At 57.3% G+C, this 115,343-nt stretch carries 95 protein-coding genes, 3 tRNA genes and 1 pseudogene (1 of these 99 running past the window's edge); 43 read left to right on the top strand and 56 right to left on the bottom strand.

The genetic code is table 11. The features are described 5' to 3' along the window. Together dapD and dapC are read right to left on the bottom strand one after the other, a co-directional pair. A protein-coding gene (gene dapD / locus E8K88_RS11765; protein ID WP_136406865.1) for a 2,3,4,5-tetrahydropyridine-2,6-dicarboxylate N-succinyltransferase crosses the window boundary here: on the bottom strand, window positions 1-492 show its 5' portion. Its footprint begins 333 nt before the window's first position; the window shows 492 of its 825 coding nt (coding positions 1-492); it begins with the start codon at window positions 490-492; the stop codon falls past the left edge of the window. 206 nt (window positions 493-698) lie between these two features. Further along, a complete protein-coding gene (dapC, locus tag E8K88_RS11760; RefSeq protein WP_136406864.1) occupies window positions 699-1,913 on the bottom strand; it encodes a succinyldiaminopimelate transaminase in 1,215 nt (404 codons plus the stop codon). Window positions 1,914-2,128: 215 nt separating this feature from the next. On the opposite strand from dapC, the gene E8K88_RS11755 reads away from it, so the two are divergent. The 6 genes from E8K88_RS11755 to E8K88_RS11730 all read left to right on the top strand — a co-directional run bounded on the left by E8K88_RS11755 (window position 2,129) and on the right by E8K88_RS11730 (window position 10,735). Then, window positions 2,129-2,848, top strand: coding sequence for an HAD family hydrolase (locus tag E8K88_RS11755; protein WP_240754489.1), 720 nt, complete (start codon window positions 2,129-2,131; stop codon window positions 2,846-2,848). 274 nt (window positions 2,849-3,122) lie between these two features. Beyond that, complete coding sequence (carA, locus tag E8K88_RS11750; protein WP_136406863.1) at window positions 3,123-4,301, top strand: glutamine-hydrolyzing carbamoyl-phosphate synthase small subunit; 1,179 nt, start codon at window positions 3,123-3,125, stop codon at window positions 4,299-4,301. Window positions 4,302-4,407: 106 nt separating this feature from the next. Next, window positions 4,408-4,779 carry a hypothetical protein gene (locus tag E8K88_RS11745; protein ID WP_136406862.1) on the top strand — a complete coding sequence of 124 codons (372 nt, stop codon included), beginning with the start codon at window positions 4,408-4,410 and terminating at the stop codon, window positions 4,777-4,779. 35 nt (window positions 4,780-4,814) lie between these two features. Beyond that, a complete protein-coding gene (carB, locus tag E8K88_RS11740) occupies window positions 4,815-8,072 on the top strand; it encodes a carbamoyl-phosphate synthase large subunit (protein ID WP_136406861.1) in 3,258 nt (1,085 codons plus the stop codon). Window positions 8,073-8,436: 364 nt separating this feature from the next. Beyond that, window positions 8,437-9,378, top strand: a complete 942-nt coding sequence (locus E8K88_RS11735; RefSeq protein ID WP_136406860.1) for a sulfurtransferase — start codon at window positions 8,437-8,439, stop codon at window positions 9,376-9,378. A gap of 127 nt (window positions 9,379-9,505) precedes the next feature. Next, window positions 9,506-10,735: a YeeE/YedE family protein gene (locus E8K88_RS11730; protein ID WP_136406859.1), complete on the top strand. Its 1,230-nt coding sequence runs from the start codon at window positions 9,506-9,508 to the stop codon at window positions 10,733-10,735. A 35-nt stretch (window positions 10,736-10,770) separates the two neighbouring features. Here the strand turns inward: E8K88_RS11730 and E8K88_RS11725 are convergent, their stop codons facing one another. Beyond that, window positions 10,771-11,658 (bottom strand): CoA transferase, encoded by an 888-nt coding sequence (locus E8K88_RS11725; RefSeq protein ID WP_136406858.1) that lies wholly within the window; start codon window positions 11,656-11,658, stop codon window positions 10,771-10,773. Window positions 11,659-11,933: 275 nt separating this feature from the next. Between E8K88_RS11725 and E8K88_RS11720 the strand changes: the two genes are divergently transcribed. Beyond that, window positions 11,934-12,860 carry a DMT family transporter gene (locus E8K88_RS11720; protein ID WP_136406857.1) on the top strand — a complete coding sequence of 309 codons (927 nt, stop codon included), beginning with the start codon at window positions 11,934-11,936 and terminating at the stop codon, window positions 12,858-12,860. A gap of 372 nt (window positions 12,861-13,232) precedes the next feature. Here the strand turns inward: E8K88_RS11720 and E8K88_RS11715 are convergent, their stop codons facing one another. From E8K88_RS11715 to E8K88_RS11705, 3 genes are read right to left on the bottom strand one after another with little or no spacing between them, the layout of a single operon-like run. Continuing rightward, a complete protein-coding gene (locus tag E8K88_RS11715) occupies window positions 13,233-14,606 on the bottom strand; it encodes a sensor histidine kinase (protein WP_136406856.1) in 1,374 nt (457 codons plus the stop codon). 2 nt (window positions 14,607-14,608) lie between these two features. Then, window positions 14,609-15,280, bottom strand: a complete 672-nt coding sequence (locus E8K88_RS11710) for a response regulator transcription factor (protein ID WP_136406855.1) — start codon at window positions 15,278-15,280, stop codon at window positions 14,609-14,611. A gap of 56 nt (window positions 15,281-15,336) precedes the next feature. Next, window positions 15,337-16,080, bottom strand: coding sequence for a PepSY domain-containing protein (locus tag E8K88_RS11705; RefSeq protein WP_168797317.1), 744 nt, complete (start codon window positions 16,078-16,080; stop codon window positions 15,337-15,339). A 118-nt stretch (window positions 16,081-16,198) separates the two neighbouring features. Here E8K88_RS11705 and E8K88_RS11700 point away from each other — a divergent pair, with 118 nt between their 5' ends. Next, complete coding sequence (locus E8K88_RS11700) at window positions 16,199-16,882, top strand: PepSY domain-containing protein (protein ID WP_136406853.1); 684 nt, start codon at window positions 16,199-16,201, stop codon at window positions 16,880-16,882. A gap of 235 nt (window positions 16,883-17,117) precedes the next feature. On the opposite strand, the gene E8K88_RS11695 is transcribed toward E8K88_RS11700, so the two are convergent. The 7 genes from E8K88_RS11695 to E8K88_RS11665 all read right to left on the bottom strand — a co-directional run bounded on the left by E8K88_RS11695 (window position 17,118) and on the right by E8K88_RS11665 (window position 24,278). Then, window positions 17,118-18,206: a sn-glycerol-3-phosphate import ATP-binding protein UgpC gene (locus E8K88_RS11695; protein ID WP_136406852.1), complete on the bottom strand. Its 1,089-nt coding sequence runs from the start codon at window positions 18,204-18,206 to the stop codon at window positions 17,118-17,120. Next, window positions 18,206-19,054: a sn-glycerol-3-phosphate ABC transporter permease UgpE gene (gene ugpE / locus E8K88_RS11690; protein WP_136406851.1), complete on the bottom strand. Its 849-nt coding sequence runs from the start codon at window positions 19,052-19,054 to the stop codon at window positions 18,206-18,208. Before ugpE ends, E8K88_RS11695 begins: the two co-directional genes overlap by 1 nt. A gap of 20 nt (window positions 19,055-19,074) precedes the next feature. Then, window positions 19,075-19,956 carry a sn-glycerol-3-phosphate ABC transporter permease UgpA gene (ugpA, locus tag E8K88_RS11685; RefSeq protein ID WP_136406850.1) on the bottom strand — a complete coding sequence of 294 codons (882 nt, stop codon included), beginning with the start codon at window positions 19,954-19,956 and terminating at the stop codon, window positions 19,075-19,077. Between the two features lie 117 nt (window positions 19,957-20,073). Then, a complete protein-coding gene (gene ugpB / locus E8K88_RS11680; RefSeq protein ID WP_136406849.1) occupies window positions 20,074-21,369 on the bottom strand; it encodes a sn-glycerol-3-phosphate ABC transporter substrate-binding protein UgpB in 1,296 nt (431 codons plus the stop codon). A gap of 231 nt (window positions 21,370-21,600) precedes the next feature. After that, entirely contained in the window at window positions 21,601-22,122 is a 522-nt protein-coding gene (locus E8K88_RS11675) for a hypothetical protein (protein WP_136406848.1), read from the bottom strand. 2 nt (window positions 22,123-22,124) lie between these two features. Continuing rightward, on the bottom strand, window positions 22,125-22,388 hold the full coding sequence (locus E8K88_RS11670; RefSeq protein WP_136406847.1) for a hypothetical protein: 264 nt from the start codon (window positions 22,386-22,388) through the stop codon (window positions 22,125-22,127). A 693-nt stretch (window positions 22,389-23,081) separates the two neighbouring features. Continuing rightward, window positions 23,082-24,278 (bottom strand): amino acid aminotransferase, encoded by a 1,197-nt coding sequence (locus E8K88_RS11665; RefSeq protein WP_136406846.1) that lies wholly within the window; start codon window positions 24,276-24,278, stop codon window positions 23,082-23,084. A 370-nt stretch (window positions 24,279-24,648) separates the two neighbouring features. Here E8K88_RS11665 and uvrB point away from each other — a divergent pair, with 370 nt between their 5' ends. From uvrB to E8K88_RS11650, 3 genes are all read left to right on the top strand, one after another. Continuing rightward, on the top strand, window positions 24,649-26,721 hold the full coding sequence (uvrB, locus tag E8K88_RS11660; RefSeq protein ID WP_136406845.1) for an excinuclease ABC subunit UvrB: 2,073 nt from the start codon (window positions 24,649-24,651) through the stop codon (window positions 26,719-26,721). A 339-nt stretch (window positions 26,722-27,060) separates the two neighbouring features. Beyond that, the gene (locus E8K88_RS11655) at window positions 27,061-28,071 is read left to right on the top strand and encodes a porin (RefSeq protein ID WP_136406844.1); all 1,011 of its coding nucleotides are present in this window, start codon (window positions 27,061-27,063) and stop codon (window positions 28,069-28,071) included. 525 nt (window positions 28,072-28,596) lie between these two features. Further along, a complete protein-coding gene (locus E8K88_RS11650; protein WP_136406843.1) occupies window positions 28,597-29,694 on the top strand; it encodes an SMP-30/gluconolactonase/LRE family protein in 1,098 nt (365 codons plus the stop codon). Window positions 29,695-29,839: 145 nt separating this feature from the next. On the opposite strand, the gene E8K88_RS11645 is transcribed toward E8K88_RS11650, so the two are convergent. The 3 genes from E8K88_RS11645 to E8K88_RS11635 all read right to left on the bottom strand — a co-directional run bounded on the left by E8K88_RS11645 (window position 29,840) and on the right by E8K88_RS11635 (window position 36,553). Further along, entirely contained in the window at window positions 29,840-31,462 is a 1,623-nt protein-coding gene (locus tag E8K88_RS11645; RefSeq protein ID WP_420813573.1) for an FMN-binding glutamate synthase family protein, read from the bottom strand. 136 nt (window positions 31,463-31,598) lie between these two features. After that, a complete protein-coding gene (locus tag E8K88_RS11640; protein WP_136406841.1) occupies window positions 31,599-34,913 on the bottom strand; it encodes a carboxyl transferase domain-containing protein in 3,315 nt (1,104 codons plus the stop codon). A gap of 35 nt (window positions 34,914-34,948) precedes the next feature. After that, entirely contained in the window at window positions 34,949-36,553 is a 1,605-nt protein-coding gene (locus E8K88_RS11635; RefSeq protein ID WP_420813572.1) for an AMP-binding protein, read from the bottom strand. A 172-nt stretch (window positions 36,554-36,725) separates the two neighbouring features. On the opposite strand from E8K88_RS11635, the gene E8K88_RS11630 reads away from it, so the two are divergent. The 8 genes from E8K88_RS11630 (at window position 36,726) to E8K88_RS11595 (ending at window position 47,483) form a co-directional block, all read left to right on the top strand. Further along, window positions 36,726-37,418 carry a TetR/AcrR family transcriptional regulator gene (locus E8K88_RS11630; protein ID WP_136406839.1) on the top strand — a complete coding sequence of 231 codons (693 nt, stop codon included), beginning with the start codon at window positions 36,726-36,728 and terminating at the stop codon, window positions 37,416-37,418. A gap of 139 nt (window positions 37,419-37,557) precedes the next feature. Next, window positions 37,558-38,787: a branched-chain amino acid ABC transporter substrate-binding protein gene (locus E8K88_RS11625; RefSeq protein ID WP_240754491.1), complete on the top strand. Its 1,230-nt coding sequence runs from the start codon at window positions 37,558-37,560 to the stop codon at window positions 38,785-38,787. A gap of 316 nt (window positions 38,788-39,103) precedes the next feature. Beyond that, a complete protein-coding gene (kdpA, locus tag E8K88_RS11620) occupies window positions 39,104-40,822 on the top strand; it encodes a potassium-transporting ATPase subunit KdpA (protein ID WP_136406837.1) in 1,719 nt (572 codons plus the stop codon). 17 nt (window positions 40,823-40,839) lie between these two features. Further along, window positions 40,840-42,891, top strand: coding sequence for a potassium-transporting ATPase subunit KdpB (kdpB, locus tag E8K88_RS11615; protein ID WP_205880075.1), 2,052 nt, complete (start codon window positions 40,840-40,842; stop codon window positions 42,889-42,891). 20 nt (window positions 42,892-42,911) lie between these two features. Further along, the gene (gene kdpC / locus E8K88_RS11610) at window positions 42,912-43,571 is read left to right on the top strand and encodes a potassium-transporting ATPase subunit KdpC (RefSeq protein ID WP_240754487.1); all 660 of its coding nucleotides are present in this window, start codon (window positions 42,912-42,914) and stop codon (window positions 43,569-43,571) included. Window positions 43,572-43,593: 22 nt separating this feature from the next. Beyond that, the gene (locus E8K88_RS11605) at window positions 43,594-43,968 is read left to right on the top strand and encodes a hypothetical protein (RefSeq protein ID WP_136406836.1); all 375 of its coding nucleotides are present in this window, start codon (window positions 43,594-43,596) and stop codon (window positions 43,966-43,968) included. 43 nt (window positions 43,969-44,011) lie between these two features. Next, window positions 44,012-46,765 carry a sensor histidine kinase gene (locus tag E8K88_RS11600; protein ID WP_136406835.1) on the top strand — a complete coding sequence of 918 codons (2,754 nt, stop codon included), beginning with the start codon at window positions 44,012-44,014 and terminating at the stop codon, window positions 46,763-46,765. Next, entirely contained in the window at window positions 46,734-47,483 is a 750-nt protein-coding gene (locus E8K88_RS11595; RefSeq protein ID WP_136406834.1) for a response regulator, read from the top strand. Before E8K88_RS11600 ends, E8K88_RS11595 begins: the two co-directional genes overlap by 32 nt. Before the next feature lie 288 nt (window positions 47,484-47,771). Here E8K88_RS11595 and rpoD read toward each other — a convergent pair whose 3' ends face one another. Then, a complete protein-coding gene (gene rpoD / locus E8K88_RS11590) occupies window positions 47,772-49,979 on the bottom strand; it encodes an RNA polymerase sigma factor RpoD (RefSeq protein WP_240754486.1) in 2,208 nt (735 codons plus the stop codon). On the opposite strand from rpoD, the gene E8K88_RS18340 reads away from it, so the two are divergent. Continuing rightward, on the top strand, window positions 49,939-50,235 hold the full coding sequence (locus tag E8K88_RS18340) for a hypothetical protein (RefSeq protein WP_240754485.1): 297 nt from the start codon (window positions 49,939-49,941) through the stop codon (window positions 50,233-50,235). The genes rpoD and E8K88_RS18340 overlap by 41 nt on opposite strands. Before the next feature lie 480 nt (window positions 50,236-50,715). On the opposite strand, the gene E8K88_RS11585 is transcribed toward E8K88_RS18340, so the two are convergent. Continuing rightward, window positions 50,716-52,254: a trypsin-like serine peptidase gene (locus tag E8K88_RS11585; RefSeq protein WP_136406832.1), complete on the bottom strand. Its 1,539-nt coding sequence runs from the start codon at window positions 52,252-52,254 to the stop codon at window positions 50,716-50,718. Between the two features lie 355 nt (window positions 52,255-52,609). Here E8K88_RS11585 and E8K88_RS11580 point away from each other — a divergent pair. The 3 genes from E8K88_RS11580 (at window position 52,610) to E8K88_RS11570 (ending at window position 53,007) form a co-directional block, all read left to right on the top strand. After that, window positions 52,610-52,685, top strand: a tRNA-Asn gene (locus E8K88_RS11580). Window positions 52,686-52,770: 85 nt separating this feature from the next. Continuing rightward, window positions 52,771-52,846, top strand: a tRNA-Asn gene (locus E8K88_RS11575). Between the two features lie 85 nt (window positions 52,847-52,931). After that, a tRNA-Asn gene (locus E8K88_RS11570) sits at window positions 52,932-53,007 on the top strand. A 102-nt stretch (window positions 53,008-53,109) separates the two neighbouring features. On the opposite strand, the gene E8K88_RS11565 is transcribed toward E8K88_RS11570, so the two are convergent. Then, window positions 53,110-54,054, bottom strand: a complete 945-nt coding sequence (locus E8K88_RS11565; RefSeq protein WP_136406831.1) for a LysR family transcriptional regulator — start codon at window positions 54,052-54,054, stop codon at window positions 53,110-53,112. A gap of 127 nt (window positions 54,055-54,181) precedes the next feature. Here E8K88_RS11565 and ltaE point away from each other — a divergent pair, with 127 nt between their 5' ends. After that, window positions 54,182-55,231, top strand: coding sequence for a low-specificity L-threonine aldolase (gene ltaE / locus E8K88_RS11560; RefSeq protein WP_136406830.1), 1,050 nt, complete (start codon window positions 54,182-54,184; stop codon window positions 55,229-55,231). 63 nt (window positions 55,232-55,294) lie between these two features. Here the strand turns inward: ltaE and E8K88_RS11555 are convergent, their stop codons facing one another. From E8K88_RS11555 to cobT, 3 genes are read right to left on the bottom strand one after another with little or no spacing between them, the layout of a single operon-like run. Further along, window positions 55,295-55,894, bottom strand: coding sequence for a histidine phosphatase family protein (locus E8K88_RS11555; protein ID WP_136406829.1), 600 nt, complete (start codon window positions 55,892-55,894; stop codon window positions 55,295-55,297). Beyond that, a complete protein-coding gene (locus tag E8K88_RS11550; protein WP_136406828.1) occupies window positions 55,891-56,745 on the bottom strand; it encodes an adenosylcobinamide-GDP ribazoletransferase in 855 nt (284 codons plus the stop codon). The genes E8K88_RS11555 and E8K88_RS11550 overlap by 4 nt, the downstream gene beginning before the upstream one ends. A 7-nt stretch (window positions 56,746-56,752) precedes the next feature. Beyond that, window positions 56,753-57,823 carry a nicotinate-nucleotide--dimethylbenzimidazole phosphoribosyltransferase gene (gene cobT / locus E8K88_RS11545; protein WP_136406827.1) on the bottom strand — a complete coding sequence of 357 codons (1,071 nt, stop codon included), beginning with the start codon at window positions 57,821-57,823 and terminating at the stop codon, window positions 56,753-56,755. A 30-nt stretch (window positions 57,824-57,853) separates the two neighbouring features. Here cobT and E8K88_RS11540 point away from each other — a divergent pair, with 30 nt between their 5' ends. Both E8K88_RS11540 and E8K88_RS11535 read left to right on the top strand, forming a co-directional pair. Beyond that, the gene (locus E8K88_RS11540; RefSeq protein ID WP_136406826.1) at window positions 57,854-58,462 is read left to right on the top strand and encodes an IMPACT family protein; all 609 of its coding nucleotides are present in this window, start codon (window positions 57,854-57,856) and stop codon (window positions 58,460-58,462) included. Between the two features lie 164 nt (window positions 58,463-58,626). Further along, window positions 58,627-60,333 carry a long-chain fatty acid--CoA ligase gene (locus tag E8K88_RS11535; protein WP_136406825.1) on the top strand — a complete coding sequence of 569 codons (1,707 nt, stop codon included), beginning with the start codon at window positions 58,627-58,629 and terminating at the stop codon, window positions 60,331-60,333. A gap of 267 nt (window positions 60,334-60,600) precedes the next feature. Here E8K88_RS11535 and E8K88_RS11530 read toward each other — a convergent pair whose 3' ends face one another. Beyond that, window positions 60,601-61,584, bottom strand: a complete 984-nt coding sequence (locus E8K88_RS11530) for an AEC family transporter (protein ID WP_240754484.1) — start codon at window positions 61,582-61,584, stop codon at window positions 60,601-60,603. A 382-nt stretch (window positions 61,585-61,966) separates the two neighbouring features. Between E8K88_RS11530 and E8K88_RS11525 the strand changes: the two genes are divergently transcribed. Further along, window positions 61,967-62,908 (top strand): AEC family transporter, encoded by a 942-nt coding sequence (locus tag E8K88_RS11525; RefSeq protein ID WP_168797315.1) that lies wholly within the window; start codon window positions 61,967-61,969, stop codon window positions 62,906-62,908. A gap of 30 nt (window positions 62,909-62,938) precedes the next feature. Here E8K88_RS11525 and clcA read toward each other — a convergent pair whose 3' ends face one another. The 5 genes from clcA to E8K88_RS11500 form a co-directional block, all read right to left on the bottom strand. Next, window positions 62,939-64,306 carry a H(+)/Cl(-) exchange transporter ClcA gene (gene clcA / locus E8K88_RS11520; protein ID WP_168797314.1) on the bottom strand — a complete coding sequence of 456 codons (1,368 nt, stop codon included), beginning with the start codon at window positions 64,304-64,306 and terminating at the stop codon, window positions 62,939-62,941. 260 nt (window positions 64,307-64,566) lie between these two features. Then, window positions 64,567-65,784: a BMP family ABC transporter substrate-binding protein gene (locus E8K88_RS11515; protein ID WP_136406821.1), complete on the bottom strand. Its 1,218-nt coding sequence runs from the start codon at window positions 65,782-65,784 to the stop codon at window positions 64,567-64,569. Window positions 65,785-65,839: 55 nt separating this feature from the next. Next, window positions 65,840-66,751, bottom strand: coding sequence for an ABC transporter permease (locus tag E8K88_RS11510; RefSeq protein ID WP_136406820.1), 912 nt, complete (start codon window positions 66,749-66,751; stop codon window positions 65,840-65,842). Next, complete coding sequence (locus E8K88_RS11505; RefSeq protein WP_136406819.1) at window positions 66,751-67,860, bottom strand: ABC transporter permease; 1,110 nt, start codon at window positions 67,858-67,860, stop codon at window positions 66,751-66,753. The genes E8K88_RS11510 and E8K88_RS11505 overlap by 1 nt, the downstream gene beginning before the upstream one ends. Window positions 67,861-67,910: 50 nt before the next feature. Continuing rightward, the gene (locus E8K88_RS11500; protein ID WP_136406818.1) at window positions 67,911-69,518 is read right to left on the bottom strand and encodes an ABC transporter ATP-binding protein; all 1,608 of its coding nucleotides are present in this window, start codon (window positions 69,516-69,518) and stop codon (window positions 67,911-67,913) included. A 320-nt stretch (window positions 69,519-69,838) separates the two neighbouring features. Here E8K88_RS11500 and E8K88_RS11495 point away from each other — a divergent pair, with 320 nt between their 5' ends. After that, window positions 69,839-70,426 (top strand): peroxidase-related enzyme, encoded by a 588-nt coding sequence (locus E8K88_RS11495; RefSeq protein WP_136406817.1) that lies wholly within the window; start codon window positions 69,839-69,841, stop codon window positions 70,424-70,426. Between the two features lie 101 nt (window positions 70,427-70,527). Here the strand turns inward: E8K88_RS11495 and infA are convergent, their stop codons facing one another. Further along, the gene (gene infA, locus E8K88_RS11490; protein ID WP_136406816.1) at window positions 70,528-70,773 is read right to left on the bottom strand and encodes a translation initiation factor IF-1; all 246 of its coding nucleotides are present in this window, start codon (window positions 70,771-70,773) and stop codon (window positions 70,528-70,530) included. A 414-nt stretch (window positions 70,774-71,187) separates the two neighbouring features. Between infA and E8K88_RS11485 the strand changes: the two genes are divergently transcribed. Beyond that, window positions 71,188-71,973, top strand: a complete 786-nt coding sequence (locus tag E8K88_RS11485; RefSeq protein ID WP_136406815.1) for a MetQ/NlpA family ABC transporter substrate-binding protein — start codon at window positions 71,188-71,190, stop codon at window positions 71,971-71,973. 146 nt (window positions 71,974-72,119) lie between these two features. Here the strand turns inward: E8K88_RS11485 and E8K88_RS11480 are convergent, their stop codons facing one another. The 16 genes from E8K88_RS11480 to E8K88_RS11405 form a co-directional block, all read right to left on the bottom strand. Further along, on the bottom strand, window positions 72,120-73,214 hold the full coding sequence (locus E8K88_RS11480; RefSeq protein ID WP_136406814.1) for an NAD(P)/FAD-dependent oxidoreductase: 1,095 nt from the start codon (window positions 73,212-73,214) through the stop codon (window positions 72,120-72,122). 52 nt (window positions 73,215-73,266) lie between these two features. Then, window positions 73,267-73,596, bottom strand: a complete 330-nt coding sequence (gene fdxA / locus E8K88_RS11475) for a ferredoxin FdxA (protein WP_136406813.1) — start codon at window positions 73,594-73,596, stop codon at window positions 73,267-73,269. An 85-nt stretch (window positions 73,597-73,681) separates the two neighbouring features. Then, entirely contained in the window at window positions 73,682-75,034 is a 1,353-nt protein-coding gene (locus E8K88_RS11470) for a sulfate adenylyltransferase subunit 1 (protein ID WP_136406812.1), read from the bottom strand. A gap of 96 nt (window positions 75,035-75,130) precedes the next feature. After that, complete coding sequence (gene cysD / locus E8K88_RS11465) at window positions 75,131-76,090, bottom strand: sulfate adenylyltransferase subunit CysD (RefSeq protein ID WP_136406811.1); 960 nt, start codon at window positions 76,088-76,090, stop codon at window positions 75,131-75,133. A 24-nt stretch (window positions 76,091-76,114) separates the two neighbouring features. Continuing rightward, complete coding sequence (locus E8K88_RS11460) at window positions 76,115-76,747, bottom strand: phosphoadenosine phosphosulfate reductase domain-containing protein (RefSeq protein ID WP_136406810.1); 633 nt, start codon at window positions 76,745-76,747, stop codon at window positions 76,115-76,117. Beyond that, window positions 76,744-77,157: a DUF934 domain-containing protein gene (locus tag E8K88_RS11455; protein ID WP_136406809.1), complete on the bottom strand. Its 414-nt coding sequence runs from the start codon at window positions 77,155-77,157 to the stop codon at window positions 76,744-76,746. Before E8K88_RS11455 ends, E8K88_RS11460 begins: the two co-directional genes overlap by 4 nt. 98 nt (window positions 77,158-77,255) lie before the next feature. After that, on the bottom strand, window positions 77,256-79,052 hold the full coding sequence (locus tag E8K88_RS11450) for a nitrite/sulfite reductase (protein ID WP_136406808.1): 1,797 nt from the start codon (window positions 79,050-79,052) through the stop codon (window positions 77,256-77,258). Window positions 79,053-79,380: 328 nt separating this feature from the next. Next, window positions 79,381-79,971, bottom strand: coding sequence for a BPSL1445 family SYLF domain-containing lipoprotein (locus tag E8K88_RS11445; protein WP_136406807.1), 591 nt, complete (start codon window positions 79,969-79,971; stop codon window positions 79,381-79,383). Between the two features lie 319 nt (window positions 79,972-80,290). Beyond that, window positions 80,291-82,492, bottom strand: coding sequence for a catalase/peroxidase HPI (gene katG, locus E8K88_RS11440; RefSeq protein WP_136406806.1), 2,202 nt, complete (start codon window positions 82,490-82,492; stop codon window positions 80,291-80,293). 326 nt (window positions 82,493-82,818) lie between these two features. After that, window positions 82,819-84,348 (bottom strand): catalase, encoded by a 1,530-nt coding sequence (locus tag E8K88_RS11435; protein ID WP_136406805.1) that lies wholly within the window; start codon window positions 84,346-84,348, stop codon window positions 82,819-82,821. Between the two features lie 591 nt (window positions 84,349-84,939). Beyond that, entirely contained in the window at window positions 84,940-85,611 is a 672-nt protein-coding gene (locus E8K88_RS11430) for a methionine ABC transporter permease (protein ID WP_136406804.1), read from the bottom strand. Next, window positions 85,601-86,701, bottom strand: coding sequence for a methionine ABC transporter ATP-binding protein (locus tag E8K88_RS11425; RefSeq protein WP_136406803.1), 1,101 nt, complete (start codon window positions 86,699-86,701; stop codon window positions 85,601-85,603). The genes E8K88_RS11430 and E8K88_RS11425 overlap by 11 nt, the downstream gene beginning before the upstream one ends. Window positions 86,702-86,748: 47 nt before the next feature. Beyond that, a complete protein-coding gene (gene rnhA / locus E8K88_RS11420; protein WP_136406870.1) occupies window positions 86,749-87,189 on the bottom strand; it encodes a ribonuclease HI in 441 nt (146 codons plus the stop codon). A gap of 642 nt (window positions 87,190-87,831) precedes the next feature. After that, window positions 87,832-88,635, bottom strand: coding sequence for an SDR family NAD(P)-dependent oxidoreductase (locus tag E8K88_RS11415; protein ID WP_136406802.1), 804 nt, complete (start codon window positions 88,633-88,635; stop codon window positions 87,832-87,834). 15 nt (window positions 88,636-88,650) lie between these two features. Next, window positions 88,651-90,477: a TRAP transporter large permease gene (locus tag E8K88_RS11410; RefSeq protein ID WP_240754490.1), complete on the bottom strand. Its 1,827-nt coding sequence runs from the start codon at window positions 90,475-90,477 to the stop codon at window positions 88,651-88,653. A gap of 49 nt (window positions 90,478-90,526) precedes the next feature. Next, window positions 90,527-91,540 carry a TRAP transporter substrate-binding protein gene (locus E8K88_RS11405; protein ID WP_338092875.1) on the bottom strand — a complete coding sequence of 338 codons (1,014 nt, stop codon included), beginning with the start codon at window positions 91,538-91,540 and terminating at the stop codon, window positions 90,527-90,529. A gap of 217 nt (window positions 91,541-91,757) precedes the next feature. On the opposite strand from E8K88_RS11405, the gene E8K88_RS11400 reads away from it, so the two are divergent. From E8K88_RS11400 to E8K88_RS11375, 6 genes are all read left to right on the top strand, one after another. Further along, window positions 91,758-92,552, top strand: coding sequence for an IclR family transcriptional regulator (locus E8K88_RS11400; protein ID WP_136406799.1), 795 nt, complete (start codon window positions 91,758-91,760; stop codon window positions 92,550-92,552). A 97-nt stretch (window positions 92,553-92,649) separates the two neighbouring features. After that, window positions 92,650-93,819 (top strand): acetyl-CoA acetyltransferase, encoded by a 1,170-nt coding sequence (locus E8K88_RS11395; RefSeq protein WP_136406798.1) that lies wholly within the window; start codon window positions 92,650-92,652, stop codon window positions 93,817-93,819. After that, complete coding sequence (locus E8K88_RS11390) at window positions 93,816-95,462, top strand: acyl-CoA synthetase (protein WP_136406797.1); 1,647 nt, start codon at window positions 93,816-93,818, stop codon at window positions 95,460-95,462. Before E8K88_RS11395 ends, E8K88_RS11390 begins: the two co-directional genes overlap by 4 nt. Window positions 95,463-95,473: 11 nt before the next feature. Further along, complete coding sequence (locus tag E8K88_RS11385; protein WP_136406796.1) at window positions 95,474-96,355, top strand: PCC domain-containing protein; 882 nt, start codon at window positions 95,474-95,476, stop codon at window positions 96,353-96,355. 29 nt (window positions 96,356-96,384) lie between these two features. Beyond that, complete coding sequence (locus E8K88_RS11380) at window positions 96,385-97,176, top strand: SDR family NAD(P)-dependent oxidoreductase (RefSeq protein WP_136406795.1); 792 nt, start codon at window positions 96,385-96,387, stop codon at window positions 97,174-97,176. 203 nt (window positions 97,177-97,379) lie between these two features. Next, window positions 97,380-97,922, top strand: a complete 543-nt coding sequence (locus E8K88_RS11375) for a gamma carbonic anhydrase family protein (RefSeq protein ID WP_136406794.1) — start codon at window positions 97,380-97,382, stop codon at window positions 97,920-97,922. Between the two features lie 260 nt (window positions 97,923-98,182). Here the strand turns inward: E8K88_RS11375 and tyrS are convergent, their stop codons facing one another. Further along, window positions 98,183-99,418 (bottom strand): tyrosine--tRNA ligase, encoded by a 1,236-nt coding sequence (gene tyrS / locus E8K88_RS11370; protein ID WP_136406793.1) that lies wholly within the window; start codon window positions 99,416-99,418, stop codon window positions 98,183-98,185. Between the two features lie 347 nt (window positions 99,419-99,765). On the opposite strand from tyrS, the gene E8K88_RS11365 reads away from it, so the two are divergent. After that, window positions 99,766-101,160 carry a M23 family metallopeptidase gene (locus tag E8K88_RS11365; protein ID WP_240754482.1) on the top strand — a complete coding sequence of 465 codons (1,395 nt, stop codon included), beginning with the start codon at window positions 99,766-99,768 and terminating at the stop codon, window positions 101,158-101,160. 523 nt (window positions 101,161-101,683) lie between these two features. Continuing rightward, window positions 101,684-101,884 (top strand): hypothetical protein, encoded by a 201-nt coding sequence (locus E8K88_RS11360; RefSeq protein WP_136406791.1) that lies wholly within the window; start codon window positions 101,684-101,686, stop codon window positions 101,882-101,884. Here E8K88_RS11360 and E8K88_RS18035 read toward each other — a convergent pair. From E8K88_RS18035 to E8K88_RS11340, 4 genes and pseudogenes are all read right to left on the bottom strand, one after another. After that, on the bottom strand, window positions 101,881-102,309 hold the full coding sequence (locus tag E8K88_RS18035) for a Spy/CpxP family protein refolding chaperone (protein WP_168797313.1): 429 nt from the start codon (window positions 102,307-102,309) through the stop codon (window positions 101,881-101,883). The genes E8K88_RS11360 and E8K88_RS18035 overlap by 4 nt on opposite strands. A gap of 547 nt (window positions 102,310-102,856) precedes the next feature. Next, window positions 102,857-103,279: a Spy/CpxP family protein refolding chaperone gene (locus tag E8K88_RS11350; protein WP_136406789.1), complete on the bottom strand. Its 423-nt coding sequence runs from the start codon at window positions 103,277-103,279 to the stop codon at window positions 102,857-102,859. Between the two features lie 217 nt (window positions 103,280-103,496). Beyond that, window positions 103,497-103,991, bottom strand: a pseudogene (locus E8K88_RS11345) (methylated-DNA--[protein]-cysteine S-methyltransferase); the annotation flags it as partial. Between the two features lie 195 nt (window positions 103,992-104,186). Next, window positions 104,187-104,747 carry a dihydrofolate reductase family protein gene (locus tag E8K88_RS11340; RefSeq protein ID WP_136406787.1) on the bottom strand — a complete coding sequence of 187 codons (561 nt, stop codon included), beginning with the start codon at window positions 104,745-104,747 and terminating at the stop codon, window positions 104,187-104,189. Between the two features lie 58 nt (window positions 104,748-104,805). Between E8K88_RS11340 and E8K88_RS11335 the strand changes: the two genes are divergently transcribed. After that, the gene (locus E8K88_RS11335; protein ID WP_136406786.1) at window positions 104,806-105,522 is read left to right on the top strand and encodes an HD domain-containing protein; all 717 of its coding nucleotides are present in this window, start codon (window positions 104,806-104,808) and stop codon (window positions 105,520-105,522) included. A gap of 111 nt (window positions 105,523-105,633) precedes the next feature. Beyond that, window positions 105,634-105,837 carry a hypothetical protein gene (locus E8K88_RS11330; protein WP_136406785.1) on the top strand — a complete coding sequence of 68 codons (204 nt, stop codon included), beginning with the start codon at window positions 105,634-105,636 and terminating at the stop codon, window positions 105,835-105,837. Window positions 105,838-106,006: 169 nt separating this feature from the next. On the opposite strand, the gene E8K88_RS11325 is transcribed toward E8K88_RS11330, so the two are convergent. Continuing rightward, window positions 106,007-106,339, bottom strand: coding sequence for a hypothetical protein (locus E8K88_RS11325; RefSeq protein WP_136406784.1), 333 nt, complete (start codon window positions 106,337-106,339; stop codon window positions 106,007-106,009). A gap of 223 nt (window positions 106,340-106,562) precedes the next feature. Here E8K88_RS11325 and E8K88_RS11320 point away from each other — a divergent pair, with 223 nt between their 5' ends. Continuing rightward, on the top strand, window positions 106,563-107,060 hold the full coding sequence (locus E8K88_RS11320; RefSeq protein ID WP_136406783.1) for a TspO/MBR family protein: 498 nt from the start codon (window positions 106,563-106,565) through the stop codon (window positions 107,058-107,060). A 329-nt stretch (window positions 107,061-107,389) separates the two neighbouring features. Here the strand turns inward: E8K88_RS11320 and E8K88_RS11315 are convergent, their stop codons facing one another. Then, entirely contained in the window at window positions 107,390-108,649 is a 1,260-nt protein-coding gene (locus tag E8K88_RS11315; RefSeq protein WP_136406782.1) for a DEAD/DEAH box helicase, read from the bottom strand. Between the two features lie 297 nt (window positions 108,650-108,946). Between E8K88_RS11315 and E8K88_RS11310 the strand changes: the two genes are divergently transcribed. Both E8K88_RS11310 and E8K88_RS11305 read left to right on the top strand, forming a co-directional pair. Next, the gene (locus tag E8K88_RS11310; protein ID WP_276606669.1) at window positions 108,947-109,993 is read left to right on the top strand and encodes a mechanosensitive ion channel family protein; all 1,047 of its coding nucleotides are present in this window, start codon (window positions 108,947-108,949) and stop codon (window positions 109,991-109,993) included. Between the two features lie 126 nt (window positions 109,994-110,119). After that, window positions 110,120-110,794, top strand: coding sequence for a glutathione S-transferase (locus tag E8K88_RS11305; RefSeq protein ID WP_136406868.1), 675 nt, complete (start codon window positions 110,120-110,122; stop codon window positions 110,792-110,794). A gap of 33 nt (window positions 110,795-110,827) precedes the next feature. Here E8K88_RS11305 and E8K88_RS11300 read toward each other — a convergent pair whose 3' ends face one another. Together E8K88_RS11300 and E8K88_RS18030 are read right to left on the bottom strand one after the other, a co-directional pair. Further along, window positions 110,828-111,472, bottom strand: coding sequence for a hypothetical protein (locus tag E8K88_RS11300; protein ID WP_136406781.1), 645 nt, complete (start codon window positions 111,470-111,472; stop codon window positions 110,828-110,830). A 244-nt stretch (window positions 111,473-111,716) separates the two neighbouring features. Further along, the gene (locus tag E8K88_RS18030; RefSeq protein WP_168797312.1) at window positions 111,717-111,890 is read right to left on the bottom strand and encodes a lysozyme inhibitor LprI family protein; all 174 of its coding nucleotides are present in this window, start codon (window positions 111,888-111,890) and stop codon (window positions 111,717-111,719) included. Window positions 111,891-112,313: 423 nt separating this feature from the next. Here E8K88_RS18030 and gltS point away from each other — a divergent pair, with 423 nt between their 5' ends. Beyond that, window positions 112,314-113,606: a sodium/glutamate symporter gene (gene gltS / locus E8K88_RS11295; RefSeq protein ID WP_136406780.1), complete on the top strand. Its 1,293-nt coding sequence runs from the start codon at window positions 112,314-112,316 to the stop codon at window positions 113,604-113,606. A gap of 803 nt (window positions 113,607-114,409) precedes the next feature. Here gltS and E8K88_RS11290 read toward each other — a convergent pair. Further along, window positions 114,410-114,775: a T6SS amidase immunity protein Tai4 family protein gene (locus E8K88_RS11290; protein WP_136406779.1), complete on the bottom strand. Its 366-nt coding sequence runs from the start codon at window positions 114,773-114,775 to the stop codon at window positions 114,410-114,412. Between the two features lie 115 nt (window positions 114,776-114,890). After that, on the bottom strand, window positions 114,891-115,274 hold the full coding sequence (locus E8K88_RS18610) for a type VI secretion system amidase effector protein Tae4 (protein WP_205880074.1): 384 nt from the start codon (window positions 115,272-115,274) through the stop codon (window positions 114,891-114,893). Window positions 115,275-115,343: the final 69 nt, after the last annotated feature.

Genomic DNA, 115,343 nt, shown 5'->3' with positions numbered 1-115,343 from the left:
CACGCCGCCAGACAGGTGAACGTTTTTACCAACTTGGGCGCATGAGCCGACGGTGGCCCATGTATCGACCATCGTACCTTCGTCTACATACGCGCCGATATTGGTGTAGGACGGCATCAGAATCGCGCCTTTGGCGATGAAGCTGCCGCGGCGGGCTACCGCTGGAGGCACGACGCGCACGCCCGTTGCAGCCATCTCTTGCTGTGACAGACCGGAGAATTTGGTTGGCACTTTGTCGTAGAAGCCCAGCTGGCCCGCTTGCATCAGTTCATTGTCGTTCAGGCGGAAAGACAGCAGTACCGCTTTTTTGATCCATTGGTGCACGGTCCAGTCACCCACGCCATTGCGGCTGGCTACGCGCAGCGCGCCGGAATCGAGCTGGGAGATCACGTCTTCAACGGCGTTGCGCACATCCGCAGGAGCCGATGCAGGCGAGAACGCAGCGCGTTCTTCCCAGGCGTTTTCAATGAGGGTTTGCAGAGCTTGTGTCATAAATCTAGGGGTCCGAGAGGAAAAAGGGGACTGCGCTGGAGGCCAGTGCAGTGGCTCAGTGCTGGCCCACCCAACAACCGCATAGAGGGTATTGAAGCGGGGCTGCGAAGGATTTGCGTCAGTGCATCTGGCGCATTACTGCCTTGCCAATGCATGCGCAGCCAGTGCGCATGCCGCCAGGTCAAGTTGGCAATGGTAGTGCACAATCAACTGCGTTGCCGTACAAAGGCTGCAATACGGTGGGCTGCTTCCAGGCATTCAGCCGTTTCAGCGACCAAGGCCATGCGGATACGGCCGGCGCCTGGGTTGCCTGTCGGGGTTTCGCGCGCCAAGTAGCTGCCCGGCAAAACGGTGACGGCTTGCTCTGCGTACAAGGCTTTGGCGAATTCAGTATCGCTGAGCCCCAAGTGCGCGGGAATGGCGGCCCAGAGGTAGAAGCTGGCATCGGGCAGGCGTACATCCAGCACCTGTGCAAGGACCGGAGTCACTTGGCTGAATTTTTCGCGGTAGAGCTGGCGGTTGTGCTCGACATGGGCCTCGTCACCCCAGGCGGCAATGCTGGCTGCCTGCACCGGTGGGGCCATTGCGCAGCCATGGTAGGTGCGAAAGAGCAGGAATTTTTTGATGATCTCCGCGTCACCTGCAACAAAGCCACTGCGCATGCCAGGCACATTGCTGCGTTTGGACAGGCTGGTGAGGATGACCAGGTTTTTCCAGTCCAGGCGGCCGAGCTGCTGGGCCGCTTCCAATCCGCCCAATGGGGCGTCTTGCTGGAAATAAATTTCGCTGTAGCACTCGTCGCTGGCAATCACAAAGCCGTAACGGTCACTGAGATCAAAGAGCTTTTGCCATTCTGGCAGTGGCATCACCGCGCCGGTGGGGTTGCCGGGCGAGCAGACAAACACCAGCTGGGTGCGCTGCCAGATGTCAGCAGGTACGCTGTCCCAGTCAACCGCAAAGTTGCGGGCTGGATCGCTGTTGGCGAAATAGGGCGTAGCGCCGGCCAGCAGGGCTGCGCCTTCATAAATTTGGTAGAAAGGATTGGGACTGACCACGATGGCGTCTTTGTCATCGGGGTTGACGACCGCCTGGGTCAGCGCAAACAAGGCTTCGCGTGAGCCATTGACTGGCAGCGTATGGGCTTGGGCATCGACGTGGACGCCGTAGCGCTTGTCCAGCCACTGTGCAAAGGCATTGCGCAAGTCGGCATTGCCCGCAGTGGCCGGGTAGCTGGACAGGCCAGATGGGCCAGAGCGCAAAGCCTGCTCGTAGGCCTTGAGCACAATTTCAGGTGTCGCATGGCGCGGCTCGCCAATGCCCAGGCTGATAGGGCTGAGCTGGGCGTTGGGCTTGACGTCGGCAAATAAGCCGCGCAGGCGCTCAAAAGGGTAGGGGTTTAAGCGGTCGAGTCTCGGATTCATAGCCTGTCATTATCCTGGGGATGGGCTGAGAGATTGCAGCAGCTGCTTATTCTCTGTTAATTTCTTGTCATTCGTTGCGTGAATGGGGCACTGATTGACAAGGCTTATCTTGGTCGCTGGCCAGATTCGGTGCCGTGTCCAGTCAGTGGGTTTGAATGGGAGCCATTGAACGCACCTTGCAGCCCCGTTGGCATTCTTCGGCTATGCTGCAGCCCATGAACGCACAACAGGATACCGCCCCGCTGGATGTGGCGATGGTCAAGGCCATCAGCCTCGATTTGGATGACACGCTTTGGCCCGTCTGGCCCACCATTCGCAAAGCCGAAGCGGCTTTGCTGGAATGGATGCATGCTACCGTGCCTGCGACGGCGGCGCACTGGGGGGCTGAGGGCGTGGCGCAAACCATCCGCGAGCAGATCAAAGCCGAGCACTTGGATTACGCGCATGATTTCACCTTCTTGCGTACCCAAATGATTGCCCGCGCTTTGACGCAAGCGGGCGATGACCCGGCCTTGGCTGCGCAAGGTTTTGAGGTTTTTATCACGACACGCCAGCAGGTCGAGTTGTACCCCGAAGTGGAAGCTGCGCTCGATGCTTTGGCGGCACGTTATCGGCTGATTGCTGTGAGCAACGGCAATGCCAATGTGTTGCAAATGCCAATTGGCCGCTTTTTCTCTGCCAATTTGCCCGCCCGCGAGGCCGGTGTGGCCAAGCCGCACGCCCGGATTTTCAATTTGGCGGCTGAACGACTGGGTTTGGCCAATGGCGCGGTAGTGCATGTCGGTGATGACACAGAGTTGGATGTGCTTGGTGCGCAACAGGCAGGTATGCAAGCCGTGTGGCTCAATCGTGCGCAACAGCCTTGGAATCACGCGCACCCAGAGCCCCTGCAAATCAGTAATCTTCAGGGGCTCTGCAAGATTCTTGGCGTGTGAGGCTGGCCTTCAGCTATAATGGGAGGGTTTATCTACCCTGTTTCCGCTCAGTGCTACGCCCTGCCTTGTTTTAACAATGCTTAAGACGGGGGCGATTTTTGGCACGCCTGGCCGGTGCCCATGAGTTGCGTTGATGCGACTTTTACCTGTGTGATGTGACGCGTCGGTGTATTGAAGGCGAGCGCTTTTGCAATACCGAGGCACAGCTGCATCAGGCGTGTGCGCAGCCTTTTGTGTGGCGGAAACTTCTTGGCTTCCTTTTAGAGGTATTCGCGTGCTCTTGTCTCTCCAGCAGGGAAATCTCCCCGTCGCTATTTTGGCGCTTGCAGATGGCACAATTTTTGTTGGCAACGCTGTGGGTGCTACCGGCTCCACTACAGGTGAGGTGGTGTTCAACACATCCCTGACCGGCTACCAAGAGATCTTGACAGATCCCAGCTACTGCCAGCAAATTGTGACGCTGACGTATCCCCACATCGGTAATTACGGCATCAACGATGAAGACGTTGAATCCAGCAAGGCCTATGCCGCTGGGTTGGTCATCAAAAATTTGCCACTTCTGGCCAGCAATTTCCGCCAAACACAGACTTTGCAAGACTACCTGGTCAAGCAAAACATTGTGGCTATTGCCAACGTCGACACTCGCAAACTGACCCGCCATCTGCGTGAGCATGGTGCACAAAACGGCTGCATCGTTGCCTTGGCAGCTGGCCAGGTTGTGACCGATGAGCTGGTGCAAGAAGCGGTGCAACAAGCCAAAGCTGCTCCTAATATGAGTGGTTTGGATTTGGCCAAAGTCGTCACTACCCAAAAGACTTACGAGTGGACGCAAACCACTTGGACATTGGGTGAAGGCTATGGCGAACAGACCGCGCCGCGCATGCATGTGGTTGCGTATGACTTTGGTGTTAAGCACAACATTTTGCGCATCTTGGCACAGAAGGGCTGCCGCGTTACTGTGGTGCCCGCACAAACGCCGTTTACGGATGTGCTTGCTTTGCAACCTGACGGCGTGTTCTTCTCTAATGGCCCTGGTGACCCAGAGCCATGCGCTTACGCCGTTGATGCCGCACGTGCAGCGATTGACAGTGGCATCCCGACTTTTGGTATTTGCTTGGGCCACCAAATCATGGCTTTGGCATTGGGTGCCAAAACTTTCAAGATGAAGTTTGGCCACCACGGTGCCAACCATCCAGTCAAAGACCACGATTCTGGCCGTGTGAGCATCACCAGCCAAAACCACGGGTTTGCAGTTGACGAGAAGTCGCTGCCAGCGACTGTGCGCATTACCCACACCAGCCTGTTCGATGGCACGGTGCAAGGTTTGGCGCATACCGAAAAGCCTGCACTGTGCTTCCAGGGCCACCCTGAGGCTTCACCTGGTCCGCAAGACATTGCCTATTTGTTTGACCAGTTCGTGGCCTTGATGCGCCGCAAAGTGGCATCTAACTAAGATGCTTGCACCTGCTGCTTGGTACTTTATGGACCAAGACAGCTGGTGATTGCGCATTTTTGAATACGGATTTGATGGCTATTTTCCTGATTGAACCAGACCTTTTATGAAACTCTTTAGCTTTCCTACCGCCGCGCTTGAAAAAGCCATTGCCAAGCGCATGCTGACGCTTGAGCCTGGCGCGCGTGAGTGGTTTGGCGAGCGTTGGGCACAAAAGCCTTATAAAAAGTCTTTCATCGAGAAAAAAGCCCTGCCCCTGGTGATTTTTATTGCCAAAGGCAAAAACTGGACTGATCAAGAGTTCGACCAAGAGTTGGCGCAGTGGGATGCAACTTTTTATCCGCCCGAGGTGGATGTGCTGCGCCCGATTGCTGAGGGCGAAGGCATGCTGCAATTAATGCAGAAAAAAGTGCCGCCCGAGCGCATGGAAAAACTGCTTGAGCACATCAAATCCCGGACCCTCAGTGGCGTTGCCTGAAAAAACTTGTTGGAGAGCGCCCTAGGCGCTGAACTATGCCTAAAAGAACCGATATCCAATCCATTCTCATCATTGGCGCAGGACCGATCGTGATCGGTCAAGCCTGTGAGTTTGACTACTCTGGTGTGCAGGCCTGTAAAGCCCTGCGTGAGGAGGGCTATAAGGTCATTTTGATCAATAGCAACCCCGCCACCATCATGACCGACCCTGCCACGGCCGATGTGACCTACATCGAGCCCATCACTTGGCAAACGGTAGAGAAAATCATTGCCAAAGAGCGCCCTGATGCGATCTTGCCCACCATGGGTGGCCAGACCGCGCTGAACTGCGCGCTGGATCTGTGGCGCAATGGCGTGCTGCACAAATACAAAGTGGAGCTGATTGGTGCCACACCAGAAGCCATCGACAAAGCAGAAGACCGTCTGAAGTTCAAAGACGCGATGACCCGCATCGGTCTGGGCTCGGCCCGCTCTGGCATTGCCCACAGCATGCAAGAAGCCTGGGACGTGCAAAAAACCGTGGGCTTCCCCACCGTTATTCGTCCTAGCTTCACGCTGGGTGGCACGGGCGGCGGTATTGCTTACAACGCCGAAGAATTCGAGACCATCTGCAAACGCGGTCTGGAAGCCTCGCCCACCAATGAGCTGCTGATTGAAGAGTCGCTCCTAGGTTGGAAAGAGTACGAAATGGAAGTCGTGCGCGACAAAAAAGACAATTGCATTATTGTCTGCTCCATTGAGAACTTGGACCCCATGGGCGTGCACACCGGCGACTCGATCACCGTGGCACCTGCACAAACCCTGACCGACAAAGAATACCAAATCATGCGCGATGCCTCTTTGGCAGTGTTGCGTGAAATCGGTGTGGACACGGGCGGCTCCAACGTGCAGTTCTCGGTGAATCCGAAAGACGGCCGCATGATCGTCATCGAGATGAACCCCCGCGTCTCGCGTTCCTCCGCCTTGGCCTCCAAAGCCACTGGCTTCCCGATCGCCAAAATCGCTGCCAAGTTGGCAGTGGGCTTCACATTGGACGAGCTGAAAAATGACATCACTGGCGGTGCTACGCCAGCGTCGTTTGAGCCAACGATTGACTACGTGGTCACCAAAGTGCCGCGTTTTGCATTCGAAAAATTCCCACAAGCCGACGACCGCTTGACCACCCAGATGAAATCGGTGGGCGAAGTCATGGCCATGGGCCGCACCTTCCAAGAGTCCTTCCAGAAAGCCTTGCGCGGTCTGGAAGTGGGCGTGGACGGCATGAACGAGAAAACCCAGGACCGCGAAGTGCTCGAGCGCGAGCTGGGCGAGCCAGGCCCGTCGCGTATCTGGTACGTGGGCGATGCGTTTGCTGCCGGTTGGACTTTGGATGAAGTGCACAACATCACCAAAATCGACAAGTGGTTCCTGATCCAGATCGAAGAGATCGTCAAGATCGAGTTGCAACTGGACAAGCTGTACGAAGAAAAAGGCGCTGACACGCTGGCTGCTATCGACAAAGAAACCTTTGTTGTGCTCAAGCAAAAAGGCTTCTCCGACCGCCGTCTGGCCAAATTGCTGCACACCGACGAGCACGCAGTGCGCAAAGCCCGCCATGCACTGGGCGTGCGTCCGGTCTACAAGCGCGTGGACACCTGTGCGGCCGAATTCTCGACCGATACGGCGTATATGTACTCGACCTACGACGAAGAGTGCGAAGCCAAGCCCACCGACAAGAAAAAAATCATGGTACTCGGTGGCGGCCCGAACCGCATTGGCCAAGGCATTGAGTTCGATTACTGCTGTGTGCACGCGGCCCTGGCCATGCGCGAAGACGGTTACGAAACCATCATGGTCAACTGCAACCCAGAGACCGTCTCGACCGACTACGACACCTCTGACCGTCTGTACTTTGAGCCATTGACTTTGGAAGACGTGCTGGAGATCGCCGATCTGGAAAAACCAGTCGGCGTGATCGTGCAGTACGGTGGCCAAACGCCTTTGAAACTGGCGCTGGGCTTGGAAGCCAACGGCGTGCCAATTATCGGCACCACACCGGACATGATCGATGCGGCCGAAGACCGCGAGCGTTTCCAGCATTTGCTGCAAGACCTGGGCTTGCGCCAGCCGCCCAACGCCACGGCCCGTACCGAAGCCGAAGCCTTGGTGAAAGCCGAAGAGATTGGCTATCCGCTGGTGGTGCGACCTTCCTACGTGTTGGGTGGCCGTGCAATGGAAATCGTGCACGAACGCAGCAGCCTGGAGCGCTATATGCGCGAAGCCGTGCAAGTGAGCAACGACTCGCCTGTGCTGCTCGACAGCTTCCTGCGCAACGCCATTGAATGCGACGTGGACTGCGTGCGCGATGCCACCGGCCAAGTGCTGATCGGTGGTGTGATGGAGCACATCGAGCAAGCTGGCGTGCACTCGGGCGACTCTGGCTGCTCGCTGCCCCCGTACTACCTGTCCAAAGCCACGGTGGAAGAGCTCAAGCGCCAAACCGCCGCGATGGCCGATGGCCTGAACGTGGTGGGCTTGATGAACGTGCAGTTTGCCATTCAGGAAGTGGGCGAGGGCGCTGACAAACAAGACGTGATCTACGTGTTGGAAGTCAACCCACGCGCTTCGCGTACTGTGCCATTTGTCGGTAAAGCCACTGGCTTGCCATTGGCCAAAATCGCCGCGCGCTGCATGGCTGGTCAGAGCCTGGCTGAGCAAGGCGTGACCGAAGAAGTCGTGCCACCCTACTTCAGCGTCAAAGAAGCGGTGTTCCCGTTTGTGAAATTCCCTGGTGTGGACCCCATCTTGGGCCCTGAGATGAAATCCACCGGTGAAGTCATGGGCGTGGGCAAAACCTTCGGTGAAGCTTACGTGAAGAGCCAATTGGGTGCAGGCACCCGTTTGCCAGAAAGCGGCACGGTCTTCTTGACGGTGCGCGATGCCGACAAACCACGCGCTGTGGCGATTGCCAAAGAGCTGGTGGGCATGGGCTTTGAGATCACTGCCACACGTGGTACAGCAGCGGCTATTGAGGCAGCTGGCATTCCTGTGCGTGTGATCAACAAGGTGGCCGAAGGCCGCCCACACATTGTCGACATGATCAAAAATGGTGAAGTGGCCTTGATCGTCAACACCGTGGAAGAGCGTCGCAACGCGATTGCCGACTCCCGCTCGATCCGCACTTCTGCATTGCAAGGCCGTGTGACCATGTTCACCACGATCTTCGGCGCAGAAGCTGCAGTAGAAGGCATGAAGTCACTGAACAATCTGGATGTGATTTCTGTGCAAGAAATGCACGCCATTTTGGCGAAATAAAGCGCCAGCGGTGCACGCGCTGTGCACTGCTACATCGCGATTCAAAAGAGGCCCTGGGCCTCTTTTTTTGCGCCTATTTGCAGCACATGCATGCACCACATACATCGAAACCCTTGTGGTGCATTCGGATGGCATTGCAAAGCGCGCAAGGGCCTGAATTGTTGTGGTCTGTTTGTTGGGTGCAAACCGTTAAGCGCTGTTGTTGGCATTGCTCAAAATGCGTTTTTCCTAAGGAAAATCTGAGCAAACGGCTATATCGTGCATCAGCATAAACACATGACAATTGATTGGTTGGTGATTCATCTATTGTTTTCTATAGTCGCGTCCAGGTTGAAATATGGATTCAAATTGAAAGGACGCACCCATGGCTACTTCGGTTCACACTTGGCTTCGTGCCTCAGCGCTGGTTAGCGCATTGGCTGGCATGGGGGCTGCTGTTGCGGCAAGTCCTGTGCCTGAAGGTCCGTTGGTCACGACCGAGTGGTTGGCCGACAATTTGGACAATGACAAGATCCGTCTGATTGAAGTCAGCGTCAACCCCGGCGTCTATGAGCGTGGCCATATCCCAGGCGCGGTGAATTTTTCCTGGCACACCGACTTGAATGACACCGTGCGCCGCGACATCGTCTCCAAAGAAAACTTTGAAAAGCTGCTGTCCAACTCTGGCATCACTGACGACACCACGGTGGTCTTGTACGGCGACACCAACAACTGGTTTGCCGCCTGGGGCGCTTGGGTATTTGATATTTATGGCGTGAAAAACGTCAAGCTGCTCGATGGCGGCCGCGTCAAGTGGGAGGCTGAGAGCCGCGCGCTCAACAACCGCGTGCCTGAATACGCCAAAACCACTTACACCGTCAAAGGTGTCAACAATGATTTGCGCGCCCGTTTGAGCGACACCTTGGCAGCGGCCGAAGGCAAGAGCAATGCCAAGCTGGTCGACATCCGTTCGGCTGATGAATTCAGCGGCAAGATTTTTGCCCCAGCCGGCGTACCAGAGTTAGCGATTCGTGCGGGTCACGTACCGGGGGCGGTCAATGTGCCTTGGGGCCAAGCAGTCAACAAAGACGGCACCTTCAAATCACCGGAAGAGTTGAAAGTGATTTATGGCGCAGTGGGCCTGGATGGCTCGACCCCCATCATTACCTACTGCCGCATTGGCGAGCGCTCCAGCCATACCTGGTTTGCGTTGTCGAAAATTCTGGGCTACGACGTGAAGAACTACGACGGCTCATGGACGGAATATGGCAATGCCGTTGGCGTGCCCGTGAATAACCCAAGCGGTACGGTGTGGGCTGCCAAATAAGAACAGCTATGGATCGCCGCGGCAATGGCTCAACCGCGCTGTCTGGGTTGAGATGGTTTTGAGCTAGGTGTATTGCGCCCACTTCGGTGGGCGTTTTTTTGTGACCGGTTTTTATGGGTATGGGCTTATGCAAAGAATCGCATCATCCATCGTGGTGGCCTTGCTCCTGGCATGGGGCGTTTGGTTGCAACAACAAACGGGCGGCAGCGCGCTGGTGTTTGCGCTGGTCAGCGGGCTGGTACTGGGCGTGGCATTTCAGCGCAGCCGTTTTTGCTTTTACTGCCACGCACGCGACTGGTTTGAAGACCGCGACCCACGCGGTTTATTGGCGATTGTGCTGGCGATTGCAGTTGGCCTGATTGGCTACACCGTGGTGTTGGGCGGCTGGATCGTCAATCCCACTGCAGGCCGCTTGCCGCCTGATATGCACATTGGCCCAGTCAGCTGGGTTTTGGTGTTGGCAGGCGTCGCATTTGGCTTGGGCATGGTGGTTTCTGGCTCTTGCATCAGCGCGCATTGGTACCGCTTGTCAGAAGGCTCGGCCACTTCGCCGTTTGCCTTGCTGGGCTCGGCGCTGGGTTTTATTGCGGGTTTTAAAAGCTGGAATGCGCTCTACAGCTTGGCAATTGCCGATGCGCCGGTGGTCTGGCTGCCAGCCCATTTGGGCTATGGCGGCGCGATGCTGGCGCAGCTCACCGTGTTGGGGCTGGTGGCCGCGTATTTATGGCGTGGTTTTGCATCGGCCAGCTACCAGCGCAAGATGGCGCTGGCCGCCGTACAAGGCGGTACAGGATTTGCGGTCGCACAAGCTGGCGACATGGGCGTGGCCGCTGTTCCTGGCCTTGGTGCCATTTGGGTGCGTTTGTGGCAGGGGCGTTGGAGTTATTGGAGTGGTGGTTTGGTTGTCGGCTTGGTTGGCGCGTTTGCCATCATCCGCATGAAGCCCCTGGGCGTGACAGCATTGTTGGGCTCGGCTTCGCGCCAATGGGCCGACTCGCTGGGCTGGATTCCTCCCACGATGCACGGCTTGGATGGCTTTGCTGGCTGCTCGACAACACCGCAGTCGACTTTTTTAACACCGAATGCGGTGCTGCTGTCGGGCATTGTCGGCGGTGCCTTTGTCGCGGCTTTTCTCAGCCGCCAGTTTGTGCTGCGCATGCCAGGCTGGCGCGATGTGCTGCGTGGCTTGAGCGGCGGTGTGCTGCTGGGCTGGGGCGCCATGGTGGGCCTGGGCTGCACGGTGGGCACCTTGCTCTCGGGCAGCCAGGCAGGCGCAGTATCCGGTTGGATTTTTGGCGCAGCGATGTTTGCGGCGATCTGGGCCGGCTTGCAGGTCAAGCGCCGCATCGGCTTGTAAGATCGTAAACAGGCTGAAAGCGCTTGCGGAATTGTTTAATCTGCCATGGTCACGAGTGGCAGATCGTATTGTGCAGCCAAGGCATTCAATTGCGTGCAGCTGTGGCTGGCGCAAAATGCCGCAATCGCTTGCTGTGTGCTTGGGTGGTCCATCGCAGGCACTGCACTGTCGGGGCTGACTTGCTCCCATAAGCGTTGGGTAAAATGTGGCTCTAAAGCCGCAATCGCCACCCGACCATCTTGGCAAGCGTAGATACGGTAGCCGGCATGCGCGCCGCCGGTCACACCGTCGGGCGTAGTCATGCCCCAGCGGCGTGGAATACCCAGCCACTGCGCGGCTTCTAGCAAGCCCACTTCCAATACTTGTCCCTGGCCGCTGCGCTGGCGCAGCAGCAGGGCTTGCAGCACGGCTTCGCTGGCCATCAAGGCACCGGCCATATCGGCCATCAGTGAGGCAGGCATTTGCAAGCTGGTGACCAAGCCCGCTTCGGCCTGGTAGGTCAGGTCGTGGCCTGCTTCATTGCTGCGCGCGCCAGTGGCACCAACAATTTGCACCATGTTCAGCTGGGGAAACTGTGCATGCAAACTGGCCCAGTCCCAGCCCAGACGCACCAAGGCCGCAGGCCGCATCGACGTTAGCAGCACATCGGTCTGCGCCAATACTGCTTGGGCTTGCTGCTGGCCTTCGGCAGTTTTCAAGTCGGCGTGCAAGATGTCAATGCCAGCGTGCAGCTCTCGGTAGGCATGCGGCGCATATTGGCCCATTGGATCACTGGTGGTGATGTTGCCGTTGGCGCTCGGTTGCTCCAATTTGGTGCAAGCCGCGCCCATGGTGGCCAGGCGCATCAAGGCTGCGGGGCCAGGCAGGTTCAGGGCGACGCTGAGAATGCGGCAACCTGCCAGCGTTTGGGATACAGAATGCATGGGAGATGTTTCAAGAAAATACGGTATGGTGGGCCGTGCAGTAAGGGCAAAGCGATGCTTGGATGCAGAGGCTCTGCATATTAACAATGGTCTTTTCGCCACAGGTTGCACATCAGAGGCGCTTTAGGAGGACAATTCGGGCCGCGTAAAGCCATTAGAACAACAATTTACCGCAGCTGCACAGCAGCTGCCAGTAGTAGCTCTCCTAATCGTTTTGCGTTGACAACCACCACCCACCGATTGGCCCAGTAGCCCAAGCCGCTGCGGCAACCACCATGACTCAGACACCACTGGCTTCTCTCTCTGCCCGCTCGGGCATCCATCTGCGCTTATTGGGCATGGCCGCGCTGTGGGGGGCCTCCTGGCCGATGGGTCGCATTGTCGCCTTGAGCGTGCCGCCCTTGTTGGGCGCTAGTTTGCGCTTTGTCATGGCCAGTGTCTTGCTGCTGCTGTGGTGGCTGTCGGTGGGCGGAGCCCAGCGTGTAAAGCACATCGCTGCTGCGCAATGGGGGTGGTTGGTGCTGGCTGCGGCCACTGGTATTTTTGGCTATTCCGTCTCGTTCATGCTTGGCTTGCAGCACCTGCCAGCGGGCCGTGCGGCGATGGTGATCACACTCAACCCTGCTGCGACCTTGTTGCTGGCCGCGCTCTTTTTCCATGAAAAACTCAATTGGGTGATTGTTTGCGGCATGGTGCTGGCGATTGTCGGTGCTGCGATGGCCATCAGTGGCGGCGCACCATGGGCGTTGCTCAGCGGCAGTGTTGGCGCGGGCGAATTGATTGTGCTGGGCTGTGTCGGCTGCTGGGTCGCTTACACCTTGATTGGCCGCAGGCTGCAAGGGGTCGATGCACTGACGATGACCACATTGACCGCTGTGATGGGCGCCGTCATGTTGCTGGGCGCCAGTTGGGTGTTTGAAGGCGCGAGCGCCTGGCACAGTTTGCAGCAAGCCGCACCCAGCACCTGGCTGTCGGTGTTTGGCATGGCGTTGGGGGCAACGGTGCTCGGCTATGCGTGGTTTTTGGATGGTGTGAAAACCTTGGGCGCCAGCGCCGCTGCCGCCTACATCACCTTGGTGCCAATTTTTGGCGTGCTGTTTTCAAACCTATGGCTCAGTGAGCACATGGATGCATCGCTGTTGATCGGCGGTGCTTTGGCCATTACTGGCATGGGCATCATGCATTGGGGACGTCGGGCGTGAGCAATGCAGGGTGATTGTTTTAATTTCTGTCAGCGACACCCACCCCCATTGTCCATGATGATACGTGGCAATGTATTTGCCAGCTGGCCAGGCTGGGCCGGCTTGGTGTGAGGCATCGCAGTGGATGCAAGCTGCCTCGGCCAAGGCGCTGGAGCAGGTATTTTCGATGCCTGCATCAAGTGCATCAAGTGCAGCAATTGGGCACGCTGATGCAACAAGCCCATCCGACGCATGGCCATGATTGGCCGCTGTTGTAGGCGGCTGCGGCGGTGCATCCGAGCGAACAGCCGCTGACTTTTAACCAAGATTTTCAGGCCGTATCAATTGCTATGCCGTCTGTTTTTCGGGGTGATCCGTTGCCGGATAGGGGATTCACGCTGGCAGCGTGATCTGCGCTTGCAAACCCCCTAAGGGGCTGGCGCTGAGTTGCAAAGTACCATTCCAGGTGTGGGCGATGTCAGCCACAATCGACAAGCCCAAACCGGTGCCAGGCGTGTTCTGGTCAAAGCGTTCACCGCGCTGGCCAGCTTGGCTCAGCTGGTGCTCGGCAATGCCAGGGCCGTCGTCTGTAACCGTGATGGCAATCTGGCCGCGTGCCGCTGGGCTGCTGCCCGGTAGCAGTCGGGCCTCAAGGCACACTTGCTGCTTGGCCCATTTGCTGGCGTTGTCCAGCAGATTGCCCAGCATTTCCTCCAAGTCCGAACGGTCGCCGCGCCAGTGCAGCGTGCGGGGAATGTGCACTTGCCAGTCCAAGCTGCGTTCGGGGTGAATATGCTGCATCAACTGCACCAGTTGCGTGGCCACGCTTTGCAGGTTGACGGCTTTTTGCAGCGGCGGCGCCTGGTCGCCTGCGGCACTGGTGCGGCTTAGATGGCGCTCAATCAAACCGTTGATGCTTTGCACCTGTTCCTGCACCAAATGGCTCGGTACCTGCGCTGCGCGGCCCGCTTCGGCATTCAGGCGTGCCAGCGGGGTTTTCAAGGCATGGCTTAAATCGGCCGCATGCGCGCGGCCACGCGCGACCATGCGGGCATTGCGCTCCAGTAGGGCATCGACTTCGACAGCCAGAGGGTCCAGGTCTGGCCCATAGCCGGTGCCTAAATGCGTGGCCTGGGACGTGCCGCTGTCGGTGGCATGCAAGCGAGTCAAACGCTGGCGCAGCAGTTGCAAGGGCTGCAAGCCCACGCGCACCTGGATGAAGGTGGCGACAGCCATACACAGCAGCAGCGCGCTCAAGGCCAGCCACAAAATGCGGCGAATGCGGCTGAGATCCACATGCACTTCGTCTTCCAGCGCATAGACATACAGTTTGGCTGTGTGTATGCCATCGAGCGCGATGCTGCGCTCAATGCCCATCAAGGGCCTGTCTCTGGGATCGGTATTGGTCAGCAGCATGCCATCGTTTGTGCTGCTTGGGTTGCGCAAGCTCGCATCCCACAGCGAGCGCGAGACCAACTGCTGATCGGGCGTTTGCAAGACCCAGTACCAGCCAGAGAAAATATGGCTGAATTCATCGCTGCTGCGACCAGGCTCGTAGCGCCATTGCCCGGCTGGGCTGAGTGACATATTGGCCTGGATGCGGTCAGCGCGTTCATTGAGGCGTTGGGCCAGACCGCCATACAAGCTGGCTTGGATGCTGCTGTCGAGCAACCAGCCCAGCGCCAGGCTCAGCACAATGCCCGGCACCAAGCCCAGCAGCAGCAGTCGGCTGGTCAGTCCTAATTTTCGCGATGGGGTGTAGGCCATGCTCAATTGGCTGCTGGAGCGCAGAGTCGAAAGCCCAGACCCCGCTGGGTTGCAATGCGTTCGCTGCCAATTTTGCGGCGGATGCGGCCAATCAGCACATCGACGGAGTTCGAGTCCGGATCCAGATCACGCGAATACACATGTTCGCTGATTTCCGTGCGTGTCACGGTCGCACCTGGCCGGTGCATCAAATAGGCCAGGATTTTGTGCTCTTGTGCGGTCAGTGCAATCGGCTTGTCGGCCAGGCTAAAGCGCTGGTTGATCGGGTCGTAGCGCAAGTCTCCAACCGTGAGCACCGCATCGCCTGAGCCCTGGTGGCTGCGGCGCAGCAGCGCGTGCAGGCGCAGTGCTACCTCTTCGTGCATAAAGGGCTTGGTGAGGTAGTCGTCAGCACCGGCTTGGAAGCCAGCCAACTTGTCACTCCAGCGGCTGCGTCCAGTCAGGATCAGCACCGGAAAATGCCGGCCATGCTCGCGCCAGTGGCGCAGCACTGAAATGCCGTCCTGGCCGGGCAGGCCAAGATCCAGCACTGCTGCGTCGTAGCTTTCGGTCTCGCCGACAAAGATGGCGTCATGGCCATCGGCGGCCATGTCTACGACAAAGCCAGCTTCTTGCAGCAAAGCTTGCAGGCTGCAGGCCAACTGGGTGTCGTCTTCAACGAGCAAAATGCGCATGGGGGCAGCAGGTCGCCTGGGTGCATGCGATGCACCAGCGGCCCGGAGTAAAGGGGTTAATCTTTGGTTTTTTCGCGCAGGACTTGGCCGGTGTGGCTGTCAACGTGCAACTCGATCTGACGGCCATCGTCCATGCGGATGTCGATTTCATAATACCAAGCATTGTTGCTGCGGTGGCGCTCGCGCTCCAACTCTGCTTCCAGCACCACGCCAGGGTATTGGGCCAGCAGCAGGTCCAAGATATCGGGCAAGGCCATCATCGATTGCACGGCCGATTCGACCTTGGGCGCGCCCTGCAGAATCTCGCCGGTACTGGCATCAACCACCAGCTCCAAACGCTGGCCATTGGTTTGTATCAGTTTGATTTCGTAGACGGCCAAGCGGTTGCGGCCTGATTCCAGCTCCACGTCTTCAATATGGCCGGGATATTGCGCCAGTATCTGGCGCAGTAATGCTGGCAGCGCCAGCATGGGTTGGGAAACCACGGGCACATCGTCCATCTCCAACAAGCGCCCGGTTTCGGCGTGCACCTTGACCTCGCGTTTGCGGTTATTGCTGTCCAGCACGTCGACTTCGTACAAAGCGCCATGCACGCGGTCAGACTCCAGGTCAACCTCCAGCACCCGGCCAGGCACATGCTGTTCGACAATTTTCAAAATGTCGGCCAAGGGCAGATACTGCCCACTGGAGACCGCCTGGCGCACCGTGCGCTGCTCATCGGCATGGACGCTGGCGGCCAAGCCCGTCAGGCCAAGGCAGAGGGCGGCGGCAATCACAGTGGGGTGGAAGAAGGCTTTCATGAATGAGCCATTGTCAGGCTTTGATCTTAAACAAAGCATGAACAGCGGCTTCAGACTTCGTTTAAGCAGGCTTTGGAATACTGCATCACGTTTTTAATCCAACACCAGGAGCGATGTGATGACTACGAAGCAAACACTGCAATCTTTGAGCAAACGCACAACCCTCAAGCCTTTTGCCGCAATTGTGCTGGCAACGTCGCTGAGCTGGGCAGGCAGCAGCATGGCCGCTGATACGGCCCAACAAGCGGTCGATGTGATCAACGCCCACGGCTATGTGTCGATTGACAAGCTCAAGCGCGAACATGGCTTGTGGACAGCCAAAGCCACGACCCACGATGGCGTTCGTGTCAATTTGCTGGTCGATGCCAATGACCAATTGCTGGAAGTGGGCCGCCCTGACAACCAGCACAACATGGCGACTGCACAACAGGTTGCGCAGCATGTGCAGCAGTTGGGTTACCAGCGCGTGCATGATGTCAAGTTCGACGACGGCTTTTGGGAGGCCGAAGCATACAACCAAGCTGGCTTTGACGTGGATTTGACTTTGCACCCAATCACGCTGGCGGTATTGAGCGAAGTGGTTGACGGTTTGGGGAGTGCGACTCCAGGCGTGGGCAACGACTACCTGAGCGCAGCCCAAGTGCGCAGCGCCTTGGAAGCGAGCGGTTATAGCCGCATCCATGATCTGGAGTTTGACGATGGCCGCTGGGAGGCCGATGCCACGAACGCTGCAGGCCAACGCGTGGAGTTGCGCATTGATCCACACAGTGGTGTGGTGTTGCGTGAAAAGCGCGATGACTAACGCAGGAGCGAGGCCTTGCGAGTGAGCGCCTTGCAAAGCATGCCTGGGGCATCTTGGATGCGGTGTGAGTGTGCTCTCTAAAGCCAGACAGCGGTCTGGCTTTTTTGTGGGACACGGCAAGGGCATGGTGTTGGGCAGACCCATCACAGCACCAAGAGCAGCGATCACAACCCTTGATACGTCGTTGAAAAACCTTGTCGTACTACCCGTACTGTCTGCGGTTTCGCGCCTGGTCTCAAGCGCAAACCTTCGGTTTGCTGGGGGAGGTTAGCCGCTCTAAACGGCGGCCATCCGCACCGAATAGATGTACGTCCGTGGCGGCTGCCCCCAGTTGAATGAAGGCATCGATCGGATGTGTAGCGCGGCCAGGGACTCGAACCACTAATGCATGGCCATTGGCCAATGCGCAGTGCAAATAGCTTTCTGCACCCACCAGCTCGATCGCTTCAATGCGCACGGTCGCGTTAAAACCGCTTGCTGGTGGCTGGCCGGGAGCCAGAGTATGCAGGTGTTCAGGCCGCACGCCGACCGTGTGCGGCTCGCTGGGCAATTGCAGCGCGTCCCCCGCCTGCCAGTGGGCTTGCTGGTCGCTCGCCAGCAAATTCATCGCGGGCGAGCCAATGAAGCTGGCCACAAAGGTCGAGGCAGGTTGTTCATACAGCGCAATCGGTGTGCCGACCTGCTCAATGCGTCCAGCATTCAAGACGACCAGGCGGTCGGCCATGGTCATGGCTTCCATCTGGTCGTGCGTCACGTAGACACTGGTCGTGCCCAATGCGCGTTGCAGACGTTTGATTTCCACGCGCATTTGCACCCGCAGCTTCGCATCCAAATTTGACAGCGGCTCGTCAAATAAAAACGCCGCAGGCTTGCGCACAATCGCGCGGCCCATGGCCACGCGCTGGCGCTGGCCACCTGAGAGCTGGCGCGGTTTGCGCTCTAAAAATGGCTCGATCTCCAACGCCTTGGCGGCTTGGGCAATGCGCTTTTCAATGTCTGCTTTGGGCGTTTTGCGATTTTTCAGGCCGTAGGCCAAATTCTCACGCACGGACATATGTGGGTACAGCGCGTAGTTTTGGAACACCATCGCAATATCACGCTCGGCAGGCGCTACCTCATTGACGATGCGCTCACCGATCCGGATCGTGCCGCCTGTGCACGACTCCAGTCCGGCAATCATGCGCAGCAGTGTGGATTTGCCGCAGCCCGATGGGCCGACCAAGACCAGAAACTCGCCCGGCGCAATGCTGAGCGAGACGCTATGGATTGCATCTACATCGCCGCCATAGTTTTTGCGCACTTTGTTGAGGATGATTGCGCTCATTATTTCTCTCCTTCTACCAGGCCTTTGACAAACCAGCGCTGCATCAGCACGACGACCATCACTGGCGGCACAATGGCCAACACAGCAGTGACCATCACGTAATTCCAGCGTGTTGCGGCATTGGTGTAATCGACCATGCGGGCCAGACCGACGATGATGGTGTTCATCTGCGCGTCATTCGTGACCAGCAGTGGCCACAAATACTGGGTCCAGCCGTAAATAAACAAAATCACAAATAGCGCTGCGATATTGGTTTTGGACAAGGGCAGCACGATGTCTCGCATAAAGCGCAGCGGCCCGGCGTTGTCCAGTCTGGCCGCCTCCACCAATTCGTTCGGAATGGTGAGGAAAAACTGCCGAAACAACAATGTGGCAGTGGCCGAGGCCATCAGCGGTAGCGTCAGGCCTGCATAGCTGTCAAGCAGTCCTAAATCGACCATGACCTGGTAGGTGGGCACAATGCGCACTTCAACTGGCAGCATCAAGGTGATGAAGATCAGCCAGAAAAAGAACAGGCGCAGCGGAAAGCGGAAAAACACCACGGCAAAGGCCGATAGAAATGACACGATGATTTTTCCCAGTGCGATCAGCATGGCCACTACCAATGAATTCCACAGCAGCCGCTCTAGGCTGACACCGACGGCGCGCTCCACGCCACCATCAATTGCTTCGCGGTAGTTGGCGAGCAATTGATCGCCTGGCAGCAGCTGCATTGGTGGGCGCATGATGTCTGCAGTGCTGAGACTGGAGGCCACAAACGTGTAGTACAGCGGAAATGCCAACACCACAATGCCAATGGCCAAGGCCAAGGGGCTCAATGCGCTGGCCAGGGGGCGTTTTTCAGTCATGCCAATCCTTTCGCTTGCGCTCAGGCATAGTGCACGCGCCGGTCGATGTAGCGAAACTGCAGAATCGTCAAGGCAATCACGACGGCCATCAGAATCACCGATTGCGCGGCAGAAGAGCCCAGATTCAAATGGACAAAGCCATCGCTGAAGGCTTTGTAGACCAAGGTTTCGGTGGCTTTTGCAGGGCCGCCGCCAGTGACGGTGTAAATAATGCCGAAAGTGTCAAAAAATGCGTACACGGTGTTGATCACAAGCAAGAAGAACGTGGTGGGTGCGAGCAGCGGAAATACCATGGTCCAAAAGCGCCGTGCACCGCTGGCGCCATCGATGGCCGCAGCTTCCAGCAGTGCTTGTGGAATGGCTTGCAGCCCGGCGACAAAAAACAAGAAGTTGTAGGACACTTGTTTCCATGCGGCAGCAGCCACCACCATCGCCATGGCTTGGTTGGCGTTGAGCAGTGGATCCCAGGCCACACCGCAGCTGCGTAGCAGGTAGGCCAGCGAGCCCATGGCCGGATTGAACATGAACAACCACAGCATGCCGGCTACTGCAGGGGCGACCGCATACGGCCAGATCAGCAGGGTGCGGTAGATCCGCTTGCCGCGCACAACGCGCTCAGCCGCTAAAGCCAGCAACAAAGCCAGGCCCATCGCTATTACGGCCGTGAGCAGGTTGAACACCATGGTCACCCGCACCGAGTGCAGGTAATTCGGGTCTGACAAGACCTGGCTGTAATTGGCCAGGCCGACAAAGGTCGATTGCAAGCCAAACGGGTCTTCACGCAGAAAAGACTGGTAAACCGCCTGGCCTGCGGGCCAAATAAAAAACACCAGCGTCAGCAGCACTTGTGGTGCCAACAGCACATAAGGCAATAGCTGGTGGGGAAACGTGACTTTTTGCACTGGGGAGTGTTCCTGCGTTGGGCACTGCCGTCGAGGCTTTGGAGCAGGGCGGCTGGCCCTGAGTGCGTGGTCCGCGTGGGGTGATGCTAGCGGCGCCAAGGCCGCTGGTGGGGCGCATTACCGTGCGGCGGCTGCAATTGCTTGGTTGGCGCGCTGCACGGCCTTGTCCAGCGTGGCTTGGGCGTTTTGACGGCCGGCCAGCATGGCTTCAAATTCTTCGTTGAGGATATCGCGCACCTGCGGCTGGTTCACAAGGCGCACGCCCTTGGAGTTCGCAGTTGGGGCTTTGCCCATCATTTGCAAAATGGGGGTTTCTCGGCCAGGGTTGTTGGCGTAGTAGCCCGATTGCTTCGCCGCTTCGTAGGCTGCCATGGTCACAGGCAGGTAGCCTGATTCCTGGTGCAGCTTTTGCTGCGTGGGGGGTTGCGACAGGAAATTGAAAAACTGCGCAATGCCCTTGTACTGGTTCTCGCTCAAGCCATTGAACACCCACAAACTTGCGCCACCAGGGATGGTGTTTTGCGGGCCATGGTCTTCGTAGTAAGGCAGTTGGCCCGTGCCAAAGTTCAGGCCTGACTGCACCATGTCGCCCAGCACGCCCGAGGACTCGGTCAGCATCGCACATTCGCCTGAAGTAAAGAGCTGATTGGCCTCTGAGGTGCGGCCGCCATAGCGGAAGTTGCCGTCTTTGGCCAAATCGGCAATCGCTTGGAAATGCTGGACGTAAATTGGCGCGTTGATTTTCAGCTCGACCTGCGTGCCAGCCAAACCGTTGTCCAGCGTGCCATAGGGCACATTGTTCCAGGCTGCGAAGTTCTCGGTGTGAATCCAGGTGAGCCAAGTGGAGGTCAAACCGCAGTTCGATGCGCCACTGGCCTTGATTTGTCTGGCTGCCTCAAACACTTCGGGCCAGGTTCGGGGTGCTTGGCTTTCGTCTAATCCGGCTTTTTTGAAGACGTCCTTGTTGTAGTACAGGATGGGCGAGGAAGAGTTGTACGGAAAGGACAACATCGTGCCATCGGGCTTGGAGTAGTAAGCCACGATGCCCGGCAGGTACTGTGATTTGTCGAAGCTAAAGCCGCCTTTTTTCAGCACCTCCTGGGCGGGCACTATCACGCCTTCGGCGGCCATCATCACGCCGCTGCCGGCATCAAACACCTGGATCATGGCGGGCGGTTGTTTGGCACGAAAGGCGGCAATGCCTGCATTGAGTGTTTCGGGGTAAGTGCCTTTATGCACAGGCACGACCTTGTAAGCGCTTTGGCTGTCGTTGAACTCTTTGGCAATCGCATTGACCATTTCGATATTAGCGCCTGTCATGCCATGCCACCAGCTCAGTTCGGTTTGGGCTTGGGCAGCGGTGCCAAGGCCAAGACCCATTACCATTGCGGCTGTGTGAGCAGAGTGTTTCATCCATCGAGTTAGCATCGGTTTTTTCCCAAAAGTCGGCTGTGGTGTCAGCCGAAAATCATGAAGGAGGGCGATGGCAGTTTGATGACGGTATTGTCACTAAGAGTGATTGCGCTGGCTCTGTGTTTTCAGAATCGGGTATGACAGCCGACGCGGTCTGGCATTGAGTATACGGATACTATGTTTGATGCAAGACCGCGAGCCTGCATGGCCTGCATGCAGGCCATGCCTGACTTATTCAACGCAGGTGTTTTCTGTGTCATAGCCCAGGTAGTAATAGCCACGCCATGCTTGTTGTTGCGCGCCAGGAAGAGGTTGCGCGTCAAAAGCAATACCTTCGGAGGTCACACAAGAGGTGGCCGCATATTGCGCGCTTGCGGCCTGCTCGACAAAAGCAATGCCTAAATCCAATGCCTGGTTACTTGCTACTTCATAGAAAGAATAGCCATTTGCGTGGTTCGTCTCGGCCCTATCGGGCGATAGTGCGGGACATACTGCAGGATCACTGGATGGCATCACCACCGTGAGCGCTCGTGCAGCACCGCTCTGGTTCGCTTCAAGCCACCAAATGGTCTGGTTGGGCTGCAGGCTGGCGTTTTTGATGGCTAGGCATGCCGCGACAGTCCAGCCAATCGATTCACTTTCCGCTTCAGCGGAGCTTTGCAGTGTTGATACTGGTTGTGTATTGATGGGGCTGCATGCCGATATGCCTAGTATTGAGATTGATGCCAATAGCAGATAAAAAGAATGGGGCATGCTCACCGCCCGTTATGCGACCAATGAGGCGCGTCTGATGTGAGTTTATAAACGCCATAGCTTGCCCCTACTTTGTGTAGCTGGGTGTTGGTATTGACGTTTGTGCTGAACTGAACTTTGGTGCTGTTTCCAGCTTTGTCATTGACTGTCATTTCTCCCGTCCACAGAATGGTCATATCAATTGCTTTGCCCATAATGTGGTTGCTTGTCAAAGATGGTGCGACATTGCTGTTGGGCGGCATTGCCAAGCCGAAACCATTCACCATTTCTAAAGCCTAAAGCGCCGTTTTTGCTACTGCTTGCACTCGCATGATCCCATTCGATATCAACGCCATCCATGGCTGTTGCATCCGATGCATTGGCGTTGCCTGTGGCAATTCTCCAAGCCCAATGAAATAGATAGGCTCTTTTGCATTTCTACGTGTAGAAGCAATGCGAACCGANGCTCTTTTGCATTTCTACGTGTAGAAGCAATGCGAACCGATGCCTTGCCCTTCGGGTTGGCGCCCAAAAGGCACGCTGCCTTGTTAAAAATCCTCGCCGGGCAGATAGCCCGACTGCGGTTTTTGCCGCGCATCGTATCCCTTTGGCCTCCAACGCGGTCTGCGTGGAGACTTTGAACAGGCTGTTAGATATCGATTAATTGAAATGGATTTAAATAAATAGTTGTAAGTATTGACGTGTTGTCATATTGGTGTTGTTGATTCCTAGGGTATTGCCTTGATACGTTTTTCGTGAGCGGCACAGTGAGAAGTGTCAGACAAAAAGAATAGAGGGGCTTGTGACCTCTTTGATGACGAAATTGTCACCAAAAGTGGCAGGTGGTCTGTTAGGCGCAAGATGCCGCAGAGCAGCGGCGATTGCCCGGTTCAAGGCATAAAAAAAGCGCCTTACTTTGGGTAGGCGCTTTATTTTCAATTGTTTCAATGCATGGACGCTTCCATGCACGAGTCGTGCATTTACATCACTTTGGCAATTGAATTGGCCACGTAGGTCACGTTGTGTTCGTTCAAAGCAGCCACGCAAATACGGCCGCTGTCGGTGCCGTACACGCCAAATTCGTTGCGCAGGCGCACCATTTGCTCTTTACTCAGGCCCGAGTAGCTGAACATGCCGATTTGGGTGGTGATGTAGGACACGTCTTGTGTCACGCCTGCGGCTTTGAGGCCTTCGACCAGTTTGTGGCGCATGGCTTTGATGCGCACGCGCATCTCGCCCAGCTCTTTTTCCCACAGAGCGCGCAGCTCGTCGTTGCCCAGCACGTGAGCAACCACCGCTGCACCGTGTGTAGGTGGGTTGGAGTAGTTGGTGCGGATGGTCGCTTTCAACTGGCTCAAAACGCGTGCAGCTTCTTCTTTGTCTTGGGTCACAACCGACAATGCACCGACACGCTCGCCGTACAGGCTAAAGCTTTTGGAGAACGATGTAGAAACCAGGAAAGTCAGGTCAGCGGCGATGAATTTACCGATCACGGCGCCGTCTTCTGCCAAACCTTGGGAGAAACCTTGGTAGGCCATGTCCAGGAATGGGGTCAGGCTCTTGGCTTTGACAACCGCAATGATCTGGTCCCACTGGGCTTCATTCAGGTCGTAGCCGGTTGGGTTGTGGCAGCAAGCGTGCAGGACCACGACGGTGCCAGCAGCAGCCGCGTTCAGGTCCGCCAGCAGGCCATTGAAGTCGATGCTGCGGGTCGCTGCGTCGTAGTAAGCGTAAGTGCCCACTTCAAAACCAGCCTTTTGGAAAATTGCACGGTGGTTTTCCCAGCTTGGGTTGGAGATCAACACTTTGGCAGCAGGGTTGAGATTGTGCAGGAAGTCGGCGCCGACTTTCAGGCCGCCCGTGCCACCGATGGCTTGAATCGTGGCGATGCGGCCCGAGGTGACTGGCTCAGAGGTTTTGCCAAACACCAGCTCTTTGACGCCTTGGTCGTAGGTGGCCAGGCCGTCAATTGGCAGGTAGCCACGGGCTTTAGGGTTGGCTTGCAATGCAGCCTCTGCTTTTTGTACTGCTTGCAGCAGGGGCAGTTTGCCGTTTTCGTCGAAATACACGCCTACACCCAAGTTCACCTTGTTTGGGTTGGTGTCTGCGGCAAATTGTTCGTTCAGGCCCAAGATGGGGTCGCGTGGGGCCAGTTCGACGGCGGAAAACAGTGACATGAAACGTCCTAGATGGGTTTAAAAAATCAAAAATCCAAACGGTTTTATCAAGGGGTGTCCCAAGGGTTGACCCTAGACGTGCAAGATTGTAGAACTTTCATCCGAGCGTGTGTGGGAAAACCATGGCGCAGTTGCCGAAACAGCCACTCCTAAGGCCTGTTCCCCTCAATGAAAAGTCTTTTGCAGCGGCCCAATAACGCTTTGCGTAGCCACATCGTGCACATGAGGCGCAAAAAAGTCGGCTTGACTGGTCCTATTTGAGCTTGCTGGGCAGCTTCGGGGGCCCTCCATCATAGGCAGCCTTGGCTTGGCAGCGTCTTTGTCCATGCGTTACAGTGGTGGGTTGCTTTTCACGTGCCGTATGACAGACATGCCAAACGATATTGCGCCCACTCTGGCGTCTTCCGAGCCCGCCGGTCAGTTTGTGAGTTTTGAGAACTCGCCCTTTGAGCTGTACCAGCCATACCCGCCCGCAGGCGACCAGCCGACCGCGATTGCCGGTTTGGTCGAAGGCGTGGAAAACGGCGAGGTCTTTCAAACCCTGCTGGGCGTGACGGGCTCTGGCAAAACCTTCACGATGGCCAATACGATTGCCCGGCTGGGGCGACCGGCCATTGTGTTCGCTCCCAATAAAACTTTGGCCGCGCAGCTCTATAGCGAGTTTCGCGAGTTCTTTCCAAAGAATGCAGTCGAGTACTTCGTCAGCTACTACGACTACTACCAGCCCGAAGCCTATGTGCCGCAGCGCGATCTGTTCATTGAAAAAGACAGTGCGATCAACGAGCAGATTGAGCAAATGCGGCTCTCGGCCACCAAAAGCGTACTGGAGCGCCGCGATGTGGTGATTGTGGCCACCGTCTCAGCCATCTACGGCATTGGCGCGCCGGAAGACTACATGCAAATGCGGCTGATCTTGCGCAATGGAGGTCTCGCCAACCAGCGCGATCTGATCGCCCAGTTGGTGCGCATGCAGTACACCCGCAACGACATGGACTTTGCGCGCGGCACCTTCCGCGTGCGGGGCGACACAATTGATGTGTTCCCGTCTGAAAACTCCGAGCTGGCGTTGCGCATCGAGCTGTTTGACGACGAAGTCGAGTCCCTGCAACTGTTTGACCCGCTGACCGGCAAAATCATCCAGAAAGTGCCGCGCTTTGTCGTCTACCCCAGCAGCCACTACGCCACGCCGCGTGAAAAAGTGCTGCAAGCGGTCGAAACCATCAAGGCTGAGTTGCGCGAGCGCCTGGCCGAGCTCACCGGCATGGGTAAGCTGGTGGAAGCCCAGCGGTTGGAGCAACGCACCCGCTTTGATCTGGAAATGCTCAGCGAAGTCGGGCACTGCAAAGGCATTGAAAACTACAGCCGCCACTTATCAGGCAGTCTGCCCGGCGAGCCACCAGCGACCTTGACCGATTACCTGCCGCCTGATGCGCTGATGTTCCTGGACGAAAGCCATCAAATGATTGGCCAGCTCAACGCCATGTACAACGGCGACCGGGCGCGCAAAATGACCCTGGTCGAATACGGCTTCCGCCTGCCCTCGGCATTGGACAACCGGCCTTTGAAATTTGCCGAATTTGAAGAACGCATGCGCCAGGTCGTGTTTGTCTCGGCCACGCCAGCGGCCTACGAGCAGGAACACGCCAGCAACGTGGTCGAACAAATCGTGCGGCCCACCGGCTTGCTTGACCCCGAAGTCGAAGTGCGCCCAGCGACCAACCAGGTCGACGATGTACTGCAGGAAATCCGCCACCGCACCGAGCAGGGCGACCGCGTATTGATCACGACCTTGACCAAGCGCATGGCCGAGCAATTGACCGAATACCTGACCGAAAACGGCGTCAAAGTACGCTACTTGCACAGCGATGTAGACACCGTTGAGCGTGTCGAAATCATCCGTGATTTGCGCCTGGGCACCTTCGATGTGTTGGTGGGCATCAACTTATTGCGCGAAGGCCTGGACATTCCCGAGGTGTCACTGGTCGCCATTCTGGACGCCGACAAGGAAGGCTTTTTGCGCGCCGAACGCAGCCTGATCCAAACCATCGGCCGCGCCGCCCGCAATGCCAAGGGCAAAGCCATCTTGTACGCCGACCGCATCACCGAATCGATGCGCAAAGCCATGGGCGAAACCCAGCGCCGCCGCGACAAGCAAATCGCCCACAACGCAGAACACGGCATCACCCCACGCACGATCAAAAAACAAGTGCGCGACCTGATCGACGGTGTCTACAGCGAAAAAGCCAGCCGCGAAAAAGAAACGCAGGTGCAGAACGAGGCCTACGAAGTCGAGCTGCTGGAGATGACCGAGAAAGAAGCCTCACGCGAGATCAAACGCATCGAGAAGCAAATGCTCGAACATGCGCGCAATCTGGAGTTCGAACAGGCTGCGGCTTTGCGGGATAAGTTGAATCAGTTGAAGTCGCGCTTGTTTGGGGCCTAATAAATACAGAGTACTTGCGTACTTGCGCGCTTGGCCAGTAGGGCAGGCCAGACATCTAACTATTTGATAACACTTCAGATTGTCCCAGCAGAGGTTTCAAATGTGGACTAGTGTCTCCAGTGTCGCTTACTGGCGATTTGGCGCAAATAAATCTTCAACTTGTCATGTTTTGGCGCTCCAATCCATCTCACTGCATGACTGGGAGTCCAATGGCCTTATTGGGCAGACGAGACCAGCTGCGGCTACGTTGCAAAGAAGAGGTTGAGTTCTTTGCTTGTCTCAACATAAGCCTCCCCACGCACACAACGGGGAGGTAGAGATCTGTTTGGAGAGTCCACTATGAAGCAAGTATGGAGCGCTGCTATTGTGCTTGGCGCTGTATTAGGCCATGCGCCCGCGCAGTCGAATGTCGTGCTTTACGGCGAATTGGATGCGGGGCTGGGGCAGCGCTACACGATGAACGATGTTGGCTTTATTTCCAGCTACACCGGGGTGTCGCGCTGGGGCCTGCGCGGCAGTGAGGATTTGGGGGGTGGTTTGAAGGCGGACTTTCATTTCGAGTCCGGGGTGATCGATTTGGGCAGTGGCGCAGTGGCTGGCAATGGCGGTTTCAATCGCCAAGCATGGGTGGGGCTCAGTGGCGCATTCGGCGCCTTGACGATGGGCCGCAGCAGCACGCCAGAGGCGCGCAATATCGCCATTTTTGATCTGAATGACTCTGCAGAAGGTTCGTCTGCGCTGAGAAATTTGGGGCTTGCAGCCAATGGCAGCCTGGGGGGAAGTTCGCGTCAAAACAGCCAGATTCAGTATTCGACACCGAAGTTCGGTGGCTTCGATGCGCGCGTGGGCTATGTGTTCAAGGAGAACCGTGGCGGCTCGCCCAATAAGGACTTTCTCCAAGTCTCAGGACGCTATTCCAATGGCGGTTTGATGCTCGGGGCAGCCGTTCAAGCGAAGGTCAGCAGCGAGCCAGGCAACCGCACTGGCTACACCCTGGCTGCCAAATACGACTTCAAGGTTGTGGAGGTCAGTGGCCTGTTTAAACAGCGCGAGACCGAGCTGGCTGGCAGGGGCTTTGGCCTTGGCGCTGCCGTGCCCTTTGGCAGCTTTACCGTCGGTTTGCAGGGTGCTCGCTTGACCAACAGCTCTAACCCTTCCTATAAAAAAGCCACGGCGTATGAATTGTTTGGCAATTACAAGTTTTCCAGCCGCACGCGGCTGTATGCCGCATATGGCCGTATGAACGACAGTGGCCAGTTGCTCAATGGCACGACCAACTCCACGACCGGCGAGCGCATGCCAACTCCCAAAGGCAATACTTACGGCGTAGGCATTGTGCATAAGTTCTAAGAACCTGTTTCTAAGCACCTGTTTGTAATTTTTACAGTCGAACAGGGTACAGAAAAGAGGCAGTGCAAGCTGTCTGTTGCAGCGTATACGTCTGTATGCGCGCAACGGGTAACGCCGCACTGCCTCTTTTTTTGTGCCTTGCGCGGCTGTGCGGAGATTGTGAACAGGCACTTAGGGCTCTGTGGCCCTGGTAGGCGCAGCAACGGCCATTAGACCCTGCATTGAGGGTAAGCCAGGTGGTCTGGTAGCGCCAGTCCCCAATCAGTGTCAAGCTGAGGCCAGCGATTGGGCAGCGCACTGCGGCCTCATCCTGGATGTTCTTGCCTATGTGTGAGCGCTATCGCCCAGTTTGTGCGGGCAGCTTGAGCGACCGTTGCTACAGCCCGCATCAATGCCGACGCCAGAGATTAAGAAAAGATAACAAATGCAGGGCAACTAATGGGGGGTGTGCCTGTCACTTCTTTGTGCTGCCTGTTTTTGACTTGATTGTTTTATTTGTTTACTTTATAGATAGGAGTCGCTGTGGTGCGTGTTGAATTCAATCGTCGTCGTCTGCTTCAAGCTGCAGGTCTTGGCCTTGCGAGTATCAGTGGGGTCCAAGCACTGGCCCAGAGCTTTTCATTCACCCCGAACCAACGCTATCCAGATCCTGCGGTATACGTGCTCGATCCCAGCTTTGAAAAACTGCGCCTTTTCAACAGCACGCTCGAGCAGCTGGGGACGGGGATGCGCTGGGCAGAAGGCCCGGTGTATTTGCCCAGCACTCAAAAACTGGTGCTCAGTGACATTCCCAATAATCGCCTGATGGCGTATGACGAGCGCAGTGGCGAGTTCCAGGTCTATAAAGACAATGCCAATTACAGCAATGGCAACACGGTGGATCAGCAAGGCCGGCTGATCACTTGCGAGCATTTGACCCGCCGTGTTGTGCGCACAGAGGAGGATGGCAGCACAACCGTTTTGGCCGACGCTTTCAATGGCAAGCGTTTGAACTCACCCAACGATGTAGTGGTGCGCTCTGATGGCAGTATCTGGTTCACCGACCCGGTGTTTGGCATCAGTGGCGAGTGGGAAGGGCGCAGCGCCAGTCCGGAGCAAGAGACCACGAATGTCTACCGCATTGATCCGCAGGGCGAGATCACGGCAGTGATTACCGACATCGTCAATCCCAATGGCTTGGCATTTTCGCCGCAAGAAGACAAGCTCTATGTGGTGGAGTCGCACGACAACCCCCACAACAGTATTTGGCGTTTTGATGTGGTCGAGAATGGCCAGAGTGTGGCTAATAAAACCAAATTCATTGATGCTGGTGAGGGCGCAGCGCCAGATGGCTTTCGCGTAGACCAGTACGGCAATCTCTGGTGTGGTTGGGGCCACAACGCATCCATTGGCACACAAAAAGAGGACATCGGCGGCAACATGCAAGCCTACCCGCTCAATGGCAGCCCTGAGGAGTTTGACGGTGTAAAAATCTTCAACCCCGAAGGCCAGGCGATTGGTTTTATTCGTTTGCCGGAGCGCTGTGCCAATGTGGCCTTTGGCGGGCCGAAACGCAATCGGTTGTATATGGCTTCCAGCCATTCGCTGTATGCGTTGTATGTCAATGCGCAGGGCGCAGTGTGAGTGTTGCAGCGACTGGGCTGTGCAGGCCCACGGTTGTTCTGAGATAAGCCAATGCCCTTGTTTGCCGCATGCTATGCAAGGCGGCCCGTGTGTGACTTGGTACCGCCATGGGCATTAGCTTGCCTGTGGTGGGCTGAACAGGCTCTTACGCATAGCACTCATTGCCAGTTTCTTCGCCATTGGGCTCAAAGCTATCGGCGCGTGCCATCGCCCACATGCGGGAGTAAAACTCGCCTTCGATTTCACCGCTGAGCAGCTCGCCGGGTTTGAGAAATACATGCAATTGTGAGAACAGCATGATCTCGGCCCCAGACACACGGCGCACCACATGCCTGGCCTGTAGTTGCGAAGGATGGGTGAGGCCTGCCGCAGCCAGCATTTCTGCCAGGGCTTTGAGGGTGTTGCGGTGAAAGTGGTAGACCCGATCGGCCTTGTCGGGCACGACTAGGGCGCGCTGGCGCAACGGATCTTGTGTGGCCACGCCAGTTGGGCATTTGTTGGTGTGGCAGCTTTGCGATTGAATGCAGCCCACGGCAAACATGAAGCCGCGTGCGGAGTTGCACCAGTCGGCACCGATGGCCAGGACGCTGGCAATGTCAAACGCGCTGATGATTTTGCCGCTGGCACCGATGCGTATCTTGTCACGCAGATTCAGGCCAACCAGCGTGTTGTGCACAAACAAAAGGCCTTCTCGCATGGGCACGCCCATGTGGTCGGTGAATTCCAGTGGTGCCGCACCAGTGCCGCCTTCCTTGCCGTCGACGACGATAAAGTCCGGCAGGATGCCGGTCTCCAGCATGGCTTTGGCAATGCCCATGAATTCCCACGGATGGCCCAGGCACAGCTTAAAGCCCACGGGTTTGCCGCCCGAGAGTTCGCGCAATTGGGCAATGAATTGCATCAGCTCAATCGGTGTTGTGAAGGCGCTGTGGCTGGATGGTGAGATACAGTCCTGGCCCATGGGCACGCCACGGGTATTGGCAATCTCCAACGTGACTTTGTGTTTGGGCAAGATGCCACCGTGGCCGGGTTTGGCGCCTTGGCTGAGTTTGATTTCGATCATGCGCACCTGTGGCGACTGGGCTTGCTCGGCAAAGCGTTGCGGGTCAAAGCGGCCGTCTTCGGTGCGGCAGCCGAAGTAACCACTGCCCAGCTCCCAAATCAAATCACCACCGTGCTCGCGGTGGTAGGGGCTGATGCTGCCTTCACCCGTGTCATGGGCAAAATGGCCGCGTTTGGCGCCTTGGTTCAGGGCCCGAATCGCATTGGCGCTCAGCGCGCCAAAACTCATCGCCGAGATATTGAAGATCGAGGCGGAATAGGGCTGTTTGCACTGTGGCCCACCAATGCCAATGCGAAAGCTGTCGGGGTCGCTCAAAGGCGCTGGGCGCATGGAGTGGCTGATGAATTCAAAGCCCGGTTGGTACACATCAGTCAAGGTGCCAAAGGCTTTTTCGGATGATTCATTTTTGGCCCGTGCATAGACCAGTGAGCGCTGGGCGCGCGAGAATGGCAGGGCGTCGCTGTCGGATTCGAGCAGGTATTGGCGAATCTCAGGACGGATGCCTTCGACCAAATAGCGGATACGCCCCAGGATTGGGTAGTTGCGGCGCACCGCGTGCCCGTTTTGCAGCACATCATAGAGGCCCAGCAAGCTCAGCAAGCCCGCAATCAGTGTGAGTGGCCAGATGGCGTAGGTGCTTAAAAAAGGCAGGCTGGCAAGGGTGGCGATGATGCAGGCGGCCAGAAAGGCGTAGCGGCTTAGCAGGGAGAAATTCATGGGGCGTCCTTGTTTTTTCTCCGCATACCATAGCGCAGATTGGCATGAATGCCTGAATTTTCCTGAGTCGCCTTATGGGCCATGCGGGAGCTTTGGCGTGGCCTGCATGTGGCGGCATGGTGCTCTACCACGTATCGACAAACGGGCTAGGCGCTTGCCGCGCCGCATGTGCCGATTGCAGACCTTGCAGCAGCCAGTTGCGGGTGGCGGCAGGGTCGATCACTGCGTCGATCTCCAGGGTTTGGGCCATGTTCATGGCTTCGCCATTGGCGTACTGGCGCGCAACCAGTTGCTGGAACAGGGCTTCGCGCTCAGGGCCTTCAGGCGTGGCTTCGAGCTCTTTGCGAAAGCCCAGTTTGACAGCGCCTTCCAGGCCCATTGCACCAAATTCGCCGGTCGGCCAGGCGACGGTGAATATCGGCGCGTCAAAGCCGCCCGCGGCCATGGCTTGTGCGCCCAGTCCGTAGCCTTTGCGCAGCACCACGGTGAAATAGGGCACGGTCAGGTGGGCTGCGATCATGAACATGCGGCTGACATGGCGCACCTGGGCCTGGGCTTCGACATCGGGGCCGACCATGAAGCCGGGCGTGTCGCACAGCGCCACAATGGGCAGGCCATGCGCATTGCACAACTGCATGAAGCGCGCCGCCTTGTCGGCCGCTTCGACATCGATGGCACCGCCCAAATGTTTGGGGTTGTTGGCCAAGATGCCCACGGCCTTGCCTTCAATGCGGGCCAGGGCGGTGACCATGCCGGCGCCAAAGCCACGGCGCAATTCCAGCATCGAGCCGTGGTCGACCAGGCCTTGCACCACATCACGCACCTCGTAGGCGCGCAGGCGGTTTTCTGGAATCATGTGGCGCAGCTTGCCTTGGTCGCAGCTGGTGGCGGTGGCCAAGTCGCCTTGAAAGTACGACAGGTATTGTTTTGCTGCGGCGACTGCCTGGGCTTCGTCGTCCACCAGTATGTCAATCACGCCATTGGCCGATTGCACGCCGCTGGGGCCAATCTCTTCTGGCGCAAAACGGCCCAGGCCACCGCCTTCAATCATTGCCGGGCCGCTCATGCCTATGTTGCTGCTCTTGGTGGCGATGATGACGTCGCTGCAGCCCAGCAGGGCGGCGTTGCCCGCAAAACAGCGCCCGTGCGCAATGCCAACCACTGGCACCTTGCCAGACAGCGCCGCGTATTGGCTGAAGGTGTGGTTGTTCAGGCCTGCCACAATGGGCATGTCGGTATCGCCTGGGCGCCCGCCACCGCCTTCGGCAAACAGCACGACGGGCAATTTCAGCTGGTGTGCAAGGGCTAACAAACGGTCGGTTTTTTGGTGGTTGCGCATGCCCTGTGTGCCGGCCAGCACGGTATAGTCATACGCCATGATCGCGCAGCGCGAGCGCTCAGCTCCAAAGTCCTTGGCATTGACGCAACCAATGCCAGTGACCATGCCGTCGGCTGGGGTGTTGGCAATCAAGTCGTCCAGACTGCGGCGGCGTGTTTGCGCGGCAATCGCCAGTTGGCCGTATTCAATGAAGTGCTCCGGTGCGCTATCTAAATCGCACAGGTCGGCGATGTTTTCGCGGGCTGTGCGCCCGCCTTGGGCGTGGCGTTTGTCAACGGCGGCGCTGCGGTTGGCATCCAGTGTGAACGCATGCCGGTCGATCACGCGCTGCAAATCGGCGCGGATGTGCTCTGGGTCCGGTACCGCTTCCTGGTGTGCGACCACGCTGCTGGCATCGACTGGCTCCAGCAGCAGCAGCAGCTGGCCATCGGCCAGATAGCAGCCTTCTTCCGCCAGAATGCGCTGCACCCGCCCGGCCTGCGGGGCCAGCAAGAGGTGCTCCATTTTCATGGCTTCCAAAACATACAAGGGGGCGCCTTCGGCCACCACATCGCCCTCTTGCACGTGTTGCTGCGCCAGGCGCGCGGCCATGGGGGCGCGCACGGCCAGCAGGCCGGCCTCAACAGGCTCTTCTTGCGCAGGTTGGCCAAGCGCTTGGGCAGAGGCATGGCTGGCAGAGTGCTGCTGCCAGCGCGAGGCGGGCAGGGCTTGGCTGGTTGCCAGCAGGGCAGGCAGTTCTTGCTCAATCCAGCGCGTATGCACTTGCTGTTTGGCAAAAGCAGGTTGCATGGCTATGGCGCGCAGCAGCGGCAGATTGGTGGCCAAGCCCTGGATTTGAAACTCGGCCAGCGCGCGCAGCGAGCGGCGCAGCACCGAGTCGAAATCGGCGCTGGGGCTGTGCACGATCAGTTTGGCCAGCAGGCTGTCGTAATGCGGTGATGGCGCAAGACCGGTGTAGCCGTGCGTGTCGATGCGCGTGTGCGGGCCGCTGGGCGGTGCAAACACGTGCAGTGTGCCACTGCTGGGCATCGCATGGCCCTGGGCGTTGAGCGTTTCGGCATTGATGCGCCACTGAACAGCAAAGCCTTCGGCAGGTGCTGTCGCATCGGCCCGGAGGCCTAAACTGGCCAGGCTTTGCCCATTGGCAATGCCCAGTTGCAGTGCCACCAAATCCAGGCCAGTGACGGCCTCCGTCACGGTGTGCTCAACCTGCAGGCGCGGGTTGGCTTCTATGAAGACGAAAGGCAACTGCTGTGATTGCAAATCGACCAAAAACTCAAACGTGCCAAGCCCCTGGTAAGACACTTCTTTGGCCATGCGCAAGGCCGCTTGCGTGATCGTCTGGCGCAGGGCCGGTGTCAGTGAGGGGCTGGGGGCGATTTCCACCAGTTTTTGGAATTGCCGCTGCAGGCTGCACTCGCGCTCGCCCAGGCTGGCGACGTGCTGGCCGTCGCCAATGATTTGGATTTCAATGTGGCGGGCATTGGGCATTAAACGCTCGACATACACGCCGGCGCTGCCAAAGGCTTTTTCCGCTTCGGACTGGCAGCGCGCATAGGCCGCGTCCAGATCAGCCAAACTCGTGACAGCACGCATGCCTCGGCCGCCACCGCCGCCCAAGGCTTTGAGCATGATGCCGCCGCCATCCTGTGCCTGGGCTTCAAAAAAGGCCCGCGCTTGCTCCAGGCTCACTGCATGGTCGGTGCCTGGCATGACCGGCACCTGGCATTGTTCGGCCAGGCCGCGCGCGCGCGCCTTGTCGCCAAACAACTGCAACTGGGCCACGGTCGGGCCAATGAACACCAGTCCCGCGTCGTGGCAGGCCTGGGCGAAATCGGCGCGTTCGCTCAAAAAGCCATAGCCTGGGTGGATGCCGTCGCAGCCGGTTTCATGTGCAATCGCCAGCATGGCCGCGGCATTCAAATACGCAGCAGGGCCTTGCTGGGGCAGTGCCATGGCCTGGTCGGCCAAATGCACATGCAGTGCCTGTTGGTCGTCTTGCGCATACACGGCCACGCAGTGCACGCCCAGGTCTTGCAGGCCACGAATCAAGCGCACGGCAATTTCGCCGCGGTTGGCAATCAGTATTTTTTTCATCATGTTCGCTCAGCTAATCAAGAGGTGGCAGGGCAGCATTACAAGTCACGCAGCAAACGGCGCAGCACCTTGCCTGCGCCGGTGGTGGGCAGGGCGTCGATAAAGCGCAGCACGCGCGGTACTTTGTAAGCCGCCATGTTCTCGCGGGACCAGTCAATGATCTCTTGCTCGCTCGCAGACGCCCCCGGCTTGCGCACGATAAAGGCTTTGACGACCTCGCCTTTGTCCATGTCTGGCTGGGCAATCACAGCGGCTTGGGCCACGGCGGGGTGCTTGATCAAAATGGTCTCGACTTCTTCAGGAAATACGCTGTAGCCCGAGACTTTGATCATTTCCTTGAAGCGGCCAATGAAGTGCAGGTAACCGTCCTCGTCGATCGAGCCCATGTCGCCGGTATGCACCCAGCCATCCCGCAAGGTCGCAGCCGTGGCCTCGGGTTTGTTCCAGTAGCCGCAGAAATTGCCTTCACTGCGCAGCGTGATCTCGCCGACTTGGGGACTGGGCAAGACCTGGCCGCTCTCCGGATCGAGAATGCGAATTTCCACGCCCGGTACCGCCACACCCTGCGAGCCCCAGCGAATCCGATCGGCTGGCATGTAGGTGTCGCAGGTATGGGTCTCAGACAGACCGTACGCGGCTTCGTGGGCAATGCAGTGCGTGGCAAACGTCTGCCATTGCTGGGCCAAAGCTTCGGTGAAGCTAATGCCAAAACTGGTGACCGGATTGGACTTGAGGCTGCTGAGATCGAACTGGGCGATATCGCTTTGCTGCATGCACATCACATTCATGGGGGCGATGCTGTACCACCAGGTTACCTTGTATTGGGCAATCGCTTGCAGAGCCGCACGCGGGTCAAATCGGTGCAGCAGCACGCTGGTGGCACCGGTCAGTACCGGAATATTGAGGCCCATCAGCATGCCGGCGATGTGGTAGAGCGGCGCGATGGACAGCAGCACATCCTGCTTGCCAACCCCATTGGCGCTCGCACAGGCCTGGGTTTTAAACGCGGCATTGCGGTAGCTGAGCATCGCGCCTTTGGGCAGGCCGGTTGTGCCTGAGGTGTAGGTCATCAAGGCCACATCGTTGAGATCCAAGTGCACCGGCGCTGGTGTGGCGGTGGTGCGCATCGAAGCCCAGAAATCGATTGTGCCTGCTGGTACTTGCCGCAGGCTCTGGCGTGCGGCTTGCAATTCGGCTGGCAAGTCCAGTGTGGGCTCGGCGGGCAGCCAGTCGGCGTAATGCACGACAAACACGTGCTCCAGCGAGGAATTGGGGCGCACCTCATCGACGACAGGCCACAAGCTGTCAGCCGCCACCATGACGCGGGCTTGGAGGTCATTGACTTGGTAGCCCAGCTCATGGGCCTTGTTCAGTGGGCCACTGGGGCAAACGATCGCACCTATTTTCTGGATGCCAAAGTGCGCGACCAGGTACTGCGGGCAGTTATTGAGAAACAGCACCACCGGCTCGCCTTTGCCAACCCCCAGCTGCTGCAGATGGGCGGCAAACGCATCGCTGGCACGATCCAACTCGGCCCATGAAATCGACTGCCCATACCAGATGCACGCGGTGCGCTCGGGCATGGTTTGGGCATGGCTGCGCAGTGCTTCGTGCAGTGCTTGCAAGGGTATTTGGGGCGCGATTTGGACGTTCTGGTTGCTAGGCACGCTTGTCTCCTTGGTGTCTGTTTTGAGCAGGTTTGGGCCTTGTTGGGGGATATCTCGTCTTGTCAAGGTTTCAGTTTGCCCGAACAATCCTACCCATGGGTATAACTTCGGCGACACCTGACTACACCACTTTTTTGAGTTTTTAGCTATGCAAGAAGCTGCTGCTCCTTCTGCGCAAACCAGCGCTGCTGCACGCCTGAAAAAACCGCAGCGCAAAGCCGTGCCGCGTGACACCGGGCGCCAGCGCAAGCCCAATGCCGCCACTGACGTGCAGCGCGAGCGCATTCTGGCTGCGGCCAGCACCTTGTTTGCGCAACAGGGCTACGCGAACACGACGATTGCGCAAATCGCCCAGGTGTTGGGCGCGACCAAGCCGTTTGTGTACTACTACTTCCATGACAAGCAGGAGCTGTTTGAGACCTTGTCCTGGGCACCTACAGTCGCTTGCTTTAGCGTGCTGGATGGGGTCGGAAATGATGGGCGCAGCGCCGCCGAGCAAGTGCAGCAAGCGCTGGGGGATCTGGTGCGCGCAACGATCGCTCACTACCCCTGTGCGTTCTTTCCCTACAAAGAGCCGCAGGTCTATAGCGCCAAGTATTTGGCGGCAAGCAAGCGTGTGGCCAACCGTTTTTACGACCAACTCTGCCCTTTGCTGGAGCAGGCGCGTGCCGAGGGCGATTTGCAGTTTGAAGACACCAAAATCACGGCATTGGCCGCTTGCAGCTTGCCCGGTTTTTTATACACCTGGTACCGGCCCGACGGCCGTTTGCCACCAGAGGATTTGGCGCAGTTGCTGACCGGCTTGGCCATGCGGGTGCTGGGCTTGCAGCAAGAACGATAAAACCACCACCCATGGTGGCCAGTGGTCGCAGTGCGGCGTTGCCAGAAGCTGCTGCCTTACTTCCAAAATGGGACAAGCTCCCAACAACAACGAAGGAGACAACCAGGTGCGAATCCAACAACCAGTCAAGTTAGCAGCGATGGCCATCGCGGCAGGCCTGGCGATAGGCGCGGCCGCTCAGGCGCAGGAAACCTACAAACTGGCCTATATCGATCCACTGTCTGGACCGTTTGCCAATGTGGGTGAGCTGATGCTGAGCCACTTGCAATATGCGGTGGAAGACATCAATGCTAAGGGCGGCGTGTTGGGCGGAATACCCTTGGAGATGCTGCAATTTGACAGCAAACTCTCGGCGCAAGAGAGCCAAAGTGTGTTGCAAGCCGCGATTGACCAAGGGGCCAGAGCGGTGATCACTGGGGGCTCAGGCTCGTCGGTCGTCACCTCGCTGGTGCAGGCGGTCGAGCGCTGGAACCGGCGCAACCCTGGCAAAGAATTGCTGGTGCTCAACCATTCATCGATTGATCCAGAACTCACGGGTAAAAACTGCAGTTTCTGGCATTTTCAAACCGAGGCCAGTACGGCGATGAAAATGCAGGCTCTGGCCAACGTGATTGCCCAGATGCCCGATGTGGAAAAAATCTTCCTGCTCAACCAGGACTACGCGCATGGCCGCCAGTGGGCCAGCTATGGCCGTGCGATGGTGGGCCAAGCGCGGCCCGATATTGAATTCACTGGAGAGATGCTGCACCCGATTGGCCAGGTCAAAGACTTTGCACCCTATGTGGGCAATGCCGCGCAAACCGGCGCCACGGCCCTGATCACTGGCAACTGGGGCCAGGATCTGACCTTGTTGATGCGCGCCGCTGGCGATGCCGGACGCGATTGGCATTTCTTCAACCACAGCGCAGGCAGCATGCCGGGCACGGTGTCTGCTGTGTCGATGATTCAAAAGGGCAAGCTGACCTGGGTGGCCGAATGGCATCCAGGACAAGCCAATACCGAGGCCGCGCATGGCTTGGCCAAGGCCTACAACGCACGCACCGGCAAAGACTTTTTGGCCCCCCGCATTGATTTCACGCCGCGCTTGCTGGCCGCAGCGATTGACAGGGCAGGCAGCATGGCCTCGCTAGAAGTGGCGCACGCTTTAGAGGGCCTGAGCTACGACAGCGTCATTGGTCCTGTCACGATGCGTGCGGCTGATCACCAATTGCTGTTGCCACAAGTGGTCAATACGGTAGCTCCCGTTGATGGCGACAAGGTGACTGTGGGCTGGGAGGGCACCAATTATGGCTTTCGCACCGATGGCATGTTTGCTGGCGAGGTGTTGGTGCAAGAGCCGCAGTGCGACATGAAGCGACCTGCGTCTTGACGCCCCACTGCGCTGGTCTTGCGCGGCACCATTGAGTGATCGGGCCGCTGGCGGCGGCCGTGCGGCTTGCGCTGCAGCGCGGGCTGCGCGCACGACGATGAACACAGGCGCGCCTGTGACAGTGCCTGTTTTGGATGCTGGCCATTGAGGTGCGCAACTGCGCCAAACCAGCCAGCCAGCCAGCCAGCCAGCCAGCCAGCCAGCCCCATCATGGCCTAAAAAATTACGCTTTCTTTACGCTCCTGGCCCATTTAGGCATAGATTCTTTACGGCCACCAGATCGACACTGCCAGTCCTGATTAGGAGTGTCTTTCATATGTCTGAATGGATGATTGTTATAGCAGCAGCCTTGCTGCTGGGCTGGCCTTTGGGCCTGTACTTGGCCGCTGTGATGCGCGGTGAGCCCATGCGTGGTGACCGTTTATTTGGTTGGATAGAGCGGCCAATTTATGCCTTGCTGGGCACCAATGCGGCGCGTGGCATGAGCTGCAAAGGCTATGTGACGGCGTTTTTACTCAGTAATGTATTGCTGTTTGGTTTGGCTTGGGGCGTGCTGATGGTGCAGGCTTGGCTGCCGTTGAACCCCAATGGCGCGCCCAACATGAGCTGGGACTTGGCGCTGCATACGGCGGTATCGTTTGTGACCAATACCAACCAGCAGCATTACTCAGGCCAAGCGCAGATATCGTTGCTCTCGCACATGCTGGTGATTGTGAGCCTGCAGGTGCTCACCCCAATGATGGGCCTGGCGCTGTGCGTGGCCACACTGCGCGGGCTGTTCGGTGGGCGCAATGCGGCGCAGCGCAAGCAGACTGGGCAAGAGGGGGGCGTGGTTGACGTGGGCAATTACTGGGCCGATGTGGTGCGCGCGACCGTGCGCTTCATGTTGCCGCTGTGCCTGATCTGGTCGCTGGCACTGACCAGCCAAGGCGTGCCAGCAACGTTGGCAGGTGGGCCGGTGGCCACTCCTGTCGATGCGGCCGCAGGGATGGCTGGGCAAAAAATCCCCTTGGGTCCGGTCGCGCCGATGGTGGCCATCAAACAATTGGGCACCAATGGGGGCGGTTGGTATGGCCCCAACAGCACCACCCCATTGGAGAATCCGACACCCCTGTCAAATCTGCTGGAGACGTTGGCGCTGGTCGTGGTGCCCGTGGCTGTGGTCTTCATGATCGGCGCGTTGACTGGCAGACGCAAATTTGCGGCGTTGGTGCTGGGCACGATGCTGACCATGTCGGTCATCTCGACTGGCATTGCGATTTGGTCGGAGGGTTATTCGGCCACTTCCACGGATGCGGCCTTGATGGAGGGCAAGGAGCAGCGTTTTGGCGCTGAAGCTTCGGCGCTTTGGGCGGCTTTGACGACACAAACCTCCAACGGCTCGGTCAATGCCATGCACGACTCGATGGCACCTTTGAGCAGCCTGGTCAGCATCAGCAATATGTTGATCAATGGCATTTGGGGAGGCATTGGCAGTGGTTTGCAGCAGTTTTTGACGTATTTGCTGCTGGCGGTATTTTTGGCCGGCTTGATGACTGGGCGCACGCCCGAGCTGTTTGGTCGCAAGATTGAAGCACCAGAAGTGCGCCTGCTGGCCGTGCTGGTCTTGCTGCAGCCCTTGATGCTGCTGAGCTTTACGGCCGTGGCTCTGGCTTTTCCCGCTCTTGCTGGCACCTCCAATCCAGGCTTTCATGCAATCGGCCAGGTGTTTTATGAGTACACGTCGGCATTTGCAAACAATGGCTCAGGTTTTGAAGGCCTGGCAGACAACACACGCTGGTGGAACCTGAGCGCTGCGCTGTTGCTGCTGGCTGGCCGCTACCCGGCGCTGATTATTCCTTTGGTGATTGCCTCGATGCTGGCACGCAAACGCAAAGCGCCTGAAAGCATGGGCAGTCTGCAGATCGAAACGCCGACTTTTGCGCTGACTTTGATGGCTGTGATTGTCACCTTGACCCTGCTGCAATTCATGCCTGTATTGGTGCTGGGGCCTGTGGCCGACCATTTGAGCCTGGCTGGCTTATTGACTCAATAACCGATCGGAGAGTGACCATGAATTCAATGCATCGCAGCGCCCATAGCGCAGAAACGCAAGGCGCGCAGGCCGAGGCTGCAGTGGCGCGCCATTGCGGGCCAACCTTACGCAGCGCCATTGCCAAGCTGGCACCACAGCATATGGTGAAAAACCCCGTCATGGCCGTGGTGTGGCTGGGCACGCTGACCACCGCGCTGGCCACCTTGGCAGGCTGGACCAGTGCAGGTTTTGGCTGGGCAGTGACGGCTATTTTGTTGGTGACCGTGCTGTTTGGTAACTACGCCGAGGCCGTGGCGGAGTCGCGCGGTCGCGGCCAAGCAGCCTCTTTGCGCCGCGCCCGTCAGGATTTGGTTGCCAGACGATTGCTGCCATCCGGGGGCGAGCAAACCATTGCTGCCAATGAACTCAAACAAGGCGATTTGGTTGTGGTTGAGAGCGAGCAGCTGGTGCCTGCCGACGGCGAAATTGTTGAAGGCTTGGCTGCCATCAATGAAGCGGCCGTGACCGGTGAGTCAGCGCCAGTGTTGCGCGAGGCTGGCACCGATCGCTCGGGCGTGATTGGTGGCACCAAGGTGCTGTCTGACCGCATTGTGGTGCGCGTAACGGCCGAGCCTGGCAACAGCTTTCTGGACCGCATGATTGCCCTGGTTGAAGGCTCGAATCGCCAAAAAACACCCAATGAAGTGGCGTTGGGGATTTTGCTGGCCGTGATGACGTTGACGTTTTTGATCGTTGTCATCACGCTGCCAGTGATTGGCGCGGCCGTAGGTGTGCACATCAATATTGTGTTGCTGGTGGCGTTGCTGGTGTGCTTGATTCCGACCACCATCGGCGGGCTGCTGCCAGCCATTGGTATTGCCGGGATGAACCGCGCATTACAGGCCAATGTGCTGGCCAAGTCAGGCAAGGCCGTTGAGGTTGCCGGTGATGTTGACGTGTTGCTGCTGGACAAGACCGGCACCATTACCTACGGCGATCGGCAAGCCACGGCATTCCAGACGGTCAATGGCGTCTCGCCAGCGTTGCTCAGAGAGGCCGCATTGCTGGCGTCTTTGGCCGATCCGACCCCAGAGGGCAAGTCAATCGTGAAATTGGCGCGCGAGCAGGGGGCGCATCAGGGCGCTCCTGCACAGTCTGCGTTTATCGAGTTCACCGCGCAAACGCGTATGTCAGGGGTGGATTTGCCTGATCGGCGCATCCGCAAAGGGGCCGTGGATGCGATGGAGCAGTTTGTGAAAAGCCAGGGCGGTATCGTGCCCGCAGGTTTGGGCGCTTTGGTGCGCGATATTGCCAGCACGGGGGCCACGCCTTTGGTGGTGGCGCAGGACCAGCAGATTCTGGGGGTGATTGCGCTGTCAGATGTGATCAAACACGGTATCAAAGAGCGCTTTAGCCGCTTGCGCGAAATGGGGGTGCGCACCGTCATGATTACCGGCGATAACGAGTTGACGGCTGCCAGCATCGCTGCCGAAGCTGGCGTTGATGACTACATCGCCCAAGCGCGCCCTGAGGACAAGCTCGCACGCATTCGGGCCGAGCAGGCCGAAGGCCGCTTAGTCGCCATGGTTGGCGATGGCACGAATGATGCACCAGCCTTGGCCCAGGCCGATGTGGGCCTGGCGATGAATTCGGGCACACAGGCGGCCAAAGAAGCGGGCAATATGGTGGATTTGGACAGTGACCCGGCCAAATTGCTGGCCATCGTCGAGATTGGCAAACAGCAGCTGATCACACGCGGCGCGCTGACCACGTTCTCTTTGGCCAATGATGTCTCCAAGTACTTTGCCATCTTGCCTGCGGTCTTTGCAGCCGCCATCCCTTCCATGGAGGCCCTCAATGTGATGCAGCTGAGCAGCCCTGCAAGCGCAGTGCTGGCTGCGCTGATTTTCAACGCCCTGATCATTCCGGCCCTGATTCCGCTGGCCTTGCGAGGGGTGCACTTCAAGCCCGCCACGGCCAACCAACTGTTGCTGGGCAACATGCTGGTCTACGGCGTGGGCGGTGTGGTCGTGCCATTTGTGGCCATCAAGCTGATCGACATGGGGTTGACGGCTGTATTGCCTTTGTAATGATTGTTTGAGGTGACGAGATGAATCCAATTACCATGAACCCCAGTGTGGTTTCGCCGCAGCCTGTTGCAGCATCTGCTGATGCACCGGTGAGCGACCAGGGCAGCCTGCGCGCAGCCCTGGGCTTGTTGATCATTGGCGTCCTATTGTGTGGACTGGCTTATCCACTGGCCGGTGTTGGCCTGGGCCAAGCCCTGTTTGCAGCGCAGGCCAATGGCAGTGTGATCGAGCGCAACGAGCGTGTGATTGGCTCGGCCTTGGTGGGCCAGCCTTTTGTGTCCGAGCGCTTCTTCCAATCCAGGCCTTCTGCGGTGGACTATGACCCAATGGCCGCTGGCGGCAGCAATATGGCGCGCACCAACCCAGCGCTGCGTGCGCAAATAGACGCTTTGCGCCAAACCCTGAGCACGCGCTACGGGGTCGATCCCGCTGCAATTCCCAGTGATTTGCTCACTGCCTCTGGCGCTGGCATCGACCCTGATATCAGCCCGCTGGCGGCTGAGATTCAGATCGACAGCGTGGCACGCGCCAGGAGCATGAGCCGCGCTGCGCTGGCGCAATTGGTGCAGCAGCACACCCAGGCTAAGCAATTCGGGCTGCTTGGCCAGCCACGCGTGAATGTGCTGGCGTTGAACCTGGCCTTGGAGGCTTTGCCTGCGCAGCCTCAAGCTGGGCAATGAGGTGCAGTTGGCTTGCATTGGTATGCACTTGAATCCATCGTCCATTCAACCCGGTGCGCCCAGTTTGTTTATGGGGCTGGTGTGTGGCAGGCAGCATATTCATCTGGCCTTGGTGGAGTCTTCGGGCCGCTTGCGTTGCACCATGGCATTTCCAGCCGGCGAGATGGGGCGCGCTGCAATCCGTTTATTGTGTGGCAGTGTGGGCCGTTTGGCGCATGTGGCCATCAGCGGACGCCACAGTTTGGAGCTGGCTGAGGTGCTGGGGAGCAGCTTGCGCTGGCCAATCACGCTGATGCTGCCAAAGTCCGGTTCTGCCTCTGAATTGGCCCGCTGGGCTGCGCGCGCGGTATCTCCATTGGAGACGCGCAGTGCTGCGCTCGCAACTCTGCGAGAATGATCAAGAACCCGTTCATCACCGTACATTTGCAGGAGAGCGCACGATGGGCGCTGAAAATTCGGAGCAAGCCGATGCGATGCTCGGCGAGTTGCAACGCCAAGCCGCAGGCCGGCTGACGGTGTTTTTAGGCGCTGCGCCGGGCGTTGGCAAAACCTATGCGATGCTCAACCGCGCCCAAGAACTGGCCAAGCAGCAAGTCGATGTGCTCGTTGGCGTAGTTGAAACCCATGGCCGCCAAGACACTCAGGCCATGCTCAAAGGCTTGGCGATCCAGCCGCGTAAGCTGGTGCGCTACCGTGGCCGACAACTCGAAGAGATGGACCTGGATGCGCTGCTGGCGCGCCGCCCTGCGATAGTGCTGGTCGATGAGCTGGCCCATCGAAATGCGCCTGGCAGCCGCCATGAGCGCCGCTGGCAGGATGTGATGGAGTTGCTCGATGCGGGCATTGATGTCTACACGACCATCAACGTCCAGCATCTGGAGAGCCTCAATGACGAGGTGCATCAGATTACCGGTGTGCGTGTCAGTGAAACGGTGCCGGATCTGGTGTTTGAACGTTTGCGTGATATTCGCCTGGTGGACTTGCCCGCACGGGAGCTGATTGAGCGTTTGAATCAAGGCAAGATTTACCTGCCCGAGCAAGCGACGCAGGCGTTGCAAGCGTTTTTTTCGCCATCGAATCTGACCGCGCTGCGTGAGCTGGCGATGCAAACCGTGGCCAGCCATGTCGATGCCGATTTGCGCGAAAGCCGCGCAGCCAGAGGCCTGACGAATGCACCGATTCAGCGCCATGTGCTGGTGGCCATTGATGGCCGGGGGCAGTCCGAGTATCTGGTGCGCGCTGGCGGACGTGTGGCCGAGCGGCGCGGCGTGCCCTGGTCGGTGGTGAGCGTGGATACCGGGTATGCCAATTCAGCCTCTGCGCCCGAGCTGCCAGCCTTGTCTGAGCGCAGCCAGGCGCGGCAAATGGAGTTGGACCGCGCGTTTGCGCTGGCGCGCAATCTGGGCGCCGGCACCGAGATGCTTTACGGCCACGACGTCGCCCAGGCCTTGCTCGATGCGGCGGCGATTCGCGGTGCCCGCTCGATTGTGATTGGCCGTGGCCGTGAGAGTTTTTGGCACCGCATTTTCAATACCACCTTGATTGAGCAGTTGCTCGCGCGGGGGGCGCACTATGAGCTGACGATTGTGGGCGCGCCCATGCTGGCGCAGTACAAGCGCCGGCTGCGTTTGGCCGAAACCGGGGCGCAGCACACACCTGGGCGCGAGGCGCTGCTGGTGACAACTGCCGTGGCCGGTGCGATTGGCGTGTCCTTGCTGGCCGAGCGTTTATTGGGGCTGACCGAATACTCGATCATCTTCTTGCTGGCGGTACTGCTGGTGGCCTCACGCACCCGCATGGCCGCGGCAGTGGTCACATCGGTGTTGTGCTTTCTGGTTTACAACTTTGGTTTTATTGAGCCACGCATGACGCTGCATATCGACACCGCACGCGGCATGATGACGATGGTCTTTTTTCTGGCTGCAGCCTTGATTGCAGGCCGGCTGGCATCGCGCCTGCGCATGCAGGTCGTAGCCTTGCGTGCGGCCAATGCGCATGCGACGGCGATGCAGAACCTAGGCCGGCAATTGGCGCAAGCGGCCGACTTGGGCCAGGTCATCCAGGCAGGCGCTACGGCCTTGCAGGACACGCTCAAGGCCCAGGCCTGGCTGCAAATCAATGCGGTCAATGGCCCGTTGAGTACTTACAAGGAGTTGAGCGAAAAGGACCGCCATGCAGCCCAGTGGAGCCGCCGCCACGGACTTGCGAGTGGGCGTTACACCGATACGCTGACCAGCTCGCCATGGTGGTTCTTGCCCATCCGCGTTGAGCACAAGTTGCTTGGGGTCGTTGGCCTGCGCATGCCCAGTGCGATGACGCGGCTGCCTTTTGAACAACGGCGTTTGGCTGAAAGCATGGTCGATGACATCGCCCAGGCGGCCATTCGCACTGGCTTGGTGGCCGAGCTGGAGAGCGCGCGCGTTTCGGCCGAAACCGAGCGCTTGCGCTCGGCCTTGCTGTCGTCTGTTTCTCACGACTTGCGCTCGCCACTGGCCTCGATGATTGGCGCAGCAGACAGTCTGAGCAGTTACGGCAGCCAAATGGATGCCCAGGACAGGCGCAGCCTGCTGGAGACGATTCGTCTGGAGGGCGAGCGCTTGGACCGCTATATCCAGAACCTGCTGGATATGACCATGCTGGGCCAGGACGGGCTGAGCTTGACGCGCGAATGGATTGGCATTGATGAGTTGCTGGGCTCGGCGATCCGCCGTTTGCAGCGCTATATCCCACAGGCAAAAATTGAATCCACAATGGCCATTGAGCAGCGCCTGCTGCATGTGCATCCGGCGCTGGTTGAGCAGGCGCTGTTCAATGTGATGGAGAATGCGGTGAAGTTCTCTCCACCCGACACGCCGATCCATGTCCGCGTTCACCCAGGGCAGGGCGATTCGCCCCAGGTATGGATCGACATTGCCGATCGTGGCCCTGGTATTCCCGAGGCAGAACGGCGCAAGGTATTCGATATGTTCTACAGCGTCGAGCGCGGCGACCGTGGTCAGCGCGGCACAGGCCTGGGGCTGGCGATTGTGCAGGGCATTGTGGCCGCGCATATGGGCAAAACCGAAGCCTTGCCTGGTGCCGATGGCATGGGTACAGTGATTCGAATCTGCCTGCCTTTAACGCCTGTCCCTGAAATTGATGAGCCTCACCAAGACGCCAGCCATGAGCACCCCAACCACGTCCATCTCGCCTAATGAGGCAGCATCCAATGCAGCAGCCACTGCCATTACCCGTCGCGTGCTGGTGATTGATGATGAGCCGCAAATCAGGAAATTTCTGGACATCAGCCTCAGAGCCCAGGGCTACCAGACCTCGCTGGCTGAAACCGGCGAGCGGGGCTTGCTGACGCTGGCCAGCCAAGGCGCGGACCTGGTTGTGCTTGATCTGGGTCTGCCCGATCAGGACGGCCGTGAGGTCCTCAAAGAGTTGCGGCAATGGTCGCAAGTGCCAGTGATTGTGCTGACCGTGCGTGCCACTGAGCAGGAGAAAGTGGCGCTGCTTGACAGTGGTGCCAACGACTATGTGACCAAGCCGTTCAGCATTGAGGAGTTGATGGCGCGTATTCGCGTGGTGTTGCGCAATTTGCCGGCTGTAGCCCAGCAAGCGCCGGTGTATGACGATGGCCACTTGTCCATTGACTTGGCTGAGCGCCAGGTGCTGCTCGATGGCCAGGTGGTGACACTGACCCGCAAAGAGTTTGCGCTGCTGAGTTTGCTGGTGCGCCAGCCTGGGTGCTTGATTACGCAGACGCAAATTCTTAAGGAGGTATGGGGGCCTTCGCATCTGCAGGACACGCATTATTTGCGGATCTTGGTGGGGAAGCTGCGGGGGAAGTTGGGCGAGGATGCGGCGGCGCCCAGGTATTTGTTGACTGAGCCGGGTGTGGGATTGCGGTTTATTGGGCGTGGGTAGTTGGTGCAGTATTGATACGCGGGGAGGGCCGCTTGGCTGCCCTAGCGGATGGCGCTAACGGAGCACACACATCGCTCGTCTTTGCAAGATGCGCTTGGGGAATAGGCGGTTTCTTTTTACATGCGCTTGGCAACGCTGCACTTGTTGGCTGCGGCTGGCGTGGGCTGCGAAGCTTCCCACCCTGCGAAGAGCCCCTTTGTGCGGCATCCAAAAGGGATAAAAAATGCCCGCTAAAAGCGGGCATGGTGTGTGGTTTGAGGCGATGCTCAGATCGCCGCTGCACAGGTTTTACAGGCTGTCGATAAAGCTGCGCAGTTTGTCAGAGCGGCTTGGGTGCTTGAGTTTACGCAAGGCCTTGGCTTCAATTTGGCGAATACGCTCGCGCGTCACATCAAATTGTTTGCCCACTTCTTCCAAAGTGTGGTCGGTGCTCATCTCGATGCCAAAACGCATGCGCAGCACTTTGGCCTCGCGTGGTGTCAGCGAGTCCAGAATGTCTTTGACCACATCGCGCAGACCCGCTTGCATCGCCGCATCCATCGGGGCGGTGTTGTTGGTGTCTTCAATGAAATCGCCCAGGTGGGAGTCGTCATCGTCGCCAATCGGTGTTTCCATCGAAATCGGCTCTTTGGCGATTTTCATGATCTTGCGGATCTTGTCCTCTGGGATCTCCATTTTCTCGGCCAGGATCGAGGCATCGGGCTCGTAGCCAAACTCCTGCAAGTGCTGGCGCGAGATGCGGTTCATCTTGTTGATGGTCTCGATCATGTGCACCGGAATGCGGATCGTACGGGCCTGGTCCGCAATCGAGCGTGTGATGGCCTGGCGAATCCACCAGGTCGCATAGGTCGAGAATTTGAAACCACGGCGGAATTCAAACTTGTCCACGGCCTTCATCAAGCCGATGTTGCCTTCCTGGATCAAGTCTAGGAACTGCAGACCACGGTTGGTGTATTTTTTCGCAATCGAGATCACCAGACGCAGGTTGGCCTCGGTCATTTCCTTCTTCGCATCGCGCGAAGCCTTCTCACCGGCCAACATGCGTTTGTTGATGTTTTTCAACTCATCCAGTGGCACCACGACCTGATTTTGCAAGTCCAGCAGGCCTTGCTGCAGCTCTTGCACATCAGGGATGTTGCGGCCCAGAATTTCGCTCCACTTTTGGCCAGCGGCAGCCTCTTTCTCGACCCATTGCAGGTTGATCAGGTTGGGCGGGAAGTCCTTGATGAAACGCGCTTGTGGCATGCCGCATTTGTCGACGACGATGGCTTTGATCTTGCGCTCGGAGTCGCGGATCGATTTGACCTGCTCGCGCACCATATCGCACAGGGTGTCGATGGTTTTAGCCGTAAAACGGATCGACATCAGCTCGCGCGTCACAGCCGCTTGCTGCTCTGCATATTGCTTGGAGCCCCAGCCGTTGTTGTCGTACGCCAGGCGCAGGCCATCAAAGAGGCTGCGCAGGTGGTCGAAATGCTGCATGGCCTTGTTCTTGAGTTCTTCAAGACGCTTGGTCATGGCTTTGGAGCCGCCTTTGCCGTCGTCGTCGTCGTCTTCGTCAAATTCGTCGAAGTCTTCTTCGGCCACGAAGTCATCGGCCTCATCGGGGTCAACAAAGCCGTCCACGATGGTGGTGATCAGGGCCTTGTCCTCGCGGATTTCTTCGCCCATGTTCAGCACAGCGGCAATGATGGCTGGCGAGGTACTGATGGCTTCCATCATGTCCTGCATGCCGCCTTCAATGCGTTTGGCAATCTCGATCTCGCCTTCGCGCGTCAGCAGTTCCACCGTGCCCATTTCGCGCATGTACATGCGCACCGGATCGGTGGTGCGGCCAAACTCGCTGTCCACGTTCGAGAGAGCGGCTTCGGCTTCTTCCTCGGCTTCTTCTTCGGTCGTGATGTTCTGGCCCGAGTTGTTCAGCAGCAGGGTTTCGGCATCTGGTGTTTGCTCATACACGTCAACGGCCATGTCGCGCAGCAGCGAAACCACCACTTCCAGCGTCTCGGTATCGACCAGCTTGTCGGGCAGGTGGTCATTGATCTCGCCGTGGGTCAGGTAGCCGCGGGTGCGGCCCATTTTGATCAGGGTTTTGAGGCGCTCGCGGCGTTCGCGGTCTTCTTCTTCCGAGATCACGCCTTCATCCAGGCCGAATTCTTTCATCAAGGCACGCTCTTTGGCCTTGCTGATTTTCATGCGCAGTGGCTTGACCTTCTCGGCGCCGGTGTCAGCGGTGGTTTCTTCTTCCACCACTTCTTCGACTTCTTCTTCTACGTCCAGCTCGCCGCTGAGGTCCAGATCCTCGTCATCGTCAAAACTGACTTTGCTTTTTTTGTCGTCTTTTCCGGTTTTTTTCTTGCCACGGGCTCCCGCTGATTTCGCGGCCGCTTTAGGGGCCGTGGCAGAGCCGGCCTGATCCAGCTCTAAGTCGGTATCGGCAGCTTTGCCGGTTTTTTTGGCTGCACTTTTTGCAGCAGGTTTTTTATCGTTAGTCACAGTTTGCGATTTGGTTGCGGTTTTTACAGCCTTCCCGGCAGCAGCGCTGCTGGGAGCAGCTTTTTTACTGGCGCTTTTGGAGGCTGCAGAAGCTTTTTTCACGGAACTCGATTGCGTTGTGGCGGCTCCTTTTGTGGCCGCCGCGCTGGTGGACTCGCTATCGCGGGTCTTGCGCGTTGTTGCCGCAGAGGGAGTGTCTGACTTGGCGGGTGCCGAAGTTTTCTTGCTGGTGGCCATAATGCAATCTCATCGGTGAATAGGACAGAAATTCATTTCTCAGGTTCCACACACAGCCTGGGGCATGGCGTGGGCACGCAAGAAGCGTCAAGACCTCGCAGCGCGAGGCATGTCAACACAGTCAATAGAGAGGTAGGCGCAAGAATGGTGGGCGAACATTTGGTGTGCAGTCCTTGCGGGTATTGAGGCGGTGAGGTCCTTCTCACGCTTGCCTGCTCCGGAGGTGCTGCTGTCGCACTTGCTGCTGCAAGCCTATATTATAACAATGCAGCCGTTTTCAAGAGGCGGCATCGCCATTTAATCGCAAGTTGCGCTGCGGTATCAGGCACCTGATAGCAGGGTGTGGGTGCCTGAGCTGTGTGCCGATGCGAGTGATGCCGCTTTGTCAGCCGATTGGCAGATACGGTTTTTTGCTGGGCTATTAAGGAAAAACCCGCCAATGGCGGGTTTCCAATGGCGGGTTCTGGTGCGGCAGTGGTGACTGGCACCACTGCTGCGATTAGAACGGCACGCGTGACCAGGCCAAGAATCGCTTGATACCTGATTCAAATGCTTGGTCAAAGCGGCCATAGTAGTCGGGCAAAGACTGCGCTGTGCAGCTCGATGCGCCGCCAAACAAAGTACCAATCACATAATTGTTGTTGCGAGTGAACAAGGCCGAGCCGCTGCTGCCGCCTTGGGTCACCCCTTCGGTCCAGCCGACTTGGTAAAAGCGGCCGTTGCCATTATTGGTAGGAACACAGTTGGTCGCGGTGCAGTTCGCGTAAGCGGCGGTAAAGCCGCCAGAGATCTTCGCCAAAGAACCATTAGGTTGGTGGATGCCATAAACGAGTTGTGAGTCGTTATTTTGGTTGGCGTCCCAGCCGGCCAAATAGGTGCCTGCAGGCGCTGCGCTATTGAGCACCAACAAGGTCATGTCATTGCCTTGTGTCAGGTTGTTGGTGAACAGCAGGCGCGCACCATTGGTGAGTTTGACGCTTCTGGAGTCCAGCAAGGAGCTATTGCAGCTGGCCGAGTGGAAGAACCAGTCGGTTTGCAGGCTGCTGGCCTCTGCTTGTGTGCTGATGCAGTGGTTGGCAGTCAGGAAGTAAGGCGTGTTGGAGTTGATCGCGTCGTTGAGCAACGTGCCAGTGCAGAAGTAGCCATTGCCGCCGGAGATAAACAACATGCGGGCGACGGCATTTTTCTGGTCTGTGCCTTGGGTAAAGCAGTTCACATCCAGGTTGCAGCTGCCTGCGCTGGGAATCGACTCGGCTTTGGCGGCACTGTTCGCAGTACTCAGGCTCAGCAGTGGCTCGGTATTGAGGACTTCGGCATCAGCCTGCTCAAAGGCGTATTCGCTGGCGTCACGGAACAGGTTTGACACGATAGGCAGTGCGACCTTGACTGCATCGCTGGAAACACCAGCGGGCAGGGTGATTTGCAGCACCACGCTGTCGCCGCCCAAGTCAGCACTCCACCAGGTTTTGCCCGCTTGTGTCGTATCGCCAGCATCTGCGTTGGTTTGAATCAGGCTGTTGATGGCTTGGCCACTGATTTCATAGCCGACGGCGTCTTGCGAGCTGGAGGCTTCACGGAATACGCGCACGGTGGCTGCATCTGGCAGTGCATCGACTACCAGGCCCAGGCGCAGGCCAAAGGCATCGGTGGCGTTGATGCGCACGGCCGCGCTGCTATTGCCTTGTGCGTCGCTGCGCCATGCCAGCAATTGGGCGAACTGAGCGGCAGTTTGTGCTTGTGGCACCGACTGGGCTTGTGCCACTTGCAAAGCGCCACCTGATGCGGCGGCCTTCATGATCAGGGCTTCGGTATCCAGTGCTGGCAAGCTGATCACAGCCGCTTGTGGTGCAGCGAAGTCAGCTGCACTCTTGACTTCAGTGGCTGAGGCCGAGCGGTTGTTGTGGTAGCGCCCCTCGACCTTTTTTACATTCAATTGATAGGGAGGTTGGTTGTTGGAATCATCATCACTGCCACCTCCGCAGGCGCTGAGCAAGCTCGCTGCTGCAAAAGCCGAGATACAGAGTTGAAATAAGCGCATGAAAAGCCCTCTTGTTTAGGTGTGGATAAGAATACGTACAAAGAAATACAAAGCAATACGCATGAATGGCTTGCCAATCGCCTATTGGATCTAAGCAAGCAGTCGCAGTTGCGCCACCAGATTCAACGGCCCGATGCACGCCGCTATCTTTGGCTATTATCACTTGCTGTACCAACACCAATGTATTTTTTGGCGTAACCAGCGGTTTTGTTACGTGTTGTGCGGCTTGATGCCCATTTGCACGGCTGGAGGGCATGCGCGAATTCCCTCTCATTAAAGAAAAAAACGGTTTTTTTGAGGAAAATGCAGGTTTTCGGATTTGGGTTGGATTTTTGTTATAGAATCTAGGGCTTGTTCCCTGATAGCTCAGTCGGTAGAGCGACGGACTGTTAATCCGCAGGTCCCTGGTTCGAGTCCAGGTCGGGGAGCCACTTGTTTTAAAATGATTGTGAAGAAAATCAATTATTTTAAATAAGAAGCTCAAAACTAGTATATAATTTTGATCTTACCGAATATTCCCTGATAGCTCAGTCGGTAGAGCGACGGACTGTTAATCCGCAGGTCCCTGGTTCGAGTCCAGGTCGGGGAGCCACTTGTTTTAAAATGATTGTGAAGAAAATCAATTATTTTAAATAAGAAGCTCAAAACTAGTATATAATTTTGATCTTACCGAATATTCCCTGATAGCTCAGTCGGTAGAGCGACGGACTGTTAATCCGCAGGTCCCTGGTTCGAGTCCAGGTCGGGGAGCCAAATAAAAGCCTTCATTGTTTTGCAATGAAGGCTTTTTGCTTTGCCCGTTTCTTTTTGACAAATGCCGCCGCCATCATTGCCGCGCAAGCGCAGCATGGGGCTTTAGCTGTCCGCCTGCACCCAAGCGAGCAAGGCCTGGCGCGTAGCCGCCATCATCGGGTGCTGCGCATCCTGACGCGACAGCAAGACGTATTCGGAGCCATCAGAGCGAAAGCCTTGCGGCGCGGTCAGCAGCCCTTGCTCCAGATCGTTTTTGACCATATGCCAAGGGCCAATGGCCACCCCCAGCCCGGCGATTGCCGCTTGCAGACTGAAATAAAAATGGTCGAACACCAAGGGCGAGGCCGCAGGCGGGCCAATCTCGCCAGCGCCGACAGCCTCGGCCTGCTTGGGCCGCTTGCTCTGTTGCTTGCGCGTGTGCTGCAGCCAATCGCTCCAGGCTTGCGGCCTTGTGCGCGTGTGCAGCAACGCCGCATCGGGTCGCAATTGCCACTGCCCGGCAGACTGTTTGAACCAGCTGCTGCGTTTATCTGGGGCGCAGACGGGGCCAAACCGTTCGGCAAACAGCACTTGGCTGCGGTAGTGCGCAGGAATGGGAAAGTCATTGCGCCGAATCGCCAAATCAATGCCGCTGTTGAGCTCGATCGGCCCACCTCCGGCGACCAAGTGTATGGTCGGGCTAGGGCACAAGGCCAAAAAGCTGGGCCAGCGTGGAATCAGCCAGCGCATCAGCAAGGTGGGCTCACACGACAATACCAAGGCGCGCTGCGTTTGGCTGCTTTGCTGGCGCAGTGCATCGGTGGTTTGCAGGATTTGTGCAAAACTGCTGTGCACGGTTTTGTAGAGCTGCAGGCCTGCGGGCGTGAGAAACACCTGGCGATTGCGCCGCTCAAACAGCGGTGTTTGCAAGTCCTCTTCGAGCAGGCGTACCGCGCGACTGATGGCGCCGTGGGTCAGACACAGCTCCTGCGCGGCATGCGAGAAGTGCTGCAGGCGTGCTGCTGCTTCAAAGCAGCGCAGCGCAGACAGGGACGGCAACCTACTCATTGAAAGCTTCCATGATTGGTGATTTTTTCTCACAGTAATGGTGAGAAAGTATCGTTCGCTAAATGGCAATTAGTTCAATACTATAGCGCTGTTGGTTATCCAGTCTTTGATGAGAAAGCAGTGAGATATGACAGAAAAAATGGTCGATTTGCGCAGTGATACCGTGACACAACCCACCGCTGCGATGCGCGAGGCAATGGTGGCTGCGCCACTGGGCGACGATGTGTTTGGCGATGATCCCAGTGTCAATGCGTTGCAAGAGCAATTGGCGGGCATGCTGGGGTTTGAGGCAGCCTTGTTCATGCCCTCCGGCACGCAATCGAATCTGTGCGCGTTGATGGCGCATTGCCAGCGCGGCGACGAATACATTGTCGGCCAGCAGCAGCACACTTACCGCTGGGAAGCAGGTGGCGCTGCGGTGCTGGGCAGCATCCAGCCGCAGCCACTGGACAACCTGCCTGACGGTAGCATGCGCATTGAGGACATGGCTGCGGCCATCAAGCCCGACGACCCGCATTTTGCGCGCACGCGCCTGCTGTCACTGGAGAACACCTGTGGCGGCCAATTGCTGCCAATGGCGTTTATTGAAGCGGCCCACGCCTTGGCGCAGCAACGTGGTTTGGCCATGCATTTGGATGGTGCGCGCGTTTTCAATGCCGCAGTCGCGCAAGCGGCGCAAACGGGCCGCAGCGCACAAGAAGAAGTGCGCCGTATTGTCGCGCCATTTGATTCGGTCTCGGTCTGTTTCAGCAAAGGTCTGGGCGCGCCAGTGGGCTCGGCCTTGTGCGGCAGCAAAGAGCTGATTGCGCGTGCCAAACGCGTGCGCAAAATGGCTGGCGGTGGCATGCGGCAAGCAGGTTTCTTGGCCGCAGCGGCCAGCTATGCACTGCAGCACCATGTCGAGCGCTTGGCTGAGGACCATGCACTGGCGCAGCAGTTGGCCAAGGGGCTTGCTGGTTTGGAGGGCGTACAAGTGCAAACGCCCCAAACCAATATTGTGTTTGTTGATTTGCACGGCGCGCTGCGTGCGCGTTCGGCTGAGCTGCTGGCGTATTTGGCCGCGCACGGCATCCAAGCCACAGGTTTGTACCGTTTGCGTTTTGTGACGCATTTGGATGTCGATCAAGCAGGCATTGCGCGTGCGATTGCGGTGTTTCGCCAGTTTTTCACCAGTTAAGCGCCTTGCACAGCCTCTTTTTTTGTGCCTTGCGCGATTGCGTGGCGATGATGGACCAGGCGCTTAGCTTTGCTGCCAGTCTGGCGAGGTCCAGTTGCCACTTTGCCACTGCCGTGCCTGGCCATAGGGCACAGGCGCGGCAGGCCATTGCGTGCTGGCGCGTGGAATGGGCGCCGCTGGGTTTTGCAGCACATATTGCACGGCGTTGATGATGCCAGCATGGGTGATGCACAGAATGGACTGGCCGCTTTGCTGTGCTTGCTGCTCGAAAGCCTGACAGGCCGCTTGCGCGCGCGCGGCTAGGTGCGCTACTGATTCCTGGCCACCAAACAGGTAGTTGGAGAATTCGGCATTCCAGGCATCCAGTTGTGTGCGGGGTATCTGCTGCCAGGGCACCATCTCCCAACAGCCAAAATCCATTTCATTCAAGCGCGCATCGACATGCCATTCGGGCAAGTCGGGGCGCAAGGCTTGCAGCTGGCGTGCAACGGTTTGCGTGCGCTGGCGTTCTGAGGTGATGACCTGGCAATTGGCAGGCAACTGCTGCGCCAGTAGCAGTGCGCATTGTTGGGCATGTTCCTCATCGACGGGCACGTCGCTGGCGCCATAGCACAGTGGCGCGGGCAAGACGACACGGGGATGGCGCATCCACCACACATTCATGTTGCGACTCCTGCAAGACCGGGCAAGCTGCCGAGCATGGCCAAGTAAAAAAACAATTCGCCGACTTGTTGCGCAGCGCCCAAGCCATCGCCAGTGAACCCGTGCAGGCGCACGTGCAAGCGCCAGGCAATCACAGCGCCGCCAGCCAGTGCGGCCAGCAAGCCCCAGCCCCAGGCCATCGACGGAGCCAGCCAGTAGAGCAACAACAGGGTCAGCAGCAACCAACTGCCCACGACCCACCAGGCACGCGCTGGAAATTGCGCGGCAATCGGCTTGGATTTGGATTGGGCTGTATCGCCCACATGGGGCAGATAAGCGGTAATCAGCAGCGGCGCAAGGCGCGAGAATACTTGGCCGGCGATGAGCAAGGCACTGGCCCTGGCCAACGAATGGATGGTTTCTCCTGCCTCCAATACTTGCAAACAGGCTGCAATCAAAGCGACTTTGCTCAGCAGCGCCATGACCATGGTGATCGCACCAAACGCACCAATGCGGGAGTCTTTCATGATCTCCAGCGCGCGCGCGGGCTGGTAAGCGCCGCCCAGACCATCGGCCAGATCGGCCAAACCATCTTCGTGGAATGCACCGGTGAGCAGCAAGGTGCAGGCTGTGGCCAGCAGTGCAGCGACCATCGCGACGGCGCTGGCTTGCGAGAGTGGCGGCAACAGCCACAAAGCCAGGCACAGCACGGCAGCGCTGCACAGGCCAAGCAACAAGCCCACGCCCGGCAAGTGCGCCAGCGCCTTGGGCAATTGCGCAGGGTGGTAGCCGGCCCATTCGGCCAGGCGGCCGGTAATCGGGATGCGGGTGAAGTACTGCAGCGCGAGCAAAAAGTGGCGAACGGTTTGCATGGTGTGTTCAATCGGAGCGCCCAGATACCTGGGCTGACTCAAAGCTGGCCATCTCGCGCAGAATGCGGCAAGCCGACTCCAGCAGCGGCCAGGCCAGTGCCGCGCCAGAGCCTTCGCCCAAGCGCATGTCCATTTGCAGCAAGGCTTTGGCACGCATGGCGTCCAGCATCAGCCCGTGGGCCTGCTCGTGCGATTGGTGCGAGAAGATACATCGCTGCAACACAAAGGGCTGCAAGCGCGCGGCAACCAGCACGGCGGCACTGGTGACAAAACCATCGACCACGATGACGCGGCGCTCCAAGGCCGCTTGCAACACCGCGCCCACCATGGTGGCAATTTCCAGTCCGCCCATGCAGGCCAGTATGTCCAGCGGCTCAGTGGCTTGTGCATGCAAGTCCAGCACCTGTTGTAGAACTTGGCGCTTGTGTGCCAGTGCCTGGGCAGCCATGCCAGTGCCAGCACCTGCACATTCTTCAATCGTGCGCCCACTCAGGCGCGCCAAGATCAACGCCGCCGCAGAGGTATTGCCAATACCCATCTCTCCCAACAAAATGGCATTGCCTGGCAGTTGGCTGACCAATTGGCGGCCAGTGCCGATTGCCTGCCACATCTGCGCGGGTGTCATCGCCGCTTGCTGGGACGCATCAGCAGAGCCAGCTGCGACCTTGGCATCTATCAAATCCGGGTGCGGGGGCAGCGCTTTGGCGACGCCGCAGTCAATGAGTTTCAGTGCCAGGCCATGTTGTCGGGTCAGCACGCTGATGGCTGCGCCACCGGTCAACATATTGGCGACCATCTGCCAGGTCACATCGCTGGGGTAGGCCGAGACGCCTTGACGTGCCAGACCGTGGTCGGCGGCAAAGACCAGTGCATGTGGCTGCTCCAGCTCTGGCTGCATGGTGCCCAGAATGGCGCCAATTTGGTGTGCAATGCTCTCAAGCCTGCCCAGTGCGCCCAAAGGCTTGGTCTTGTGGTCCAGTGCCCAGCGCAATTGGGCTGATAAATCGGCGTTATTCAGATCGGTGATGCTGGGAATGGCCTCATATTGGGCGTTGGTGGTAGCGGTAGGACTGGTCATGGTGCAAGGCTGGGGTATGCTGTGCTCATCATGTCAGAGACGATTCAAACCCCTGTTCATAGTGAACTGATCATTAAAAAAAGCCGCTTCATTGGCTGCGTGCAACCGGTGGCCAATCGCAGTGAAGCGCAAGCCATTGTCGCCGCTTTATGGCGCGAGCATCCTGAAGCAGCGCATGTGTGCTGGGCGTTGATGGCAGGCGGCCAATCGGCTGCTGTTGACGATGGTGAGCCCAGTGGCACAGCTGGGCGGCCGATGCTTGAGGTGCTGCGCCACCAGCAACTGCAAGGTGTGCTGGCCACGGTGGTGCGTTATTTTGGCGGTGTGCGCCTTGGCGCCGGAGGCTTGGTGCGCGCCTACACCGACACCGTCGCGCAGGCCTTGCTGGGCGCGCAGAAAGTGCCGGTGCAAACCTTGGCCTGGTTGAGCATGAAGGTGCAATATGCACACGAAGGCGTGGTGCGCCATGTGCTGCAGCAACAGGGTGTGGCCCAGCTGGAGGTCGAGCATGCCGAGCGGGTTACGCTGCATGTCCAGTTGCCAGAACCATTGGTCGCGGCGGTGACGCAAGCGGTGGTGGATGCCACACAAGGCCAGGTGCAATGGTTGGAGCCTCCTGTTGCGTTGCAGCATGGCTAAGGCCAAGTATTGTGGCGCCTTTGCACGTGCATGCGCGCGTCAGGCATGAGGGTCAGGCCGGTGTAACCGAGGCGACCAAATCAAGGGGGCAGTTCGGGCTGCTGCCCTTGAAGCAATCGAGGAATGCCGATAGTCTCAGCGTGTACACATTTAGAGGAGACAACATGCCCGTGTCTGATGCTTTCTGGCCTCGCTACGTACCGCAGACAATGCCGACGATGGCGACATCGGTTTGGTACAACCTGCAAGACAGCGCGACGCGTTTTCCAAATAAAAACGCGCTGATTTTCTTTGGCAGCACAACTACCTATGGCCAATTGGCTGAGCAGGCAGAGCGCATGGCGGCTTATTTGCACGCCCAAGGCGTGCGCCGTGGTGACCGGGTCATTGTGCTGATGCAGAACTGCCCGCAACTGATTGTTGCGCACTATGCGATCATGCGTGCCAATGCGGTGGTTGTGCCGGTCAATCCGATGAACTTGGCGCAGGAGCTGGAACACTATATTGTGGATGCAGAGGCCAAAGTTGCACTGGTCACGGGCGACTTGGCACCACAGCTGGCCACTGCATCCAATGCATTGCCTCCAGAGCAGCGCCTCAAACACCTGGTTATCACGCAGTTCACCGACGCCTTTGATGCGCAGGTGCAAGGCGATGACGCACCGCCTGCGCACTGGCGCCAATGGCTCGAGACCCAATACCCGGTGCCCGCAATTGAGGAGGCAACAGTGCACCGCTATGTGGATGCGCTGGCTTGCGATTTGCCAGCGCCTGAGCACAGTGTCGGTGCCGAAGATTTGGCCGTGTTGCCCTACACCAGCGGCACGACCGGGCTGCCCAAAGGCTGTATGCATGTGCATCGCAGCATCAATTTCAATGCCGTGGCTGCAACGCTGTGGGGCTACTCGACGATGGAGGTGGTCTCACTGACCGTGGTGCCCATGTTCCACATCACCGGCATGGTGGCGGTGATGCATGGCTCGATTTACAAGGGCGCCACGCAGGTTTTGATGCCGCGCTGGGACCGTGATCTGGCCGGACGTCTGATCTCGAAATGGAAGGTGACGAACTGGACCAATATTCCGACGATGGTGATTGACTTGCTGTCCAGCCCCAATTTTGCCAGCTATGACCTCAGTAGCCTGAATTTCATTGGCGGTGGTGGGGCTGCCATGCCCCAAGCGGTGGCCCAGCGCCTATTGGATTCCTACGGTTTGAAATATTCCGAGGGCTATGGTTTGACGGAAACTGCAGCCCCCTCCCACAATAACCCGACAGACAGGCCCAAGCAGCAGTGTCTGGGTATTCCGTTCATTGGCGTGACCTCTTTCATTGTCGATCCAGACACTTTGGAGAAGCTGCCACCGGGCGAGCAGGGGGAAATCGTTGTCCATGGCCCGCAGGTATTTGAAGGTTATTGGAAGCACCCACAAGCCACGGCCAGCGCCTTTGTGGACATTGATGGCAAGCGTTTTTTCCGCACTGGCGATTTGGGCCGCACCGACGAGGATGGTTATTACTTCATCACCGACCGCCTCAAACGCATGATCAATGCCTCGGGCTTCAAAGTCTGGCCAGCCGAGGTTGAAGCCTTGATGTTCCGCCACCCTGCGATTCAAGAGGCCTGCGTGATTGCAGCCAAGGATGAATACCGCGGCGAAACCGTCAAAGCGGTGGTCGTGCTGCGCGCTGAGCACCAAGACACCACGGAAGAAGAAATTCTGGCCTGGTGCCGTGCCAATATGGCGGTCTATAAAACACCACGCATCGTGGAATTTATAGACGCCTTGCCAAAAAGCGGCAGTGGCAAAGTCATGTGGCGCCAGCTGCAGGAAAAAGAGGCACAAGAGCCAACGCAGACCGGCAGTTGATACCCCGGATGTGCAGCCGCACAAGGCTCAACAAAGCGCATTGCGGCGCTGCCCGTTGTGCCCATACAGACGCATGGGATGCAATGGGCACGTTGCACGGCCACTTTTTTGTGCCTTGCGCGGCTGCAAAAAGATCGTAAACACGTTCTAAAAGCCAGCGGCTGCCGCATATTTGAGCAGGGCAGCTGCTGTCATAGGGCAATCCCTGATTCTGCAGCAAGTTGTCCACAGCTTTTTCCACTGTGTGTGTGGAGAACATGCGCCTGCTCAAGCAGCGGTAACGGTGGCTGGTGCCAACCAGTGGATGATGGCGGCAATCGTTGCAACCGAGGCCACGGTAGAAAATAAAATGGTTCTGGCCGTGGTCGCGCTGGGCCGTTGGTACATATCCGCCAACATATACGGCCCAGTGCCGGTGGGCAGGGCCGAGAGAATCACCGCCATCTGTGTGTGCAGTGCTGAGAGCCCAAATACCTGGCTGGCCATGCACCATGTGATGGCAGGCAAGGCCACGAGCTTGAGTGCTGTCAAGGACCAGGCAGTGCGATTGACATTGGTTGCTTGCGCTGCTGTGCCCTCGTGCTGTGGGCGGTGGCTGGCCAGGAACAAGCCCAGGCTGACCAAGGCACAGGGACTGGCGGCTGCAGCCAGCAAGGACAGGAATTTGTCGATGCTGCCAGGCATTGGCCAGCCCATGCAGGCAACCGCAATGCCTAGCAGTGGCGAGGCAATCAGTGGGTTTTTCAGCAGCGACCAGCCAATGCGTAGGAACGCACGTGCAAAACTGCCTTCGTGCAAGGCGTGCTTGGCCGCTTCAATGGCCACAATGGCCACACCAAACATCACACAGACTACCAGCATCGTGGCAATCGTTGTGGGCACCAGCGACTCATTGCCAAATAAGACCAGCGTCAAGGGAAAGCCCATGTAGCCGGTATTGGGGTAAGCGGCAGCCAAGGCTTCAACGCTGGCGTCGGCCAGTGATTTGCCGCGCCAGCGCTGCAGTAGCACGACCAGTGCAAACAGGCCCAAACCAGAGGCGGCAAACGCGGCGGTAAAGCCCGGCTGGTAGAGTGTGCTCCAGTCGGCCTTGGCCATGATTTGGAACAGCAGGGCAGGCAAGGCCAACCAGACGACAAAGCGGTTGAGCTCGGTGGCAGACGCTGGGCCCAGTACGCCCATGCGGCGGCACCCATAGCCTGCCAGCACCAAGCCAAAAACAGGAAAAATGATGGAGAAAACAAAGGCCACAGCGCACCAACTTGAAATGTAGGCTGAACGAACTCGGCACAGTTTACGCTTAACTACCGCTGTTGCCATGTGAAAACAGTCACGCTTGTTTAAGAGTCTGTTCGCCATCTCCGCAATGCGTTTTTTTTGTGCCTTGCTGCCTTTGGGGCTTCAACGCGGCTGCGTTGAGATGATGAGCAGGCTCTATGCGTGGGGGGGTAAGGCAAGCTCGGCATGCCCACTGGCTCCGTTCTTATCCAGCTATACTCTGGCTGAGTATGTAAGTTTTTGTTGTTGTACGTTGCTGTGGGCTTGGGTGCCGTATTGTCGGCCAATAAAGCATGGCTGCCTGTTTTGGGCTGTGTTTGCCTTGTCTCTATTGAAATGGATTCGGAATCAAACCATGCTGCAAGACTATCTGAATATATTGGTGCTCTTTTTGGTGGTCGGGCTTGGGTTTTGCCTGGCCAGGGCCAAGTGGCTGGACGAGTCCAGCAACAGTGCCCTGACCAAAATCCTGTTGAATGTCGCATTGCCTGCAACGCTGATCTTGTCGATTGGCAAGGATTACACCAAGCCAGAGTTTTTGGCGCTGCTGCCCAACATTATTTTGCCGGCCTTGGTGATCTTGTCCCTGATGCTGGCGGCCTGGGCTGGCGCGAAAATCATGCACATCGAAAAAGGCCGCACCGGTTTGTTCATTGGCGTATGCGCGATGAGCAGCACCATCATGATGGGCATTCCGATCACTTTGGCGGTTTATGGCAGCCATGGCCTGCCGTTTGCGCTGATGACCTATGCGTCGCAAACGCTGATTTATTGGACCTTGGGTTTGTACCTGCTGCAAAAGGATTCCAGCCAAGCTGTCGATGGCAAGTCGTTGGTGGCGAAGATGGTCAAGGAAATTTTCAATATGCCTTTGCTGGCCTTTTTTGTCGGCGTCGTGGTGTTGCTCTCAGGCCTGCATATTCCTGACTTTATTGCGGACTTCTTTTCTTATTTGAGTGGCATGACCTCGGGCTTGGCGATGCTGGTCATTGGCGCGATCATTTACATCACCGGTTTTAAGGGCTTTCGTTTCAGCCGAGAGATCGCGGTGGTGATCGCCTTCCGCTTTGTGTTTGCACCCGTACTGGCCTATGCGCTGGGCATGGCCTTGTCGGTGCCGGTCGAGATGATCAAGATCACGATCTTGATGGTGTCGCTGCCAATCCCAAACACTACGGTCATTCTGGCTAAAAAATACGAGATCGATGTGTTGTTTGCCACCGAATCTCTGTCGTTTTCGATTGCCGCTTATTTGGTGTTTTTGCCGGTGATTCTCTTCGTGATCCACTCGATGTAAATCAGCCGCAAGCTGCTCAAGCTGCGTCCATCAGGCTTCGTGCTTTCTTTGAATGCCCAGCTTAGCCAAGGTGTTGTCCAGCATCGCGCTGTACAAAGGCAAGCCGCCCAGGGTTTGTGCAGTCAAGGTCGAGGCCAGGCAGGTCAGCACCAGCGGCAATATCAGTGCATAGCTGCCAGTCATCTCAATCACAATGACGATGCCGGTCAGTGGCGCGCGGATTGTGGCGGCAAAGAGGCCTGCCATGCCCAAGATGGCGTAGGTCATCATCGGCAATGCAGGCGCAGGCATCAACTGGTCCATCAGCAAACCAAAGCTGACCCCAGCTACCGTGCCCAGGGCCAGCGTGGGCGAGAACACGCCCCCTGGCGCGCCAGAGCCAAACGACAATACGGTCAAGAGCAGCCGCACCAGCAAGATCACCAGCAGTGGCCACAAGGCGTAGGCGCCGGCTATGACATCGGGAATGATGGCAAAGCCGCCGCCGGTGAATTGGGGGCTGGCCAGGCCGACGACGCCAATCAAACCCGCAATGACAAAACCGGTGCAGGGGAAAATCCAGCGGTTTTTGTCATACAGCTTGTCCAAGGCTTGGCGGGTGCGAATGATCGAGTGGTTGGACAACACGCCCAGAATGCCCAGAAAAATACCTAAGACGATACAAATCCAGAGGCTGCTGATCGGTGCCAACGCCGCTTGCCCCAGATACAAAATAGGGCTTGTGCCAATGATCATTTGGTAGGCAATACAGGCACAAACGCAGGCGGCAATGACGGCTTTGATCGAGGCCTCTGAGTATTTGAACTCCTCGCGCATTTCTTCAATGACGAAAATAATGCCGCCCAATGGCGCATTGAAGGCGGCAGTGATTCCCGCACCTGCGCCGGCCGCGACCAACGCATACTGGGTTTTTTGCTTGTCGTAATGGCTGATGTCTGAGACCATTTTTCCCAGGTTGGCGCCCATTTGCACCAGTGGGCCTTCGCGGCCCAGCACCATGCCGCTGCCCAGCGAAGCCAGGCCGCCAAAAAATTTGACTGGTAGCACGCGCGCCCAGCGCACTGGCCGCAGGTCCAGCAAAGCGCCCTCAATTTCGGGAATGCCCGATCCGCTCGATTCTGGTGCGTATTGCTTGACCAGGTAGTAAGCAACAAATCCCATCACAGCGGGAATCAAAAACGCCAGCAAGTATTTGGCGGCAGTCGCGTCGCCTAATAGACTGGTGGAATGCAAACGCCATTCAATGATGCGCGCAATCGCCAGTTGGAATGCCGAGCCGATCAGGCCTGTGAGCGTTCCAACCAGACAGGCCAGAATCACGATGATGAATGGGGAGCGGTCCTGGAGTTTTTCGATGCGTTGAAAAACAGTACCTGGTAACTGACTCTTATCAACCATTTGCTTCCTTGCAGATAGGGGCTCGGCTTTAGGCATGCCGGCGCTCAGCACTTGCGCGCCAGCCAGCGATGTCATCCTTGAGTGTGCAAGCGCATGTTAAACAATTTATCGCCGGTTTTCGGTGGAGAAGGCCAACTTACCGCCTTTTCTAGCGCAATGGTGGCTTGGCGCACAAAAAAACCGCAGCGAGCTCTTAAAGCCGACTGCGGTGGGTGTTGCTGCACTGCGCCCCTTGCATAGGGCGCAGCCATGCTCTGCGCTTAGTTTGCGCCTGGCATTTTGCCTTCCACGCCTTTGACGTAGAACTGCAGGCCCAGCAGGAATGGGTCGTCGGCAACTTGGCCAGCGGCCAGCGCTTCGGTGCCGTCTTGCTTCAGGATTGGGCCTTCCCAGATTTTGAGTGTGCCGTCTTGCAGGCCTTGTTTGGCTTGTGCGACTTTGTCTTTGAGGTCTTGCGGAATGTCATCGGCCAAGGAGACGATGTCGATGGCACCTTCTTTCACGCCCCACCAGCTTTTGCCAGCGGCCCATTTGCCGTCAATCGCGTCTTGCGCGATCTTGGTGTAGTACGGGCTCCAGTCGATGATGGCCGACGCCAAATGGGCATTGGGGCCATAGGCTGTCATGTCGGAGTTCCAGCCAAATGCGCGCTTGCCTTGGTCTTGGGCGGTTTTCAGCACAGCAGCCGAGTCGGTGTTTTGGAACAGCACGTCTGCGCCGCTATTGATCAGCGAGGTGGCAGCTTCCGTTTCTTTTGGTGGATTGAACCAATCATTGACCCAGACGACTTTGGTTGTGACGTTGGGGTTGACCGATTGTGCGCCCAGCGTGAAGCTGTTGATGTTGCGAATCACCTCAGGAATTGGCACTGAGCCGACCACGCCAACCACGTCCGATTGCGTCATGCCGCCGGCAATAATGCCGGCCAGATAAGCGCCCTCATAAGTGCGGCTGTCATAGGTGGCCAGGTTGCTGCCGTTTTTGTAGCCAGTCGCGTGCTCGAATTTCACATTCGGGAATTCTTTGGACAGACGGTCCATGTAGTCCATATAGCCAAAGGTCGTGCCAAATACGATGTCATTGCCCTCGGCGGCAAAGCCACGCAGCACGCGTTCGGCATCGGCTGACTCAGGCACGCTTTCGACAAATTTGGTTTGCACCTTGTCACCCAAAGCATCGATCATCGCTTTGCGACCGTTGTCGTGTGAGAAGGTCCAGCCGCCATCGCCCACTGGGCCGATGTAGGCAAACGCGATCTTCAGTGGCTGGCCCTCAGCTGCTTTGTCTGCACTGCTGTCGGAGCTGGTCGCTGCCGGCGCGGGTGTGCTCGGTGTGGCACCAGCCGCGGCAGGGGCAGCTGCTGGTGCAGGTGCTGGACTTGGGGCCGGTGTTTCCTGTTTGCCGCAAGCGCTTAAAGTGGCCGCAAACAAGGCCGCCAGCGCAAAAGGCCGAATGACAGAGTGAGTCGAGACGCTCATGAAAGTTACTCCAATGAATCAAAGAAAAAATAGCGAGGCCAAACCTGTCAGCTGTTTAGCTGCTCGGCGAGAACGGCTTGCCCAATGAAGCCGGCATATTGGTGCGAATCCAGGCCGGGTTGCGCGAGATCAGCACCAGCACCACGATGGTAGCCAAGTAGGGCAGCATGCTCAGCAACTGGCTTGGGATTTGTACGCCACTGGCCTGCATGCTGAATTGCAGCATGGTCATGCCACCAAACAAATAAGCGCCAAGCAGTACCCGAGCCGGGCGCCAGGTGGCAAAAGCCGTCAGGGCCAGGGCAATCCAGCCGCGACCAGCGACCATGCCTTCAGCCCACAAGGAGCTGTAAATAGTGGCCAGGTAGGCACCTGCCAAACCGCATAAGGCGCCGCCAATGGTCACGCAGACCAGGCGGATCATGCGCACCGGGTAGCCCAGCGCATGGGCCGACTCGGGTGATTCGCCAATCGAGCGCAGCAGCAAGCCGGCGCGGGTGCGGCCATAAAACCAAGTGAGAAAGATGGCCAGTGCGATCGTCGCATACACCATCAGGTTCTGGCGAAACAGCGCAGGCCCAATAAAGGGCAGGTCGGCCAGCACGGGAATGCTGAACTTGGGCGTGCTGGGAATGCTGGCCTGCACATAGTCGACCCCCATGAAGGCCGAGAAACCAACGCCAAAAATACTCAAGGCCAGGCCGCTGGCGTACTGGTTGGTGTGCAGGAAAATCACCAAGAGGCCAAACACAAACGCCAGTACCGCGCCTGCGGCAAGGCCCGCGAGCAGGCCCAGCGAATAGCTGCCGGTATGGACCACGGTGGCGTAACCTGCAATAGCCGCACACAGCATCATGCCTTCGGCGCCCAGGTTGACTACGCCAATTTTTTCATTGATCAGCAAACCGAGGCCAGCCAATGCAATGACCGTGCCTGCGCTCAGAGTGGCTGCAATCAGTAACTCCATTACGCCACTCCTTGTTTGGTTGCCGCAACTGGCGAGGGCGACGATTTGGCAGACGTTTTGAGGCGAATGCGGTAGTTGACCAGCGTGTCACAAGCCAGGAGGTTAAACAGCAGTAAGCCCTGGAAGACGCTGGAGAGCGATTTGGGCAGGCCGAGCTGGGATTGCGAGAGCTCGCCGCCAATCACAAACATCGACAGCAAAATGGTTGAGAACACCATGCCTATCGGGTGCAAGCGCCCGACAAAGGCCACGATGATGGCTGTGAATCCATAGCCAACCGGCACATGGGCGTTGAGCTGGCCGACCGGGCCAATGACCTCCAATGCACCGGCAAGGCCAGCCAGAGCGCCTGAGCTCAGCAAGGCCAGCCACAGTGTTTTGCGGGCAGAAAAACCGGCATAGCGGGCGGCTTTGGGCGCCAGCCCCCCCACTTGCTGGGCAAAGCCGGCCTTGGTGCGGAACATGAAGATCCACATCAGAGCGCAGGCCAGCAAGGCCAGGAATACGCCCCAGTTGGCACGCGAGGAGGCCATCAGGCGCGGCAATTGGGTGCTGACGTCAAACGAGGCGGTCCGCGGGAAGTTGTAGCCAGCCGGGTCTTTCCATGGCCCGTAGACCAGGAAAGCCAGCAACTGGATGGCCACGTAGACCAGCATCAAACTGACCAGGATTTCGTTGGTGTTGAAGCGGTCGCGCAGCAAGGCCACAATCGAGGCCCAGACCATGCCGCCCAGGCAACCAGCCAGCAAAACGGCCGCCACGATCCAGGCCCCCGTATCCGGCCCGGCTTGCAGGGCGACCCAGCCGGCGGCGATTGCGCCTAAAACAAACTGCCCTTCAGCGCCAATATTCCAGATATTCGAGCGAAAACACAGGCCCAAGCCCAAAGCGATCAGTAGCAAGGGTGTGGCTTTGACGGCAATTTCGCCCCAGGCATAGGCGCTTTTGATCGGCTCCCAGAAGAACACCGATATGCCTTGCAGCGGGGATTTGCCAGACAGCGCGAAAATGATGACGCCGGCCAGCACGGTGACCAGCAGTGCCAGCAGCGGCGATAGATATGACCATGCGCGCGAGGGCGCTGGTCTGGCTTCAAGAATGATTTTCATCGGATAGGCAAGCAATACGGGAGATTCGAAAAAAGGGCAGCAAGTGGCGGCTACACCAGCGTGGCCATGGCTGGGAGGGGGTGCGACTGCGCTGTCTCAGCGCCTTCCCACAAGCCGCTCATCCAGAGTCCGACGCGCTCTATCGAGGCCTCTTCGAGCGGCAGGGACGGAGACAAACGGCCATTGGAGATCACATACAGGCGGTCACACAGCTCGAACAGTTCTTCGATCTCTTCGCTGACAACCAGCACGGCGCAGCCTTGCTCGGCCAATTGCAGCATCTGAGCGCGAATCTGCGCTGAGGCGCCAACATCTACCCCCCAGGTTGGCTGCGAGACAATGAAGATTTTGGGCGCTGCATCCATCTCGCGGCCCATGATGAATTTTTGCAAATTGCCCCCTGACAGCGAACGTGCGGGGGCGTGGCTACCAGCGGCTTTGACGTTGAATCGCCTGATCAGATCGCTGGCTTTGTCGCGCAGCTTGGCTGGGCTGACCCAGCCCAGCGGCCCGGTGCTCAGCGGCCGGGTCAATAGCAGGTTGTGCGCCAGCGACATGCTGGGCACGGTGGCGCGGCCAAGGCGCTCTTCGGGCACAAAGTGCAAATCGAATTCGCGCCGGCGTTGTTCGGTGTTCTTTTGGCCCGCAGCTTGATCGAGCAACACAATGCTGTCGTTGCTGGCGCGCGTGTCTTCGCCTGATAAGGCATGCAGCAGCTCATTCTGGCCATTGCCGGAGATGCCAGCAATGCCGACGACTTCACCGGCACGCACATGCAGGTTGATGTCCTGCAGGTCCATGCCGTAGGTGTGGGATTTGGGCAGGTTCAGTTGTTTGACCTGCAGCGCCATCGCACCGGGCTTGGCCACGTGCTCTGGGATCGCGGGGGGCTCAACGCCAATCATCAGCCGAGCCAGCGAGGCATCGCTGTGCTCGCGTGGATTGATCACGCCTTGGACCTTGCCTTGGCGAATCACCGTGCAGCTATCGCAGAGCTGGCGGATCTCATGCAGCTTGTGGCTGATGTAGAGAATGCTGCAGCCCGATTGCGCCAGGCGCTGCAGCACCGCAAACAGGCTTTGCACCGCTTGTGGTGTCAGCACCGAGGTGGGTTCATCGAGAATCAGCAACTTCGGGCGCGTGACCAGGCTGCGCAGGATTTCGACTTTTTGCCGCTCCCCCACGCTCAAGGTGTGCATAGGCCGGTCTGGCTCGATATTCAGCCCAAATAATGCCGAGGCCTCATCCAGGTGCACGCCCAGCAACTCGCGACTCATGTTCTTGTCTTGGCCTAGCCAGATGTTTTCAGCCACTGTCAGCGAGTCAAACAGGTTGAAATGCTGGAACACCATCGAGATGCCCAACTGCCTGGCTTGGTGCGGTGAGCGGATCACTACTGGCTCACCGTCAAAGGTGATACTGCCCTCATCGGGGGTGACTGCGCCGTAGATGATTTTCATCAGCGTCGATTTGCCCGCACCGTTCTCACCCAGGATGGCGTGGATTTGGCCGCGCTCAACGCACAGGTCAATGCCATCGTTGGCCACTACGCCCGGATACCTTTTGGTAATGGCGCGCAGTTGCAGGCGGGCTGTAATGGGCTTTTCAAGCTGGGTCAGCTCAATCGATTCATGTTCCGGTTGTGGCAAAGTGGGCATGGTGAGAGACAAAAAGCGAATGCATCTGCAGTGCAAGAATGCAGTCAACGCAGGCGGACATCAAGCGCGCCAAAAATACACACAGCAGTGCATTGCACAAGTGCGGGAGGCAGGTAGTTGGCCACTGGCCTGCTGCCCATCGCACTTGGCATAGCCTGCACCTTCACTGTTGCGGCGCTTCATTGCAAACGGGGCTGCGTTTGACGGTGTTGTTGTAGATCCTCGCACGCATTGGTAAAAAGCCTCTGATGGCGCTCTACCAAGGCCTGTATTATCTCGTTGAAATGGTTTCTCAACGATAAAACTATATGGAGGCACTTATGAGCAAACGCTACCCCTTGATGGAGCTGCAAGACGTACCGGCAGACATCAAAGAGCGGATTGTGCTGATTCAGGAAAAAAGTGGCTTTGTGCCCAATGTGTTTTTGGCTTTTGCGCGGCGTCCTGCCGAATGGCGGGCTTTTTTTGCCTACCACGATGCCTTGATGGAGCGGGCGGACAGTTCCCTCAGCAAAGGCGAGCGCGAGATGATCGTGACTGCCACCAGTGCGGCCAACCATTGTCTGTACTGTGTGGTCGCCCATGGCGCACTGCTGCGGATCTATGAGAAAAAACCGCGCATCGCCGATCAGATCGCGATCAATTACCGTAAAGCCAGTATCGATCCACGCCAAAAGGCGATGCTGGATTTTGCCATGAAGGTCAGCAGCCAATCGCATGCCATTGAAGAGGCCGACTTTGAGCGCTTGTATCCGCATGGTTTTGACGATGAAGACATTTGGGACATCATCTCGATCACGGCATTTTTTGGCATGTCCAACCGCATTGCCAATGCCGCCGGCTTTGCGCCCAACCCTGAGTTTTACCTGATGGGCCGCATGCCCAGACCGCAAAAGCCCATCGAATAACGCCTTGTCTGCGCACTGCAAACAAGGCGTCCATCCTTTGTGTGGTCTCTATTATTGCAGTGAGGTGCAACCGCACAGCAAGCCGCAGTCCGTCAGACCGCTTACGCTGCCGCTGCTGGGCCACGGCCTGGCAAGTGGCGGAAGATGATCCGGCCTTTGCTCAAGTCGTAAGGCGACATCTCAAGAGTCACTTTGTCACCAGCCAGAATACGGATATGGTGTTTGCGCATTTTGCCGCCTGTATAAGCGATCAGCTCGTGGCCGTTTTCCAAAACGACGCGAAAACGTGAATCAGGCAAGACTTCTTTGACCGAGCCTTGCATTTCAATGAGTTCTTCTTTTGCCATGGTAGTGAGGGGCTTACAAAAAGGATGACTGGTAGTTGGCCTACTCACATTCAATGAATGCCTTGCAAGTCGGCGCCAAGTCGGCTTCAGTGCTGGGTCTTCAGCAAAATTTAAATAAACCTAATATTTTAGCGACGCTACCAATAAATTCAAAAAATAGTTTAATTTGTTGCTTTCGCGCACACGAATGGCGCACTTTTTTATATACTTGTTTCTTTATTTAATAAGAAAATAATATTATTAAATGGAATGTGGAACTGCTTTTACAATCGCTGCCCATGCGTATTGCAGGCCTTTGTGCATGTATTGAGAATACGAAGCGGTTGGCAAGCTGCCCAGCAGTATGCCAGGGCAACAAGGCCGCAAACACTTGTTGCCGCTTCCTGTGATGTTCTAGCCAATTGAGGTAATTCAATGATTAAGAAACTGCTTCCTTTTGTGGCCGCTATGGCCCTTGCTTTTGGTGCCCATGCACAAACCAAATTGGTGGTTGGCGCCTCGCCAGTGCCGCACGCGGAGTTGCTGGAATTGGTCAAGCCTGAGCTCAAAGCCCAGGGCATTGATCTGGAAGTCAAAGAGTTCACCGATTATGTACTGCCCAACACTGCCGTGGAAGAAAAACAATTGGATGCCAACTTCTTCCAACACCAGCCTTACTTGAGCAATTTCAACAAAGACCGTAAAACCAATATCGTCGCCGTGCCCAATGGCGCGATCCATGTCGAGCCGTTTGGTGCTTATTCCAAAAAAATCAAAGCCATTGCTGACCTGAAAGAAGGCGCGATTGTGGCCATTCCCAATGATGCAACCAATTCTGGCCGCGCTTTGCTGCTGTTGGACAAGAGTGGCGTGATCAAACTCAAGGACCCAAGCAATATCAGCGCTACGGCTGCTGATATTGCCGAGAATCCTAAGAAACTGCAGTTCCGTGAACTTGAAGCAGCCATGCTGCCGCGCGCACTGGACGATGTCGATCTGGCTTTGATCAACACCAACTACGCGCTGGAAGCCGGTTTGGTGCCAACCAAAGATGCCTTGTTGATCGAGGGCAATGACTCGCCATACGTCAACATCATCGCGGCGCGTGCTGACCGTGCCAATGACGAAAGCATCCAAAAGCTGACGGACGCCTTGCGCACTGACAAAGTGCGTGATTTCATTGCCAGCAAATACAAAGGTGCGATTGCACCAGCGTTTTAATAGGTCAGCGCCTGGCGCAAGGGGGGGGGAGTAGCGGCCTCAACCGCCGCTTGTCATCACCAACAAAAAAACCATGTCTTCACAGCATGGTTTTTTTGTTGGCCTGTGCTTGGTGCCTGATGCCTGATGCGCAGTGCAGAAGGAGTCTATGCTTTGGCGACAGGCTCTTGACCCAAGCGCTCAAGCAGCACGGTATGGGTGGTGGTGTACAAAGTCAGCGGGCTTTTGCCTTGGAGCTGCTCGGCAATTGCAAATGCAGCCATGATGGCCTCATGAAACGCGCTGGCGATCAGCTTGCGCTTGCCAGGATAGCTGGCGATATCACCGACTGCATAAATGCCTGGTCTATTCGTTGCCTGAGTCGCGGGATTGACCAGAATGTGCTTGGCTTCCAGCGCCAATTGCCAATCGGCCAATGCGCCAAGCTTGGGGGAAATGCCCTGGTAGACCAGCAGCACATCAGCGGGCACAGTCTGGCTTTGCCCATCGGGGCTGAGAATGTGCAGTGACTGCAAGGCTGTTTCGCGGTGCAAATTCAGTGCTTGCAACTGGCCAATTTCCACCTGGATGCGGCCTTGCTCGCGCAAAGCGTTCAATTGCGCCAGCGCTGTTTCGTCTGCTTTGAATACATCACGCCGGTGCAGCAGGCTCACGCGCGCTGGCGCCAGTGCGGCACCTGATTGCGCCAATTCGATCGCTTTCGCAACGGCCGCTTCATCGCCGCCAAACACAACCACCTGCTGGCCTGCAACGGCAGCTTGGCGGTCATGCGATTGCAAAAAGGCTTGGCGGCCTTCAGCCAGCAGTGCATCCAGATGCTCGAGCTTGGGCTTGCGCGCCACAAAGGCGCCTACACCCAAGGCCAGCACCACGGCTTTGCAGGCAATGGCATGGCCCTGGCTGGTGTGTACCAGCCAGTGGCCTGCGCCATCTTCTTCGATGGCTTCCAGCGTTTGGCCCCAGTGCCAATGGATGGCAAAAGGTGCCAGTTGCTGGTGCAATTGCTCACTGAGCTCATGGCCTGTGACACGCAAGAGAGCCGGTATGTCGTATATCGGCTTGTCTGCATATAACTGGCTGCATTGCCCGCCAGGGTGGGGCAGGGCTTCAAGCACGTGGCACGCAAGGCCTTGCAAACCGAGCTGGAACAGCTGAAACAGCCCTGCAGGACCAGCGCCGACTACGACGACATCAGTGGTGAAGTCGGGGATGCTGGCGTCGGGGCTGTTTGAATGGTGCATGGGACTTAAGATCGTAAACACGCTCTAAGAGATGCGGCAGTCCTGTAGGCGATCAACGCTCCAGGTATTGCAGCTTGTCGGCTTTGCCATTCCATTCATCGGCATCTGCCATTGCTGGTTTGCGCTTGGTGATGTTTTTGAACTTGCCACTTTCATTCATCTCGATATTGATCTGAATGAATTCTTGTTGATCAGCAGGCACATCCTCTTCCGCAAAAATGGCCTCTGCAGGGCATTCAGGCACGCAAACGGCGCAGTCGATGCACTCATCGGGGTCGATGAACAAGAAGTTGGGACCTTCTTTGAAGCAGTCAACAGGACACACATCGACGCAATCGGTGTATTTGCATTTGATACAGTTTTCGGTGACGACGTGTGTCATAACAGGCTCGGCAAAAAATGTTGTAATGGTTGTGAAGCGCGGGGAAATCCCATATTTTAACGCGGCTGCGTCAATTATGGCAGTCTTAGTCGTTCACCAGTACGGCAGCTGCGGTTTTATGGCTGGCGGTGTCGACAAGAATCAGCGCGCCCAAGCTGCGGCTTTGGCTATACGGAGCCGCTGGTATGGCCTCTTGCAAGACCAGCTCGACGGTGCCAATCGCATTGGGTTCGAGTTGCTCAGCGGCTTCGCGCTGCAGCGTGTGGATATTGAGCTGCTGCACGATGCGGCGAATTTTGGCCTTGACCCAGCGGTGGCCATGCAAGGTCCAGTAGACACGGCCCACGGCGGCAGGCTCATCGTCCATCCAGGCAATTGTTGCGGTGATTTCACGCTGGCCAGGCCACGCATAGTGCGTGCCCACTGGCGCATCAAAATTGTCAAAATCGCCAGTCGCTTGGTTGGCTGGTGCGGCTGCGCTGGCTTCAGCGAGCAACCAGTCACCACGAGAGATATCCACTTCCTGGTCCAGTAACACACCTGCGCTGTCGCCTGCAGAGACTGCATGCGGGGCCCGCACATGGTCTAGCACTTCCACAACGCGGGCGGTGCGGTTGGCTGGGAAAATGCGCACTTGTTGGCCGGCTTCAATCTGGCCCGTAGCCACGCGGCCCCAGAACACACGGCGGCTTTTGCTGGTGTCGGCAGACGAGGAGAATTTCTCGACCCATTGCACTGGAAACGCCAATGGCAGTCCCGTATCTGGCGGTGTGGCTGGCAGGCTTTCGAGCAGCGGCAAAAGCGCTGGGCCACTGTAGCCGGCAAAACCAGGCTCGGTGCTGACCACGTTGTAGCCTTTGAGCGCCGAGATTGGCACGATGGCTGCAGCAGTCAGGTGCTCCGCTTTAGCAAAGCGCTGTAAGGCCGCCTGGATATTGGCAAATGCCAGCGCCGGATCGGCGACCGCATCGAGCTTGTTGACGGCAAAAATCAGTGAAGGCACGCGCAGCAAATGCACCAGCAGGCTGTGACGCTTGGTTTGCGGCAGCAGCGACAGCTGCGGGTTTTGCCAGTCGAGCTTGGTCGCATCGACCAGCACCACGGCAGCATCGGCATTGCTGGCGGCGGTCACCATATTGCGTGTGTACTGCTCGTGGCCAGGTGCATCGCCAATGATGAATTTGCGTTGGGCGGTAGAGAAATAGCGCCAGGCCACATCGATGGTGATGCCTTGCTCGCGCTCAGCGGCCAGGCCGTCGGTCAGCTGGGCCAGGTCGATGGCTTCTTGGCTGCTGGCGCCGTGCTTGGTGACGCCGGCGAGCTGGTCTTGCAGCACGCTTTTGCTGTCAACCAGCAAGCGGCCAATCAGGGTGGATTTGCCGTCGTCGACGCTGCCGCAAGTGATAAAGCGCAAGGCGTTGTGTAGGGTGGTACTCATAGCTTGAAACTCATGGGCAGCCTGGCTCGAACACCTGCGCTGCCACCAATGCAATTGAATCAAACAGTGCAGCCTGCGCTGCACTGGCCTGCGAGGTCAGAAATAGCCGTCGCGCTTGCGTTTTTCCATCGACGCTTCGCTGGTTTTGTCATCCATGCGGGTTGCGCCGCGTTCACTCACGGTCACCGACAGGGTTTCCGCCACGATGTCGGCGGCCGATGCCGCCGAGCTGGCCACTGGGCAAGTGCAGGTGATATCGCCCACGGTGCGAAAACGCACTTCGCGCTGCTCTACTTGCTCGCCTTCTTTGGCTGGGGTCAGTGCTGTCACCGGCACCAGCAAGCCCTTGCGCTCGACAATTGGGCGCTGGTGGGCGTAGTACAGGCTTGGCAGCTCAATCCCTTCTCGGTCGATGTATTGCCAGACATCCAGTTCGGTCCAGTTGCTGATTGGGAATACACGGAAGTGCTCGCCCTGGTTCAGGCGGGTGTTGAACAGTGTCCACAGCTCCGGACGTTGTGCCTTGGGCTGCCATTGGCCAAAGCTGTCGCGGTGGCTGAAGATGCGTTCTTTGGCACGTGCTTTTTCTTCGTCACGGCGTGCGCCGCCAATCAGCGCGTCAAAGCGAAATTCCTCAATCGCTTCGAGCAAGGTCACGGACTGGTGAACGTTGCGGCTCTCGCCCGGATGGGCCAGGCGCACGGTGCCACGCGCCATCGAATCTTCGACGCTGCGCACGATCAGTTGCGCGCCCAGCTCTTTGGCGCGGCGGTCACGAAACTCGGTCACTTCGGGGAAGTTGTGGCCTGTGTCGATCATCAGCAGCGGGTAGGGAATGCGACCTGCGCCAAAGGCTTTTTCGGCGCACTTGAGCATGACCAGTGAGTCCTTGCCTCCAGAGAACAGCAAAGCCGGGCGCTCAAAACTGGCGGCCACTTCACGCAGGATGAAGATCGTCTCTTCTTCCAGCGCATCCAGGTGGCTATTGCTGAGTTGTTGCGTGATCGGGGTGCGCAGCGCCGATTCGATCAGGGCTACTTGGGTAGGTGCATTCATGGATATCTCTATCGCTGGAGGACTTCAGTGGCTCAGGTGCAGGCCGCATTCGCGCTGCTCTTGGCCCTTGGTCGGATCGGCATAGTCAAAATTATTTGGCAGGCCGTGCTGTTGGCAGTATTCATGCAGCTCTTTGGAGGACCAGTGCAGCAGGGGCGCGACTTTGATCAAGCCGTCGGGGTTGATGCTGACAGGCTCCATCTGCGCACGCACGGCCGAGTCGGTGGCGCGCAAAGCGGTGAACCAGACTGTGGGTGCGGTCTCGCGCAGGGCGCGGGCAAACGGCTCTAACTTGACCTCTTGGGTGAATGCGGCGTGGCGCGGATCATCCAGTGCAGGGGCCGGGCCTTCCACTGCTTCGCGGTGTGCACGCGAGCGCGACGGCAGGTAGATACGCAGATTCAAGCCCAGTTGCTTGGTCACTTCGTCGGCATAGCGGTAGGTCGCTTCTGTGTTGTAGCCGTTGTCCATCCAGACCACTTGTACATCAGGCTGGGCGCGGCTGACCATGTGCAGGATCACCGCTTCAAACGGGCGGAAGTTGGTCGTGACAATCGCGGTTTGACCCAGACCAATGGCCCAGTCGACCAGGCCTTGTGCATCACGGCCCAAGTCCTGGTTGATTTTGGCCAGATCCAGTGCTTGGAGCTTGCTCATGCGCGCTCTCCTGCTGCAGATGGGGTTTGCAGAAAGTGCGGCTTGCGATTGACCGCATCTGCTTGGTAGAAGCCTTGTGAGAAGCGCTCGAGCTGGCGCTGTGCATCAGCAATGTCCACGCCTTCTTTGAGCACCGCTGTTGAAAAGCCGCTGCGTTCCATTTGCAGCAGTTGGTCAATCAGCACATCGCCAACGGCGCGAATATCGCCGGTGAAGCGGCGGCGGCGGCGCAGCAAATAGGCTTGGCTAAACGCGCGGCCATCGGTAAAAGTTGGAAAGTCCAGGTCGATGCGGCTGACGCCTTCGAGCGGGACGTCCAGCGCATCGACATCATTGGCAATGGCGATGACACTGGTATCGCCTGCGGTTGGAGCTTGGTGTTGTTGTTGGGTGAGAACCTGGAAACTCATGGCGTTCTTCTCTAATGCGCGCGCTGCGGCCGTACAGGCAGTGGCAGTCCGTTGACGGCCCCTGCCTGGCCTGATTCGCGCAGGTGTTTAGCTGGTATTTAACTGGTCGCTTCTTCTGTGGCGTCTTCTGCCACTGGGTGCCGTGCCGATGCACCGGCCTCTTTGAATGGCGCAACGCCAACGCGGCGGGCGGTGTCAATAAAGCGCTCCTGGCCTTCGCGCAGGTCGCGGTAGGTTGACAGTACGGCTTCAATCACATCGGGCACTTCAGCGGCCGAGAACGATGGGCCAATCACTTTGCCTGCTTGCGCTGGGCCTGAGAGGTCAGCGCCATCCGCTCCGCCAACGGTGATTTGGTACCACTCTTTGCCGTCTTTATCGACACCCAAAATGCCGATGTGGCCGCTGTGGTGGTGGCCGCAGGAGTTGATGCAGCCGCTGATGTGCAGGTCGATGTCGCCAATGTCGTCGAGCTCGTCCAGATCCTGGTAGCGCTCCGTGATAGCGGCGGCAATCGGCAGCGAGCGGGCGTTGGCCAGCGCGCAGAAGTCGCCGCCAGGGCAGGCGATCATGTCAGTGAGCAAGTCCACATTGGTGCTGGCCAGACCCAATTGCTGCGCGCGCAGCCACAGGTCTTGCAATTGCGATGCGTGGACCCATGGCAAGACCACGTTTTGGTCGTGCGTGATGCGGGCTTCACCAGCGGAGAATTGCTCGACCAGGTCGGCCAGAGCAAACAGTTGTTCAGCCGAGGCATCGCCTGGCGCTTGACCGACGCGCTTGAACGACAAGGTTACCGCGCGCAAGGCCGGGTTGCGGTGTGGGCGCACATTGCGCTTGAGCCAGCGGGCAAACTGGGCATCAGCGGCAGCTTGATCGGCCAGCAATTGGCTGGCCGCTGCACCGCTTAGCGCTGGGTAGTGGCTCAGATCCGGGTCGACAAAACAGGCTTTGACACGTGCCAGCTCGGCGTCTGGCACGGTGTGCGGGCCACCATCGACCTCTACGATCTGGCGGTATTCTTCTTCGACGTCATCAATGTATTGCTGGCCTTCGGACTTGACCAGAATCTTGATGCGGGCCTTGTATTTGTTGTCGCGGCGGCCGTGCTCGTTGTAGACGCGCACAATGGCCTCGATGTAGTTCATGATCTGGTTCCATGGCAGGAACTCCCGAATCGCCACACCGACCATTGGCGTGCGGCCCATGCCGCCGCCGACAAACACCTTGAAGCCGACTTCGCCTGCGTCGTTTTTGATCAGATGCAGGCCCACGTCGTGCCAGCCTGTGGCCGCGCGGTCTTCCTGGGCGCCGCTGATGGCAATCTTGAACTTGCGTGGCAAGAAGGCAAACTCAGGGTGCAGCGTGGTCCACTGGCGCAGAATTTCTGCGTAAGGGCGTGGGTCGACGATCTCATCGACGGCCACACCGGCCAAGGCATCGGTGGTGGTGTTGCGGATACAGTTGCCGCTGGTCTGAATGCCGTGCAGGTGGGCGCTGGCCAGCAAGTCCATCACATCGGCTGCGCGTGACAGCGGAATCCAGTTGAACTGCACGTTCGTGCGGGTGGTGAAGTGGGCGTAGTGTGTAGGCAAATACGTTGTGCCCATTGCGCCTTGGGTTTTCAACGCATTGTGGTAGACCTCGGCTTCTGGATCGTCGTATTCCTTGGCGATCACAGCCAAAGTGCGCAGCTGCAGCGCAGAAATCTCGCCGTAGGGCACGGCCACGCGCAGCATCGGTGCGTAGCGCTGCACATACCAGCCGTTTTGCAAGCGCAGTGGACGAAACTCTTCTTCGCTGATTTTGCCGCTTTGCCAACGCTCAAGCTGGTCGCGAAACTGTTCAGAGCGCTTGCGGACAAAGTCTTTGTCGAATTCGGTGTATTGGTACATGGGGTGTGCGGGCAGTCGTTTTTATACAGAGCATCCAAGCAAACCGGCCATTCAATAGTGGTACAGCATGCTTCGGTCAGTGGAGCAAAACATGACTGTAGCAAGCCTGCTTATTGTTTCAAAAGAATGATTTGTCTGATATGTATATTGAAAAAAGAATATAAGAAGGCTTTTTTTTATCGGATTTCTCACCCTTTGACAAAAAAACCGCCAGATCTCCGATGTAGCGGATCTGGCGGTCGTTTGGTTCGGTGGGGCAAGGCTGTGTGCTGCTTGCCCACCTGTGGCCAGTGCACCGCAGTCATGCGATGCATGTTCGGGCAGTGGGTTATTCGTTCATCTTCAATGGCGAAATTTGCGCGCCTTGCAGCGACACACCGCCTTGCAGGCCCACATTGGTCAGCACAAAGCTGGTCACTGGGGTTGTGGCAGTGGTGGTGTCCAGGCTGCCATTGACGCCAACGCGGCCGATCGAGACCGAGGCCTCACCGCCAACAGAGAAGCCATCGCTGTTAAGGAAGTCATTCAGAGCGGCCTGGGTGTTGAACACATAAATGATGGCGCGCGATTGGCCACCGGCCTGCCAGCCGATCGAGGCAGCAGTGGTGGTGTAGTAGCCCTTATCACGGCCACCCACACGCAGCACACCACGGCCATGCTCAGCACCGACGACGAAGCTGCCACCAATCACTGATGGGAAAATCAAAACACCGGCGGCTTTGTTGACCAGCTCTTGGGAGCCGGGCACAGACTGGTACAGGCGCTCAAGCGATGCGGTGGCGCGGCTGTTGATGGTGGCACTGTCCATGCTCGGAGCGTCATTGACGCCTGACTGTGTAGTAGTACAGGCGACCATGGTTAAACTGCTGATAGCCAGTGCCGCAGCAATGCTCATCGTACGGATATTCATTTGACGCATAAAAATCTCCCAAATTTGATAAAGCGTTGAAATAAGGCTTCAACATGGCGAATCTACGCGCTTTGATGCGCTTTGTCATATTTTCTAAGCCACGGGCTCAAGATAGTGTTGTCTTTTGGCGCAAGCGATACAGAGCTATTGGGCTTGTGTTTGCTTAAATGAGAGTAGATTGCAAATTGCTGCCAGATACGGCGCTCTTGAGTCCAGGTGGGTAGCGCGCCGAAGCCTGTGGCAAGTGGTTTGAGCCGGTGTGTGGCGAACGCTTGAAGCAGCCAGGGGCCGTCCAAAGAAAAAGGGCCAAGCGGCCCTTTGACGTGTTCTACACGGTCTGGGAGGGCAGATCAAAGCGGTCCAGATGCATTACTTTGGTCCAGGCAGCGACAAAGTCGTGCACAAAGCGCTCTTTGGCATCGGCACTGGCATAGACCTCGGCCACGGCACGCAGCACCGAGTTCGAGCCAAATACCAGATCGGCACGGGTTGCGGTCCATTTCTGCGCACCGCTCATGCGGTCATGGCCGCTGAACAGCTCGGCGCTGGCATCGGTGGCTTGCCAAGCGGTGTTCATGTCCAGCAAATGGGTGAAGAAATCATTGCTCAGCACGCCTACCTTGTCGGTGAACACGCCGTGGGCAGAACCATCCGCATTGGTGCCCAGTACCCGCAAGCCCCCGACCAATACGGTCAATTCGGGCGGAGTGAGCGTGAGTTTTTGCGCTTTGTCGATCAACAGCTCTTCAGTTGAGACACGGAAGTCATGCTGGCGGTAGTTGCGCAAACCATCCACCACTGGCTCCAGTGGCTCAAACGACGCAATATCGGTTTGTGCTGCTGTGGCATCGGTGCGCCCTGGTGCGAATGGCACACTGACCACGACCCCTGCGGCTTTGGCGGCTGCTTCCACACCGGCATTGCCTGCCAGCACGATCAGATCGGCTAGCGAGATCTTTGTGCCATTGGCTGCTTGCTGGTTGAATTCGAACTGCACGCGCTCCAAAATCGTGAGCACCTTGGCCAGTTGTTCAGGGCGGTTGGCTTCCCAATCCTTTTGAGGGGCCAGGCGGATGCGCGCGCCATTGGCGCCACCGCGTTTGTCGCCACCACGGAAAGTCGAGGCCGAAGCCCAGGCCGTGCTGACCAGTTCAGACACGCTCAAACCGGTGGCCACAATCAGGGTTTTGATCTGCTCGGCTTGTTGGGCATTGACCAGCGGGTGGTCGACGGCTGGCACTGGGTCTTGCCAAATCAGCTCTTCTTGAGGCACTTCCGGGCCAAGGTAGCGCGCGCGTGGTCCCAGATCGCGGTGGGTCAACTTGAACCAGGCTCTGGCAAAGGCCTCGGCAAAGGCCTGTGGGTTTTCATGGAAGCGGCGTGCGATTTGCTCGTATGCAGGGTCAACGCGCAGCGACAAGTCGGTGGTCAGCATGGTTGGGCGGTGTTTGACGCCGGGCTTGTGCGCATCAGGAATGACCTCTGGCGCATCTTTGGCGACCCATTGCAGCGCGCCTGCAGGAGATCGCTCTTGCACCCATTCGTACTTGAACAGATTTTCAAAGAAGTTGTTGCTCCACAGTGTGGGCGTGGTGGTCCAGGTCACCTCCAGGCCACTGGTGATGGCATCGCCGCCGCTGCCTGTGCCAAAGCTGCTTTTCCAGCCAAGGCCTTGCTGTTCCAAACCTGCGGCTTCTGGCTCCGCTGCCAGGCTGTCGGCCGGGCCTGCACCATGGGTCTTGCCAAAAGTGTGGCCGCCGGCAATCAAGGCCACGGTTTCTTCGTCGTCCATGGCCATGCGTGCAAACGTGTCGCGGATGTCGCGCGCCGCAGCCAACGGGTCGCCATTGCCATCCGGGCCTTCGGGGTTGACGTAGATCAGCCCCATTTGCACCGCAGCGAGAGGATTTTCCAGATCGCGTTTGCCGCTGTAGCGGCTGTGGGGGTTGTCGGTGGGGGCCAGCCAGGTGTCTTCGTTGCCCCAGTACACGTCATTGTCGGGCTCCCAGGTGTCGACGCGCCCGCCGGCAAAACCAAACGTTCTAAAGCCCATGGTTTCCAGCGCGACGTTGCCGGCCAGCACGATCAAGTCGGCCCAGGAAATTTTTTGGCCGTATTTTTGCTTGATGGGCCACAGCAGGCGGCGTGACTTGTCGATGTTGACGTTATCAGGCCAGCTATTGAGTGGCGCAAAACGCTGCTGGCCACGACCTGCGCCGCCACGCCCATCGCCAATGCGATAAGTGCCAGCCGAGTGCCAGGACATGCGAACGAACTGCGGACCGTAGTGGCCAAAATCGGCAGGCCACCAAGGTTGGGAGTCGGTCATCAAATCGCGCAAGTCTTTCTTCAATGCATGAAAGTCAATGCTGTTGAATTCCTTGGCATAGTCAAAGTGTTCGCCCAGCGGGTTGGATTTGCCAGAGTGCTGATTGAGTAGGTCCACACGCAATTGTTTGGGCCACCAGTCTCGGTTGGTGGTGCCGGTGCCGACTGTGTGGTTGAATGGGCATTTGGCTTTTTCCGTCATGAACGTGCTTCCTTTGTAGTGGTGCGTGTGCGCCGTGGTTGAGGGGTGTTGCCACAGTGGTATCTGGAGAGTGAAAACGCGGGGTGTCGCACAGCGTGCGGAGATCGAGAAGAGGCGCTCATCAATAGTAAATAGATGCTTCCTATAAATAAAATCAAATTATTTTAATAAGATGATTAATTAATACTATTTTATGGACGGCCGCAGCCGCGCATTAAAAAACCGCTGGCAGGCATGGCCTGGCAGCGGTTGTGGTGCGCGTTGCACTTCTTGTTGCGTGCATGCCGTCTGTTGTGGACGGGCACACACGTTTCTTGGCAAATACCTTAAACAGGCAAGGGAACCAAAGGATTGCCGTACATCGGATCGTCTTTCTGAGAGGCCAGGGCTTTGGCCAGATCCAGGCCCAAAGCTTTGGCTACACCTGCGCCATAGGCTGGATCGGCGGCATGGCAGTTGCGAATATGGCGGAATTTGATGAACTCTGGCGCATCGTCCATGGCTCGGCCAGTGTTGCCAAACAGGGCTTCTTTCTGGCTGTCATTCATCAGGCGAAACAGCTTGCCTGGCTGCTCAAAATAGTTGTGGTCATCCTCATGAAAGCTCCAGTGGTCGGCATGGCCCGTGAGTTTGAGTGGCGGCTCCATAAATTCGGGCTGGCTTTGCCACTGGCCAAAACTATTGGGCTCGTAGTGCGGCAGGCTGCCGTAGTTGCCATCGACGCGGCCTTGGCCATCGCGGTGGTTGCTGTGAACCGGGCAGCGCGCTTGGTTGACCGGGATTTGGTGGTAGTTCACCCCGAGGCGGAAGCGCTGTGCATCGGCGTAATTGAACAGGCGCGATTGCAACATGCGGTCCGGGCTGGCGCCGATGCCAGGCACCAGATTGCTTGGGGAGAATGCGACCTGCTCGACGTCGGCAAAGTAGTTCTCCGGGTTTTTGTTCAACTCAAACTCACCCACTTCAATCAACGGGTAGTCGCCTTTGTACCAAACTTTCGTCAAATCAAATGGGTGCAGCGCATACTTCTCGGCATCGGCCTCAGGCATGACCTGGATGAACATTGTCCATTTGGGATGCTCGCCGCGCTCAATCGCTTCGTACAAATCGCGTTGGTGGCTTTCGCGGTCCTTGCCCACCAGCTTTTCTGCTTCCTCATCGCTCAGGTTCTTGATGCCTTGCTGGGTTCTGAAGTGCATTTTGATCCAGAACCGCTCGCCTGCTTCGTTCCAGAAACTGTAGGTGTGTGAGCTGAATCCATGCATATGGCGATAGCTGGCAGGAATGCCACGGTCACTCATGACTACGGTGACCTGGTGCAAGGCTTCAGGCAGCAGTGTCCAGTAGTCCCAGTTATTGCTGGGACTGCGCAAGTTGGTGCGGGGATCGCGTTTGACGGCTTTATTGAGGTCGGGGAATTGGCGCGGATCACGGATAAAGAACACCGGCGTGTTGTTGCCCACCATGTCCCAGTTGCCCTCTTCGGTGTAGAACTTCAGCGCAAAGCCTCGGATGTCGCGCTCGGCATCGGCCGCACCACGCTCGCCTGCCACGGTGGTGAAGCGCGCAAACATCTCGGTTTTTTTGCCAATTTCGCTGAAGATTTTTGCACGTGTGTACTGGGTGATGTCGTGGGTGACGGTGAAGGTGCCGTAAGCGCCGGAGCCTTTGGCGTGCATGCGGCGCTCAGGAATGACTTCACGCACAAAATTGGCCAAGCGTTCGTTCAGCCAGACGTCTTGCGCGAGCAGTGGGCCACGAGGCCCGGCCGTCAAGCTGTCTCGGTTGGTTGTGACTGGCGCGCCAAAGTCGGTGGTGAGGTGGCTTACTGGGCACTTTTTGATGTCATCACTCATCGTTTTCTCCTAGTAGGTTGTGAGGCATTTTCATAATACAGGGTAAAGTATTTGCACCCTGCATCTATTTACTGATGCCATCCTCGTATATTCCAGTGTGACTTGCGAGCCGTTCTAAGCTGCCGCTGACCCGGGTAGGGGGGACTGACGGAGGAAGGATGCTCCAAGCCTGCTGTTGGCAGCTCAAGCAAGGCTTTTGGGCTCATGAAAATTTAAGCATATTTAACAAAATTGTTGCGCTATGGGTGCGTAAACAGGCTTTGGGAGCCTGTTCAAAATCTTCACTCAGCCGCACAAGGTACACAAAAGCGCAACGCACGAAAAGCGCATTACTGCGTTGCCCGTTGTCCTCATACTGACGCATGGGCTGCAACAGGCGCCTGGCACTGCCGATTTTTTGTGCCTTGCGCGACTGCGAAAGGATCGTAAACAGGTTCTAAAGCAGTGCCCCTTGTGTTGGCACGGATGGGGTGGCAGCCGCGAGCGCGGTGTCAGGCCGCGGTGGCGGGGCCTTGTGTCAAACAATGGCAGCCTAGCGCCTGAGCCGCTAGGCGTTCATGCTTGGGCATTGCCCTCGGTTGAGCACAGGAATCAGCGGGTTCTGAGCCAGCGCACGCAACGGTCGCCAAGGTATTGCACGACGGTGACCATGGCAATCAGCAGTACGATCACGATCACCATCACTTGGGTATCAAAGCGCTGGTAGCCATAGCGAATCGCCAAATCGCCCAGCCCACCTGCACCTACGGCACCGGCCATGGCCGATGAGCTGATCAAGGCCACTAACGTAATGGTGAAGCCGCCGATGATGCCGGGCATGGCTTCGGGCAGGTAGACGTGGCGCACGATGTGCCATTTTTTGCAACCCATTGCTTGCGCGGCTTCAATCAGGCCGGGGTCGACCTCGCGCAGGCTGACCTCGGCAATGCGGGCAAAAAAGGGCGTGGAGCTGATGGCCAGTGGCACAATCGCGGCCCAGACGCCGATGGTTGTGCCGACCACATAGCGCGTGAATGGAATCAATGCAACCAGCAGTACGATAAAAGGCACGGCGCGAAAACCGTTGACTACGTAGCCGAGCAAACGGTTGGTGGTCGGTGATTGCAAGAAGCCGCCAGGCGCGGTGACGATCAATAGCAGGGCCAGCGGAATTCCGGCGAGAAAAGCCACTGCGCTGGAGACGCCAACCATCATCAAGGTGTCGAGCAAGGCCTGCCAGTAACGCTCGGCAGGAATCGACAGGGTCAAGTTTTCAAACCACATAACCAATGCACTCCACACGATGGGCAATGGCGCTGGCGCCTTGCGTTAGAGAGGCCAGATCGGGCAGCACAGCTGCACCATCAAGACCAATGACCAGGTTGCCCTGAGCATGGCCTTGGATGCGGTCAATGCCGCCATGCAGCAGGCATGGATTGCCCGGCAGACTGGCTGCAATGCGGGCCAAGTCGGGCTCCAGGCCGGCCTGGCCGGTATAAAACAATTGCAGCACTTGTTGGTGCGCTTGGCCTGCAGCGGGTGGCTGTGCTTGCAGGCGGGATGCCAAATCATCGGGCAGGCGGTGCTGCAAGGGCGCGAGCAGCGCCTGGGTGGCCGGATGCTGCGGCGCGCCAAACACTTGCCATACCGGGCCGTGTTCAGCAATGCGGCCGTTTTCTAACACCAGTACCTGATCGGCGATTTCGCGGATCACACTCATCTCGTGTGTGATCAGAATCACCGTGATGTTCAGACGCAGGTTGATGTCCTTGAGCAACTGCAGGATCGCTTGCGTGGTCTCAGGATCCAAGGCCGAGGTGGCTTCGTCACACAGCAAGATGGGCGGATTGTGCACCAGTGCGCGGGCAATGCCTACACGCTGCTTTTGGCCACCCGAGAGCCGGCGTGGATAGCTGTGGTGCTTGTCGGCCAAGCCCACCAGATCCAGGAGTTCATTGACGCGCACTTTCACCTGTGGCTCAGGCACACCCGCAACGCGCAAGGGCAGGGCGATGTTGTCCCAGACGGTTTTGGCAGACAGCAAATTGAAGTGCTGAAAAATCATGCCAATGCGCCTGCGTTGTTTGACGAGTTCGGCCTGTGACAAACCGCTGATATCGACGCCTTCGACCAGCACCCGGCCCTCAGTGGGCTCTTCCAGGCGGTTGATGGTGCGCAGCAAACTCGACTTGCCAGCGCCGCTGCGGCCAATCATGCCGTAAATGCAGCCGCTGGGTATTGCCAAGTTGATGCCTTGCAGCGCCTCGACCGGACCGGCCGAAGATTGGTAAATTTTTCCTAAATTGTCAAATACCACGGCAGCCGCAGGCGTTGGCGGCTGGTGCGGCGTAGTGAATGGATGCGCCTCGGGCATGGTGGTGGGTCCTCGTGTGCAGTGCGGGGGCTTGAAATATGGCTGGTTTAGCGCAGCTCGTCCACGCCGCGGTTGGCCAGTTCGTCGGCCTTTTCATTGCCTGGATTGCCCGCGTGGCCTTTGACCCAGCGCCAGTCGATGCGGTGTTGGCTGCCGTGTACCAGCGCGTCAAGCTCCTGCCACAGCTCGGCATTTTTGACGGGCTGCTTGCTGGCGGTGCGCCAGCCCTTGGCTTTCCAGCCATGAATCCATTCGGTGATGCCTTTGCGCACGTATTCACTGTCCAGGTACAGAGTGATGTGGCAGGGGCGCTTGAGTATTTTCAGGGCTTCAATGACTGCGCGCAGCTCCATGCGGTTGTTGGTGGTGTTTTGCTCACCCCCCCAGATTTCCTTGCTCTTGCCCTGGGCCTGCAATAGCGCACCCCAGCCGCCAGCGCCAGGATTGCCCTTGCATGCGCCGTCGGTGTAGATGGTGACTTGTGCCAGTTCGTCTGTCATATGCGATGTCGTTGCGGTGTAGCCTGTATAAACAGCAATGGCAGGGAAACCCTGCCATCTCAGCGTAAAGACCACTTGGTGTGATAAATCAATCGAGGTGTTGGTGCACGATGAATGCGCAACTCCTCTTAGAACGTGTTTACGATCTTTTTGCAGTCGCGCAAGGCACAAAAAAGAGGCAGTGCAAGGCGCCTGTTGCAGCTCATACGTCTGTATGAGCAAAACGGGCAACGCAGTAATGCGCTTTTTTGTGCCTTGCCCTCTGGGTTGGAGCCCAAAAGGCACGCTACTTTGTTAAAAATGCTCGCCGGGCAGCTAGCCCGACTGCGGTTTTTGCCACGCATCGTATCCTTTTGGGCCCCAACGCGGTCTGTAAAAAGATCGTAAACACGTTCTTAGAGCCTGTTCAAAATCTCCGCGGCTGCGTGGAAATGGTGAACGGGCTCTTCTTATTGCAGCGCGCATTATGCGACAGCAGGCGATAGGCTGTCACGCAACGGGGCCTGCGGGCCACAACAAAACGCCTGCGGCCGTGTGTACGGCAACAGGCGTTGCAAGACGTCTGGCAGTCCATCTGGCCCCTGCACTCGCCCCAGTAACGAGGGCTTTGCAGCGCTTGCCTGGGCTTGTTTAAGCCAAACCAGGAATTGCGCAGCTGTGGCCGCCGTCTACTGGCAAGCACACGCCATTGATAAAACCAGCTTGGTCCGAGGCCAAAAACACTGCGGCATTGGCCACATCCCATGGCGTGCCGGTGCGTTTCATCGGCACAGCGTTTTGGCGGGCTTGGCGCATTGTTTCGACACTGCCGTACTGCGCGCTGATTTGCTGGTAGACCAGCGGCGTGTCAATCACGCCGGGCATGACCGCATTGGCGCGAATGCCTTGCGCTGCGTACTGCAGTGCCAAAGCCACCGTGGCCTGGTTCATTGCCGCTTTCGAGGCGTAGTAGGCAAAGTAGGAATAGCCGCTCCAGCGCACCGCTGACAAGGACGAGATGTTGACGATTGCGCCCTTGCCTTGCTCGATGAAGTGCGGCAGTACTGCTCTTGCAGTGCGGTGCACCGAGCCCACATTGATGTCCATCACACGGGCAAAAGCTGCATCATCGGTCTCCAGCGGGCCTCCGGCAGGCGCAATGCCGACGTTGTTGTGCAGGATGTCAATGCGGCCCAAGGCCTGCAGCGCCTGCTCTACCGATTGGTTGACCTGCTCGGTATCGGTCACATCGGCCGCCAGCGCCAGTGCGCGGCCGCCTTCGTCGGTGATTTGCCGTGCGGTTTCTTCGGCGGTGTCGGCCTGGCGGTCCAGACAAACCACAATGGCGCCGGCGCGGGCATAGGCAATGGCTGCTGCGCGGCCGTTGCTCAGTTCCTGGCCGGGGCCGCCTGCGCCATACACCAGCGCGACGCGGTCTTTGAGTCGTTCAGTCATGGTGTGTTGTTTCACTCACAGAAAGCCGATGGAGATCCATGGCACGGCAGCAACGATGATCAAACCGATCAGCAAGGCCAGCATATAACCCCAGATTGGGCGCATGCCTTCGTCGGGATCAACACGGGCAATCGCGCAGGCGGTGTAGTAACCAACGCCAAACGGAGGCGCAAACAAGCCCAGCCCCATCGACAGGATGACAACCATGGCGTAGTGCACGTCGTGGATGCCCATCGCCCGAGCAATTGGGAACATCAGCGGGCCAAACAACACAATCGCGGGAATGCCTTCGAGCAAACTGCCCAAAACAATGAAGGCAATGATCGAGACGATAAGGAAGGTGTTCGCACCGCCTGGCAGGCTTTGCATGAATTGCGCCAAGTCTCTGGAGAAGCCCGATTGCGTCAGCGCCCAGGCCATGCCAGACGCTGCGCCAATGATGATCAGGATCGCGCCAGACAGCGCGGCCGTGTCAATCAGCATTGGGTAAATCTTGCGCCAATCGAACTGGCGGTAGATCACAAGCCCTGCAAAGATAGCGTAGACGATACCAATCGTTGAGACTTCGGTGGCGGTGGCCACGCCTTCGACTACGGCGGCGCGAATCACGAACGGCAAGGCCAGTGCGGGCAGCGCAATCATGAAGTATTTGCCCACCTTGCGCCATGGGGTGCGCACCACGGATGACAGGTCTTCGTTGCGGTAGCGGTAAGCAATCACCGCACACAAGCCCAGACCCAATACGAAAGCAGGCAACAGACCGCCGATGAACAAGGCCGAGATCGACACGCTGGCGACCGAGCCGACAGTGATCAATACGATGGATGGTGGAATGGTTTCGGTCTGCGCACCGGTGGCGGACAGCAGGGCGACCAGGTCGCCTTTTTTCGAGCCGCGTTTGACCATTTCTGGGAATAGCGCTGGCGCAATCGCAGCCATGTCGGCTGCTTTGGAGCCGGAAATACCAGAGACCAAATACATCGCGCCTACCAGCACATAAGACAGACCGCCGCGCACATGGCCGAGCAGGCTGGCCAAGAACTGCACCATGGCCCGAGCCATGCCGGTCATCTCCAGCAAGACACCGAGAAACACAAAGGCCGGAATCGCCAGCAGCATCAGGTGCGACATGCCCTCGTCAATGCGGCCGACCAGGACCATTACTGGCATGCGTGTGGTCAGCGCCAGGTAGCCAAAGGTGGCCAGTGCGAAAGCCATCGCAATCGGAACGCTGGCAAATACGCATACCCCTACGATCAGTACAAAAAAGACCAGCAAGTTGTAGTTGCCCAAGGTCTTGAGTTGCGGGCCGAAAAACCACAGCAGGGCGCTGACCGCGATCAGCAGGCCGACGGCCAAATATGTTTTTGGGTCACGGCGCAAATCCAGCAAACGCCCCAGGCTGAAGATGGCCATTAACGCAAAACCGACCGGCAGCGCAGCGGCGCGCCAGACGTTGGAGATTTGCAGTGCCGAGGTGGTCACATACATCTCTTCTTCGGCAAACAGATACGCCGGGTAGAGGATCAGGCAGAAGAACAGCAGCATCGCACCAATCGACAAGGCAGTGAAAAAGCCTTGCCATTGCGCCCCCATGTGCGTGGCCACTGCCGTCATGCGCATGTGCGCAACCCGGTAAGTGGCCAGCGCTGCGCCGGTCATGGACAGCCACAAAAACAAAATGCTGCTGAGTTCATCTGACCAGATCAAGGGCGTATGGAATACGTAGCGGGCCAACACGCCCGCAAACAGCAAGGCGATGACCGCAGTCAACAAGGCTGCGGCGACAAAGCCGGTTGTTTTGTAGAGCGCGTCTTCGAACCAGCGCCAGGGTCCGCCCATGCGGGCGGATTCATCCAGTGAGATGCCGTGTGAACTCATGGGTCAGTCCTTATAGCGTGCCAGTGACGAGTTCGAGCTGCTCCCAGCCTTCGGCCGGGAATTTCTTGCGCCATTCGTCGTAGAAGCCACCGCTGCGCAGTTTTTCCAGGAACTCAGGGCGGTTGGCTTCAACAATCTCCATGCCCTTGTCGCTCAATTGCTGGCGCAAGGTGGTGTTGAGTTCGACCAGGTCGGCACGCTCGGCCATCGCGCCGGCGTTGAGGTGTTTTTGCACCACGACCTGGATATCTTCAGGCAGCGCGTCGAAGTTGCGGCGGTTGCCCAGCAGCCAGAAACCATCCCACATGTGGTTGGTCATCGCGCAGTACTTTTGCACTTCGTAGAGTTTGAGTGTCGAGATCACTGCCAGCGGGTTTTCTTGCGCGTCGACGATGCGGGTTTGCAGCGACGAGTACAGCTCGTTGGCATTGATGGTGGTCGGTGCGCCGCCCAGGGCCTTGAACAGCGAAATCCACATCGGTGATGGCGGAACGCGAATTTTCATGCCGGCAATGTCGCCAGGATTAACGACAGGACGTGCTGAGCTGGTGATCTGGCGGTAGCCGTTGTCCCAGATTTTCTCCATCGCAAACAGCGAACGCGATTTGGCGATTTCGCTGCGAATGAAGGCGCCCAGACCACCGTCCATGGCCTTCCAGACCTCGTCGTAGTCTTTGAATGCAAAGCCCAGGCCGCTGATTGCGCTGGCGGGTACAAGGGTTGACAGCACCACGCCCGAGAGGCAGAAAAAGTCGATTGCGCCCGAGCGCGTTTGGCTCATCACATCGGTTTGTGCGCCCAGCTGGTCAGAGGGAAACACCAGCAGCTCAAAACGGCCATTGGTTTCTTCTTTGATGCGCTTGGCTGCTTCTTCAGCGCGAATATGCAAGGGGTGGTTTACCGGGACGCTGTGCGAGAGCCTGTAGGTGAATTCGGCCGCGTGGGCGAACTTGGGAATGCCAAACCCCAGAGACAGCATCGATGCAGCCGCGCTGCTTTTGGTGATGAATGAACGACGATCCACAGGTATCTCCTTATTCCAATATATGGAATGCGTTTGAAGTGTTTTCGAGGTTTGCATTAGAGTTCTTGGTCAATTGAATGTCAATACTGGTATTTCCCCTACGTATATGGAACGATGTGCACTGTATATACTCCTGAAAAATCGAATTTATCGATTATTTATTCCAACAAATGGAATTAAATAAAAGTTCCAAATAATGGAATTACTGAATAATTAAATGACAAACCGACACGAAGACAACGAGGCTTTGCCATCGAGCCAAACGCTGGACCGGGCCATTCAATTGCTGCAAGTGGTGGCAGCCACCCGCAACACGGGGATGGCGCTGGCCGATATCGTCGACAAGGTGAGGCTGACCAAACCCACGGCTAGGCGCTTGTTGCTGGCGCTGATGGAGAACGGTTTGATTGAGCAAGACCCGGCATCGCGCAAGTATTTCAGTGGCCCAGAAACCTACGCGCTGGGCATTTTGGCTGGCGACCGTTTTGGCGTTTTGCGCATGGCCACTGACAGCCTGCGGCGACTGGCGCAGCGCTCAGGCGATGCGGCTTTGCTGAGTGTGCAGCGCGGCACGGAAACCGTGTGTCTGGCGCGCGAAGACGGCAATTACCCGCTGCGCTCGCACGTGCTGCAGCCAGGTGACCGCCACCCGCTGGGTTGCGGCGGCAGCGGCATTGCCTTGCTGGCTGCATTGCCCGACGAGCAGGTGCACAGGATTTTGGAGGTCAACAGTGACACCTTGCTGAGCGCCTATCCGCATCTGTCGATTCCGATCATTTGGGAGCAGGTCGAGCAAACCCGTGAGTTGGGTTACGCCTTCAACAAAGGCTTGGTGTTCAAGGGCTCCTGGGGGGTGGCGGTGGCAGTGGTTGATCCGCGTGGTGGCCTGCCTTCTTCGCTGGCGATTGCCGGTGTTGAGAGCCGTTTTGCTGACAACCGCCACGAAGAGCTGGTTGCGATGCTCAATGAAGAAAAGGCCTTTGTCGAAGCCCGCATGGGCCGCAGTGCCTGAGGTGCCAGTCGATTCAGACTGCGCTCGCACACAGCGCAACACGCTGGTGTGCGGCTTGCATGGAATGTTTGTGTGAAATTATCAGGAGAGGATTGCTATGTCCCGTAAAGCTTGCATCGTAGGGTGGGCCCATTCCCCATTTGGGAAGCTGGATGCTTTGGATATTGAAGCGCTGATGGGTCTTGTCATCAACGACGCACTCGCGCATGCGCAAGTGCCAGCGCAAGACATTGACCATATCGCCGTTGGTGTCTACAACAATGGTTTGGGACCACAAGGTTTTGAAGCGGGCTTGCCTGCCTTATGCAATGCCGATTTGCGTTTTGCACCGGCTGTGCACGTAGAGAATGCCTGTGCGACAGGCTCGGCTGCGATCCACTCCGCGATGGATGCGATTGAGTCAGGCCGTGCACGTATTGCATTGGCCATTGGTGCTGAGAAAATGACTGGCGTGCCATCGAGTGCGATTCCAGGCATTTTGCTCAGCGGTTGCTACCGCCGTGAAGAAGAGAATCCGCTGGGTTTTGCCGGTATTTTCGGCCAGATCACCAGCAACTACTTTGAGCGTTATGGTGACCAAAGTGAATCACTGGCCTTGATTGCGGCAAAAAACCACGCCAATGCCTTGGACAACCCGTATGCCCACGTGCGCAAGGATATGGGGTTTGACTTCTGCAACCAGGTCTCCGAGAAAAATCCGCGCGTCGCAGGCCCATTGCGCCGCACCGATTGCTCGATGGTTTCGGACGGCGCAGCTGCCGTCGTGCTGGCCGACGAAGAAACCGCGCTGGCATTGGCGCGGGCGATTGCCTTCAGAGCGCGCGTGCAAGTCAACGACTTCATGCCGATGTCTCGCCGTGACCCGGTCGCGTTTGAAGGTGCGCACCGCGCTTGGCAAAAGGCTTTGGAGACAGCCGGTCTGGGCATTTATGACCTGGACTTGGTCGAAACCCATGACTGCTTTACCACTGCAGAAATGCTCGAGTACGAAGCCATGGGCCTGGCGCCGCGCGGGGAGGGCTGGCGTGTCATCAAAGACGGCATCACCTACAAAAACGGCCGCTTGCCAGTCAACGTTTCGGGCGGCTTGAAAGCGCGTGGCCATCCGTTGGGTGCGACCGGCGTGTCCATGCATGTGATGGCTGCAATGCAATTGGCAGGCGAGGCCGGTGCGATGCAGCTGCCTGACGCCTCGCTGGCAGGTATTTTCAATATGGGCGGCGCTGCCGTCGCTAACTACGTGTCGATTCTGGAGCGCCGTAAATGACATCCACTTTTGCATCTACTAATGCAAGCCCGTTGACCAATCGGGCAATGAACCTGGCCTATTGGCTGACGCAAAATGCGCGCCGTCTGCCGCAATTGCCTGCCTTGATCTGGGGTGACGAAGTCTGGAATTGGCAAGAGTTTGATGCCCGCGTCAGTGCCTTGTCGGCCGCGCTGGCCAAGCGTGGCGTCGTCAAAGGCAGCACGCTGCTGGTGCATTCGAAAAACTCCAACGAAATGTTCGAGTCCATGTTTGCGGCCTTCCGCCTGGGGGCCATCTGGGTGCCCACCAATTTCCGCTCGGTGCCTGACGACCTGGTGTATATGGCCTCGGTGGCGAGCAGCAAAGTGTTTTTGTGCCAGACAGATTTTGCCGATTACGCCGACAGTGTGTGCGCCGCCGATCCACAAACCGATGTGTTGTGGCTGCGCGGCAGCGCGCCAGTACCAGCTGGTGATAGGCCCACGGTGGCCGATTTGATCGCCCAGAATCTGGGCGTGCAGTTTCCCAACACCGCAGTGCAAACCGACAGCCCTTGCTGGTTCTTGTTTACTTCGGGCACGACCGGCAAGCCTAAAGCGGCAGTGCTCACGCATGGCCAGCTGGCCTGCGTGATCACCAACCATTTGGCCGATTTGCTGCCAGGCACGACCAGCGATGACGGTTCGCTGGTGGTTGCTCCGCTCTCGCATGGCGCTGGCGTGCACCAGTTGAACATGGTTGTGCGTGGCGCTAAAACGGTGCTGATGCCATCTGAGAAATTCACGGCCGAAGAGGCGTTTGCGTTGATTGAGCGTTACCGCCTCAGCAATATGTTCACCGTGCCCACCATTTTGAAAATGCTGGTGGAAGACCCGAGTGTGGACCGCTATGACCATTCGAGCCTGCGCCAGGTGATCTACGCTGGCGCGCCCATGTACGAGGCCGACCAGAAATACGCGCTGGCCAAATTGGGCCCGGTGCTGGTGCAGTACTACGGCCTGGGTGAGGTGACGGGCAATATCACTGTGCTGCCTGCTTACGACCATGTAGGCGCGGACGGCCAAGTCGAGCGCCCTGGCACCTGCGGTTTTGAGCGCACCGGCATGCAGGTCTCGATCCAGGACGACGAAGGCCGTGAACTGGCATACGGTGAAACTGGCGAGGTCTGTGTGATTGGACCTGCGGTGTTTGCGGGCTACTACAACAACCCGGAGGCCAATGCCAAGTCGTTTCGCAACGGCTGGTTCCGCACCGGTGACATTGGCCACATGGACGCGCAAGGCTATTTGTATCTGACCGGACGTGCCTCGGACATGTATATATCGGGCGGCTCAAACATTTACCCGCGCGAGATTGAAGAGAAAATCCTGCTGCACGGCGATGTCACGGAGGTGGCGGTGCTGGGCATTCCGGATGCCCAGTGGGGTGAGGTCGGTGTGGCCGTGTGCGTGCTCAAACCGGGCGCGCAGTTGGATGCTGCAGCCCTGCAAGACTGGCTCAGCAGCAAAGTGCCGCGTTACAAAATGCCCAAGCACATTTTCTTCTGGGACGAGCTGCCCAAATCGGGGTACGGCAAAGTGCCCAAGCGCATGGTCAAAGACGAGCTGGCCAAACGCGGTGTGGCTGTGACCTTGGCTGAGCTGCAGCCAGCGGCTGTCTAAGGAGAAGTCGGATGCGCAGCATTCACCACTTTGGCACGCCTGAGCTGCGGCGCCACAATGCCGTGCCTTGCCAGTTGCACTACCACGCAGACGTGTTGCCGACTGGCTTGCCCCTGCGCGAGGCCTTTGCGCGTCTGTGCGCGCTGCGCGGCGCGAGCAGCGCGGTCGCACGTTTGGAGGGCGGCAGCTTTGGACCACTGGCGTATGTGATGCCAGCGCTGTCCAACAAGCCCGAGTTTGCCGTTTTTTACAGCGACCGCTATGAGGCCGTGGTGCCGGCGCAAATTGAGTCGGCCACCGTGATGATTGGCTTGCGCGATGGACAGTCTTGGCTACATTGCCATGCGGTCTGGATTGACGCGCAGGGAGAGCGCAAAGCCGGCCATGTGCTGCCTGATGATGCCTGGCTGAGCGAGGCGCCGCAGATGCATATCTGGTACATGCAAGGCGCGAACTTTGATGTGCTGCCTTGTACCGAAAGCCGCTTTAGCCTGTTCACGCCCGTGCCTGCACTTGCAGCCCCTGCTGCCGCAAGTGCGGAGCCCACCAGCACAGGTCTAGCCGTAACGATCAGGCCCAACGAAGACGTCTGCGAAGCGATTGCCACAATTTGCCGCGAGCACGGCATTCGCCGTGCCGTCGTGCGCGGTGGGGTGGGCAGCCTGGTTGGCGTGAGCTTTGCAGATGGCCGAGAAGTCGAGGCGTTTGTCACCGAGGTCTTGATTGAGCAAGGCACTGTGGACACCAGCTTGCCCGGCGGCACGGGGGTCGCCCTGGATGTGGCGCTGGTTGATTATTTGCATGGCATTCACAGCGGCCGTTTGAAGCCTGGAGCCAATCCGGTGCTGGTGACATTTGAGATGGTGATTGAGCGCGTCGACGCCCAGTCTTGATGCTTATCTCCACATTCAAGAGACAAGAAATGCAAACTAACACAAGCCAGCCAACTGCTGGCATCACCATCGTCACCGGTGGTGCTTCTGGCATCGGCTTGGCTGTGGTGCAACTGCTGGCTAAACTGGGCCGCCGCGTGCTGGTACTGGACCATTCGGCCGACAACATCGCAGCCGCGCAGAAGAACCTGACCCAGTGGGGTGAGCTGATTGCCTACGAGCAAATGGATATCACGCAAGAGGCCTTGATTGCCCCTTTGCTGGCGCGCTACCACACCGCCACTGAGCCGATTGTGGGCCTGGTCAACTCAGCCGGTTTTGGCCGCGATATCGCATTTTTGGACACCGATTCGGCGATGGTGCGTGCCATTTTTGAAGTCAATGTGCTGGGGGCGTTCAACCTCAGCCGTGAAGTCGCAAGGCTGATGAAAGACAGCGGCGGCGGCGCTATCGTGCACGTGGCCTCTGTTTCTGGTTTGATTGGCAACAAGGGCCGCAGCGCCTATGGCCCATCGAAAGCGGCCCTGGTCAATCTGACGCAAATCATGTCCAACGAATTGGCCGAGTATGGCATTCGCGTCAACTGTATTTGCCCAGGCCCCATTGAGACGCCGCTGGCGATGAGCGTGCATTCCGACGCTGTGCAAAACATCTGGAAAAATGCGGTGCCGCAGCGCCGCTATGGCCAGCCAGAAGAGGTCGCACAAGCGATTGCGTTTTTCTTGAACCCGCAAACGTCCTCGTACGTCACCGGGCAGATTCTGAGCGTTGATGGCGGCTTTATCAGCGCAGGCATCGAATCGGCTCGCTCGGTCGCTTAAGAGCCAGCTCATCATCTCGACGCAGCCGCGTTGAAGCCCAAAAGGCAAGGCACAACAAGCGCATTGCGGCGTTGCCCGTTGTACTCAGACAGACGTATGAGCGGCAATAGGCGCCTCGCACTGCCTCTTTTTGTGCCTTGCGCGACGGCGTGGAGATGATGCACAGGCGCTCAGGCTTATATCTCTATTAACAAGGAGGCGCTATGCCTGTTTGGAAACTCAATGGTGCCGCCCCCCAGTGCGCGGAGGACGTATTCATCGCACCGGGCGCGCAGGTCGTCGGGCAAGTCACGCTGGAGCAGGGCGTCAGTGTCTGGTTCAACGCCGTCGTGCGCGCCGACAATGAACCCATGCACATTGGCGCGCACAGCAACATCCAGGACGGTGCGGTCTTGCATTCTGATCCCGGCTTTCCATTGGTGATTGGTCAGAGCGTCACGGTGGGTCACCAGGCCACGGTGCATGGCTGCACGGTAGGCGATGGCTCGCTGATTGGCATTGGTGCCGTGGTCTTGAATGGCGCGGTGATTGGCAAGAATTGCCTGGTTGGCGCTGGCGCGGTAGTGACCGAGGGCAAGGTGTTTCCCGACCGCAGCCTGATTGTCGGAGCACCGGCGGTGCTCAAGCGTGAGTTGAGCGAAGAGATGGTGCAGCACCTGCAAGGCAACGCAGACCACTATGTGCGTAACAGCCAGCGTTATGCCGAGTACTTGGAATTGCTGGAGCCTGCGCCGCAAGAGGCCTAAGTACGTCAACAGGTTTTAGAGCCTGTTCAACATCTGCACGCCGTCGCACCAAGTGCAAAAAAGAGGCAGCACGGGCAACGCTGTCATGCGCTTTGGGGCTCCGGTGTGGCCTGTACTGTGATGAACAGGCTCTTCACAGTCAGCCTTGCATCATTGGCACATGCCTGCACTAGCGAGGACGAACAAGCAAAAAAGCCTGAACGCAGGGTTCAGGCTTTTGGCTTGGATGCATGCGCAGACCATGCTGCGCAGAGCTGGTTTTAAGCTTGCAATGTCACACGGGCAAATTTGCGTTTGCCCACTTGCACGACGTAGACGCCTGCGTCCAGCTTCAGACCCCGGTCGCTGATGACTGCACCATCGACGCGCACGCCGCCGCCATCGATCAGGCGGTTGGCTTCACCGGTTGAGGCTGTGAGGCCTGCCGACTTGAGCAAATTGCCAATGCCCAGTGGCGCGCCGTCCAGCGTGACTTCAGGGATTTCATCGGGCACGCCGCCCTTGCTGCGGTTGTTGAAGTCTTGCTCGGCCGCCTCGGCTGCTGCTGCGGAGTGAAAGCGCGTGGTGATTTCTTTGGCCAGCAGCACTTTCACTTCTTTGGGGTTGCGCCCTTGTGCAACTTGCTCCTTCAGATCGGCAATCTCTTGCAGCGAGCGGAATGACAACAAGGTATACCAGTTCCACATCAGCTCATCAGAGATCGACAGGGTCTTGGCAAACATCACATTGGCATCTTCGGTAATGCCAATGTAGTTATTCTTGGATTTGGACATCTTGTCCACTCCATCCAGACCCACCAGCAAAGGCATGGTCAAGACGCATTGCGGCTCTTGCTCGTATTCTTGCTGCAAATGGCGGCCCATCAACAGGTTGAATTTCTGGTCGGTGCCGCCCAACTCCATGTCTGCCTTGAGCGCAACCGAGTCATAGCCTTGTAGCAGCGGGTAGAGGAATTCATGGATGCTGATCGACTGGCCACCATGAAACCGTTTGTGAAAGTCGTCACGCTCCATCATGCGCGCTACGTTGTATTTGGCCGCCAACTGGATCATGCCGGTTGAACCCAGGCTGCTGCACCACTCGCTGTTATAGCGAATTTCAGTTTTGCTTGGATCCAGCACCAGGGAGGCTTGCTGGTAATAGGTCTGGGCGTTGTGCTTGATTTGTTCAGGCGTCAGCGGAGGGCGCGTGGAGTTGCGGCCCGACGGGTCGCCGATCAGACTGGTGAAGTCACCAATCAGGAAAATCACCTGGTGGCCCAGGTCTTGAAGCTGGCGCATTTTGTTGAGCACGACAGTGTGGCCCAAGTGGATGTCGGGTGCCGTAGGGTCCAGGCCCAGCTTGATGCGCAGGGGCACTCCGGTGGCTTTTGAGCGCTGCAGTTTTTTCAGCCATTCCTCGCGCGGCAAAAGTTCTTCCACACCGCGCAGGCTGATCGCCATCGCCTCTTCTAAGGCTGGGTCAATGGGGGGGGATGTGGTCGTGGTATCAGGCATAAAGTGTTCCAAAGTGCTGAAGTATTTGGCAAACAGCCAAATATGACTATACTGCCATTGTTTTAGCGGGCTTATTGTATGGAAGCTAAGGCTTCTGATGAGCTTTGCGGACTTTTTTTTGAATTATTTGACCTGTCTCACCGCCGCAGCATAACCCCTATCAACGCAGTACTTTTGTAAATAGTTGACTGTGTATTGTTTCATCTTTGATGGATGGGGGCTGGTTCAGGCGTTACCATGGCGTCTTTTTCAATACGCCGTGTTAATTAGTTGATTGCTTTGTAGATGCATTGCCAATTGCGTGCATAGCTGTGCTGATGACAGGTTATTTGTGCCAGGATATTCCCTTGAATTCCAATCAGTCTGAACCCCAAAAGAGCTCCGATTTGATCGCGTCATTGCAAGCCGAGCAATCTGCCCGCCCGAGCAAGTTCTCCACCGCGCACAAATTGATGGCCTTTGTATGCGGCATTTTCATGTTGGGCGGTGGTGGCGCATTTGCTGTCGCGAATATGCAAGCTGGCAGTGCAGAAGAGATCACCCAGCGCATGGTCGCCAGTGATGTCTCATCGCTGGTGGCAGGACAAAATCTATCAAGCCTGGTGGGTCAGCAAAATTTCTTGCTCTATCGCAGCGAGCGCTTGCAAGCCAACGATACCGCTGAGAGCTTGTTGGAGCGCCTGGGTGTGAGTGACCCAAGTGCTTCGGCCTTTTTACGCCGCAATGCCTTGGTCAACCAAAACTTGTGGGGCCGCCATGGCCGCTTTGTCACAGCCGAGGTCAATAACAATTTTGAGCTAGAGCGTTTGACCGTGCGTTGGGTCACCGATGACAGCGGCAAGTTCCAGCGCTTGACAGTCAAACAAAGCGAGACGGACGATGGCTTTGAAGCTGTCTTGGACCAAGGCGATCTCACGCGCACAAGTCGCCTGGCCCATGGCGTGATCCAAAGTTCGTTGTTTGCTGCTGCCGATGCAGCCAACCTGCCAGACCCCGTCGCCATTCAACTGGCTGAAATGTTCTCGGCCAGCGTCAACTTCCACAAGGATTTGCGCAAAGGCGATACCTTTACCGTGGTGTATGAAGCGCTAGAGGCCGATGGTGAGCCACTGCGCAGCGGCCGAGTATTGAGCGCTGAATTTGTCAATAAAGGCAAGCCTTTCCAAGCGCTGTGGTTCCAAGAGAATGAAGGCGACAAGGGTGCGTATTACGCGCTCGATGGCTCGAACCTGCGCCGTGCGTTCTTGGCTACGCCGCTGGAATTCTCGCGTGTGTCCAGCAACTTTGGCAGTCGCTTCCACCCGATCAAGAAAACCTGGCGCAACCACAACGGCATTGATTATGCAGCGACAACGGGTACGCCTATTCGCACGGTTGGTGATGGCGTGGTCAAAGAGTCGGGCTGGAGCAATAGCTATGGCAACGTCGTTTATATCGACCATGGCGGCAACAAAGTCACGGTGTATGCGCACATGAGCCGCCGCGATGTCAAAACCGGCGAACGCGTCTCGCAAGGCCAGGTCATCGGTGCGGTGGGCTCCACCGGCATGTCAACAGGGCCGCATTTGCATTTTGAATTCCGCGTCAATGGCGAATTCAAAGACCCCCAAATCATTGCCCGCGAAAGCGTGGCCGCAGCGCCAATTGCCAAAGCCACCAAACAGCGCTTTGACGCGCTGGCTGAGGCCACGCGCATGAAGTTTGAAGTGGCACCGCTGATGATGCAAGCCAGCGCCGAGTAAGTGGTTGTCGTAGGCATTTGCGCTAGTTGGTAGATCGCTGGCTGAAAAAAAGCGTCCCTTGTGGACGCTTTTTTTATGCTTGCAAGGCCAGGGCATTGAAGCGGTGACGCTGTAGGGCCGTGTTCAGCAAAAAGCACCAAACATCGTGTTGGGGCTTTTGTTTGGGCATTTTATAGGCAGCCGGTGGCCGATGCGCGGGGGTCGATCTTGCTGTTGTCGCTACATATCCCAAACCGCCTCCCCGTAAGCCGCGGAGGCGGTTTGGGGGGATATGTTGGAGGCTTGCCCATCCATGGTGTTCAAACGCTTGGGGCGTACTGGGCCAGCGCTCCATTCAAGTGTCAGGGGGATTGATCGCGGTATTAATCGCCAGGTTATGGCATTTGACTGCCAGATCGGAATTAGCCAGACGTCTTTGGTTTTGAGAGCGACTATTGCACCCACCGGTTGGGTCAGCGCTTCTTTGCTGCTGTTGGCAAGCACCGCCAGGAATTGCTTCAGAGCCTGAGGCCTCTCTTGAGTCATGGCGCCTCGATTTGTGTTCCATCAGGTCTTTGCGCATGTTGACCTGATTTGTCAGCGTGAACTGGCGTGCACGGGCATGGTGCTGGTGACCAGTTTGACGGCGCTTGGCTTGATTGGTGTGTCGCCAATGCGCAAAGGCAAGCGTACCTGGGTACGCTTGCCATTGGATTGGGCTGAAGTTTTGTCGATGGGACTTTAATGGGCCGCAGGTTTATCGCCGCGTGGGCTGGCTGGTCGGCTGGTTTCTTCGTCAAGAATTTTTTGCTGCTCGGCATTCAGATGGCCGCGTAAAGTGATTCTGGCCTCTTCGCGAGCTTGTCTGGCTTCTTCACGTTTTTGGGCGATTTTGGCTTTTTGCTCTTCAGTCGGAGCAGGTCTTTCGCCGCTACGGGGCTCTTTTGGGGCATTGGCTGGCGGCTTGGCTACTTCTTCGTACTGGGCCCAAGCACTTTCTTGGTCAGCAGACAGGTTCAGTTTGCTTTTGAGATCAGCCAAACTCTCGGCAGTGGGGCGTGGGCTTTGGGCGCGCGCATCTGTTGCTTGTGGTTGGGCTTGGGCGATCAGGGCCGTGCAAGCCAAAGCAGTAGTGGCCACCAACATACGCAGCGATGAGGAGAGGGTCATGATGGGTTTCCTTTTAAGCACGTGAGCAACACACAGTGTGTTGCTTGCACGAGGGAAATTCTGCGCTGCACATGTGTCGCGCTGGTAGCGGCGATGCTGCTGCCACGTAAAGTTGTATATAGCTTGTATTAGCAATCCAGCCGACAGCTGACAGCTAACTGCCGCCGCTGGCGCCCATTGGCCCGTATGCGTGCATCTGTGGCGATGCAATCGAGAATATAAAAAAGCACCCCGTCTGATCTGTGTAACTTGCCGTCTAAGCTCGGTTAGCCTGGCGCAGCAATTTACACTTTTGGGATCAGACAAGGTGCCAATGCGCATTCTTTGCCCAGCAGGCAGTTGGTGCCTGCTGGGCACAGGCCGCGATGTTGGTCGGGCCTTAGAATGCTTGCATCTACAAAGGGCAGGCTGTGTGAAAGCTTGTGAATTCCAAATTATTGAATGGTTGAAGTAATAGATAAATTAATACATTAATCAATGAATTTATCAATTAAGTAATCAATTAATTAAGTATGTAATCAATTAATTAAGCAACTGAGACTGGGTATTAGCCTGCGTGTTTTTGGCCACCACGCTTGGATTTCGACTCATGACCCTGTGCATGGAAGAGGTCTTGCTGCTCTTGGCTCAACTGAGCAAGAAATGCATCTTTTGCCTCTTGTTTGGCCTGCTTGTGCTCTTGGCCGAGCTGGCGTTTCTCTGCCTTTTGCGCATCGCTCAGGTTTTGTTTGTCGCCATGTGTGCCGCGCTCATGCTGGGTGGATTGGACCACCGCCTGGTACTGCTCCCAGGCTTGTTGCTGTGCGGGAGTCAGGTTCAGATTGGCAACCAGTTGCTCAGCGTGCTCACCGCTGCCACGCTGGTGTTGCTCTGCACCTTTGCCGTCATGGGCTTGTGCTTGCATAGCCAAGGCGCTCAAAGCCAATGCAGAAGTGGTTACAAGAATACGCAGTGATGTGGATAAAGTCATGGTGAATTTCCTTTGAAGAGTGCGACCAACACAGGCTGTGTTGTCTGCACAGGGTGTATTCTGCGCTGGCAATGTATCGAGCACGTAGCGGCAATGCAGGGCATAGGTAAAGTTGTATGTCCCAGCGGTTGACTGAATTTCCCCTGAACCATTTGTGTGGTTGCACTGACCGCCAGGCTTGCACACACGCAGCGGTAAAGTGCACAGGTTTTTAGAAATCCATCCGAGCCTGCCCACGATTTTCCAGGCTCAGCAGGTACTGCTTGACTTCGAGCCCTCCGGCAAAACCAGTTAACGCGCCCGATGCGCCAATCACACGGTGACAAGGTGCGACGATTGAGATCGGGTTGCGACCATTGGCCGCGCCAACGGCTCTGACGGCGTTCGGGCGGCCGATTTGCTCGGCGATCTGGCCATAGCTGCGTGTTTGGCCGAAGGGTATCGTCAGCAGCGCTTGCCAGACTTGCCTTTGAAAGTCTGTGCCAGTGAAGTCCAGCTCCAGCGTGAACTGGCTGCGGTGCCCGGCAAAGTACTCCTGCAACTGGCGCTCAGTCTCAACTAGCACCGGACTGTCACTGGCTTCGTGCAGTTCGCCCAGACGCACACGGTTGGCACGCTCATGTGCCCACAAAATGGCCCTGAGTTTGCCATCGCGCCCGACCAGCGTGAGTTGGCCGACCGGAGAGGACATGTGCTTGAATTGGCTGGACATTGTCGCGTTCCTTGAAGTCACGGCTGTAGTCTTGGGTTTTAGCCCTGCTGAGCTAGCGCCACAATAGCCGCCGAGCGGCGTGGAGGGAAGTGGAGAGCGTACCTTGGCCAATCGCATCCGTATGCTGTCACGAGGACTTGCCGGGGCAAGCGTCGCATGTGCAGTCCCTGTTGGCTCTAGCGGCTGGATTGGCCGTTAATCCGTTGCTGTGTTGCGCTCAACGCGGTAGCGCTCTTGGACAAAACCGTTGTCAGACGCGTGGACCTCGATCAGCTGCAAGTGCTGCTGCGAGGGCGCTGTGTTAAACAGCGGAATGCCCGAGCCCAGCAAAACAGGAATGCGGGTAATGGTGAGCGTATCAATCAACCCCGCTTGTAAAAAACGCTGGATGGTCACGCCGCCATCAATATACAGATGGCGCAGGCCTTGGTCGGCCAATTGCTTGGCAATGCTGGCGGGCGTGCCATTAGCATGCTGTACCTTGCCTTGGAGCTGCGCAGGAATGTCCAGTACTGCGCTGGAGAGCACAACTACGGGAATATTCTCGTAAGGCCAGGCATCAAAAGTCAGTACCTTGTTGAAGGTGTTTTTGCCCATCACAATCGCATCGACCGTGGCGATGAAGGCCTCGTAGCTGAGGCCTTGGATGGGAGAAGCCGCATATTCTGGCCGCGCAAGCCAGTCAATGCCGCCGTCTAATTGGGCAATAAAGCCGTCCACACTGGTGGCGATGTATACAGAGCATTCGATGGACATGGTTTCGTTCTGATTGGGGGGCGCTGCTTGCAATCAGCAACTTTTGCATAATTATCGGATGATTCAAGCAGACTCAAACACCCAACCACACCCCACGTCCGATGCCGTGCAAGGTTTCTCCCAGCAATTTGTTGGGTACGAGGCGCTTGCAGCTCAATTACTGCCGTGGGCCATCGATGCCAAGTCCACAGACGGCGCACACGACCTGGCCCATATTGCACGCGTTTGGATGAATGCAAAAAGAATTGCCGAGGTAGAAGGCGCAGACTTAGAAGTGCTTGTGGCAGCAGTGATTTTGCATGACTGCGTGGCGGTGGAGAAAAGCTCGCCGCTTAGGAGCCAGGCATCACACTTGGCGGCAGAGCGTGCGACTGCCATTTTGACGGGGCTGGGCTGGTGCAAAGACCGCTGTGCCTTGGTCGCTCATGCGATTGAGGCCCACAGCTTCTCCGCAGGCATTGCGCCGCAAACGCAGGAGGCTTGCATTGTGCAAGATGCCGACAGGCTCGATGCGATTGGGCTGATTGGCGTGGCGCGTTGCTTTTATACGGCAGGGCGCATGCAGTCGCAACTCTATGATGTGGCTGACCCCAAAGCCGTGCAGCGTGAGCTGCAAGACAAGGCCTTTGCACTAGACCATTTTCCAAGCAAGCTGCTGAAGCTCAGTGAGAACTTTCGCACTGGCCACGGAGCTGCATTAGCCAAACAACGGCATCGCCTGCTCAAGGATTTTTATGATGGTTTTTTGAGCGAAGTGGTAATCCCCCATTTTTAGCAGTAAGCATTAGTAGAGAGGTTTGACTGTTTTCTTGCTATTTTTTGTATTGGGGTCATGCCCCCCAGAGCCATGCTCGGTCTTTCGTTGTTGTAGCTCCATAGCCAGGCAGTGGCTGGCGCATTGGTCGGCTCAGCCATTGAAGGCTCTGCCGGGGCAGCACGCGGTATGGAGTATGTGATTGCTACTGAAACAGGCAATCTGCTCACAGTGGTGCAAGGAATTGAGCCAAGATTCACTGAGGCTGACGCTGTGATTGTTCTCTACGGCAGTCCCGCACGGGTGATTGCCGATCCTCGCGCTAACGCTAAGTGAAGATTGGCTGACAGACTCTCAGCACAAGTAGCAATGACTGGACATTGAGGTCTGTGCAAGCGCTTGAAACGGTCGGTTTGGGCAAGACCATGCCCAGACTGGCCGCTGCTTATTGCGGACAGGCATTTGAGCGCAACTTATTGGGTTGGGCCGTGCTTGTCTTTGTCGATTAAGCGGTGCACAGCACGCCGCGTTTGAAATCCCAGCGCGAACAATCGCCATAGTGCAGTGCGCCGACAGCCAGGCCAATCCCGAACACGACGCCGCCCAATGCCATCGCCCAAGGAAAAGTGGGGTTTGTGTCTAGCAAAAAACGCCGCAATGGGGCGTGATTGGGCTGTACCAAAGCGGTGATGCCAGTGACGCCCACGGCCTGAAACGCCATGGCAGCTACGAGTCGTGCGCCGTTGATCGCTGCCATGTCTTGCGTACGACTCAGGTAGATCCAGATATCAATAGCGACCAGAAAGAGGCCGGCGATGGCTGCCACGATCTTGGTCATGCGTACATTCATAAGCGGTGAGTGTCTTTGGTTGCTGGCCTGTGATTCAATGGCGGCGTGTGGCCTTGCGTCGAATGGAGTCTGTTGCTGGCTGCTCGCTGGTGGTGTAACGCACGGTCAAGTCAGAGTATATTGACTTTATCCGCATTTGTTTCGATTGGCGCGACTTGGCCGTTTCTGCAGGCTCGGTGCTTCACGCTTTGACCCATACATGGAGATACAGATGGCAGTCTACACAAGAAAGCAACAAGTCCTTGGACTGATAGCCTGGTTGCTGCTGGGCTTTGCCGTTGCAGCAATTGGGGCTTTTGCCTCCATCGATGCCAAGGATTTTTATGGCCAACTGACGCAGCCAACATGGGCACCACCGGAAGCCGTTTTTGGCCCCGTGTGGAGTGTGCTGTATGTGATGATGGCGATAGCTGCTTGGCTGGTGTGGCGTGAGGGCGGATTTCGTGCCCATCGCACGGCGCTGGCGATTTTTCTTGCTCAGCTGGCGCTCAATATGCTGTGGAGTTGGCTCTTTTTCGCCTGGCACATGGGCGCTTGGGCATTCGCCGACATTGTGCTGCTATGGATGCTGATCGTGGCCACGGTGCTGGGCTTCTGGCACGTGCGGCCATTGGCCGGGGCGTTGCTGCTGCCGTATCTCGCATGGGTGAGTTTTGCAATGGCGTTGAACTATGCGGTTTGGCAACTGAATCCAGCGCAGTTGGGTTAGTGCCAGTCCTGACAAGCGCTGCCAAGGCCGTGAGTAGCGGACTCAGGCTTGTCCCAGATGCGCGTCCTTGCGGAGCGAGTGTGGCTCTGAAAGCCGGACTTGAATTTCAAGCGTCAGCGGCAGAAAAAACCAGGCACAGCGGCAGTTGTTGCCGCATCGGAGCAAGTTGACGAGGCTGGCGTTGAGGGTGTCAGGTCGCGCGTTGGCCAGAAAGCCTGTTCACAATCTAAGGGCAGTTGTGCAAGGCACAAAAATGGCAGTGCAAGACGCCTGTTGCCGCCCATGGTTTGCATGAGCAATGAGCACAACGGGCAACGCCGCAATGCGCTTTACTCGTTGCCGCGCTGCGCTGCGCGCAGTTTGTCTTTTTTGCTCATGCGCTTGCCTTTGATGCCGCCGTTGTTGCCATCTTCATGTGCGCCGCGCTCGGGCGCTTGCTCTGTGACAGGGTAGGCTGGCAATGTCTCCAGCGCAATGTCGAGCTTGTTGCGTTTGACAATCAGATTCCAATGCGCCTCGGTGATTGGCGTGACCAGGCTGATCGCCATGCCGCTCAGGCCCGCACGGCCGGTGCGGCCGACGCGGTGGGTGTAATCGTCGGGCGAGCGAGGCAAGTCGTAGTTGACAACCAGGGGCAGCTCGTCGATATGGATGCCGCGCGAGGCCAGATCGGTGGCGATCAGCACCTGCCATTGCTTGTTCTTAAACTCTTGCAGCACCGTCTGGCGTGCGCCTTGGCTCAGCTCACCATGCAATGCCGTGGCAAAAATCTTTTTGGCATACAGCTTGTCGGCCAGGTGCTCTGCGCCGTAGCGGCTGGCGACAAAGACCAGAATGCGCTGATCCGGGTGCTGCTTGATGAAGTCACGCAGCACGCTGGTGCGTTTGTCGGTATCGACATAAATGGCACGCTGCTCAATGGTCGCGTCTTGCTGGTGGGTGTTTTCTACCGCAACGCTGGCGTGCGGTGCGCGCAGCAATTGCGGCACCAAGGCCTGCACGGCTGGCGCAAAGGTCGCTGACAGCAGCAGTGTTTGGCGCTGTGCTTTGGCGGGTAGCAGGGCGAGGATTTGCTCCAACTCATCGGCAAAGCCCAAGTCCATCAAGCGGTCGGCCTCGTCCATCACCACAGTTTGGATGTCCTGGAGCTGCAGCTTGCTGTTTTCCACCACATCCAGCAAGCGCCCAGGCGTGGCCAGCACCCAGTCCACGCCACCACGCAAAGCCATCAGCTGCGGGTTGATCGAAACGCCACCGGTCAGCACACCCACCTTGGGCCTGCGGTCCATCGCTTGGCCTAGCAAGTAAATCAGCTCGGCCACCTGGGCTGCCAGTTCACGCGTGGGCACCAGGATCAGCGTTTGCGTCGTGCGTGGGCCTTTGGCGGCATCGTGCGCTAGCCACGCTTGCAGCAGTGGCAGCACATAGGCGGCGGTTTTACCCGAGCCAGTGGGCGCGCAAACATGCACGTCTTGCCCGCCGACAATGGCTGCAATGGCCTGGGATTGAACGGGTGTGGGCGCAAACAAACCTTGAGAGGCGGCTGCATTAACCAACGCTGGGCCGAGGCCAAGGGCAGAAAAGGACATGGGGGAGAGCACTACAAGAATCAAAGAGGCTATTGTCGCTGCTTATGGCGAAGTACGGCACTCTAAATGCCCGTGTTTTTTCTGTTGTGGCCCATTGCCGTGACGTTTGGTTTGAATGCGTGGGCTCGCCCAGCTAGTCAGCCATGGGGCCTGCGTTTGAGGGCCGGCGGCCCTATGGTTCGTCTGCCGTGTGGCATTGGTGGTGCCCAGCGCATGGTACAAAGCAGTTTGTACATGCATGGCTTGCTTTGCTTCCGTTTCAATACGCGAGAGCCAGATGGCCGATAAGGAAAAAAATTGCCGCAATACGATGATTCGCTCAAGTACCTGTACGGGCTCGCGCTGCTGCTCGTGGTGTTGGCCCTGGCGGCCTGCGTGACCTTGGCTGAGCGGCGCCATCGCAACTGGTCCAAAAGCATCACCGTCCACGGTATTCAGTGCCTGTTTTTTCTGGCTGCGATTGGGATTGCGCGTTACTTTTCGCTCGAAGCGATTGACGACTACCACCTGAGCTGGATCACTAGCGGCTTTGTCAATCTGGTTGCGGTGGCGCTGAGCATGGGCGTTCTGATGCAGAAAATGTCGCTGCTGATCAACCGGCTGCAGCGCGCCCAAATCAGCAAAGGGCATGATCCTACATCGGCCCGCATCGTCTCGCGCATGATGAAGTTTGGCGTATTCATGGTTCTGGTGCTGCTGTTTGGCGAGCACTTTGGGCTCAGCGTGTCAGGCCTGCTCGCTTTTGGTGGTATTGGTGGTCTGGCCATTGGCATGGCCAGCAAGGACATACTCAGCAACGTCTTCTCAGGCACGATGCTGTATTTTGACCGCCAGTTCAACATTGGCGACTGGATACGCTCACCTGACCGCCAAATTGAAGGCACAGTTGAAGAAATTGGCTGGCGCCTGACCAAAATCACGACTTTTGACAACCGGCCCCTGTTTGTTCCCAATGCGCTGTTTTCATCCATCAGCATAGAAAACCCTGGCCGCATGACCAACCGCCGTATCAACGCCGAGATTGGTCTGCGCTACGAAGATGCGGGCAAAGTGCGGGCCATTGTCACGGACATCCGCCAGATGCTGGCCCAGCGTTCCGACATTGACCAGACGCAGACCACGTTGGTGTACTTCAATGCTTTTGCCGACTCTTCGCTCAACATCATGGTCTATTGCTTTACCAAAACGACCAATTGGGCCAAGTGGCTCGAAGCGCAGCAGGATATTTACCTGGACATCATCGACATCGTGCACCAGCACGGCGCCGATTTTGCCTTTCCAAGTCAGACGCTGTATATGGAGAAAACCGAGGACGATAAAGCCGATGCAGCCAAAGCCGATTGAGCACAACGCCGGCATGCAGACGTATGATGCGATCCAGCGCTACACTCAATCAGAGAGCCGGTATTGGCAGGTAGGGATGCTTGTTGTAGATGCGGATAGCCAAGGCTATCGCAGAGGGAACCCATGATGATTGTTGTGCACCATCTGAACCATTCGCGCTCGCAGCGCGTGCTGTGGCTGCTGGAAGAGCTGGGTCTGCAATACGAAGTCCAGCATTACCAGCGAGACCCCAGAACCATGCTGGCACCTGCCTCATTGAAGGCCGTACACCCTTTGGGCAAATCGCCAGTGATTACCGATGGTCAATACACGATTGCCGAATCGGGCGCGATCATTGAATACCTGCTTGAGCGATACGGCAATGGCCGCTTGGTGCCCGCCAGCGGCACGCCAGAAAAGTTGCGCTACACCTACTGGTTGCACTTTGCCGAAGGCTCGGCGATGCCGCCGCTCTTGATGAAGCTGGTGTTCGACAAGGTACAGACCAGCCCCATGCCATTTTTCGCCAAACCAGTCGCCAAGGCGATCGCGCACAAGCTCAAACGCATGTTGGTGCAGCCCAATATCGACAACCAGTTGGCGTATATGGAGGCAGAACTGGGCAAAAGTGCGTGGTTTGCGGGCAATGAATTTTCGGGGGCCGATATTCAAATGAGTTTTCCGCTCGAAGCCGCCGCCTCACGTGCAGGCCTGGATGCCCGCTGGCCCCATTTGGTGGACTTCTTACAGCGCATCCATGCACGCCCAGCGTACCTGCGTGCTTTGCAGCGTGGTGCGTCTGAAGCCTACACCAAGAAGTGATAGGGCTGCTGAGTTTCCGTAAGGCTGCACCATTCACCGATCGGGTTGCCAAAGGGCAATTGCGCAATGGGCTGCTGGGGCTGCTTGCTCATTCGTGGCGCGCGCTCCCAGACCGAACGCGCCGATGGTCGGCACAGGGGCCGCGCTTGGTATTGGGGCTTGAGCCGGAGCGATAGCAATCGCGTTGTTTTCAGAGTTACCGCCCGTAAACCAGCTTTTGGTGTCCGAGATTAGTGAATACGCATGGGCAGAGCCGATATAGGTGATGGAAAAATCGCCAGCAGATCGTGGGGTGATGGTGAAATGTATAACGCCCGCTGTGACTGGATATTCGGACGTATCGATGATCGAGCTCAGCGCAGGGCATTGGTAGCCTGGCGCATGCGGGAGCAGATTGAGTTCATTATTTTGACGGCTTGCCGTGGTATGGCAGACCTGAGGCACTGAGGAGCTGCCTGCGACAAAGCTGCAGTTGCCAATCTCCCATCCTATTGGAATCGTCAACGCGACTTCTGCCAAGCGATCACTGAATCTGCATGTGCCTCGGTCTGAAGACACTTTCAGCTCGACGTCAAAGGTTTCATTGACTGTGCCCACGGTTGGTTGGTCAACGTCATCAATTTCGATGCAGCCAGTCAGTACCAGCAAGGCTGCGGCTACTAATGCGACATATTTCATAAAACGGCTCGCAACAGGAATGAGCGACATGTCTTAGAAATATGGGTTTTCTGTCAATCACTGGGATTGGTGTGGAGGGTAAGCCCTGGTCTTTGTTTTTGATTCTTAACGGCTTTTCTTTATTGACAATTTCTGAATTGCTTCTCAATGAGGAAAATCAATCCTATAAGCGCGAGCGCCATATGAACCGACCTTGTTAAACGGCGTGTAGTGGAGCGCGGCGGTATTTGCAGAGCGCAGCGGTTTATGGCTGCGCCGAGTTTTCAAGCTCTTGTGCGCGCTGTATGGGCATTTGCAACATGCCCGATGCGGCGTTGATTGACGCGATGCTGCCGCTGTCTTTGTCTGCATGGAATTGGCCATTGGCATCACGGAATCGAATCCAGAGGCCTTGCACGGCTTGTGAACTCTTGGTCAATGCCGCTTTGCATGAGCAACTGTGGTACTTGCATTACTCAGGCAGGCAACGTAGCGCTGGCTGTCCGGTTGTAGTTGGCGGTTTCTGCAAACGCAGAACTGCTCCAAAAGGCCAGTGTCGGGGTGGCCAAAATTGCCTTGGGTATGGAGTGGCTCCTTGGTTGCGGTTTTCAAACATGGATAATGCCAAAGCGTCAGCTTGGAGCTGCAGAACGAAAATGTGGCCTGTGTCGCGCATCAAACGTGCGGTGACGCACGCAGGAACGTATGCATCCACACCTAACAGAAAGTAGGGCCTGCTATGGGGATGGCAAATGTCTTGAATTCGCCACGAAATCTGAATTCATTATTAAGGTTTGACGCTGACAGGTTCTAGGACACAACGCCGCGTATATGCTTGGCTGAAGAATAAATTGGAGTAAGCATGCAAGCTTTAGACCTTGATGGAAATTACACCTTGATTGCTGCGACAGTGGTGCTGATCGTGGGTAGGTTGCTGGTGCACAGAATCAAGTTCCTTAATGACTTCAACATTCCCGAGCCGGTGGTTGGTGGTCTGGTGGCGGCGTTGCTACTGACCATTGCCCATGCAGCGTTCGGTTTTGTTGTCAGCATTAACGGCAGCTTGCAGACGGCAATGATGTTGATGTTTTTCTCCTCCATTGGACTGGGGGCGGATTTCAGCAAGCTCAAGGCGGGTGGCAAGCCGCTGGTTATTTTGACCTTGGTGGTTGGTCTGTTCATCGTGGTGCAAAACATCACCGGCATCACCATGGCCACCCTGTTTGGCATGCCACCCTTGACCGGACTGGTGACGGGATCCATCACGCTGACCGGAGGCCATGGCACCGCCGCCGGCTGGGGCCCCAGACTGGAAGAGCTGGGGGTGACAGGTGCCACCACGCTGGGCATTGCCTGTGCCACCTTTGGACTGGTGATCGGTGGGCTGATTGGCGGGCCGGTCGCGCGCCGACTGATCAGCAAGCACAAGCTCACTAGCACCAACAATGCCTCCTACGGCGCCACTGCCGACAAGCAAGCCTTGGATGCAACCGGCATTGAGCCGAAGGTCAACGACGATGGTTACCTGGATGAAGCGGCGCTGCAGTTCGAGCTGCCAGGTCGCCTGCGCCTGATTACTGCGCAGACTGCGCTGGAGACGCTCAGCCTGTTTGCCGTGTGTCTGGCTGTTTCTTCCTATATTTCCAACTTCGTCACCACCCATTTTCCTGATGCACCAGTGACGATCCCGACCTTTGTATGGGCACTGGGGACAGGGGTTGTGGTGCGCAATTTGATCACGCCACTGTTCAACTTCAATGTGTTCGACCGTTGTGTGGACGTGATAGGCAACGTGGCGCTGTCACTGTTTCTGGCGATGGCGTTGCTGTCGCTCAAGCTGTGGGAGCTGGTGGATCTGGCGGTTCCTTTGCTGGCCATACTGGCGGTGCAAACCATCGTGCTGGTGGTGTTTGCAAGCGTCGTGACATTCCGAGCGATGGGCAAAGACTACGATGCGGCAGTGGTGGCAGCCGGGCATTGCGGCTTTGGCATGGGCGCTACACCCACGGCGGTGGCGAACATGCAGGCCATTACGTCCAAGTACGGCGCCTCGCACAAGGCGTTTCTTGTCATTCCACTGGTTGGCGCGTTCTTCGTCGACATCATCAACGCCACGGTGCTGTCGATACTGACGTCCTTGCCGATGCTGCGCTGAGTGGATTGGCCCTGTTTTACAAGGGAATTGGCAAGTTCCAGTTTGGCGTTGATCTAAGTCCATCGGACTCAGCTGCTTGAGCCATTGTGCGTTGACCCAGCTTATTTCACAGGTCAGCCAGCTCAAGCATCAACCTCAGCGGGAGTTTAAAAATGCAGCCTTGCAAGCGATTTGTTAGAGCAGGGCGCGGCTTTTTTATATGGGTTTTCTGCTTGAGCAGGAGACCTGTCCAGCATATCTCGCTAATTATCCAAGGTTTACATTTTGGTGTCGATGAATTGACAAGTAATAAAACCTCTCAATCACGTTGTGCTTCAAAATAAGTCTTCGGTTCGATCTAAATTTTGAAAGGTTGAGCAGGGAGGTGCTCGCACAATGAAAGTCAGAGTTCAACGATTGTCTATTCGTCAGAATGCCAAATTGTTTGCCATTTTCTCGGCTTTATGGTCGCTTGTTTTTATGGTGCCCATGACGTATTATTCGAGCTCATTGACCAATGAGCCGCCGAGATTTTTTGCGTTTTCGCTGATTTTTTATCCCGTTGTGCATCTAATTATTGGCTACATCTTCACAGCCATCAGCTTCTGGATATACAACCTATTGTCCAAATACATTGGCGGTATTGAGTTTGAATTGAAAAATGTTGAAATGCAGGCAAGAATTTCATCGGATTCGTAGGGGGCCGCAGCTTTGCTTCCCACACCAGATGACGCTTAGAACTGCGGCGTTGCAAAAGCATTTTTAGTGTAGGGCGCGGCTTGTTTTTATATGGTTTTTCCGCGTGGGCAGGAGTCCTGCCCACCCTACCTCGCTTGTATATACCGTGTCGCGACGGCATTCAATTCTGTGCTTTGCGATAAATCAATGCATTTCATCACAGCTAAGCTTGCATTGCCTGATTTGCTGGCGTACTTTTTGGCCAAGAATTGCCTGGCTAATTCTGCCGCCTCTGCATACGCGTCTGCGTCCAACGTGCCTGTCTCCACGTATCCCCCTGCCGCAGCTTTGGCTTCTTCGCCTGCTTGGGAGTTTGGGAATGCCTGATACAGGCAGTGGCTGAGGGCAAAATTTTTCAGGTTTTCAGCTGCAGCACTTTCGCTTGCATGGGCTGTATTAAAGAAGAGTGGTAGAGCAAAAAGAGATGCAGCAACAATTAATTGAGTACCCATAGAAATGCCTCACTAGAGGGAATCTCTCAAAACCTCAGTCTCGAAAAATTCGCATCAACTAAATCAATGAGTTACAAGCGATGAATTCGCGTTTTTAGGGGTTATGAGAGGTTCTCTAGACTCTGGAAAATAACATGCATCCGCGCAAGACGTGCCATTCCATACATGTTGCATGTCCTGTTACGTCACTCCACTGATTCACTCTGAAAACAATAATTCCCTTTTTGCCAGAAAAATCCGAAGATTTTGGTGATTCCACAGTGATGTCTGGGCTGCCAAATTTCTTAGTTAAATAAGGGACTAGATCATTGGCGCGATATAGATACCATTTCCCATCTTTTCCTGAAGATGTCGCCCAAACGCCTCTTGATACTGGGGGTCCTGAATTATTTAATGCGTAACTGATTCTAATTGCACATGCGTTAGTAAATATTCCTGATGCAATGTTGATTCCCACTTTTCCGCGGATATGCTCACCCACTTCGCTTACTTGTCGCATCCCGGATGATTGTATAGATAAAAGGCGCTATGCTTTGTTCTGTATTGACCCACTAAAAAGCTGCACAGG

It is taken from the genome of Lampropedia aestuarii (assembly GCF_004803635.1).
GTDB lineage: Bacteria > Pseudomonadota > Gammaproteobacteria > Burkholderiales > Burkholderiaceae_C > Lampropedia > Lampropedia aestuarii.
This window is presented reverse-complemented; position numbering and strand designations above follow the sequence as displayed.

Coding starts and splice junctions, on each gene's coding strand:
- dapC (WP_136406864.1), bottom strand. CDS start 1,913: ATGAATCCGAGACTCGACCGCTTAAACCCCTACCCTTTTGAGCGCCTG.
- E8K88_RS11755 (WP_240754489.1), top strand. CDS start 2,129: ATGAACGCACAACAGGATACCGCCCCGCTGGATGTGGCGATGGTCAAG.
- E8K88_RS11745 (WP_136406862.1), top strand. CDS start 4,408: ATGAAACTCTTTAGCTTTCCTACCGCCGCGCTTGAAAAAGCCATTGCC.
- carB (WP_136406861.1), top strand. CDS start 4,815: ATGCCTAAAAGAACCGATATCCAATCCATTCTCATCATTGGCGCAGGA.
- E8K88_RS11735 (WP_136406860.1), top strand. CDS start 8,437: ATGGCTACTTCGGTTCACACTTGGCTTCGTGCCTCAGCGCTGGTTAGC.
- E8K88_RS11730 (WP_136406859.1), top strand. CDS start 9,506: ATGCAAAGAATCGCATCATCCATCGTGGTGGCCTTGCTCCTGGCATGG.
- E8K88_RS11725 (WP_136406858.1), bottom strand. CDS start 11,658: ATGCATTCTGTATCCCAAACGCTGGCAGGTTGCCGCATTCTCAGCGTC.
- E8K88_RS11720 (WP_136406857.1), top strand. CDS start 11,934: ATGACTCAGACACCACTGGCTTCTCTCTCTGCCCGCTCGGGCATCCAT.
- E8K88_RS11715 (WP_136406856.1), bottom strand. CDS start 14,606: ATGGCCTACACCCCATCGCGAAAATTAGGACTGACCAGCCGACTGCTG.
- E8K88_RS11710 (WP_136406855.1), bottom strand. CDS start 15,280: ATGCGCATTTTGCTCGTTGAAGACGACACCCAGTTGGCCTGCAGCCTG.
- E8K88_RS11705 (WP_168797317.1), bottom strand. CDS start 16,080: ATGAAAGCCTTCTTCCACCCCACTGTGATTGCCGCCGCCCTCTGCCTT.
- E8K88_RS11700 (WP_136406853.1), top strand. CDS start 16,199: ATGACTACGAAGCAAACACTGCAATCTTTGAGCAAACGCACAACCCTC.
- E8K88_RS11695 (WP_136406852.1), bottom strand. CDS start 18,206: ATGAGCGCAATCATCCTCAACAAAGTGCGCAAAAACTATGGCGGCGAT.
- ugpE (WP_136406851.1), bottom strand. CDS start 19,054: ATGACTGAAAAACGCCCCCTGGCCAGCGCATTGAGCCCCTTGGCCTTG.
- ugpB (WP_136406849.1), bottom strand. CDS start 21,369: ATGAAACACTCTGCTCACACAGCCGCAATGGTAATGGGTCTTGGCCTT.
- E8K88_RS11675 (WP_136406848.1), bottom strand. CDS start 22,122: ATGCCCCATTCTTTTTATCTGCTATTGGCATCAATCTCAATACTAGGC.
- E8K88_RS11670 (WP_136406847.1), bottom strand. CDS start 22,388: ATGGTGAATGGTTTCGGCTTGGCAATGCCGCCCAACAGCAATGTCGCA.
- E8K88_RS11665 (WP_136406846.1), bottom strand. CDS start 24,278: ATGTCACTGTTTTCCGCCGTCGAACTGGCCCCACGCGACCCCATCTTG.
- uvrB (WP_136406845.1), top strand. CDS start 24,649: ATGCCAAACGATATTGCGCCCACTCTGGCGTCTTCCGAGCCCGCCGGT.
- E8K88_RS11655 (WP_136406844.1), top strand. CDS start 27,061: ATGAAGCAAGTATGGAGCGCTGCTATTGTGCTTGGCGCTGTATTAGGC.
- E8K88_RS11640 (WP_136406841.1), bottom strand. CDS start 34,913: ATGATGAAAAAAATACTGATTGCCAACCGCGGCGAAATTGCCGTGCGC.
- E8K88_RS11630 (WP_136406839.1), top strand. CDS start 36,726: ATGCAAGAAGCTGCTGCTCCTTCTGCGCAAACCAGCGCTGCTGCACGC.
- E8K88_RS11625 (WP_240754491.1), top strand. CDS start 37,558: ATGGCCATCGCGGCAGGCCTGGCGATAGGCGCGGCCGCTCAGGCGCAG.
- kdpA (WP_136406837.1), top strand. CDS start 39,104: ATGTCTGAATGGATGATTGTTATAGCAGCAGCCTTGCTGCTGGGCTGG.
- kdpB (WP_205880075.1), top strand. CDS start 40,840: ATGAATTCAATGCATCGCAGCGCCCATAGCGCAGAAACGCAAGGCGCG.
- kdpC (WP_240754487.1), top strand. CDS start 42,912: ATGAATCCAATTACCATGAACCCCAGTGTGGTTTCGCCGCAGCCTGTT.
- E8K88_RS11605 (WP_136406836.1), top strand. CDS start 43,594: ATGCACTTGAATCCATCGTCCATTCAACCCGGTGCGCCCAGTTTGTTT.
- E8K88_RS11600 (WP_136406835.1), top strand. CDS start 44,012: ATGGGCGCTGAAAATTCGGAGCAAGCCGATGCGATGCTCGGCGAGTTG.
- E8K88_RS11595 (WP_136406834.1), top strand. CDS start 46,734: ATGAGCACCCCAACCACGTCCATCTCGCCTAATGAGGCAGCATCCAAT.
- E8K88_RS11585 (WP_136406832.1), bottom strand. CDS start 52,254: ATGCGCTTATTTCAACTCTGTATCTCGGCTTTTGCAGCAGCGAGCTTG.
- E8K88_RS11565 (WP_136406831.1), bottom strand. CDS start 54,054: ATGAGTAGGTTGCCGTCCCTGTCTGCGCTGCGCTGCTTTGAAGCAGCA.
- ltaE (WP_136406830.1), top strand. CDS start 54,182: ATGACAGAAAAAATGGTCGATTTGCGCAGTGATACCGTGACACAACCC.
- E8K88_RS11555 (WP_136406829.1), bottom strand. CDS start 55,894: ATGAATGTGTGGTGGATGCGCCATCCCCGTGTCGTCTTGCCCGCGCCA.
- E8K88_RS11550 (WP_136406828.1), bottom strand. CDS start 56,745: ATGCAAACCGTTCGCCACTTTTTGCTCGCGCTGCAGTACTTCACCCGC.
- cobT (WP_136406827.1), bottom strand. CDS start 57,823: ATGACCAGTCCTACCGCTACCACCAACGCCCAATATGAGGCCATTCCC.
- E8K88_RS11540 (WP_136406826.1), top strand. CDS start 57,854: ATGTCAGAGACGATTCAAACCCCTGTTCATAGTGAACTGATCATTAAA.
- E8K88_RS11535 (WP_136406825.1), top strand. CDS start 58,627: ATGCCCGTGTCTGATGCTTTCTGGCCTCGCTACGTACCGCAGACAATG.
- E8K88_RS11525 (WP_168797315.1), top strand. CDS start 61,967: ATGCTGCAAGACTATCTGAATATATTGGTGCTCTTTTTGGTGGTCGGG.
- clcA (WP_168797314.1), bottom strand. CDS start 64,306: ATGGTTGATAAGAGTCAGTTACCAGGTACTGTTTTTCAACGCATCGAA.
- E8K88_RS11515 (WP_136406821.1), bottom strand. CDS start 65,784: ATGAGCGTCTCGACTCACTCTGTCATTCGGCCTTTTGCGCTGGCGGCC.
- E8K88_RS11510 (WP_136406820.1), bottom strand. CDS start 66,751: ATGGAGTTACTGATTGCAGCCACTCTGAGCGCAGGCACGGTCATTGCA.
- E8K88_RS11505 (WP_136406819.1), bottom strand. CDS start 67,860: ATGAAAATCATTCTTGAAGCCAGACCAGCGCCCTCGCGCGCATGGTCA.
- E8K88_RS11500 (WP_136406818.1), bottom strand. CDS start 69,518: ATGCCCACTTTGCCACAACCGGAACATGAATCGATTGAGCTGACCCAG.
- E8K88_RS11495 (WP_136406817.1), top strand. CDS start 69,839: ATGAGCAAACGCTACCCCTTGATGGAGCTGCAAGACGTACCGGCAGAC.
- infA (WP_136406816.1), bottom strand. CDS start 70,773: ATGGCAAAAGAAGAACTCATTGAAATGCAAGGCTCGGTCAAAGAAGTC.
- E8K88_RS11485 (WP_136406815.1), top strand. CDS start 71,188: ATGATTAAGAAACTGCTTCCTTTTGTGGCCGCTATGGCCCTTGCTTTT.
- E8K88_RS11480 (WP_136406814.1), bottom strand. CDS start 73,214: ATGCACCATTCAAACAGCCCCGACGCCAGCATCCCCGACTTCACCACT.
- fdxA (WP_136406813.1), bottom strand. CDS start 73,596: ATGACACACGTCGTCACCGAAAACTGTATCAAATGCAAATACACCGAT.
- E8K88_RS11470 (WP_136406812.1), bottom strand. CDS start 75,034: ATGAGTACCACCCTACACAACGCCTTGCGCTTTATCACTTGCGGCAGC.
- cysD (WP_136406811.1), bottom strand. CDS start 76,090: ATGAATGCACCTACCCAAGTAGCCCTGATCGAATCGGCGCTGCGCACC.
- E8K88_RS11460 (WP_136406810.1), bottom strand. CDS start 76,747: ATGAGCAAGCTCCAAGCACTGGATCTGGCCAAAATCAACCAGGACTTG.
- E8K88_RS11455 (WP_136406809.1), bottom strand. CDS start 77,157: ATGAGTTTCCAGGTTCTCACCCAACAACAACACCAAGCTCCAACCGCA.
- E8K88_RS11450 (WP_136406808.1), bottom strand. CDS start 79,052: ATGTACCAATACACCGAATTCGACAAAGACTTTGTCCGCAAGCGCTCT.
- E8K88_RS11445 (WP_136406807.1), bottom strand. CDS start 79,971: ATGCGTCAAATGAATATCCGTACGATGAGCATTGCTGCGGCACTGGCT.
- katG (WP_136406806.1), bottom strand. CDS start 82,492: ATGACGGAAAAAGCCAAATGCCCATTCAACCACACAGTCGGCACCGGC.
- E8K88_RS11435 (WP_136406805.1), bottom strand. CDS start 84,348: ATGAGTGATGACATCAAAAAGTGCCCAGTAAGCCACCTCACCACCGAC.
- E8K88_RS11430 (WP_136406804.1), bottom strand. CDS start 85,611: ATGTGGTTTGAAAACTTGACCCTGTCGATTCCTGCCGAGCGTTACTGG.
- E8K88_RS11425 (WP_136406803.1), bottom strand. CDS start 86,701: ATGCCCGAGGCGCATCCATTCACTACGCCGCACCAGCCGCCAACGCCT.
- E8K88_RS11415 (WP_136406802.1), bottom strand. CDS start 88,635: ATGACTGAACGACTCAAAGACCGCGTCGCGCTGGTGTATGGCGCAGGC.
- E8K88_RS11410 (WP_240754490.1), bottom strand. CDS start 90,477: ATGGGCGGACCCTGGCGCTGGTTCGAAGACGCGCTCTACAAAACAACC.
- E8K88_RS11400 (WP_136406799.1), top strand. CDS start 91,758: ATGACAAACCGACACGAAGACAACGAGGCTTTGCCATCGAGCCAAACG.
- E8K88_RS11395 (WP_136406798.1), top strand. CDS start 92,650: ATGTCCCGTAAAGCTTGCATCGTAGGGTGGGCCCATTCCCCATTTGGG.
- E8K88_RS11390 (WP_136406797.1), top strand. CDS start 93,816: ATGACATCCACTTTTGCATCTACTAATGCAAGCCCGTTGACCAATCGG.
- E8K88_RS11385 (WP_136406796.1), top strand. CDS start 95,474: ATGCGCAGCATTCACCACTTTGGCACGCCTGAGCTGCGGCGCCACAAT.
- E8K88_RS11380 (WP_136406795.1), top strand. CDS start 96,385: ATGCAAACTAACACAAGCCAGCCAACTGCTGGCATCACCATCGTCACC.
- E8K88_RS11375 (WP_136406794.1), top strand. CDS start 97,380: ATGCCTGTTTGGAAACTCAATGGTGCCGCCCCCCAGTGCGCGGAGGAC.
- tyrS (WP_136406793.1), bottom strand. CDS start 99,418: ATGCCTGATACCACGACCACATCCCCCCCCATTGACCCAGCCTTAGAA.
- E8K88_RS11360 (WP_136406791.1), top strand. CDS start 101,684: ATGGCGCCTCGATTTGTGTTCCATCAGGTCTTTGCGCATGTTGACCTG.
- E8K88_RS18035 (WP_168797313.1), bottom strand. CDS start 102,309: ATGACCCTCTCCTCATCGCTGCGTATGTTGGTGGCCACTACTGCTTTG.
- E8K88_RS11350 (WP_136406789.1), bottom strand. CDS start 103,279: ATGACTTTATCCACATCACTGCGTATTCTTGTAACCACTTCTGCATTG.
- E8K88_RS11340 (WP_136406787.1), bottom strand. CDS start 104,747: ATGTCCATCGAATGCTCTGTATACATCGCCACCAGTGTGGACGGCTTT.
- E8K88_RS11335 (WP_136406786.1), top strand. CDS start 104,806: ATGATTCAAGCAGACTCAAACACCCAACCACACCCCACGTCCGATGCC.
- E8K88_RS11325 (WP_136406784.1), bottom strand. CDS start 106,339: ATGACCAAGATCGTGGCAGCCATCGCCGGCCTCTTTCTGGTCGCTATT.
- E8K88_RS11320 (WP_136406783.1), top strand. CDS start 106,563: ATGGCAGTCTACACAAGAAAGCAACAAGTCCTTGGACTGATAGCCTGG.
- E8K88_RS11315 (WP_136406782.1), bottom strand. CDS start 108,649: ATGTCCTTTTCTGCCCTTGGCCTCGGCCCAGCGTTGGTTAATGCAGCC.
- E8K88_RS11305 (WP_136406868.1), top strand. CDS start 110,120: ATGATTGTTGTGCACCATCTGAACCATTCGCGCTCGCAGCGCGTGCTG.
- E8K88_RS11300 (WP_136406781.1), bottom strand. CDS start 111,472: ATGAAATATGTCGCATTAGTAGCCGCAGCCTTGCTGGTACTGACTGGC.
- gltS (WP_136406780.1), top strand. CDS start 112,314: ATGCAAGCTTTAGACCTTGATGGAAATTACACCTTGATTGCTGCGACA.
- E8K88_RS11290 (WP_136406779.1), bottom strand. CDS start 114,775: ATGGGTACTCAATTAATTGTTGCTGCATCTCTTTTTGCTCTACCACTC.
- E8K88_RS18610 (WP_205880074.1), bottom strand. CDS start 115,274: ATGCGACAAGTAAGCGAAGTGGGTGAGCATATCCGCGGAAAAGTGGGA.